This is a genomic window from Micromonospora sp. II (genome assembly GCF_001709195.1).
Taxonomy (GTDB): domain Bacteria; phylum Actinomycetota; class Actinomycetes; order Mycobacteriales; family Micromonosporaceae; genus Micromonospora; species Micromonospora chalcea.
On record NZ_LYXF01000024.1, the window covers coordinates 687,430 to 800,802 of the forward strand.

Annotated in this window: 106 protein-coding genes and 1 riboswitch (2 of these 107 cut by a window edge); of the genes, 60 read left to right on the top strand and 46 right to left on the bottom strand. The window is 74.8% G+C overall.

Annotated elements, in window-relative coordinates; translation table 11 throughout:
* The 17 genes from A8711_RS14800 to A8711_RS14880 form a co-directional block, all read right to left on the bottom strand.
* Positions 1–469: the 5' portion of a hypothetical protein gene (locus tag A8711_RS14800; RefSeq protein WP_069088529.1), read on the bottom strand. The gene continues 8 nt to the left of window position 1, outside the view; the window shows 469 of its 477 coding nt (coding positions 1–469); the start codon lies at positions 467–469; its stop codon lies off the left edge, out of view.
* Positions 466–1,386: a hypothetical protein gene (locus A8711_RS14805; RefSeq protein WP_069088530.1), complete on the bottom strand. Its 921-nt coding sequence runs from the start codon at positions 1,384–1,386 to the stop codon at positions 466–468. The genes A8711_RS14800 and A8711_RS14805 overlap by 4 nt, the downstream gene beginning before the upstream one ends.
* A complete protein-coding gene (locus tag A8711_RS14810; RefSeq protein ID WP_069088531.1) occupies positions 1,383–2,018 on the bottom strand; it encodes a phage tail protein in 636 nt (211 codons plus the stop codon). The genes A8711_RS14805 and A8711_RS14810 overlap by 4 nt, the downstream gene beginning before the upstream one ends.
* Entirely contained in the window at positions 1,999–4,620 is a 2,622-nt protein-coding gene (locus A8711_RS14815) for a putative baseplate assembly protein (protein WP_069088532.1), read from the bottom strand. Before A8711_RS14815 ends, A8711_RS14810 begins: the two co-directional genes overlap by 20 nt.
* A complete protein-coding gene (locus tag A8711_RS14820) occupies positions 4,617–5,057 on the bottom strand; it encodes a GPW/gp25 family protein (protein WP_069088533.1) in 441 nt (146 codons plus the stop codon). Before A8711_RS14820 ends, A8711_RS14815 begins: the two co-directional genes overlap by 4 nt.
* Positions 5,054–5,392, bottom strand: coding sequence for a hypothetical protein (locus A8711_RS14825; RefSeq protein WP_064445743.1), 339 nt, complete (start codon positions 5,390–5,392; stop codon positions 5,054–5,056). Before A8711_RS14825 ends, A8711_RS14820 begins: the two co-directional genes overlap by 4 nt.
* Positions 5,392–6,963, bottom strand: coding sequence for a phage baseplate assembly protein V (locus tag A8711_RS14830; RefSeq protein WP_069088534.1), 1,572 nt, complete (start codon positions 6,961–6,963; stop codon positions 5,392–5,394). The genes A8711_RS14825 and A8711_RS14830 overlap by 1 nt, the downstream gene beginning before the upstream one ends.
* 49 nt (positions 6,964–7,012) lie before the next feature.
* Positions 7,013–7,771, bottom strand: coding sequence for a hypothetical protein (locus A8711_RS14835; protein ID WP_069088535.1), 759 nt, complete (start codon positions 7,769–7,771; stop codon positions 7,013–7,015).
* Positions 7,771–7,911 (bottom strand): hypothetical protein, encoded by a 141-nt coding sequence (locus tag A8711_RS32850; RefSeq protein WP_231915426.1) that lies wholly within the window; start codon positions 7,909–7,911, stop codon positions 7,771–7,773. Before A8711_RS32850 ends, A8711_RS14835 begins: the two co-directional genes overlap by 1 nt.
* A gap of 1,261 nt (positions 7,912–9,172) precedes the next feature.
* Positions 9,173–9,655, bottom strand: coding sequence for a phage tail protein (locus tag A8711_RS14845; RefSeq protein ID WP_043323571.1), 483 nt, complete (start codon positions 9,653–9,655; stop codon positions 9,173–9,175).
* A gap of 1 nt (position 9,656) precedes the next feature.
* The gene (locus tag A8711_RS14850) at positions 9,657–10,913 is read right to left on the bottom strand and encodes a phage tail sheath subtilisin-like domain-containing protein (protein ID WP_069088537.1); all 1,257 of its coding nucleotides are present in this window, start codon (positions 10,911–10,913) and stop codon (positions 9,657–9,659) included.
* 16 nt (positions 10,914–10,929) lie between these two features.
* The gene (locus A8711_RS14855) at positions 10,930–11,610 is read right to left on the bottom strand and encodes a carboxypeptidase-like regulatory domain-containing protein (RefSeq protein WP_069088538.1); all 681 of its coding nucleotides are present in this window, start codon (positions 11,608–11,610) and stop codon (positions 10,930–10,932) included.
* Entirely contained in the window at positions 11,607–12,215 is a 609-nt protein-coding gene (locus A8711_RS14860; RefSeq protein ID WP_069088539.1) for a hypothetical protein, read from the bottom strand. The genes A8711_RS14855 and A8711_RS14860 overlap by 4 nt, the downstream gene beginning before the upstream one ends.
* 13 nt (positions 12,216–12,228) lie before the next feature.
* Positions 12,229–12,573 (bottom strand): hypothetical protein, encoded by a 345-nt coding sequence (locus tag A8711_RS14865; RefSeq protein WP_069088684.1) that lies wholly within the window; start codon positions 12,571–12,573, stop codon positions 12,229–12,231.
* A 138-nt stretch (positions 12,574–12,711) separates the two neighbouring features.
* Positions 12,712–13,548, bottom strand: coding sequence for a DUF3153 domain-containing protein (locus A8711_RS14870; RefSeq protein WP_233607876.1), 837 nt, complete (start codon positions 13,546–13,548; stop codon positions 12,712–12,714).
* A gap of 179 nt (positions 13,549–13,727) precedes the next feature.
* Positions 13,728–13,979 (bottom strand): hypothetical protein, encoded by a 252-nt coding sequence (locus tag A8711_RS14875; RefSeq protein ID WP_233607875.1) that lies wholly within the window; start codon positions 13,977–13,979, stop codon positions 13,728–13,730.
* Between the two features lie 32 nt (positions 13,980–14,011).
* Positions 14,012–15,001 carry a LacI family DNA-binding transcriptional regulator gene (locus A8711_RS14880; RefSeq protein WP_069088541.1) on the bottom strand — a complete coding sequence of 330 codons (990 nt, stop codon included), beginning with the start codon at positions 14,999–15,001 and terminating at the stop codon, positions 14,012–14,014.
* Positions 15,002–15,119: 118 nt separating this feature from the next.
* On the opposite strand from A8711_RS14880, the gene A8711_RS14885 reads away from it, so the two are divergent.
* Positions 15,120–16,379, top strand: a complete 1,260-nt coding sequence (locus tag A8711_RS14885; RefSeq protein WP_069088542.1) for an MFS transporter — start codon at positions 15,120–15,122, stop codon at positions 16,377–16,379.
* An 88-nt stretch (positions 16,380–16,467) separates the two neighbouring features.
* Positions 16,468–16,800 (top strand): hypothetical protein, encoded by a 333-nt coding sequence (locus tag A8711_RS14890; protein WP_030499339.1) that lies wholly within the window; start codon positions 16,468–16,470, stop codon positions 16,798–16,800.
* 9 nt (positions 16,801–16,809) lie between these two features.
* Here A8711_RS14890 and A8711_RS14895 read toward each other — a convergent pair whose 3' ends face one another.
* On the bottom strand, positions 16,810–17,172 hold the full coding sequence (locus tag A8711_RS14895; protein WP_043323585.1) for a CrcB family protein: 363 nt from the start codon (positions 17,170–17,172) through the stop codon (positions 16,810–16,812).
* A 22-nt stretch (positions 17,173–17,194) separates the two neighbouring features.
* Complete coding sequence (locus tag A8711_RS14900; RefSeq protein ID WP_043330057.1) at positions 17,195–17,665, bottom strand: CrcB family protein; 471 nt, start codon at positions 17,663–17,665, stop codon at positions 17,195–17,197.
* Positions 17,666–17,894: 229 nt separating this feature from the next.
* Between A8711_RS14900 and paaK the strand changes: the two genes are divergently transcribed.
* Both paaK and paaI read left to right on the top strand, forming a co-directional pair.
* On the top strand, positions 17,895–19,202 hold the full coding sequence (paaK, locus tag A8711_RS14905; RefSeq protein ID WP_064446473.1) for a phenylacetate--CoA ligase PaaK: 1,308 nt from the start codon (positions 17,895–17,897) through the stop codon (positions 19,200–19,202).
* Position 19,203: 1 nt separating this feature from the next.
* Positions 19,204–19,611, top strand: coding sequence for a hydroxyphenylacetyl-CoA thioesterase PaaI (paaI, locus tag A8711_RS14910; protein WP_043323587.1), 408 nt, complete (start codon positions 19,204–19,206; stop codon positions 19,609–19,611).
* A 76-nt stretch (positions 19,612–19,687) separates the two neighbouring features.
* On the opposite strand, the gene A8711_RS14915 is transcribed toward paaI, so the two are convergent.
* Positions 19,688–21,853, bottom strand: coding sequence for an adenylate/guanylate cyclase domain-containing protein (locus A8711_RS14915; protein WP_069088543.1), 2,166 nt, complete (start codon positions 21,851–21,853; stop codon positions 19,688–19,690).
* A gap of 189 nt (positions 21,854–22,042) precedes the next feature.
* On the opposite strand from A8711_RS14915, the gene A8711_RS14920 reads away from it, so the two are divergent.
* The 4 genes from A8711_RS14920 (at position 22,043) to A8711_RS14935 (ending at position 28,531) form a co-directional block, all read left to right on the top strand.
* Positions 22,043–24,979 carry a LuxR family transcriptional regulator gene (locus A8711_RS14920; RefSeq protein ID WP_064445755.1) on the top strand — a complete coding sequence of 979 codons (2,937 nt, stop codon included), beginning with the start codon at positions 22,043–22,045 and terminating at the stop codon, positions 24,977–24,979.
* A 112-nt stretch (positions 24,980–25,091) separates the two neighbouring features.
* Positions 25,092–25,862, top strand: a complete 771-nt coding sequence (locus tag A8711_RS14925; protein ID WP_043323591.1) for a DUF5995 family protein — start codon at positions 25,092–25,094, stop codon at positions 25,860–25,862.
* A 96-nt stretch (positions 25,863–25,958) separates the two neighbouring features.
* Positions 25,959–26,369, top strand: coding sequence for a hypothetical protein (locus A8711_RS14930; RefSeq protein ID WP_069088544.1), 411 nt, complete (start codon positions 25,959–25,961; stop codon positions 26,367–26,369).
* A 65-nt stretch (positions 26,370–26,434) separates the two neighbouring features.
* Entirely contained in the window at positions 26,435–28,531 is a 2,097-nt protein-coding gene (locus tag A8711_RS14935) for an amino acid transporter (protein WP_043323594.1), read from the top strand.
* A gap of 9 nt (positions 28,532–28,540) precedes the next feature.
* Here the strand turns inward: A8711_RS14935 and A8711_RS14940 are convergent, their stop codons facing one another.
* The 6 genes from A8711_RS14940 to A8711_RS14965 form a co-directional block, all read right to left on the bottom strand.
* Positions 28,541–29,503 carry a TIGR03557 family F420-dependent LLM class oxidoreductase gene (locus tag A8711_RS14940; protein WP_043323596.1) on the bottom strand — a complete coding sequence of 321 codons (963 nt, stop codon included), beginning with the start codon at positions 29,501–29,503 and terminating at the stop codon, positions 28,541–28,543.
* A 168-nt stretch (positions 29,504–29,671) separates the two neighbouring features.
* Positions 29,672–29,878 carry a hypothetical protein gene (locus A8711_RS14945; RefSeq protein ID WP_030504423.1) on the bottom strand — a complete coding sequence of 69 codons (207 nt, stop codon included), beginning with the start codon at positions 29,876–29,878 and terminating at the stop codon, positions 29,672–29,674.
* A gap of 121 nt (positions 29,879–29,999) precedes the next feature.
* Positions 30,000–31,199, bottom strand: coding sequence for a low temperature requirement protein A (locus tag A8711_RS14950; RefSeq protein WP_064445757.1), 1,200 nt, complete (start codon positions 31,197–31,199; stop codon positions 30,000–30,002).
* 220 nt (positions 31,200–31,419) lie between these two features.
* A complete protein-coding gene (locus tag A8711_RS14955; protein WP_069088545.1) occupies positions 31,420–32,526 on the bottom strand; it encodes a helix-hairpin-helix domain-containing protein in 1,107 nt (368 codons plus the stop codon).
* Positions 32,527–32,769: 243 nt separating this feature from the next.
* Positions 32,770–33,117, bottom strand: coding sequence for a TcmI family type II polyketide cyclase (locus tag A8711_RS14960; protein WP_043323603.1), 348 nt, complete (start codon positions 33,115–33,117; stop codon positions 32,770–32,772).
* A 63-nt stretch (positions 33,118–33,180) separates the two neighbouring features.
* Positions 33,181–33,981: a BTAD domain-containing putative transcriptional regulator gene (locus A8711_RS14965; RefSeq protein ID WP_104115211.1), complete on the bottom strand. Its 801-nt coding sequence runs from the start codon at positions 33,979–33,981 to the stop codon at positions 33,181–33,183.
* Positions 33,982–34,410: 429 nt separating this feature from the next.
* On the opposite strand from A8711_RS14965, the gene A8711_RS14970 reads away from it, so the two are divergent.
* The 21 genes from A8711_RS14970 (at position 34,411) to A8711_RS15070 (ending at position 55,254) form a co-directional block, all read left to right on the top strand.
* A complete protein-coding gene (locus tag A8711_RS14970; RefSeq protein ID WP_043323608.1) occupies positions 34,411–34,764 on the top strand; it encodes a TcmI family type II polyketide cyclase in 354 nt (117 codons plus the stop codon).
* Positions 34,761–36,485 carry an acetyl-CoA carboxylase carboxyltransferase subunit alpha gene (locus tag A8711_RS14975; RefSeq protein ID WP_064445759.1) on the top strand — a complete coding sequence of 575 codons (1,725 nt, stop codon included), beginning with the start codon at positions 34,761–34,763 and terminating at the stop codon, positions 36,483–36,485. Before A8711_RS14970 ends, A8711_RS14975 begins: the two co-directional genes overlap by 4 nt.
* Positions 36,485–36,964, top strand: coding sequence for an acetyl-CoA carboxylase biotin carboxyl carrier protein (gene accB / locus A8711_RS14980; RefSeq protein ID WP_069088547.1), 480 nt, complete (start codon positions 36,485–36,487; stop codon positions 36,962–36,964). The genes A8711_RS14975 and accB overlap by 1 nt, the downstream gene beginning before the upstream one ends.
* Positions 36,964–38,529, top strand: a complete 1,566-nt coding sequence (locus tag A8711_RS14985; RefSeq protein ID WP_069088548.1) for an acetyl/propionyl/methylcrotonyl-CoA carboxylase subunit alpha — start codon at positions 36,964–36,966, stop codon at positions 38,527–38,529. Before accB ends, A8711_RS14985 begins: the two co-directional genes overlap by 1 nt.
* Entirely contained in the window at positions 38,526–39,233 is a 708-nt protein-coding gene (locus tag A8711_RS14990) for an SRPBCC family protein (protein WP_069088549.1), read from the top strand. Before A8711_RS14985 ends, A8711_RS14990 begins: the two co-directional genes overlap by 4 nt.
* Complete coding sequence (locus tag A8711_RS14995; RefSeq protein WP_043323615.1) at positions 39,230–39,640, top strand: cupin domain-containing protein; 411 nt, start codon at positions 39,230–39,232, stop codon at positions 39,638–39,640. The genes A8711_RS14990 and A8711_RS14995 overlap by 4 nt, the downstream gene beginning before the upstream one ends.
* Positions 39,637–40,908, top strand: coding sequence for a beta-ketoacyl synthase (locus A8711_RS15000; protein ID WP_069088550.1), 1,272 nt, complete (start codon positions 39,637–39,639; stop codon positions 40,906–40,908). Before A8711_RS14995 ends, A8711_RS15000 begins: the two co-directional genes overlap by 4 nt.
* Complete coding sequence (locus A8711_RS15005) at positions 40,905–42,152, top strand: beta-ketoacyl synthase N-terminal-like domain-containing protein (RefSeq protein WP_069088551.1); 1,248 nt, start codon at positions 40,905–40,907, stop codon at positions 42,150–42,152. The genes A8711_RS15000 and A8711_RS15005 overlap by 4 nt, the downstream gene beginning before the upstream one ends.
* 264 nt (positions 42,153–42,416) lie before the next feature.
* On the top strand, positions 42,417–43,814 hold the full coding sequence (locus A8711_RS15010) for a class I adenylate-forming enzyme family protein (RefSeq protein WP_051611470.1): 1,398 nt from the start codon (positions 42,417–42,419) through the stop codon (positions 43,812–43,814).
* Positions 43,815–43,994: 180 nt separating this feature from the next.
* Positions 43,995–44,258, top strand: coding sequence for an acyl carrier protein (locus tag A8711_RS15015; RefSeq protein ID WP_043323623.1), 264 nt, complete (start codon positions 43,995–43,997; stop codon positions 44,256–44,258).
* The gene (locus A8711_RS15020; RefSeq protein ID WP_043323626.1) at positions 44,258–44,503 is read left to right on the top strand and encodes a hypothetical protein; all 246 of its coding nucleotides are present in this window, start codon (positions 44,258–44,260) and stop codon (positions 44,501–44,503) included. Before A8711_RS15015 ends, A8711_RS15020 begins: the two co-directional genes overlap by 1 nt.
* Complete coding sequence (locus A8711_RS15025; RefSeq protein WP_069088552.1) at positions 44,496–45,626, top strand: beta-ketoacyl synthase; 1,131 nt, start codon at positions 44,496–44,498, stop codon at positions 45,624–45,626. The genes A8711_RS15020 and A8711_RS15025 overlap by 8 nt, the downstream gene beginning before the upstream one ends.
* 146 nt (positions 45,627–45,772) lie before the next feature.
* On the top strand, positions 45,773–46,213 hold the full coding sequence (locus A8711_RS15030; RefSeq protein ID WP_051610923.1) for a beta-ketoacyl synthase chain length factor: 441 nt from the start codon (positions 45,773–45,775) through the stop codon (positions 46,211–46,213).
* Positions 46,210–47,829, top strand: coding sequence for a class I adenylate-forming enzyme family protein (locus A8711_RS15035; RefSeq protein ID WP_069088553.1), 1,620 nt, complete (start codon positions 46,210–46,212; stop codon positions 47,827–47,829). The genes A8711_RS15030 and A8711_RS15035 overlap by 4 nt, the downstream gene beginning before the upstream one ends.
* On the top strand, positions 47,826–49,088 hold the full coding sequence (locus A8711_RS15040; RefSeq protein WP_043323632.1) for a beta-ketoacyl synthase: 1,263 nt from the start codon (positions 47,826–47,828) through the stop codon (positions 49,086–49,088). The genes A8711_RS15035 and A8711_RS15040 overlap by 4 nt, the downstream gene beginning before the upstream one ends.
* Positions 49,089–49,150: 62 nt before the next feature.
* Positions 49,151–50,248 carry a 4-hydroxyphenylpyruvate dioxygenase gene (hppD, locus tag A8711_RS15045; protein WP_069088554.1) on the top strand — a complete coding sequence of 366 codons (1,098 nt, stop codon included), beginning with the start codon at positions 49,151–49,153 and terminating at the stop codon, positions 50,246–50,248.
* The gene (locus tag A8711_RS15050; protein ID WP_043323636.1) at positions 50,245–51,168 is read left to right on the top strand and encodes a phytanoyl-CoA dioxygenase family protein; all 924 of its coding nucleotides are present in this window, start codon (positions 50,245–50,247) and stop codon (positions 51,166–51,168) included. The genes hppD and A8711_RS15050 overlap by 4 nt, the downstream gene beginning before the upstream one ends.
* A gap of 2 nt (positions 51,169–51,170) precedes the next feature.
* Positions 51,171–51,968, top strand: a complete 798-nt coding sequence (locus A8711_RS15055) for a DUF3050 domain-containing protein (RefSeq protein ID WP_043323637.1) — start codon at positions 51,171–51,173, stop codon at positions 51,966–51,968.
* Complete coding sequence (locus A8711_RS15060) at positions 51,965–52,936, top strand: thiamine pyrophosphate-dependent dehydrogenase E1 component subunit alpha (protein WP_069088555.1); 972 nt, start codon at positions 51,965–51,967, stop codon at positions 52,934–52,936. The genes A8711_RS15055 and A8711_RS15060 overlap by 4 nt, the downstream gene beginning before the upstream one ends.
* Positions 52,936–53,901, top strand: coding sequence for an alpha-ketoacid dehydrogenase subunit beta (locus tag A8711_RS15065; RefSeq protein WP_064445768.1), 966 nt, complete (start codon positions 52,936–52,938; stop codon positions 53,899–53,901). Before A8711_RS15060 ends, A8711_RS15065 begins: the two co-directional genes overlap by 1 nt.
* Before the next feature lie 3 nt (positions 53,902–53,904).
* Positions 53,905–55,254, top strand: a complete 1,350-nt coding sequence (locus A8711_RS15070) for a hypothetical protein (protein ID WP_043323644.1) — start codon at positions 53,905–53,907, stop codon at positions 55,252–55,254.
* A 147-nt stretch (positions 55,255–55,401) separates the two neighbouring features.
* On the opposite strand, the gene A8711_RS15075 is transcribed toward A8711_RS15070, so the two are convergent.
* The 5 genes from A8711_RS15075 to A8711_RS15095 are packed head-to-tail and all read right to left on the bottom strand — an operon-like array spanning position 55,402 to position 59,973.
* Complete coding sequence (locus A8711_RS15075; RefSeq protein ID WP_069088556.1) at positions 55,402–56,082, bottom strand: SGNH/GDSL hydrolase family protein; 681 nt, start codon at positions 56,080–56,082, stop codon at positions 55,402–55,404.
* Positions 56,083–56,123: 41 nt separating this feature from the next.
* The gene (locus A8711_RS15080; RefSeq protein WP_069088557.1) at positions 56,124–56,756 is read right to left on the bottom strand and encodes an HAD family hydrolase; all 633 of its coding nucleotides are present in this window, start codon (positions 56,754–56,756) and stop codon (positions 56,124–56,126) included.
* Complete coding sequence (locus A8711_RS15085; protein ID WP_064445772.1) at positions 56,753–57,145, bottom strand: MmcQ/YjbR family DNA-binding protein; 393 nt, start codon at positions 57,143–57,145, stop codon at positions 56,753–56,755. Before A8711_RS15085 ends, A8711_RS15080 begins: the two co-directional genes overlap by 4 nt.
* 36 nt (positions 57,146–57,181) lie before the next feature.
* The gene (locus A8711_RS15090; RefSeq protein ID WP_069088558.1) at positions 57,182–58,402 is read right to left on the bottom strand and encodes an MFS transporter; all 1,221 of its coding nucleotides are present in this window, start codon (positions 58,400–58,402) and stop codon (positions 57,182–57,184) included.
* Positions 58,399–59,973: a class I adenylate-forming enzyme family protein gene (locus tag A8711_RS15095; protein WP_069088559.1), complete on the bottom strand. Its 1,575-nt coding sequence runs from the start codon at positions 59,971–59,973 to the stop codon at positions 58,399–58,401. The genes A8711_RS15090 and A8711_RS15095 overlap by 4 nt, the downstream gene beginning before the upstream one ends.
* A gap of 285 nt (positions 59,974–60,258) precedes the next feature.
* Between A8711_RS15095 and A8711_RS15100 the strand changes: the two genes are divergently transcribed.
* The 6 genes from A8711_RS15100 (at position 60,259) to A8711_RS15125 (ending at position 66,616) form a co-directional block, all read left to right on the top strand.
* Positions 60,259–61,569 carry an SGNH/GDSL hydrolase family protein gene (locus A8711_RS15100; RefSeq protein WP_043323654.1) on the top strand — a complete coding sequence of 437 codons (1,311 nt, stop codon included), beginning with the start codon at positions 60,259–60,261 and terminating at the stop codon, positions 61,567–61,569.
* Between the two features lie 66 nt (positions 61,570–61,635).
* A complete protein-coding gene (locus A8711_RS15105) occupies positions 61,636–62,859 on the top strand; it encodes a cytochrome P450 (RefSeq protein ID WP_064445775.1) in 1,224 nt (407 codons plus the stop codon).
* Positions 62,856–63,866 (top strand): alpha/beta hydrolase, encoded by a 1,011-nt coding sequence (locus A8711_RS15110; RefSeq protein WP_231915428.1) that lies wholly within the window; start codon positions 62,856–62,858, stop codon positions 63,864–63,866. The genes A8711_RS15105 and A8711_RS15110 overlap by 4 nt, the downstream gene beginning before the upstream one ends.
* A complete protein-coding gene (locus A8711_RS15115; protein WP_069088560.1) occupies positions 63,859–64,992 on the top strand; it encodes an alpha-hydroxy acid oxidase in 1,134 nt (377 codons plus the stop codon). The genes A8711_RS15110 and A8711_RS15115 overlap by 8 nt, the downstream gene beginning before the upstream one ends.
* A 1-nt stretch (position 64,993) precedes the next feature.
* Positions 64,994–66,337: a PLP-dependent aminotransferase family protein gene (locus A8711_RS15120; RefSeq protein ID WP_069088561.1), complete on the top strand. Its 1,344-nt coding sequence runs from the start codon at positions 64,994–64,996 to the stop codon at positions 66,335–66,337.
* 27 nt (positions 66,338–66,364) lie between these two features.
* Positions 66,365–66,616 carry a hypothetical protein gene (locus A8711_RS15125; protein WP_013286617.1) on the top strand — a complete coding sequence of 84 codons (252 nt, stop codon included), beginning with the start codon at positions 66,365–66,367 and terminating at the stop codon, positions 66,614–66,616.
* 65 nt (positions 66,617–66,681) lie between these two features.
* On the opposite strand, the gene A8711_RS15130 is transcribed toward A8711_RS15125, so the two are convergent.
* The 5 genes from A8711_RS15130 to A8711_RS15150 form a co-directional block, all read right to left on the bottom strand.
* The gene (locus tag A8711_RS15130; RefSeq protein WP_030499908.1) at positions 66,682–68,118 is read right to left on the bottom strand and encodes a glycine hydroxymethyltransferase; all 1,437 of its coding nucleotides are present in this window, start codon (positions 68,116–68,118) and stop codon (positions 66,682–66,684) included.
* Between the two features lie 18 nt (positions 68,119–68,136).
* Positions 68,137–68,226: riboswitch (ZMP/ZTP riboswitch) on the bottom strand.
* A 123-nt stretch (positions 68,227–68,349) separates the two neighbouring features.
* Complete coding sequence (locus tag A8711_RS15135; protein WP_030499909.1) at positions 68,350–68,850, bottom strand: hemerythrin domain-containing protein; 501 nt, start codon at positions 68,848–68,850, stop codon at positions 68,350–68,352.
* Positions 68,851–68,957: 107 nt separating this feature from the next.
* The gene (locus A8711_RS15140; RefSeq protein WP_069088562.1) at positions 68,958–70,442 is read right to left on the bottom strand and encodes a S8 family serine peptidase; all 1,485 of its coding nucleotides are present in this window, start codon (positions 70,440–70,442) and stop codon (positions 68,958–68,960) included.
* Between the two features lie 145 nt (positions 70,443–70,587).
* Positions 70,588–71,451 (bottom strand): NAD(P)H-hydrate dehydratase, encoded by an 864-nt coding sequence (locus A8711_RS15145; RefSeq protein ID WP_069088563.1) that lies wholly within the window; start codon positions 71,449–71,451, stop codon positions 70,588–70,590.
* On the bottom strand, positions 71,435–72,166 hold the full coding sequence (locus A8711_RS15150; protein ID WP_043323666.1) for a histidine phosphatase family protein: 732 nt from the start codon (positions 72,164–72,166) through the stop codon (positions 71,435–71,437). The genes A8711_RS15145 and A8711_RS15150 overlap by 17 nt, the downstream gene beginning before the upstream one ends.
* Positions 72,167–72,301: 135 nt before the next feature.
* Between A8711_RS15150 and A8711_RS15155 the strand changes: the two genes are divergently transcribed.
* The 7 genes from A8711_RS15155 to A8711_RS15185 all read left to right on the top strand — a co-directional run bounded on the left by A8711_RS15155 (position 72,302) and on the right by A8711_RS15185 (position 83,964).
* The gene (locus A8711_RS15155) at positions 72,302–72,631 is read left to right on the top strand and encodes a hypothetical protein (protein WP_043323668.1); all 330 of its coding nucleotides are present in this window, start codon (positions 72,302–72,304) and stop codon (positions 72,629–72,631) included.
* Between the two features lie 67 nt (positions 72,632–72,698).
* The gene (locus A8711_RS15160) at positions 72,699–76,382 is read left to right on the top strand and encodes a DUF4132 domain-containing protein (RefSeq protein WP_069088564.1); all 3,684 of its coding nucleotides are present in this window, start codon (positions 72,699–72,701) and stop codon (positions 76,380–76,382) included.
* Complete coding sequence (locus tag A8711_RS15165) at positions 76,379–77,482, top strand: AAA family ATPase (protein WP_069088565.1); 1,104 nt, start codon at positions 76,379–76,381, stop codon at positions 77,480–77,482. Before A8711_RS15160 ends, A8711_RS15165 begins: the two co-directional genes overlap by 4 nt.
* On the top strand, positions 77,479–79,788 hold the full coding sequence (locus A8711_RS15170; RefSeq protein WP_069088566.1) for a DUF5682 family protein: 2,310 nt from the start codon (positions 77,479–77,481) through the stop codon (positions 79,786–79,788). The genes A8711_RS15165 and A8711_RS15170 overlap by 4 nt, the downstream gene beginning before the upstream one ends.
* On the top strand, positions 79,785–80,897 hold the full coding sequence (locus A8711_RS15175) for a VWA domain-containing protein (RefSeq protein WP_069088567.1): 1,113 nt from the start codon (positions 79,785–79,787) through the stop codon (positions 80,895–80,897). Before A8711_RS15170 ends, A8711_RS15175 begins: the two co-directional genes overlap by 4 nt.
* A 9-nt stretch (positions 80,898–80,906) precedes the next feature.
* On the top strand, positions 80,907–82,949 hold the full coding sequence (locus tag A8711_RS15180; protein WP_069088568.1) for a hypothetical protein: 2,043 nt from the start codon (positions 80,907–80,909) through the stop codon (positions 82,947–82,949).
* A 34-nt stretch (positions 82,950–82,983) separates the two neighbouring features.
* Positions 82,984–83,964 carry a DNA polymerase domain-containing protein gene (locus tag A8711_RS15185; protein ID WP_069088569.1) on the top strand — a complete coding sequence of 327 codons (981 nt, stop codon included), beginning with the start codon at positions 82,984–82,986 and terminating at the stop codon, positions 83,962–83,964.
* A 5-nt stretch (positions 83,965–83,969) separates the two neighbouring features.
* Here the strand turns inward: A8711_RS15185 and A8711_RS15190 are convergent, their stop codons facing one another.
* Positions 83,970–84,476, bottom strand: a complete 507-nt coding sequence (locus tag A8711_RS15190) for an Lrp/AsnC family transcriptional regulator (RefSeq protein WP_030499924.1) — start codon at positions 84,474–84,476, stop codon at positions 83,970–83,972.
* 72 nt (positions 84,477–84,548) lie between these two features.
* Between A8711_RS15190 and pdhA the strand changes: the two genes are divergently transcribed.
* The 4 genes from pdhA to A8711_RS15210 all read left to right on the top strand — a co-directional run bounded on the left by pdhA (position 84,549) and on the right by A8711_RS15210 (position 90,062).
* Entirely contained in the window at positions 84,549–85,748 is a 1,200-nt protein-coding gene (gene pdhA / locus A8711_RS15195) for a pyruvate dehydrogenase (acetyl-transferring) E1 component subunit alpha (protein WP_043330070.1), read from the top strand.
* On the top strand, positions 85,748–86,752 hold the full coding sequence (locus A8711_RS15200; protein ID WP_069088570.1) for an alpha-ketoacid dehydrogenase subunit beta: 1,005 nt from the start codon (positions 85,748–85,750) through the stop codon (positions 86,750–86,752). The genes pdhA and A8711_RS15200 overlap by 1 nt, the downstream gene beginning before the upstream one ends.
* A 92-nt stretch (positions 86,753–86,844) precedes the next feature.
* On the top strand, positions 86,845–88,197 hold the full coding sequence (locus tag A8711_RS15205) for a dihydrolipoamide acetyltransferase family protein (protein WP_069088685.1): 1,353 nt from the start codon (positions 86,845–86,847) through the stop codon (positions 88,195–88,197).
* A gap of 593 nt (positions 88,198–88,790) precedes the next feature.
* On the top strand, positions 88,791–90,062 hold the full coding sequence (locus A8711_RS15210; RefSeq protein WP_069088571.1) for an Ig-like domain-containing protein: 1,272 nt from the start codon (positions 88,791–88,793) through the stop codon (positions 90,060–90,062).
* A gap of 60 nt (positions 90,063–90,122) precedes the next feature.
* Here A8711_RS15210 and A8711_RS15215 read toward each other — a convergent pair whose 3' ends face one another.
* A complete protein-coding gene (locus A8711_RS15215) occupies positions 90,123–91,142 on the bottom strand; it encodes an SMP-30/gluconolactonase/LRE family protein (RefSeq protein ID WP_069088572.1) in 1,020 nt (339 codons plus the stop codon).
* Positions 91,143–91,316: 174 nt separating this feature from the next.
* Between A8711_RS15215 and A8711_RS15220 the strand changes: the two genes are divergently transcribed.
* Positions 91,317–91,715, top strand: coding sequence for an STAS domain-containing protein (locus tag A8711_RS15220; protein ID WP_083297017.1), 399 nt, complete (start codon positions 91,317–91,319; stop codon positions 91,713–91,715).
* Between the two features lie 74 nt (positions 91,716–91,789).
* On the opposite strand, the gene A8711_RS15225 is transcribed toward A8711_RS15220, so the two are convergent.
* Both A8711_RS15225 and A8711_RS15230 read right to left on the bottom strand, forming a co-directional pair.
* The gene (locus A8711_RS15225) at positions 91,790–92,158 is read right to left on the bottom strand and encodes an FKBP-type peptidyl-prolyl cis-trans isomerase (protein ID WP_030499930.1); all 369 of its coding nucleotides are present in this window, start codon (positions 92,156–92,158) and stop codon (positions 91,790–91,792) included.
* A gap of 154 nt (positions 92,159–92,312) precedes the next feature.
* The gene (locus tag A8711_RS15230) at positions 92,313–92,894 is read right to left on the bottom strand and encodes a hypothetical protein (protein WP_369799256.1); all 582 of its coding nucleotides are present in this window, start codon (positions 92,892–92,894) and stop codon (positions 92,313–92,315) included.
* A gap of 217 nt (positions 92,895–93,111) precedes the next feature.
* Between A8711_RS15230 and A8711_RS15235 the strand changes: the two genes are divergently transcribed.
* A complete protein-coding gene (locus A8711_RS15235) occupies positions 93,112–93,810 on the top strand; it encodes a CBS domain-containing protein (protein WP_030499932.1) in 699 nt (232 codons plus the stop codon).
* A 14-nt stretch (positions 93,811–93,824) separates the two neighbouring features.
* Here the strand turns inward: A8711_RS15235 and A8711_RS15240 are convergent, their stop codons facing one another.
* Positions 93,825–94,544 carry a helical backbone metal receptor gene (locus tag A8711_RS15240; RefSeq protein WP_069088574.1) on the bottom strand — a complete coding sequence of 240 codons (720 nt, stop codon included), beginning with the start codon at positions 94,542–94,544 and terminating at the stop codon, positions 93,825–93,827.
* Positions 94,545–94,570: 26 nt separating this feature from the next.
* Positions 94,571–95,662, bottom strand: a complete 1,092-nt coding sequence (locus tag A8711_RS15245) for a DICT sensory domain-containing protein (RefSeq protein ID WP_069088575.1) — start codon at positions 95,660–95,662, stop codon at positions 94,571–94,573.
* 131 nt (positions 95,663–95,793) lie between these two features.
* On the opposite strand from A8711_RS15245, the gene A8711_RS15250 reads away from it, so the two are divergent.
* Both A8711_RS15250 and A8711_RS15255 read left to right on the top strand, forming a co-directional pair.
* Entirely contained in the window at positions 95,794–96,660 is an 867-nt protein-coding gene (locus A8711_RS15250) for a hypothetical protein (protein ID WP_064445792.1), read from the top strand.
* Positions 96,661–96,930: 270 nt separating this feature from the next.
* Positions 96,931–98,223, top strand: coding sequence for a hypothetical protein (locus A8711_RS15255; protein ID WP_069088576.1), 1,293 nt, complete (start codon positions 96,931–96,933; stop codon positions 98,221–98,223).
* A 234-nt stretch (positions 98,224–98,457) separates the two neighbouring features.
* Here A8711_RS15255 and A8711_RS15260 read toward each other — a convergent pair whose 3' ends face one another.
* On the bottom strand, positions 98,458–98,805 hold the full coding sequence (locus A8711_RS15260) for an Lsr2 family protein (protein ID WP_043330078.1): 348 nt from the start codon (positions 98,803–98,805) through the stop codon (positions 98,458–98,460).
* Positions 98,806–99,049: 244 nt separating this feature from the next.
* Here A8711_RS15260 and lon point away from each other — a divergent pair, with 244 nt between their 5' ends.
* A complete protein-coding gene (lon, locus tag A8711_RS15265) occupies positions 99,050–101,386 on the top strand; it encodes an endopeptidase La (protein WP_069088577.1) in 2,337 nt (778 codons plus the stop codon).
* 60 nt (positions 101,387–101,446) lie between these two features.
* Here the strand turns inward: lon and A8711_RS15270 are convergent, their stop codons facing one another.
* Entirely contained in the window at positions 101,447–103,204 is a 1,758-nt protein-coding gene (locus A8711_RS15270; RefSeq protein WP_043323686.1) for a DEAD/DEAH box helicase, read from the bottom strand.
* Positions 103,205–103,322: 118 nt separating this feature from the next.
* Positions 103,323–104,150, bottom strand: coding sequence for a hypothetical protein (locus A8711_RS15275; protein WP_064445794.1), 828 nt, complete (start codon positions 104,148–104,150; stop codon positions 103,323–103,325).
* A gap of 132 nt (positions 104,151–104,282) precedes the next feature.
* Between A8711_RS15275 and A8711_RS15280 the strand changes: the two genes are divergently transcribed.
* The 9 genes from A8711_RS15280 to A8711_RS15320 all read left to right on the top strand — a co-directional run bounded on the left by A8711_RS15280 (position 104,283) and on the right by A8711_RS15320 (position 113,017).
* Positions 104,283–105,428, top strand: coding sequence for a sensor histidine kinase (locus A8711_RS15280; RefSeq protein WP_069088578.1), 1,146 nt, complete (start codon positions 104,283–104,285; stop codon positions 105,426–105,428).
* Positions 105,425–106,030 carry a response regulator transcription factor gene (locus A8711_RS15285; RefSeq protein ID WP_064445796.1) on the top strand — a complete coding sequence of 202 codons (606 nt, stop codon included), beginning with the start codon at positions 105,425–105,427 and terminating at the stop codon, positions 106,028–106,030. Before A8711_RS15280 ends, A8711_RS15285 begins: the two co-directional genes overlap by 4 nt.
* A gap of 44 nt (positions 106,031–106,074) precedes the next feature.
* The gene (locus A8711_RS15290) at positions 106,075–106,608 is read left to right on the top strand and encodes a 2'-5' RNA ligase family protein (RefSeq protein ID WP_064445797.1); all 534 of its coding nucleotides are present in this window, start codon (positions 106,075–106,077) and stop codon (positions 106,606–106,608) included.
* 85 nt (positions 106,609–106,693) lie between these two features.
* Entirely contained in the window at positions 106,694–107,638 is a 945-nt protein-coding gene (locus tag A8711_RS15295) for an inositol-3-phosphate synthase (RefSeq protein WP_043323695.1), read from the top strand.
* A gap of 57 nt (positions 107,639–107,695) precedes the next feature.
* On the top strand, positions 107,696–108,439 hold the full coding sequence (locus A8711_RS15300; protein ID WP_064445798.1) for a helix-turn-helix transcriptional regulator: 744 nt from the start codon (positions 107,696–107,698) through the stop codon (positions 108,437–108,439).
* A gap of 105 nt (positions 108,440–108,544) precedes the next feature.
* Entirely contained in the window at positions 108,545–109,549 is a 1,005-nt protein-coding gene (locus A8711_RS15305) for a cytochrome P450 (RefSeq protein ID WP_233607778.1), read from the top strand.
* Positions 109,546–110,340 carry an isocitrate lyase/phosphoenolpyruvate mutase family protein gene (locus A8711_RS15310; RefSeq protein WP_069088580.1) on the top strand — a complete coding sequence of 265 codons (795 nt, stop codon included), beginning with the start codon at positions 109,546–109,548 and terminating at the stop codon, positions 110,338–110,340. The genes A8711_RS15305 and A8711_RS15310 overlap by 4 nt, the downstream gene beginning before the upstream one ends.
* A 102-nt stretch (positions 110,341–110,442) precedes the next feature.
* Positions 110,443–111,402 (top strand): hypothetical protein, encoded by a 960-nt coding sequence (locus A8711_RS15315; protein WP_043323699.1) that lies wholly within the window; start codon positions 110,443–110,445, stop codon positions 111,400–111,402.
* A 4-nt stretch (positions 111,403–111,406) separates the two neighbouring features.
* Positions 111,407–113,017, top strand: a complete 1,611-nt coding sequence (locus tag A8711_RS15320) for an asparagine synthetase B (RefSeq protein ID WP_069088581.1) — start codon at positions 111,407–111,409, stop codon at positions 113,015–113,017.
* Between the two features lie 31 nt (positions 113,018–113,048).
* Here A8711_RS15320 and A8711_RS15325 read toward each other — a convergent pair whose 3' ends face one another.
* Positions 113,049–113,373 carry the final stretch of a transglutaminase domain-containing protein gene (locus A8711_RS15325; protein ID WP_069088582.1) on the bottom strand. It continues 551 nt past the right edge of the window, so only the last 325 of its 876 coding nucleotides appear in the window; the start codon falls outside the window, past its right edge; its stop codon occupies positions 113,049–113,051.

Below are 113,373 nucleotides of genomic sequence, written 5' to 3' on the forward strand. Positions count from 1 at the left end.
GGGCCAGCGTGACCGAACATCCACCACCTCCCGGACACCGCAGGAGCACCTCGGTCTCCCGGTCAACAGCCACCTTCGCCACCGCCGGGCCGTCCGCGTCGGGCGCGACCTCGTCGGTGACCGTCACGTCCGCGTCGCCCGGCGCGCGGGCTGTCACCTCGAACGGCGTCGTGCCGCGCAGCACCAGCGTGCGCAGCGCGCCCGGGTCGGCCACCCGCAGCCGGCACACCGTGCCGAAGGTGAGCGTCACCCCGTCGGCGGTGGTGGCCGGTTCCGCGGCCGGCGGCAGGCAGCTCACCGCCACCGTCGCCGGGTCGACCGTCCCGGACCCGCGTCCCAGCCGGGCCAGCGCGCCCGGCCCGGCCGCCGGGTCGCCCCTGTCGTCGCGGCGTCCGGCCACCGCCACCACGTACAGCGCCACCAGCAGCACTGCCACCGCCACCAGCAGCACCTTCTGCCTGGTGGTCATGGCCGGACGACGGGCGTGAAGCGGATCTCGTCCACGCCCGCGAAGTACCTGTCGGTGCCCTGCGTCTTGCTCACCGCCACGAGCGTCAGCTTGTGCGGGCCGCGGGTCAGCTCCAGGGTCCCCACGTCCACCTCGTCGGTGCGGACCACCGTCGGGGTGAACCCGAAGAACGTGTCGCCGACCTGCCGGCCGTCGACCAGCCAGATCGTGTTCGCGTAGTCGAACGACGTGGTCCGCACGGTGGAGAACCGCCAGGTGCCGTCGGACGGCAGGTCCACCTGCACGGTGACCCGGTCGCCGACGCCCCGGCCCAGGAAGAACAGCTGGGCGTCGCCGGACCACACCACGTCGCAGCAGTTCTTTTGCGCCACCACGTCCGCCTTCGCGCCGGTGGTGGACTGCACCGTCGCGCCGGAGACCAGCGTCTCCGCCTCCACGGTCACCGCGTCGGCCTGCGGCGGCGCGGGGGTGTCCGGTCCGCGGGTCACCAGCCAGGCCACCACCCCGGCCACGACCAGCACCAGCGCCGCGGCGGCCGCGATCCACGGCCACGGCGCGCGCTTCGGGGGTACGACGGCCCGCACGTCGTACGTGACCCGGCCGCTGGAGCGGGAACTCTCCTCCGGCGCGGTGTTCGCCGAGTACGCGAACCCGGTCATGTCGTAGCGCCGGGGCGGCGTGCCGGGCGGCACGGCCAGGCGTACCAGGAACGACACCGAGCCCTGCCCGGGCACCACCCGCTGCGGCTCGGCCACGGTGAACCAGGCCCGCTGGCTGCCCTCGCCGGGCGCGACGTCGAAGACGACGGTGTCCGGCGCGGTGCCCGGGTTCGACACGGTGAACGTCAGCTCACCGCTGTTGCGGGCGTCCAGGGTGAACTGTTCGGCGGCGGCGACGACTGTCCATTCGGTGGTCATGACGGCTCCTCGGGCGGATCGTGGGGTGCGGGTACGTGCGCCCGGCCGACCGCGCGCACCGTCGCCACCCCGGCGGCGGGCTCGGCATCGTCCGGCTCGGGCGTGGGCGGCGGGCCCGGGTCGGGCGGGTCCCCGGTGACGACCTCGACGGTGACCGCCGCCGGTTTCTCGGCCTCGACGATGCGGGTGACCAGCGCGAGCCGGTCGGCGGCGGCCGGTGGCACCCGCACCACCAGGTGGAACGGCCGGTCCGGCGGTTCGTCCAGCACGAACCCGGTCACGCCGGTGGCCAGCTCCAGCGCGGTCCGCATGCCGTACGGGGTGCCGCGCCACCGGGCCAGCAGCGCGCCGTGCGCCACCAGGTCCCGCAGCCGGCCCGCCGGCAACGGCAGCGGCGCGTCGGCGCGGGGCGCGGCGACCACGTGGTCCATCGCCACCCAGCGGGTCAGGTACGCCACGAACCCGTCCGGCGTCCGGTACGGCTCGAACAGCGCGTCGACGTCGGCGAGCACCGCCTCGTCCGGGGCGTGCAGCGCCTCCATCACGTCCAGCAGCGCGCCCAGCACGCTGCCCGGGCCGGCGGCCCGCTGGTACGCGGCCGGCAGCAGCCGCTCAATCGCCGCTCGGCGCATCCTGCCGCACCACCTCGATGTCGTGCTCGCCGGAGCAGAGCAGCCAGGTGCCGGGGACGGTGACCACGTCGGCGGTGGCCTGGTTGGCGCTCGCCGTCCAGTTCTCGCCGTCGCCGCTGCGGAACACGCCGCGCTCGCCGCCGGCGAGCACCAGCCGCCCGGCGCCGGAGGTGCCGGTGGGCGCGGTGGCGGCGATGGCGTCGACCGGGACGAACCGGGTGCGGTCCCGCAGCGGCAGGCCGCAGTTGACCATCACGGGCGACCACTGCGGCTGCCCGGCGAGCGTGTCGAGGCGGACCACGCCGCCGCTCTGCGTCGCGGCGAGCGCGAGCGGGCCGCTGAACGCCAGGTCGCGGCAGGTGCCGCCGATCCAGCCGGACGCCATCGACTGCCACTTCACGTCCGACTCGAACAGCCGGGTGCGGTGGCAGCCCTGGCCGGGCTTCTTCGGGTCCGGCTCGCCCGCGCCGCACCACAGCAGCGTGGCCGGGCCGTCGTACTGGACGGCGAGGATCCGGTTGTCGACGTTGGCGAGGCCGACGTGGGCGAACGTGCCGGGCCGCCCGGCCGCGGTGGACAGGTAGACGCCGAATCCGGCCTGCGCGGCGACCGCGACCCCTGGTGCGCCGCGCTCGGAGACGAACGCGCGCACCGCGTAGAAGCCCCGGTCGGCGTCGGCCGGGTCGACCAGGATCTGCAACGGCACCGCGCCGGGTAGCAGCGGCACCTCGTACAGGCCCGCGTCGGTGGCCAGCAGCAGCGCGCCGGTGCCGTCCCGGTCGATCCAGGCCAGATCGCGTACGCCGGAGTCGAGGTCGGTCAGCAGCGTCCACGTCTCGCCCAGGTCGGTGCTCAGCCGGACCCGGGAACCTCCGGCGTCGCGGGTGGTCACCACCGCCACCGAACCGGCCCGGGGGACCACGCCGGGGCGTACCGGGGCGGGCGCGGGCACCACCCGCACCACTGTCTCGTCGTCGAACCGGCCGGCCGGTTCCCAGCCCGCCCCCGCGTTGGTGGAGCGGAACAGCACCGGGCCGCCGCCGGCGTACCAGGTGTCGGCCTGGTACTGGTCCACCGCCACGGTCCGTACCTGCGCGTCCGGCGCCTCGTCGACCACGAACCGCACCGACTCGACGTAGCGCACGCCCGGCTCGGCGTGCTCCAGCATCCGGTACACGTTGGAGGCGCGCAGCGGCTCGCCGAACGCCCAGCCGGCCGGGTTCAGCGGCGTCGGCAGCGGGCTGAGCGTCTGGTGCAGCCGGTCGTGGATGCGGCGGCGCACCGCGTCCACGTCCTCCTCGCGGCGCACCACCACCCGGGCCCTGATGGACACCGCCTTGTAGCGCGCCCAGCCCGCCCGCACCGCCGTACCCAGGGCGCGGCGCCGCTCCAGATCGGCCTCGACCCGGCGGCGGGCCTCCTCCACCTCGTGCTCGCGCAGCACCGCCACCGGCAGCCGGCCGCCGGGGCGGGCCGCCTCCGGCACGTACGGCACCAGCACCACCTCGACCTCGCCGGGCCGGGCGAAGCTGTAGACGGCGGCCCGGGTGAACGCCCGCGCCCGCGCCACCGCCCCGGAGCCGGTGGCCAGGATCTCGAAGTCCCGGGCGGTCACCGCGCGCTGCTGGGCGAAGAACTCGTACGGCCCGCGCGCCAGCACCGACTCCAGCGACTCCAGTTCCCGCCCACCGGTGGCCGGCTCCGGGTTGTCCACCCTCACCCCCGGCAGCGGGTCGCGCAGGCTGGTCAGCACGCCCGCCGCGACGTTCCCGGCCGGTCCGCCGCCGCAGCGGTACCAGAGCCGCACCTGCCGTCCGTCCGGCGGCACCGCCGCCACAGTGGTCGCCCCGGCCGCCCCCTCGACGGCCGGGGCGCCACCGTCCGGGCGCAGGTCCAGCGCCGGGGCGAACGTGACCACCCCGGAGGCCCGGTCCACCAGGTAGACCTTCGCCTGCGGGCCGACACCGGCGAAGCTGTCCACCGGCCGCCAGATCTCGTACGTGCGCCCCTCGTGCTCGCGGGCGGCCGCGCCCAGCTCCACCGAACCGGCCGGCACCTCCACGCCGAGCAGCAGATCAAGCGCCTCGGTGGTACGGGTCAGCGGCGCACGGGCCGCCCGCAACACCTGACCGGGCTGCCCGGTGCCGGTGCCCAGCAGTTCCGCCTCGACCGGCTCGCAGTGGTGCACGCGTACCGTCGTCGTGGTCTCCCCGGCGGGCAGCACCGCCGGTTCGGTGGTCACGAAGACGACCGGCCGGGGGTCCGCGCCGCGGGCCGCGGCGACCCGGGTGCCGGCCGGCACCCGCACCGGGCCGCGGTCCGGGCCGGTACGGGTCAGGCGCACGTCCGCCCAGGCCGCCGCCGGTGGATGCCGGGTGACGCCGAGCAGGTTCAGGAACGCCACGTACGCCTTCTCCGGCAACTGGTTCAGCCGGTAGATCATCACCTCGGTCAGGTACGCGAACGCCTCCACCAGCGCCATGCCCGGGTCGTGCGCGGACAGGTCGGTCCAGTCCGGGCAGGACCGGGCGATGCGTTCCCGCGCCTCGGTGACCAGGTCGAGGAAGGCGCGGTCGTCCAGGTGCGGCACCGGCAGCGTCATGACGTGCCCTCCTCGTCTGCGGTTTCCTCGTCGGCGGGCAGCAGGTCGACGGAGAACACCAGGTGGCCGGGGGAGAGGCTGGCCCGCACCCGGTAGTCCAGCCGGATCACCAGGCGCCACGGGTCGTCCGGGTCGGGGCCGGCGTCCACATCGAGCACCTCGACCCGGGGCTCCCAGCGCCGGATCGCCTGCCGCACGTAGTGGATCGCCAGCCCGGCGGTGGTGTCGTCGTTCGGCGCGAAGACGAGCCGGTGCAGCCGCGACCCGTACCCGGGACGCATCAGCCGCTCCCCGGGCGTGGTGGACAGCAGCAGGTACAGCGCCTGGCGTACCGTCTCGTCGCCGTCGGTCATGGCGAGCGAGCCTGCGGCGGTGAGCGCGAGACCACCGGCGCGGCCGGCGTCGAAGCCGGCGCCGACGAAGCGGAAGGCCCTCATGCGTCCGCCCCCAGGAAGCTCTGCCGCACGTCGCGGACCTGGTGGTGCACGGTGCCCGGCGGGGTGCCGTCGGTCAGACCGTCCAGGTGCGACAGCACCACCGGCTGCCGGTCCACCCGCACCCACGTGCTGTAACCCACTGTCACGGTCAGCGTGTGCAGGCACGGTTTGATCGTCGGGCCGTAGTTGGGGCAGGCGGTGATGTCGCGCCCCTCCGGGTCGGGGCGGATCAGCACCGGCACGGCCTGGACCGTCACCCACTGCTGGGACGGGCGGTTGCTCACCCGCCCGTCGTGTCCGCAGGTGATCAGCGAGTCGCGGTGGATCCAGCGCATCAGCCACCTCCGGCGGAACGGGCGAGCGTACGGGCCTGCGCGGCGGCGGTCTCGGCGTCCTCGGCCGCCGGGGCGTGCAGGAAGTCGACGGTGCGGCCGCGCACCACGACGGCCCGGCCGGGCGCGGAGAGCACCAGGTCACCGGCGGCGTGCACGGTGGTCAGCTCGGGGCGCAGCTCGACGAAGCTGCCCGCGTCGGTGGCCAGCCGCAGCGTCCGCCCGTCGTCGTCGATCACGATGGACTGCCCGGTGCCGGTCCGCATCGACCAGCGGCGCGAGCGGCCGGACACGATCCCGGTGTCGTACGGCTCGACCGCGCCGAACAGCGAACCGAGCACCACGCCCGAGGCCGGTTCGCCGCCGGGCAGCGCCACCAGCACGGTGTCGTCCGGGTCGGGCAGCGCGACGATCCCCTTGCCCCGGCCCGCGCCCGGGCAGAGCACCGCGAGCCAGCCGGCGTCCAGATCGCCGTACGCGGGCAGCGTCACCCGGGCCCGGCCCAGCCCGTCCGGGTCGTCGACGTCGGTGACGGTGCCGAGCGTGACAGTCGCCGCCGGGGGCGCGGCCGACGGCGGCGGGCCGGGCGGCGCCGTGGAGAACCGGGTCAGGTGCCCGTCGGCGTCCACCGTGTGCACCACCTCGGTGAGCACGTACACCCCGGCCAGCGGCTCCGGGACGCCGGCCAGCGCGATCCGCCGGCCCGGCCGCAGCGCCGGGTCGCCCTCCGCGGTGCCCTCGGCGGTGACCAGCGCCGCCACCCGGGCGTCCAGCCCGGCCTGGGCCAGCGCGGCCAGCTCGTCGTCGCTGCGGCCCGGCTGGTCCACAGCGGTACGCACGCCGTCCGCGCCCACGTCGCCCGGGTCGGGGCGCAGCGGGATGCGCCGCCCGCTGCGCGCCTCGTCCGCGCGCTGGCTCAGCGGCTCGGCGCGCTGCGGGTGCCAGCCGAGCACTGCGCACTCCGCGCCCGCCCGGTCCAGGTTCTCGGTGATCCGCAGCGCGTGCACCGTCTCGCCGAGCGTCAACGGCAGCGGCTCTCCGTAGCCGTCCAGCGTGCACAGCCGCAACCGGTCACCGTCCACGCCGAGGTGCAGCCCGGCGCGACCGGCCACCTCGCACAGCAGATCGAGGTCGGTGTGCCGGTGCTGGAGCAGCCGGTCCAGGCGCGGCCCGTCGTCCTCGGCCGCCACGCTCAACCCCAGCCCGGCGCACAGGTCGGCGGCCAGCTCGGCGGCGGTCACCGACTCGAACACGCGCAGCTCCTGCCGCTTGCGCAGCCGGTGCAGCGGGTCGTACGCCCGGATCCGGGCCAGCGCGGCGCCGTCACCGGCGTACTCCCGCTCGACTGCTGTCACCTCGCCGGTGAACAGCGCCTCCGCCTGACCGTCGAGGCGGACGTCGAGGGCGGCGCCGGGGCGTACCGGAGGGTCGAGCGGACCCGCGCCGGGGGCGGCGGCGAGGGTCAGCTCGCACTGTGCCGGGCGGTCGAGGCGGGCGGCGACGCGGATGCCGCGCAGCCGGGCCGGGTCGGCCAGCGGTCGCCCGTCGACTGTGACCAGGGCGGCCCGGCTCACGGCGCACCCCCGGCGGCCGCTCGCCGCGCCGGGCTGGTCGCGTGGCGGGTCACGGGGCGCCTCCCGCGGTGACGGCGTCCGGCGCGACGGTGGCGGCGCCGGCCGGAGGGACGGCGAGCGCGGTGCCGGCGGGCACGGTGAGCGGGTCGGTGATCCGGTTGTGCTCGGCGAGCAGACGCCAGCGCAGCGGCGAGCCCAGCGCGTCGTGGGCGAGCAGGTCGAAGCGCACCCCGGACCAGCCCGGCTCGGCCGCGCCGTCGGCGGCGGCGACCACCGCCGACCCGGGCGCGACAGCGGGTGTGCTCGCCGCGGCCAGTTCCTCCTCGAACCCGGCGCGCGCCGCCTCCGCGCCCTCCGCGACGCGGACCAGCTTCAGCCGCAGCCAGGAGCGCCGGGGCGTACCGGTGAGGGTGAACGCGTCGAAGCGTTCCGCGATCGCGGTGATCACGCCCGGGACGTTCCAGGTCTTGCCCCAGACCAGGCGGACCAGCGGCGGGCGCAGCCAGCCGTGCTCGACCGCCGAGTTCTCCGCCAGCATCCACAACGGCCGGGTCAGCGCGCGGACGTCCTCCGGCCGGGCCGGCGACTCCACGAAGTCGACGTCGAAGAGCAGATCCAGGACCAGTTCGGTACGCCCGCCGCCGGTGAAGACCAGCGGGTCGTCGGCCAGCCCGGCGCCGGTCAGCGGCCCGTCCGGTCCGCCGCGCGGGCGTACCCCGGCCAGCCGGGTCACCTGCACGGTCTCCGGGTTGAGCAGGCAGTCGACCCGGGTGCCGGACTCGTCCACGAGGAAGGCCACGCGCTCCATCAGTCACCCGCCTGTTCCCGGTCCAGCCGGGCCGTGTCGCTCCACCGCGTGGGCTGCGGGGCGGGCCAGGCCGGTTCGGCCGGGAGCGCCGGCCACGGATCCGCGTGCGTCCCGCCGCCCTCGGCCATCCCGGTCGCCACGTGGCCCGTCGTGCGGGTCGGGTCGGAACCGTCCGGCAGGGCCGGCCACGGGTTGCTGTACGTGGGACGCGCGGGCCACCGCCCCTGCCTCTCCCCGGACGCCGGGTCGTGTCCGCCCGGGTACGGCAGGCCGGCGGCGCGCCCCGGGTACTGGGCGACGGATCCGTCCCTTGTCCCGTTGCGACCGTTCGTTGATCCGGTTCGACCGCCCTTGATGCGTGCGGCCGGTCCACGCGGCAACGACGGTGGCGCAGCCGCGAAGGCGAGCGGGGGCATGTCCCCTCGACCGGACGGCACGTCCGCTCCGGCGATGTCGTCCCTGCGCGTCGGCCGGCCCCGGTCGACCTGTGGGAGGTTCCGGAGCGGGTCCACCCGGTCGGGGCCGGGCCTGCGCTCGGACGGTGAGGGCCGGTCCGATTCGCCGGATACCACGGGACCCGGCGACCCGATCGTGTCCCGGCTGCCGGCGGGGTGTACGGGCCCGGCGGGCACGCCCGGATCGGTGGGCCGACCGGTGCCGTCGCTGCTCGCGCCCCTCGTGCCGGTGAGGGCCGGCCTGAGGGCGCGAGTCACCACCGGCCGGCGTGCCGGGGGCGCGCCACCGATGGCTTCCGTGGTGCTTGCGGTACCGGTCGGGCCGACGGCGCCCGGTGATCCGGTCCGGTCCGGCATACGCGCCGCTCTCGTCCTCTCCGGTGCCCCGGCCAAGCCGATCGGCTCCGTCACGAACCGGTTCGCGGGTTCACCCGCAGACGCCCCGTCGTCCCACGACCGCGAGGCCCCGTCCGAGCGGGACCGGGCGCCCGGCGTCGGCGTGGAGGGCGTCGCCCCGCTCACTTCCCACCCGGCACTCGTCGCTCCCGGCGACCGCGCACCGCGCCCCGGCTCCGAGTTCCCGCTTCCCGAGATCCCCGTCCCACTTCCCAGGAGCTCCGGGAGATCTTGGTAGGAAACGGCCCCTATAGGGGCCCTTTCGTACCGAGATCTCGGCGGGCTGTTGCGGAAAGCGGCGAGTCCGTTGATCAAACGTGCCATCCAGCGCCACCGGCCCCTCTGGCGCCGCTCGTCGGAGCGCGGGGGAGGAGCGGAAACCGGCGGAAGGTCGCGCAGCAGGCCGGGGGCGTGCGCCGCCACCAGCCGCCGCCAGTGCTCGGGCGGCTGACCGGGGGCGGGCTGCTGGCCGGGCAAGGACGGCGCGTCCTCGGCCGGGGCCGGACCGGACAGGCGATCCGCGGTGGCCCGCAGCGCGCGGGCCAGCCGGTCACGCGCCCGCCGGGGCGGCGGCACCGCCGGCCTCCAGTTCCAGGCCCTCGTACGCCAGGGTCAGCGCCTCGATGGCGATCTCCTGCGACAGGGTGTTCAGGTGCGCGCCCCGCCACCGGGTCGGCCAGGCGTTGATCATGTTCCAGCGCAGCACCTCGGCGGTGCCGGCCGGGTCGAGCAGCACCACCGACACGTTGCGCCGGTTGACGGTGCCCTTCGCCGCCGCGTTCACCCAGTCCCACAGCTCACGCGAGCTGGTCAGGCCGAAGTGGAGCGTGACCGGGGCGTACTCGACCTGTCCCGGCACGGCCCGGATGCGCTCGTTGCCCGCCTCCCGGTACGACAGCGCGGGAATCGCCACCTCGAAGCCGCTGACCTCGGTGAAGTGCCCGTTGGTGATGCCGTTGATCAGCAGCTTGAAGTGGTAGGCGCGGTACGGGTCGACGGGCGCCCCCGGCTGCGGCGTCGCGGTGGTGGGCATGTCAGCCTCCGATCGTCTCGGTCTCGGTGCCGCCGGCCCACTGGCTCAGCTTGAACACCACGAACTCCGCGGGCTTGACCACCGCGATGCCGATGTGCGCGACCACCATCCCGGCGTCGCGGACGTCGGCCGGGTTGGTCTCCTCGTCGCACTTGACGAAGAACGCCTCCTCGGGCGTACGGCCGAGCAGCGCGCCGTCGCGCCACACCCGGGTGAGGAACGCGCCGATGTCGCGGCGGATCGAGCGCCACAGCGTGAAGTCGTTCGGCTCGAACACCATCCACCGGGTGCCGCCCGCGATGGCCTGCTCGATCGAGATGGACAGCCGCCGCACGTTCAGGTAGCGCCACTCGCTGGCCTCGGCGGCGAGCGTACGGGCGCCCCACAGCCGGATGCCCTCCCCCGCGAAGAAGCGGATCACGTTGACGCCCTTGGGGTTGAGCACGTCGTGCTCCGGCCGGGTCACCCGGTACGCGAGGTCGACGGCGCCGCGTACCGGCTCGTTGGCGGGCGCCTTGTGCACGCCGCGCAGCGCGTCGGTGCGGGCCCAGATGCCGGCGACGTGCCCGCTCGGCGGGGTGAGCACCAGGTCGCCGCTGAGCGGGTCGCGGACCCGGATCCACGGGAAGTAGAAGGTGGCGTAGTCCGACTGCCGGGGCCGGTCACCGCCGGTGCCGGGCGGTTCGTCGTCGGCGTCGCCCGGCGTACCCTCGGCGGGTTTGTCGACCGACGCGGATGAAGCGGCCGACGCGGGCTTGGGCGGCTTGCCCGGCGTGGCGACGCGGGTGAGCCGGGAGACGTCGGTGACCTCCGGCGGCGGGTCGCAGATCGCCACCATGGTGCGCAGCCGCTCGGCCATGCTGATCAGGGCCTCGTGCGAGACCGGGTCGTGGTAGCCGGGCGCGGCCACTATGGAGACCTCGTCGATCGCCTCCAGCAGTTCCAGGCCGCCGCGCCGCCCGCCGGTGCCGGTGAGGCGGCCGCCCTCGCCGACGTTCACCACCCAGCAGCGGGTGCCGCCGTTGTCCAGGAAGCCGAACACGGCGCGGGCCAGCGGGGTGCTCTCCAGGTGCTCGCCGTCGGCGTACAGCCGCAGGAACTCGGTCCAGCTGTTCACCGCCAGCGCCTCGCCGACGTGGGCGCCCCGGTCGGGCGCGACCCCGACGAACGCGGCGGTGCTCATGCCGACCGGTCCGATCGGGCGGGCCCCGCTCGGTACCTCCTCGACGTAGATGCCGGGGGAGAAGTAGGTGGGCATCGGTCCTCCTCGGACGTCAGTCGGGCGCGCGGACGACGATCAGGTGGTCGCCGTCCGGATCGAGTTCGGCGGTGTGGACGCGTCCCGCGCCGACCAGCCGGATCCGCACCGGGGCCTCCGGCGCGTCGGGGTCGTGCGGCACGCCGGTCAGCCGGAACCGGCCAGCGGTGTCGGTCTCGGTGGCCTGGGCGGTGTCCACCAGCTCCACCCGGACGGCGGCGAGCGGCTGGTCCTGCGGGCCGACCACCCGGCCGTCGAGCGTGCGCATGCCGAGCTGCCGCAGTCGCAGCGGGTGCCGCACCGGCGGCGCGACCGGGACCGGCCGGTCGATCCGGGCCGGCACGTCCAGCAGCAGCGCCGGCCGGGGCGCCACGCCGAGCGCCCGCCACAGCGCCGGGTCGCCGGTGGCGAGCACCAGTTCCGGCCGGCCGGACGTGGTGGCGGCGGCGAGCACCCGGTCCAGCGCGGGCAGCGCCGCCGGCCCGCCGCCGGAGACCAGCAGCCGGACCACGAACCGGTACGGCTCGCGCGCCGCGCCGCCGGTGGCGGTCTGCCGGCCCGGCCGCAGCTCCAGCGGCCAGACCGTGAGGCCGCCGCCGGGGTCGTCGCGCGGCGGGCCGACCGGTACGGGCTCACCCGCGGCTCCGGTCAGCCAGCTCGCGACGTCCGCGACGGCCGCCTCGATCGCGCCGGTCATCGCGGTGGCGTCCCCTGGATCCGGTACGCGATGGCCTCGTTCCACACGTGCGGGTAGACGCCGATCTCGAAGTAGCGGGTGAACCGGTTGATCGGCGCGTTGGTGTGGTCGTGCCAGAGCAGCCACACCGGGGCGATGGTGAACAGCACGTAGTTGAGAGCCACGAGCGGCAGGTAGAACGGGCCGAGCAGCCGGGCCTGGAACACGTGCACGTCCTCGTGGCGCTGGATGCCCGGGCTGGAGCCGGCGCACACGGTGCCGATCGTGGTCGCGTACCGGGGTGAGACGCCCTCGATCACGTTGACCCGGCCGCTGCCGGCCGAGACGATCCGGTCGAGCTGGTGGCCGAAGACCAGGTGCAGGGCCAGGAAGAGCGCCCCGGCGAACGTGTTGAGCAGGCTCCAGGTGTGGTCGACCACGAACAGGAAGATCCCCTTCGGGTCGGGGCCGTACGTGCCGGCGGACGCGGACGCCCAGCCGAACGGCGCGCCGACGAGCAGGCCGACGACCGCGCCGGCCAGCAGGCCGACGGTGCCGGCGGCGAGTTGCCCGAGTACGGCGCCGAAGACGACCTGGACGGCCGCGCTGAGGATGCCGAAGATCATGGGGTCACCTCTCTCAGACCCAGGAGCGGACGTAGCGGGGCTCGCGGCCCTGGGCGAGCTGGGTCGGCGACGCCTGCGTCGCCTGCCGGTTACCAGGGGGGAGCTGGTTGACGCCGAGCGCGGCGGAGAAGATCACCAGCCCGTTGAAGAACGCGATGATCCACTTCTCCGGGCCGGCGTCGGCGGCGAACGCGGCGGTCAGGTAGGACAGCAGGAGCGCGAAGCCCAGCGCGATCCACTTGCGCGCCTTGTCGCCGCTCGGGCCGATCAGCCCGCCGATGACGTTCGCGGCGAGCAGGGTGGCGGCGCTGGCGCCGGTGAGGCTGCCCAGGGCGGCCCAGGTGAAGAGATCGTTCACGGCGATCCCCCTCTTTTCGGTGGTGCGGTGGTGCAGGTCGGGGTGGGATGGTGCGGCGGCGTTCCGGGTCACGTGACCCAGCCTCCGCCCGGTGTGCTGGTGGGCCGCCGGCGCGGACGCCGTCGGTGGTCGGTGGGCTCAGGCCGGCGGACCGGCGGGTCGAGTCGGTGCGTCGGGCGCGGCCGGGGCGCCGGTGGAGGCCGGGGCGGGGTCGGCCGGCACGCCCGGGCCGGTGGTCGCCGTCGCGTCCGGGCCGCCGCGGGAGCGCCGCCGCCGCCTCAGCAGCACGAGCACGACGGCGGCGACCAGCAGCAGGACGACAACGGCGGCCACCACCGGCAGCCACGGGAAGGAACCGTCACCGGTCACCACGGCGGCCGGGCTGGTGGCCGGCGGCGGGGGCGCCTGGGCGACGGCGCGCAGCTCGGACGGCTTGGGCTGGTTGGCGACCACCTTCCAGGTGACCGAGCGCCCGGTGACAGTGCCGTTGGTGTCGAGCACCCGGCCGGGGAACGTCACCGAGATCTCGAACGCCATCAGCGTCATGAACGCCTGCTGCTGGCGCGGATCCTGCTGCCCGAACTTGCCGCCGTATTTCTTCGGGTCCAGCGGGAGCGAGAAGCGATACAGATCATCGTCCCGGACAAGATTCACGCTTTCGCTCGTGAATTGTGCCAGCGGTGTTTTCCGGTACGTGATCTGAATGCCGTACGAGGTGGCGTCCTCGTACCGGGTCTCCGCTCCGGGCGGAAGTGAGGGAATGTTCGGCCGCAGTTCCGCGAAGGCCACCGCCGGGTCCGGGTTGCGCTGCTTGAGCACGGACTTCGGCGCGGTGAGCAGGAGCTGACCGGAGACCGTGTCGTCGTCGTTCACGGTCAGCCCGAGGTTGAGCTGCATGCAGCCGCTCAATATCGCCACGAGGGCGAGACACACCGCGAGGCGGAATGCCCGGCTGCGGCGGAGTCTCGTATTCATGCGCTCAGTGTGAGCCGGTGCAGCCCGCCGGGCAGTCCGTGATCGGTCGCCGTTCTGTCGCCGATCTTACCGGCGTCCTCTCCCATTCGGACGACGTCGAAAACGTGAGCGATCGATATTCTGAAGGATTGTCGTGTCGCCGTTCCGCCGGGGTTCCCGGTGACGACCCGGGCGGCGGGTCACCGCGCCGGGGACTCCGCCGCGACGATCCGGAAGACCGGGATGCCGGGGGCGACCCGGGCGAAGTCGGCGAGCGGGGCGTGCCGGTCCACCGGCGCGTGCGGGCGCGCGCCGGGAGCGAGCGCGAGATGCCGGCGCAGGATCGGTGGCCGCTGCGCCACCGGCACCTTGACCAGCCGGACCGGCTCGCGGCGGCGACGGCGCAGCACCACCCGGCCGCCCCGGTACATCCACGTCATGACACCGCCCACCGGAGGCCCTCCTTCGCCGTACCCGTCGACCGTCAGGCGCTCTCGCGGGCCACCAGCGTCGACGGGAACGCGGTGCTCGGGGCGACCGGCGCGCGCGTCAGCACGGCCGTGGCCGCGGCGGCGGCGATCCGGTCCACCGGGTGGGTCGCGGTGGTCAGCGGCGGGCTGCTGATCGCCGCGTACGGCAGGTCGTCGAACCCGGCCACCGCCACGTCGTGCGGCACCCGCACGCCGCGCCCGCGCAGCGCGGCGATCACGCCGAACGCGGTGGCGTCGCTGGCCGCGTAGACCGCGTCGGCGTCCGGCCACCGGCGCAGCGCCTCCAGTGCCGCCCGGCCGCCCCGCGCCGCGGTGAAGTCGCCGGTGACCAGCCGCTCCGGCGACCCGGACTCCCGCATCAGCTCCCGGTACGCGGTCACCGAACGCTCGGCGCAGCTCAACCAGCGCGGCCCGGTGACCATGACGACGCGGCGCCGGCCGGTGGCGTACAGGTGACGCAGCACCTCACCCGCGCCACCGGCGTTGTCGACGTCGAACGACGGCACCGCCGGAGAGCCCTGACCGATCGAGACGACCCGGCCGCGCAGCCTCGGCGGCACCGCGTCCAGCGCGGCCTGGGTCGTGTTGACCAGGATCACCCCGCACACGCCCCGGTCGGCGCCCAGCCGGGTCAGCCCGGACGGGTCGGCCAGCGGCAGCCACTCCAGCGCCACCCCGACTCCGTGCGGCGCGCCCACCCGCGACGCCGCGCCCACCACCCGGTGCACGTACGGGTCGTCCAGCACGGTGTCGTCGCGGCCCACCACGGCCACCACCAGGCGTACGCCCGCTCCGCGCACCAGCGACCGGGCCGCGAGGTCCGGTACGTAGCCGAGGTGCTCGGCGGCGGCGTGCACCCGGGCGCGGGCGTCCGCCGAGGCGAACCCGTAGCCGCCGAGCACCCGGGAGGCGGTGGCCCGGGACACCCCGGCGTCGCGGGCGACGTCGTCGAGCGTGGCGGGACGTGCGGTCGGCGTACCCATGTCCGCATCATGCCTGCTCCGGCGCGGATGGGCGAAGCCATAACGGCGCTTGTGGTGGAAGCGCTCTCAGGTGTGCGATTGTCGTCGGGAACCAGACGGGGGAAGGGACCACCGCACCGTGAGCAGCACCATCGACGCACCGGCCGGGAAGCGGCCACCGGCGCCCCGGGCGGTGCTGACCGCCCGCAACGGCGTCGCCGTCGTCTTCGCCCTCAACGGGCTCGCGGTGGCGAGCTGGTTCTCCCGGGTCCCGGCGGCCCAGGAGGCGCTCGACCTCAACCCGGGGCGGCTCGGCCTGCTGCTGCTCTGCGCGTCGGCGGGTTCGCTGCTGGCCATGCCGACGGCCGGCCTGGTCACCCAGCGGCTCGGGCCCGCGCGCACTGTCGCCGTGTCGGTGGTGCTGGTCTCGCTCGGCCTGACCGTGGCGGGTCTGTCCGCCAGCCTGGTCGGCTCGGTCGTCGGGGTGGGGTTCGGCCTCGCCGCGTTCGGCTTCGGCTCCGGCATGTGCGACGTGGCGATGAACGTCGAGGGCGCGGCCGTGGAGAAGCGCCTCGGCTACACCATCCTGCCCCGGTTCCACGCCGCCTGGAGTCTCGGCTCGGTGGCCGGGGCCGGGCTCGGCGCCGGCGCCGCGCACTTCGGCGTACCCGTGGGCGTGCACCTGCCGGTCCTGTCCGTGCTGATCCTGGCCGGCACGCTGGTCGGCGCCCGGGCATTCCTCGCGGCCACCGCCGAGGCGGCCGGGGCCGGGGAGCCGGCCGCCCGGCGGCAGGCGCTGCTGGCCGCCTGGCGCGAGCCCCGCACCCTGCTGGTCGGCCTGCTCGTGCTGGTCATGGCGTTCACCGAGGGCAGTGCCAACGACTGGCTCGCGGTGGCGTTCGTCGACGGGTACGGGGTCGACGAGGCGGTCGGCGCCGCGGTCTTCGGCGTGTTCGTGGTGGGCATGACGATCGGCCGCACCGTCGGCACCGTCGCCATCGACAGGTGGGGCCGGGTGCCGGTCCTGTTCACCACCATCGCGATGGCGTCCGCCGGCGCGGCGCTCGCCGTACTGGCCGGGAACGGCCCCCTCGCGGTGGTCGGCGTCGCGCTGTGGGGGCTCGGCGCCTCGCTCGGCTTCCCGGTCGGGATGAGCGCCGTCGCCGACGACGAGGACAAGGCCCCGGCCCGGGTGAGCGTGGTCGCGGTGATCGGCTACACCGCCTTCCTGGCCGGGCCGCCGCTGCTCGGCTTCCTCGGCGACCACTTCGGCGTGCTGTCCGCGCTCGGCGTGGTGCCGCTGCTCCTGCTGCCCACGCTCGCGCTGGTGCCGGTGCTGCGGGAGCGCCCCGCCGCGCCGGACACGCAGACCGGCGCACCGGCGGCGAAGGTCGGCTGAGCCGGTCCAGCCGACTCCCACCGCGCTCCCAGCCGCCTGCCAGGCCGGCGTGCTGCACTGGAGCGAACGCCGAGGAGAGGAGGCGGGCATGGGCTGGTTCAGCCGCCGGGCCGCCGACCCGACGACGCCCACGAAGCTCGACCGCGAGGCGACCAAGGAGGACCTGGCGCAGCTGGAGGCATTCGTCACCAGCCGGCGCGGGGTCGAGTTCTACCTGGAACCGGAGACCACCGCCACCGACACCACAGTCGTCGCCATCGCGCACGACGGTGAGTGGATCCGCCGCCGTACCGGCTCGCCCCGCGCCGCCGGCAAGATCGCCCAGAAGCACGCGGTGCCGCTGTACGAGGCGGCCCGCACCGGCTACCCGGAGCGGATGCGGGCGTGGAACCGGGCCCACCCGGAACGCCGGGCCCGCTGACCGGCGCGGTCAGCCGGTCAGCGCGGTGACGAGGGCGTAGCCCAGGAACGCCGCGCCCAGGCCCGCGGCCACGCTGAGCGCCGCATTCGCGTACGCGAGGCGGCGCTTCCCGGTGCGGGCCAGGCGCAGCGTCTCGTAGCTCAGCGTCGACCAGGTGGTCAGCGCGCCGCAGAAACCGGTGCCGACCAGCGCGGTCACCGCCGGGTCGACGGGCGCCGCGAGCAGGCCGCCGAGCAGCAGCGACCCGGCCACGTTCACGGTGAGCGTGCCCCACGGGAACGGTGAGCCGTGCCGGGCCTGCACCGCCCGGTCGGTCAGGTAGCGCAGCGGCGCGCCGAGCGCGGCGCCGAGCGCGATCAGCAGGACGGTCATCGGCCCGCCACCGTCTGGGCGGTCACGGGGCCCGCCCGTGCCGGGCGGCCAGCAGGCGCGCTGTCACCGCGTCCCCGGCCGCGACCGCGGCCAGCGCGCCGAGCACCGTGGCGGCCAGGTAGACGCCCGCCGTCGCCGCCGCGCCGTCGGTCAGCAGCCGCTGCGCGTCGACCGCGTACGCGGAGAACGTGGTGAACCCGCCGAGCACGCCGACGCCGAGGAACGGCCGGGTCAGCGGGTGGGCCGGGCGGGCGGCGAGCATCGCCGTCAGCGCACCGATCAGCAGGCAGCCGGTGACGTTGACGGCGAACGTGGCCCACGGAAACTCGCCGGGCCGGTGCGGCACCGCCGCCTGCGCGCCCGCCCGCGCGAGCGCGCCGAACACGCCACCGGCGGCGATCACGCCGAGCACGGCCGCCGGGTGCGCGGACAGTTCCGACCGGTCCGCCGGTACGCGCAGGTCGACGTCCGGATCAACGCGCGGATCCGACACCACACCTCCCACCGCCCCCGCGAGCATAACCCCGCTCCCGCCGTCCGCCCGCGCCCCCGCTCTCGGTGATCTTGCGGTTCCAGCCCCGGCATTGCGCGTAAAGCGGACACCCGAGGGGCGGCAAGTGCAAGATCACGGGGGAGGGGGGTGGGGGAGGGATGAGGGGCGTACGGTGGGCGGCAGCGCCCGGCGCGGCGGTGCCCGGGGCCCGTCGCGCCAGGAGGAAGCCGTGCAGGACCGCACCCCTCGTCCGGACGAGCTGGATCCCGTCGAGCGGATCGGCGTCGACGAGCTGCGCGCCCTGCAGCTGGACCGGCTGCGCCACTCGCTGCGGCACGCGTACGACAACGTGCCGCACTACCGCCGCGCGTTCGACGACGCCGGCGCGCACCCGGGCGACCTGCGCGAGTTGACCGACCTGGCCCGCTTCCCGTTCACCACGAAGGCGGAGCTGCGGGAGAACTACCCGTTCGGCATGTTCGCGGTGCCCCGCGAGCGGATCGCCCGGCTGCACGCGTCCTCCGGCACCACCGGACGCCCGACTGTGGTCGGCTACACCCGCGCCGACCTGGACACCTGGGCGAAGCTGATGGCCCGCTCGATCCGGGCCGCCGGTGGCCGCCGCGGTGACCGGGTGCACGTCGCGTACGGCTACGGGCTGTTCACCGGCGGCCTCGGCGCGCACTACGGCGCCGAGGAGCTGGGCTGCACCGTCGTCCCGGTCTCCGGTGGCATGACCGAGCGCCAGGTCATGCTGATCCGCGACCTGGAACCGGAGGTCATCATGGTGACCCCGAGCTACATGCTCGCCATCGTGGACGAGATGGAACGCCAGGGCGTCGACCCGCGCGCCACCTCGCTGCGGGTGGGCGTCTTCGGCGCCGAGCCGTGGACCGAGGACATGCGCCGTGAGCTGGAGCAGCGCCTGGACATGCACGCGCTGGACATCTACGGCCTGTCCGAGGTGATGGGCCCGGGGGTGGCGGTCGAGTGCGTGGAGACCAAGGACGGCCTGCACCTGTGGGAGGACCACTTCTACCCGGAGATCATCGACCCGGTGACCGGGGAGGTGCTGCCCGACGGACAGCGGGGCGAGCTGGTGCTGACCTCGCTGACCAAGGAGGCCATGCCGGTGGTCCGCTACCGCACCCGGGACCTGACCCGGCTGCTGCCCGGCACGGCCCGCCCGATGCGGCGGATCGAGAAGATCACCGGACGGACCGACGACATGATGATCGTCCGGGGGGTGAACGTCTTCCCGACGCAGATCGAGGAACTGATCCTGCGTACCCCGGCCCTGTCGCCGCACTTCCAGTGCGTGCTCGACCGGCGGGGGCGGATGGACACGCTCGCCGTCCACGTGGAGCGGCGCGCGGACGCCGCCGCCGACGAGGCCGAACGGGCCGGCGCGGCCCTGGCCGAGCAGGTCAAGAACACCATCGGCGTCTCCGTCGCGGTGCGGGTGATCGAACCGGACGGGGTGGAACGGTCGATGGGCAAGATGCGCCGCATCGTCGACCAGCGGCGGGAGCGCTGACATGGCGGACGACGGCGGCCGCACCGCGGCGCACGATATGTTCGACGCCGACGTGGCGTCCAAGGGGCTCGGCATCGAACTCGTCTCGGCCGGCGACGGCGCGGCCGTGGCGCGGATGCGGGTCACCCCGGCGATGCTCAACGGGCACGCGATCGGGCACGGCGGCTTCGTGTTCCTGCTCGCCGACACCGCGTTCGCGCTGGCCTGCAACAGCCACGGCCCGGCCACCGTCGCGGCCGGCGGCGAGATCAGCTTCCTGCGACCGGTACGCGAGGGCGACGTGCTGGAGGCGTACGCCACCGAGCGGGTCCGGCAGGGCCGCAGCGGCATCTACGACGTCACGGTGCGGCGCGGCGACGAGGTGGTGGCGGAGTTCCGGGGACGCAGCCGCACCATCGCCCGCGGCTGACGGCCACCGCTCGACCCGCCCGACGAGCCGCCCGGGCCGGAGTGGCCCCGTGCCCGCTCCGACCCGGACGTCGCCGTCATGCGGCGAGCCCAGTCGCGTACCCGCCGGGCTCGGCTCTTCGCCGCGCGTGGCCCGCCCTCTCAGGCCGCGCCGCGGCTCCGGGTAACGGGACGGTCCGCCACCCGGGCCACGCTGCGAGATCGCCGGCCGTCGCCGGTCCGGCCCAGGACGGCCCGGGCACCGCCCGGAGCACGCCGCTCCGATCCGGCGGGCCGGGCGCCGGTCGGGCCCCTCCACCCGACCGGCGCGACCGTCCCGCCCCGAGCGGGCAGAGTTCCCGCTCGTCGGGGTCCCGTGCGGGGACACCGGCTCCCGCTCCCGGCGCGAAGCCGGCAGCGGTGTCCTCCGGGACGCGGGCCGGATGCCGACCCGCGCCCACTCCGGCCGTCCGGGCGGCGGCGCGTCCGCCACCGGCCACGCCCGGCGGTACGGCCGCGCCGACGGTCCGGACACCGGCCCGGGCGGCGACGCGCTCGCCGTCCGCCATTGCGCCGATGTCGCCGACTCCGGACGCGGCGCGAAGACGGCGGGCGAAATCCGCTCGCACGGCCCGGGAGAGCCGGTGCGCGGCCACCCGCGCCACCAGCGGCTCGACCGTCCACCCGCCCGGCGCGACGGGCCGCAGCAGTCCGGCCGCGGCCAGGGCGCGCAGCGCCGGCGTGGCCCGGCCGGCGGGCCAGCCGAGCATCGCCTCCACCGTCGCGGCGGCGACCGGGCCGCCGCGGGCGGCGGCGGCCATCAGCACCGCCCGGTGCGTGCCGTCCAGCCGGTCCAGCCGGGCGTCCACCAGCCGCCGCGCGGCCGAGGGCACGCCGGCCGGCTCGTCCGCCGGGTCGGTCAGGGCGTACGCGGTCGCGACGGCCGGGTTGCCGCCGGCCAGGGGGAGCAGCCGCGCGGCGAGCGCGGCCGGCCGGCCGGTGTGGCCGAGCAGGTGCCGCAGCAGCCGTCCGGTCTCCAGCGGGCTCAGCGGGCGCAGCGGGATCCGCCGGGTCCCCGGGGCGGGCAGCGGGTCGGCCGACCCGGAGCCGTACGTGGTGACCACCGCGAGCGGCAGCCCGCGGTCGCTCGCCGCGACGTGGAGCTGGCGCAGGAACCGGCGCAGCGCCGGCGCGGCCCGGTCCAGGTCGTCGACGGCCACCACCACGGGCGCCTCGGCGGCCAGGCCGAGCAGCGCCTCCCGGCAGGCCACCACGGCCCGCGCCGCTGCGGTGTCGTCGTGCGGCGCGGCCAGGAACGCGGCCAGCGCCCCGCCGCCCGGACCGTCGACGGCCACGCCCGGCAGTGGGCGCGGCGCCTCGGCCCGGGTGCGGAGCAGGTCGGCCAGGGGCGCCAGCTCGCCGGCCGGGTACGGCGGGCAGTACGCCACCCGCCGGAGTACCGGGACACCGTCCACCTGGGACACCGCGCGGATCACCTCGTGCAGCAGCCGGCTGCGGCCGCTGCCGGGCGGCCCGACCAGCGAGATCCACCGGGGACGCCGCTGCCGGAGCGCGGCGGTCACCTCCTCGGCCGCGGTGGCCAGCTCACGCCGTCGCCCGACCAGCGGGGCGCGATGGCGCGCCGGCCGGCGCCCGGCGGTCCCGGTCACCCGCCACACGTCCAGCGGCAGTGACTTGCCGGCGAGCGTCATGGTGGCCAGTGGACGCTGCTCGACCAGGCCGGCCACCGCGTCGCGGGTGACCGGGCAGACCACCACGCCACCGGGCGGCGCGTGCTCCTGGAGCCGGGCCGCGGTGGTGATGACCGCGCCGCTCGCCGCGCCGTGGCCGCCGTCGCGGGCGCCGGCCAGGTCGAGCAGCACCTCGCCGGTCGCCACGCCGACCCGCACGCGCAGCCGGACGCCGCCCGGCCGCCGCCGGTCCAGCGCGGCCTGGATGTCCAGCCCGGCCCGCACCGCCCGGTACGCGTCGAAGCCGTCCGAAGCGGACGCGCCGAACAGCGCCATCACCGCGTCGCCGACGTACTTCTCCACCACGCCCCGCCAGCGGCGCAGCACCGACGCGACGGTGCCGAAGTAGGCGCGTTGCAAGGCCCGCAGGTCCTCCGGGTCGAGCCGCTCGACCAGCCGGGTCGAGCCGACGATGTCGACGAAGAGGACGGTCACCGTGCGGCGTTCCTCCGGCACCGGCGGGCAGGCCGCGACGACGGCTTCCCGACTTACCACGGGCGTGGTGATCAACATCGCACCCACCCTTTCCCTGGTCCGGTGCCTGACGACCTCCGAAGACTTTCACCACCGGGTTCTCGGGGGATCGGTAGGACGACGTATGTCGGCCACCCGCAACCATTAGTCGTGTAGTCGACGCGAGGAGTACGAGTCCGACCCCGAGGCCGTAGAACGGTGCGGGGCCCTGTGACTAGGCTGCGTCCCATGGCCAGCGAAGTGGACACCGCACCGCTCGTCGGCCGCACCGGCACCATGGCGACGCTGCGGTCGGCGCTCTACGACGACCTGCGGCCCGGGCAGACCGGGGCGGTGTTCCTCACCGGTGAGAGCGGAGTGGGCAAGACCCGCCTGCTGAGCGAGGTCGGTGACCAGCTGCGGCAGGCCGGGGCCCTGGTGCTGACCGGCGCCTGCCTGGACATCGGCGACGCCTCGCCGCTGCACCCGGTACGCCAGGCGTTGCGCCGGCTCGACGCCGAGCAGGGCGAGGCGCGTACCGCGTCGGCGATCCGCGGGCTGTTGCAGGTCTTCGACGAGGAGACGCCCGGCCCGGACGGCGCCGGGGCGCTGCTGGAGCGCGTCGCCCAGGGCCTGCACCTGGTGGCCGGCGGGCGGCCGCTGGTGCTCGTCCTCGACGATCTGCAGTGGGTCGACCGCAGCACCCGGCAGCTCCTGCTCTACCTGCTCGCCGGTCTGGGCGACCTGCAGCTCTCCGTGCTGGCCGCGATCCGGGCCGAGTCGCTGCGCGGCGCGCACCCGCTGCGCCGGGTCCTCACCGAACTGCGCCGGCTGCGCTCGGTGCAGGTGGTCGATCTGCTGCCTCTGGACCGGGCCGCCACCGACGAGCTGGCCGCCGCCGTGGTCGGGGCGCCGCTGCCGCCGGAGGCCGCCGACCAGCTCTGGCGGCGCAGCGGCGGCAACCCGTTCGTGGCCGAGGAACTGGCCCGCGACCGGCGCGACGGCCGCGACGGCATCTCCGACACCGTGCGCGAGGTGTTCCTGGACCGGGTCGACGCGCTGCCGCAGCCCGCGCACGCCGTGGTGCACGCGGTGGCAGTGGGCGTCGAACCGGTCGAGCACTGGCTGCTGGCCCAGGTGGTCCGGCTGCCCGAGGAGGAGCTGCTCGACGCGGTCCGCGAGGCGGTGGCGCACCGCCTGCTGGTCGGCGCCGACGACGGCTACCGGCTGCGCCACCGGCTGGTCGCCGAGGTGCTGGCGAGCGAGCTGCTGCCGGCCGAGCGGGCCGCGCTGCACCGCCGCTTCGCCGAGGCGCTCACCGCCGCCCCGGGCGAGCTGCACCAGGCGCGGCTGGCCCACCACTGGCGGCACGCCGGTGAGCCGGCCCGGGCGCTGCCCGCCGCGATGGCCGCCGCCCGCGAGGCGGAGCGGCTGCACGGGTACGCCGAGGCGCACCGCCACTGGTCGGCCGCGCTGACGCTCGCCACCGAGCCGCCTGCGGTGCTGCCCGACGGCGGCCGGCCCGAGCCGGTCGAGGTGGACCGGGCCGAGCTGCTCAGCCACGCCGCCGAGGCCGCGCACCACAGCGGGGAACACGCCCGCGCCCTGACCCTGCTGGAGGAGCTGGCCGCCGAGGAGTCCGGGCCGCCGGTCTGCGCGCTGCACATCCGGCGCGCCCGCTACCTGGCCGCGGCGGGCCGGTCCGCGCCGGCCGAGGAGGAGTACCGGCGGGTGCTGGCCTCGCCCGACTGCACGCCGCACGAGCGCTGCACGGCCGCGGCCCGGCTGGCCGAGCTGCTGCTGCACCTGGGCCGCTACGCCGAGGCCGGTGAGCAGGCCCGGGAGGCGCTCGCGCTCGCCGCCGACGTGCCGGGCTCCACCTCCGAGGTGGTGATGGCCAGCGCCGCGCTCGGGTTCAGCGAGGCGTTCCTGGAGGATCCGGCCGCCGGGCTGGCGGTCATGCGCCGCGCTCTGGACACCGCCGAGCGCTCCGGCGGCCCGGAGGACGTGGCGTGCGCGTACCTGCACCTGGCCGACCTGATGACCGGGCCGCTGAACATCCTCGAGGAGGGTGTGGTGGTGGCCCGCCGTGGCGCCGAGCGGGTCGCCGAGCTGGGGCTGGGCCGCACCTGGGAGACCCGGCTGCTGGCGGTGGCGACGAACGGGCTGTTCCGGGTGGGGCAGTGGGCCGAGGCGGAGAAGGTCGTCGCCGCCGCGCTGCGGCACCGCCCCTCCGGCGCCGACGCGGTCGAGCTGCTGCTGGCCCGGTGCCGGCTCTCCGTCGGGTACGGCGACGTCGAGGCGTCCGACCGTGACCTGGAGGCGGTCGCCACCATGCTGGCCGGCGGCGGCGCCCGGCACGTGCTGCCGATGCTCATCCTGCGCGCCGGCCTGTCCATGTGGCAGGGCCGGCACGACCTGGCCCGGCAGGCGGTGCAGCGGGGCCTGACCGAGAGCCGGTCCGACGACGTGATCGTGCTGGCCACGCTGGCCTGGCACGGGCTGCGCGCGGAGGCGGAGGCCGCGGCCGGCCGCACCATCGAGCCGGATCCGAACGCGGTACGCCGGCTGCGCGAGGCGGTCGACCGGGTGACCCGCAAGAGCGCCCGGGCGGGCGCGCCGGTGCGGTACGTCGCCGACGGGTTCCTGGCGCTCTGCGACGCCGAGCTGAGCCGGCTCGACGACGGCCGTGGCGACCCCGCGCTGTGGGAGCGTTCGGCGCTCGAGTGGGACCGGCGCAACCACCCCTATCCGGCGGCGTACTCCCGGTTGCGGCAGGCCGAGGCGCTGCTGGGACGGCGCAGCCGGGTGGCCACCGCGGGCAAGCTGCTGCGCCAGGCGTACGAGATGGCCCAGTCGCTCGGCGCGGTGCCGCTGACCGCGGAGATCCGTACCATCGCCTCGCGGGCCCGGGTGACCGTGGACGCCGCGCCCGGCCCCGCGCCGGTGCCCCGGCCACGGGCGGCGCCGGCCGGGCCCGCGGTGGACGAGCTGGCCACGCTCACCGCGCGGGAGCGGGAGGTGCTCGCGGCGGTCGCCGAGGGGCTGACCAACCGGGAGATCGGCCAGCGGCTGTTCATCAGTGAGCGGACCATCGGCGTCCACGTCTCGCACATCTTCGACAAGCTGCAGGTCCGTACGCGGGTGCAGGCCAGCGCGATCTTCCTGCGCAGCCGTCCGGGATAGACGTACGTCGGTAATACGTCGTTCTACCGATCCGGCGCGCGGGCGCCGGCTGGCACGCTGTGCGCCGGAGCGCCGGTGGCGTCGTGGGGGCGCCGACCATCGTGGAGGAGAAATGACCGAACCGGTCTGGGGTCCTGTGCACCAGGACATCGTCGGGTTGCTCGCCGATCACCCGGCCGACGTGCCGGCGGTCGTGGACCATCTCACCAAGCTGCAGGATCTGCTGGTCCGGCTCCCCCCGCTGGAGGAGAGCTGCCCGCTCGCCGACTTCAACAAGCTCTACCTGGTCATCACCAGCACCGTGCTCGACGGCCTGTACGACGACCGGTTCCGTGACCCGGCGTTCCTGGCCCGCCTGGACGTGGAGTTCGCGGCCCGGTACTTCGACGCGCTGCGGTTCTGGACCGACTCCAGCCCGAGCACGCCGAAGGCGTGGGCGTGCCTGTTCAAGCGGATGCGCGGCCCGGACGCCCGGCCGCTGCCCTCGGCCGCCGCGGGCGTCAACGCGCACATCAACTACGACCTGCCGTTCGCCCTGGTGACGACGTTCGACAGCCTGGACTCCGAGCCGATCGACGGCAGCGACCAGCACCGCGACTACCTGGAGATCAACAACATCTTCGCCGAGCGGATCCCGCAGCTGCGCCGGGGCTACCTGGACAACTGGCAGCTCATGATCGACATGGTGAACGGTGACATCGACGACTGGTACCAGGGCGAACTGGTGGAGTACACCCGGAACGTGGCCTGGCGCAACGCGCAGAAGATCTGGCGCTGCCGCCACGACCCGGAGGCCCGCGAGTGTGAGCGGACGCGGCTGGACGACAACGCCGCGCTGCTCGGCCGGCTGCTGCTGTCGCCCCTCGGGGCGTTCCTGCAGTAGCCGGGACGGGGGGTTCCCGCGTCCCGCCGTCCGGGCGCGGGACGCGGGAACGCCGCCGGCGGGTGTCGGCCCCGCCGGACCGGGTACGTCGCCGCCGTGCCGCGAGACGAACCGACCCGCCGTTTCCCGTTCCGCTTCGACCCGGTCTTCCGGCTGCCCCTGGCGCTGCTCGGGGTACGTCCCGCCACGGCCTGGGTCGACTGGGGCCCGGACGGTCTGCTCGTCCGGTTCGGCCCCTGGCTGCTGCGCACCACCAGGGACAACGTCACCGGCGCCGAGCTGAGCGGGCCGTACCGCTGGTGGCGGGCGATCGGCCCGCACCTGTCGCTGGCCGACGGCGGGGTGACCTTCGGCGCCGGCCTGGCCGCCGGGGTCTGCCTGCGGTTCGCCGAGCCGGTGCCGGCACTGGCGCCCGGTCCGTGGCTGCGGCACCCGGCGGTCACCGTCACCGTGGCCGACCCGGCCGCGCTGCGCGACGCGGTGACCGCCGGCGCAGCGGATCTTTGACCGGTTCGGCCGGGCCGCGACCGGGACAACCCCTACCGTCTTTGCCAGGGGACGAAGGGGAACAGATGGGGCAGGCGGGGGACGCGGAACAGCCCAGGCGTACGCGGGAGCGGCGCCGGGAGGCGCACGCCGCCGCGGCCGCCCGGGCCGGCCGGCACGGCGACCACGCCGAGCGGTCCGGTCGTCCCGTGCCGGAGTTGCCGGAACGGGTGGCCGCCCCGGCCCGGCCGGCCCCACCGCCCGGCCGGCTGCACCGGTGGCTGTTCGCCCACCGCGTCGAACCGGTCGGCCCGGAGGTACGGGAGCACCAGACCCGGTCGCACCCGTGGTGGCAGGTGATGTGCCTGACCGGCGTCGACTACTTCTCCACGCTGTCCTACCTGCCGGGCATCGCGGTCGTGGCAGCCGGCGCGCTCAGTCCGCTGGCCACCCTGCTGATCGTGGCGCTGACCCTGCTCGGGATGCTGCCGATGTACCGCCGCGTGGCCCGGGAGAGCCCGCACGGGCAGGGCTCGGTGGCGATGCTGGAGCGGCTGCTGCCGTTCTGGCGCGGCAAGGTCTTCGTGCTGGTGCTGCTGGGCTTCGTCGCCACCTCGTGGATCATCACGATCACGCTCTCCGCCGCCGACGCCAGCGTGCACCTGCTGGAGAACCCGGCCCTGCCCGCAGCGTTCCCGCACGGCCGGACAGCGGCGGTGCTGGTCACCGTGGCGCTGCTGCTCGTGCTCGGCGGCGTGTTCCTGCTCGGGTTCAGCGAGGCGGTGCAGGTGGCCATCCCGCTGGTGGCGGTGTTCCTGGCGCTGAACGCGGTGGTGGTGGTCGCCGGCGTGGCCGAGCTGGCCGCCGACCCGGCGCCGCTGGCCGACTGGACCGGCCGGCTGGCCGACGCCGGCGGACCCGGGGACGTCCTGGCCACCAGCGCGCTCGCGTTCCCGTTGCTGGTGCTCGGCCTGTCCGGCTTCGAGACCGGGGTGAGCATGATGCCGCTGGTGCGCGGCCGCGGCGCCGATCCGGAGCAGCGGCTGGCCGCCCGCATCCGCAACACCCGCCGGCTGCTCACCGCCGCCGCGCTGATCATGTCGGTCTACCTGATCGCCACCACGTTCGTGACCACCGTGCTGATCCCGCCCGAGGCGTTCGCGCCCGGCGGGCCGGCCAACGGCCGGGCGCTCGCGTTCCTCGCCCACGAGCATCTCGGCCAGGCGTTCGGCACCGTCTACGACATCAGCAGCATCCTCATCCTCTGGTTCGCCGGCGCCTCGGCGATGGCCGGGCTGATCAACATCGTGCCGCGCTACCTGCCGTCGTACGGCATGGCGCCGGAGTGGGGCCGCGCGGTCCGCCCGGTGGTGCTGGTCTACACCGCGATCAGCGTCGCCATCACCATCGCGTTCGCCGCCGACGTCAACGCCCAGGCCGGCGCGTACGCCACCGGCATCCTGGCGATGATGGTCTCCGGCGCGATAGCGGTGACCATCGCGGCGCTGCGGGCCGGCAGCCGCGCGGCCGGCGCCGGGTTCGCGCTGCTCACCGCCGTGCTGCTGTACGCGCTGGCGGAGAACGTGGTGGCCAAGCCGGACGGCATCACCATCTCCGGGTTCTTCATCGCCGGGATCGTCGCGGTGTCGCTGATCTCCCGCGTCACCCGGACCACCGAGTTGCGCGCCGAGCGGATCGAGTTCGACGAGGCGGCCCGCCGGTTCGTCGACGAGTCGGTGGCCCGGGACGGGCGGCTGCACCTGATCGCCAACAAGCGGCAGCGCGGGTCGGTCAAGGAGTACCGGGTCAAGGAGCGGGCGCAACGGTCGATGAACCCGGTGCCCGGCGCCGCCGACGTGCTCTTCCTGGAGATCGACGTGAGCGACCCGTCGCAGTTCAGCCAGGTGCTGCGGGTGCACGGGGTGGAGGCCGGCGGCTACCGGATCCTGCGGGCCAGCAGCCCGGCCGCGCCGAACGCGATAGCCGCGATCCTGCTGGCGCTGCGCGACGCCACCGGGGTACGCCCGCACTGCCACTTCGAGTGGTCGGAGGGGAACCCGATCGCGCACCTGCTGCGCTACCTCATCCTCGGCCGGGGCGACACGCCGCCGGTGGTGCGGGAGATCATCCGCAAGTCCGAGCCGGATCCCACCCGCCGTCCCGGCATCCACGTCGGCGGCTGACCCGCCGGGCTACGACCCGAGGGCCCGTACCCGGGCCAGCAGGTCGCGGGCGCAGAAGTCGAGGAAGCCGTCCGGGTCCGGGCCGGCGTTCTGCAGCACGATGTGGTCGAAGCCGGCCTCGACGTACGCGCGCGCCTTCTCCACGTGCGGCCCGGCGTCCGGGCCGACGGAGAACTGGCTGCGGATGTGGTGGTCCTCGACCCAGGTGGTGGCGGCGTCGAAGTTCACCGGGTTCGGCAGCTCGCTCATCACCTTCCAGCCGGTGACCGCCCAGCGGCTGGTCTCCTTCGCCGCGCGTACCGCCGACTCCTCGTCGGTGGCCCAGGCCATCGGCACCTCGGCGTAGCGGGGGCCCCGGCCGCCGGCGTTGCGGTACTGGTCGACGATGGACGCCTTCGGCTCGGTGGCGAACAGGCCCGTGCCCAGCTCGGCGGCCAGGCCGGCGGACTCGCGGCCGCTGGCCGCCACGGCGATCACCGGTAGATCGTCGGGCAGGTCCCAGATCCGCGCGTCCTCCAGCTTCAGGTGCCGGCCCTCGTAGGACCGGTAGCCGCCCTGCCAGAGCAACCGGATGATCTCCAGCGCCTCGCGCAGCCGCTCGTGCCGCCCCCGTACGCTGGGGAACCCCTGCCCGACGACGTGCTCGTTGAGCCGCTCGCCGGCGCCCACGCCGAGCGTGAACCGCCCGTTGGAGATCAGCGCCATGGTCGCCGCGGCCTGCGCGACGATCGCCGGGTGGTAGCGGACGGTGGGGCAGGTGACGCCGGTGGCCAGGCAGAGCGTGCTGGTACGGGCGGCGATCGCGCCGAGCGCGCTCCACGTGAAGCAGGAATGCCCCTGCGACTCCAGCCAGGGGTGGTAGTGGTCGCTCATCTCGACGAAGTCGAAGCCGACCTCCTCGGCCCGGATCGCCTGCCGGATGAGTTCCCGGGGCCCGAACGCCTCCGAGGCGAGCTTGTAGCCGATCCGCATGCCCGGTTCTCCGTTTCCGTCGTCGGCGAACCGCTGCCGTTCCCGCCCCTCCGCCGGGCAAACCCCGGCCAAACCCAGCCTCCTAGGACGCCTTGGGGGTGGTGGCGTGCCGCGCCCCGGGCACGGAACGGCCCGCGCTCGCCGGGCGGGCGCGGGCCGGGAGGTGATCTACTTCGAGGGCTCGGGCAGCTTGCAGTCCACCTTCGGGTTGGCGCCGATGTAGTTCAGCGGGCCGGCCACGATGGTGACCAGGATCGTGCCCGCCTCCGCGCAGTTCGTCTCGTCGTTGCCGTAGTAGCCGCGCTGACCGGCGGCGATGGCACCGATGATGAGCCAGATGACGACCAGGACGCCGAATATCGAGGTGCCGCGCATCAGTTGCCTCCACTGGGGTTGTGGTGGATTCGAGGTGGAGGCCATGTACCCCGGGCGGGTGATCCGCCAAACGGCGCGCTGGTGCCCGGCGCGGCCGATTCCGATTACCGGCGGCGCCCGCTCAGTGCGGCGGCATCGGCTCCTCCGGCGGGCGGCCCCGGCTGCGGCGGTAGTCGGCGGACGCCACCCCGGCCAGCACCAGCATCGCCCCGGCCGAGGCGTAGACCGGCGCGAGGAACAACCCGGCCGGCGCGATCGTGAGCAGCGCCAGCACCCCGCCCGGCCGGGACGACGACACCCGGCTGAACACCTCGTACTCGAAGGCGGCCCGCCCGGTCAGGAACAGCGCCGGTCCGCCGAGGATCACCGCCAGCCAGGCCGGTGGCGTGTGCCCGGTCGGCTCCAGCAGCACCAGGTCGAAGCCCGCCGCGGTGGTCACCACGCCCGCCACCATCATCAGATGGGTGTACGGCGCGGTGTTGAGGAACCGGCTCGGCTGGGCGGCCCGGGCGATGGCGTGCGGCAGCAGTTCACCGGACTTGTGCACGTAGATGCGCCAGAGCAGCAGCGTGGTGGCGAACGCGACGGTGAAGGCGGCCAGGTTCTCCACCTCGGAGTGGTGCAGGCTGAACACGGTGCCGGCGACCAGCACGGCGTCGCCGAGCGCGATGATGAAGAACTGCTGGTACCGCTCGGACAGGTGCTCGGCGGTCACGTTGCGCTGGGAGTCCGGCACCGCGCCCAGGACCGGCACCGGGTACGCCAGCCGGAATCCGAGGTAGTCGATGGCCAGGGCGCCGAACCAGAGCAAAAGCCGTGCGGTGCCGTGCGCGGCCAGCGCGCCGACCAGCCAGGGCACCGCCGACACGGCGAACCAGACGAAGATGCGCAGGGCCCGCTGGTTGCTCTGCGGGTGCCGCCGTACGGCGGGCATGAGGAACAGGCCGCGTCCGAGATGGATCGCCACGTACGTGCCGGCGAACACCAGCCCTCGGGAGCTGAACGCCTCCGGGATGGCGGTGGTCATCAGCAGCGCGCCGAACATCACCGCCACGATCAACAGCTTGATCTCGGTGCGCTGCGGATCGTAGATGTCGGTGACCAGCGTGGTGATCGCCCAGGTCCACCAGATCGCCATCAGCATGACCAGGGACTCGGCGGCCCGCTCCCAGGTCACCGACCCGACCAGGTGACGTGAGATCAACGCGAGCGCGGCCACGTAGACCAGGTCGAAGAAGAGTTCGAGCAGCGTCACCCGGCGCGGCGCCTCCGGATCGCGGACCGGCGGTCGCCGGCCGGGCTCCGGCGCTGCGGTGGGCACGACATGCTCCTGCGGGTGGCGGTTCGTGCGGCGGGCCGTGAGGGCCCCTCACCGACCGTAGCGATGCCTGTCCGCAAGCGGTCAGTTTTCCGACATACCGGTCCGGGTGGTGGCTGATGGTCGCGCGGTGATGTCACCACTTCGGGGTTCTGGTGGGGCGGGAAACGCGCCGGGCCGGTGGCGACGATCGTCACCACCGGCCCGGAACACGGAGGAGCGTCTACTCGGTACCGGCCGGGAGCACCCGATCGGCCTCAGCGCCGGCACCCGCCAGCACCTTCGCCTGCTGCGGCCAGGTGGCCAGACCCGGCGCGGAGCGCAGGCCGGCGGCCTTCACCGTCTGCCGCAGTGCAGCCTCGTCCAGCTCGGCGAGCTGCCGGTAGGTGCGGATCCCGGCGTCCTGCAGGGCGGCGGCCAGCTTCGGCCCGATGCCCTGGATTCGCCGGAAGTCGTCCGACGCGTCGGTGTCCGCCGCGGCCGGGACATTCTCGACCGAAGTACGCGGCGCGGGCACGGCGACCGGCTCGATGGCCTCGACCGGCGCGGCCTCGGTGGCCGGCGCGTCGACGGCCGTGCCGACCGCGGGCTGCTTCTCCGTGGCGGGCTCGTCCTCGGCGAGGGTTGCCGAAGCCGCCACCGGCTCGGCGTCAACGGTGGCCGGAACCGTCACCGAGTCGGAGTCAACGACGGCCGGAGCCGGCTCGGCGTCGGCCACGGGCGCGGCAACCGGCTCGGCGTCGGCCGAGGGCGACACCGGCTCGGCACCGACGGGCTCGGACTCGACCCGCTCGGAGGCAACGGGCGCGGAAACGACCGGCTCGGAAACGACGGGCTCGGCGCTGACCGGTTCGGACCCGACCGGCTCGGAGGCAGCGGGCTCGGACCCAATGGGCTCGGCGGCGACGGGCTCGGCAGTGACCGACTCAGACACGACGGGCTCGGCGGTGGCCGGCTCAGACACGACGGGCTCGGCGGTGGCCGGCTCAGACCCGACCGGCTCGGCGGTGGCTGGCTCAGACGCGACCGGGTCGGAGGCGGCGGGCGAGGACTCGGCCGGCTCGTCGGCGGTGCGGGCGGCGGTGGCTACGGCCGGTTCGGCGGTCGCGGACTCGGTGGGGGCGGGCTCGGTCACGGTGGCGGTCGCCGGCGGCTCGTCGACCACGGCGACCGGACGCGGCTCGTCGACGGTGGCGGTCACCGCGGGGGCGCCCTCCACCGTGGGCGTCGCCGGGGCGCCGGGTCGGCGGCCGAAGAGCACCCAGCCGGCGACCAGTCCGATGAGCAGGGCCAGGATCACGAACAGCCACTGCCCGAAGCTCGACGGCATGGCCAACCTCCTTTTATGTACGTGCACGACGGTGGCGAAAGACTCGGGGCAGCTTCGCACACGCGCGCCGACGACGACAGGCAGGCTGGTGCCGGGCCGCGACTGCGGGACGGGTGGTGTCCGCCGGTGGCCGGCGAGTGACCGAGCGTGCGTCGGGAATCGAATGGTGCACGGCCGGGAGGCGCCCCGGAACCTGGGTGCCGTGCGTGGTTCCGGGGCGCCCCGTCCGTCGCCCGTGTCCGGTCAGCGGATCCGGTCGGGCGCAGGGGTGCCGGCGGCGGTCCAGCTGTAGAAGCAGCCGGCCACCGCGTCCCGGGGCGAGTCCCAGGTCGGCAGGTACGGCGAGGTGTGCGCGGACAGCCGCTTGTTCACCTGCTCGTAGAGCGGGTGGTCGCGTAGTTCCGCGGTCAGGTCGGGCGCCACGTCGACGGTCTCCATCAGATGGACGCACAGGTCGTGCAGGTAGTACAGGGACCGGTGCCGCACGCCGCTGAGGTGGGGCAGTTCCGTCGCGTCGGACTCGGCGAAGATCTGCGCCACCCGTCCCTGTGCGCCCGGCACGATCCGGCTGACCACCAACAGTCGACTCATCGTGTGACCCCCTCTGCCGCGCGGTGCTGGGCTCACCGTGCCGGTCGCGCTGTCACCTCGCCGTCACCGCGTACCCCGGGGGATTGATGGCGGTGCCGCCTTGGCGGCCCGGTCCGTGCGGCGCGGCGGCGGCGGTTCCGGGCGGCTGGCCCGCCGGATCGGCGCGAGCGTGTCGTCCAGCAGCGCGGTCATGGCCGGGGACGGTTCCAGGCGCAGTTCGCGCAGGAGCAGGTCACGGTAGACGTAGAAGGAGTGGACCGCCTCGAACGCGTTGCCCTCGGCCAGGTGGATGCGGACCACCAGGCGGTGCGGGGTCTCCCGCAGCGGTTCGGCGGCCATCGCCTCCAGCGCGGCCTCGAGCGCCTCGCCGTGCCGGCCGGCGGTGAGGTGGTTGCCGGCGAGTTCCTCCAGCATGTGCAGGCGCAGCTGGCGCAGCCGTTCGCGTTCCAGCAGCACCCAGTCGTCGTACCAGCCGGGGAGCAGGTCGTGGCGTCCGGCGCCGGCGGCGCCGCGGGGGACTGCGCCTTCGCGTACCCGGGTGGCCGTCTCCACCAGGTCGTCCACGTCGAGGCGGACGGTCGGTCCGAGGCGGACGGTGTCGCCGTCGGTGCGCAGCGGGCAGCACGGGTCCTGCCGCAGCCGCCACAGCGCGGTCCGCAGCGACGACAGCGCGCGCTCCTCGGGGGTCTCGGGCCAGAGCAGACCGGCGAGGTGGCTGCGGGTGGCGGCCGGGCGCAGGCCGATCAGGGCGATGACGCGCTGCAGCCCCCGGGGTACGACCACCGGAGTGTCCTCGTGCAGCAACTGGAAACCGCCGAGCAGGTGCAGTGCCACCCGTGGGGCGGGTTCGCCCGCCGTCGGCATCCTCGATCCACCCGACACGGCGCACCCCCCAGCACCGGAACCCTCGTCCCGACCGTCGTCTCCCGGCCCGTCGCCCGCGACGCCGGTGTCGGAACGCCTCCACCACGGTCCGGAACCTCCACCGTGGCCGGGCTGACCGAGACGGAGAATATCAATGCCTGTTACTCTCAGTCAACGGTCGGTCGGCCACCTGACCGTCCGGCGCGGACCTGTAACACGCCTGTGATCTGCGAAAAAGTGTCGCCGCCCGGAATCCGGAAGGTGATCTTTCCATAGCTCACGCACAGCTCCCGTCAACGCAGCGTCACCATGTTTGTGGCGCGATGGGGTGCGGTTGACGCCCGGTAGACGGCCCTGGCGGCACCGTGTGGCAATCCGTGCGGCGCGACCGGTTCGCCGCGCACCGGGACGTACGCAGGGAGGCCGCGAATGGACCGTTCGCTCATCGTCGCCAAGGTGGTGCCCACGGCCGAGGACCGGGTGGCCGAGATCTTCGCCGAGTCCGACGCGACCGAGCTGCCCGGCCTGGTCGGTGTCCGGCACCGCTCGCTGTACCGGCTGCACGATCTCTACGTCCATCTGCTGGAGACGGAGACGCCGGCGCAGGGCGCGGTGGAGGACAACCGCGGGCACCCGGAGTTCATCCGGATCAGCGAGCGGCTGCGGCCGTACATCTCGCCGTACCTGCCGACCTGGCGCTCGCCCCGCGACGCGATGGCGCACTGCTTCTACCGGTACGACGCCCCGGCCCACCTGCACGACGCCGCCGGGCGGCTTCAGTGACCACCACCGCGCCGCGCGACGAGCAGCTGTGGTCCCGGTGCGACGGGTGCGCGTCGCTGCTCTACCGCAAGCGGCTGCGCCGCAACCTGGACGTGTGCCCGGAGTGCGGCTCGCACGCCCGGCTCGACGCGCCGGACCGGGTGGCGCAGCTCGCCGACCCGGACTCGTTCACGCCGCTGCCGGACCGGGCGGTACGCGTCGACCCGATCGAGTTCGTCGACGCGCTGCCGTACCCGCATCGGCTCGGCGCGGCCCGCGCGGCGACCGGCCTGGACGAGGCGGTGCTCTGCGGCACCGCCCGGGTGGGCGGGCACCCGGTGGCGCTGGCGGTGATGGACTTCCGCTTCCTCGGCGGCAGCCTCGGCTGCGCGGTCGGTGAGCTGATCACCCGGACCGCCGAGCGGGCCCTGGCCGACGACGTCCCGCTGGTGCTGGTGACCGCGTCCGGCGGCGCGCGGATGCAGGAGGGCGCGCTGTCGCTGATGCAGATGGCCACCGTCAGCCAGGCCCTCGCGGGGATGCGCGAGGCGGGTCTGCTGACGGTCAGCGTGGTCACCGATCCCACGTACGGCGGGGTGGCCGCCTCCTTCGCCACAAACACCGACCTGGTGCTCGCCGAGAGCGGCGCCCGGCTGGGCTTCGCCGGCCCCCGGGTGATCCGCCAGGTCACCGGCGCCACGCTGCCGGAGGGCTTCCAGACCGCCGAGTACCTGCTGCGCCACGGCCAGGTGGACATGGTGGTGCCCCGGCACGCGCTGCGCGGCCGGCTCGCCGCGTTGCTCGCCGCCGCCCACTCCGGCCGCCGCGCGCCGGCAGGTGCGCCCGCGCCGCGCCCGGCGCCGGCCGTGAGCACCGTGGCCGCCGCGCCGGACCGCGACCCGTGGGAGACGGTACGCACGGCGCGGCACCCGGGCCGCCCGACCACGCTGGACTATCTGGAGACCGCGTTCGACGGGTTCGTGGAGCTGCACGGGGACCGGCTCGGCGCGGACTGCCCGGCCGTCGTCGGCGGCATCGCCCGTCTCGACGGCCGGCCGGTGATGGTGATCGGCCACCAGAAGGGGCACACCACCGCCGAGCTGGTGACCCGCAACTTCGGCATGGCCAGCCCGGCCGGTCACCGCAAGGCGCTGCGGTTGATGCGTCTCGCGGCGCGGCTGCGGCTGCCGGTGGTGACGCTGGTGGACACGCCCGGCGCGGATCCGGGGGTGACCGCCGAGCAGCAGGGCCAGGCGGCGGCGATCGCGGAGAACATCCTCGCGCTCACCGTGCTGCCCACGCCGGTGGTGGCGGTGGTCACCGGCGAGGGCGGCAGCGGCGGCGCGCTCGCGCTCGCGGTCGCCGACCGGGTGCTCATGCTGGAACACGCGGTCTACTCGGTGATCAGCCCCGAGGGCTGCGCCGCGATCCTCTGGCCGGACAGCTCGGCGGCGCCGCAGGCGGCCCGCGCGTTACGGCTCACCGGCGCCGACCTGTGTCGCCTCGGCGTGGTCGACGAGCTGGTGCCGGAGCCGCGGCCGGCCGCGCACGCCGACCCGGCCGGCGCGGCCGAGCTGCTGCGCCGGGCGGTCGCGGCGAACCTCGCCCCGTTGCTCACCGTGCCTCCCGCCACGCTGGTCCGCCGACGGCGTCAGCGGTTCCGCCGCTTCGGGGCGGCCCGCTCGGCCACCGCCGGTCCCGCCGCGACGGCGCGCGCCGCCGAGCGGCCGGAGGTGGCGTGATGGCCGACGTGGAGTCCGAGCAGGTGCTCGACGGGCTGCGCCGGCAGGCCCGCAAGCTCGTCGCGGACCTGGCCGGGCCGGTACGCCGGGTGCGGCTGCGCAGCGGCGAGTCGGTGCTGGAGGTCGAGTGGCACGACCCGGCGGCGCCGGCGCCGCGCGCCGGGACCGAACCGGTGGGCGCGCGCATCGACGAACCCGCCCGGCAGACGGCGCCGCCGGTCGACCGGCCGGCCGTGCGCTCGCCGGTGGTGGGCACGTTCTACCGGGCTCCCGAGCCCGGGGCGATGCCGTTCGTCGCGGTCGGCGACGTGGTCCGGCCGGGCCAGGTGGTCGGCATCGTCGAGGCCATGAAGCTGATGAACGAGGTGACCGCCGGCCAGGCCGGACGGGTGGTCGAGGTGCTTGTCGACGACGGCAAGCCCGTCGAGTACGACCAGCCGCTGATCGCCCTGGAACCGGTCACCGGACAGGACGGCTGATGTTCGACAAGGTGCTGATCGCCAACCGGGGCGAGATCGCGCTGCGGGTGCTGCGCGCCTGCCGGGAGCTGGGTGTGCGTACCGTGGTGGTGCACTCCAGCGCCGACGCCGACTCGCTGCCGGTGCGGCTGGCCGACGAGGCGGTCCGGATCGGCCCGGCGGCCAGCCGGCGCAGCTACCTCAACGCGGCGGCGATCGTGGAGGCGGCCCGGCAGACCGGCGCGCAGGCGGTCCACCCCGGGTACGGCTTCCTGTCCGAGGACGCCGACTTCGCCGAGATCTGCGCGGAGAACGGGTTGGTCTTCGTCGGCCCGCCGCCGCAGGTGATGGCCGCGCTCGCGGACAAGTCGACGGCGCGGGCGCTGATGAGCGCCGCCGGGCTGCCGCTGCCGCCGGGCAGCGTCCGGACGCTGGCGACGGCCGCCGAGGCCCAGGAGGTGGCCGCCGACGTGGGCTACCCGGTGATCGTGAAGGCCGCTGCGGGCGGGGGCGGGCGCGGCATGACTGTGGTGCGCTCGGCCGCGGAGCTGCCCCGCGCGTACGCCCGCACCCGCGCCGCCGCGCAGGTCGCGTTCGGCGACGACCGGGTGTACGTCGAGCGGTACCTCGCCGACGCCCGCCACGTCGAGGTTCAGGTGCTCTGCGACGGCCAGGGCAACGGCGTGCACCTGGGCACCCGGGACTGCTCGGTGCAGCGCCGGCACCAGAAGCTGATCGAGGAGGCGCCCGCGCCCGCGCTGCGGCAGGCCACCCTGGACACCGTCGCCGAGGTGGCGCTGCGCGGCGCGCTGTCGGTCGGCTTCACCGGGGCCGGCACCGTGGAGTTCCTGGTGGACGAGGCGGAACGCTGCCACTTCCTGGAGATCAACTGCCGGATCCAGGTGGAACACCCGGTCACCGAGATGGTCACCGGCGTGGACCTGGTGCAGGAGCAGCTGCACATCGCGTACGGCACCCCGCTGCGCCTGCGTCAGTCCGACGTCCGGCTGACCGGCGTGGCGATCGAGTGCCGGGTCAACGTGGAGGACCCGGACCGCGACTTCGCACCCGCGCCCGGCCGGCTGGACCGGTTCCGGCCGCCCGGCGGCCCGTTCACCCGGGTCGACACCCACGGGCACACCGGCTACCTGGTCAGCCCGCACTACGACTCGCTGCTGGCGAAGGTGGCGGTCTGGGCGCCGGACCGGGACGCCGCGCTGGACCGCCTCGACCGGGCGCTGGCCGAGTTCGACGTGGCCGGTCCGGGTGTGCGTACCACGATTCCGTTCGCCCGGCGGGTGCTGCGCGACCCGGCGTTCCGGGCCGCCCGGCACACCACCGCCCTGGTGGAACGCCTGCTCACCCCGCCCGCCGTGGCCACCGACGGGCCCGTCGGAAGCGCCGCCGACGCCGGGAGCGCCGACAGCGCCCCGGCCGGCGAGCGGGCCGACGGCGCCCACGCCGGCGCCGTCGTACCGCGGCTGCGGTCGGCGGTGCCCGACCCGCGCGCCGAGGCCGACCCGGCCGGCCGTACCCCCGTTCGCGCCGTGCCCGCCGCCGGCCCGACCACCTGGAGGAACCGATGACAGTCGCCCCCGACCGCCCGCTCGCCCGCGAGATCACCGACATCCTGGTCACGCACTGCGGCCTGGACCCGGACGCCGCCGCCAGCACGCCCGCCGCGAGCCTGGAGGAGCTGGGCATGGACTCGCTGGCGCTGCTCGAACTGTCCGCGGTGGTGGCCGACCGGTGGCGGGTGAAGATCCCGGAACAGGCCGGGCAGCTCAGCATCGCCGGCGTCGCCGACCTGGTCGCCCGCAAGGCCGATCCGCCCGGGCACACCGAGAACGCGGTGGAGATCGACGCGCCGCTGCCGCTGGTCTGGGAGATCACCAACGACGTGGCCCGGTGGCCCGAGCTGTTCACCGAGTACGCGGTCGCCGAGATCCTGCACCGTGACGGCGACACGGTCCGCTTCCGGCTCACCATGCACCCCGACGAGAACGGCGTGGCGTGGAGCTGGGTCAGCGAACGTACCGCCGACCCGGCCACCCGCGAGGTGCACGCCCGGCGCGTCGAGACCGGGCCGTTCGAGTACATGCGCATCCACTGGCGGTACGAGGAGATCCCCGGCGGCACCCGGATGACGTGGACGCAGGACTTCGCGATGAAGCCGACCGCGCCGGTCGACAACGCCGGCATGACCGACCGGATCAACACCAACAGCGCGATCCAGCTCGCCGTGATCAAGGAAAAGATCGAGCGGGCGTACGCGGGAGGCACCCGATGACCGACACCACCACCGCCCGGGTCTCCGTCCACGACGTGCCGGCCGACCGCCGTCGCGGCGGGGAGCTGCGGGTCCTGCTCGGCCCGAAGACGGTCGGCAGCACCTCCGGATTCATGGGCGTGGCCACGCTCGCGCCGGGGGAGCGGATCGCCGAGCACTACCACCCGTACAGCGAGGAGTTCCTCTACGTCGCCCGCGGCGCGATCACCGTCGACCTGGACGACACGCCGGTGCCGCTCGCCGCCGGGGAGGCGCTCTACGTGCCGAAGGACGTGCGGCACCGGCTGCGCAACACCGGCGACGAGCCCGCCGAGGTGGTGTTCCACCTCGGACCGCTCGCCCCGCGCCCGGAACTCGGCCACGTCGACACCGAGAGCGCGGCCCCGCCGCCACGGGAGCCGTCGTGACCGGCCGGCGCACCGTGGTCACCGGCGTGGGTGTCGTCGCGCCCGGCGGCGCCACCCGGGACCGGTTCTGGAAGACGATCACCGAGGGCCGCACCGCGACCCGGCGGATCAGCTTCTTCGACCCGTCGCCGTTCCGCTCGCAGATCGCCGCCGAGTGCGACTTCGACCCGGACGCCGCCGGGATCACGCTCGCCGAGCGGCAGCGCGCCGACCGGTACGTGCAGTTCGCGCTCGCCTGCTCCGCCGAGGCGCTCGCGGACAGCGGTCTCGTCCTCACCGACGCGCAGCGCGAACGCGCCGGGGTGGTGCTCGGCACCGCCGTCGGCGGGACCATGGCGCTGGAACAGGAGTACGTGCGGGTCAGCGACTCCGGCCGGCACTGGCTGGTCGACCACGCGCTCGGCGGGCCGTACCTCTACCAGGCGCTGGTGCCCAGCAGCCTGGCCGCCGACGTGGCGTGCCGGCACGGCCTGCACGGCCCCGCGCAGGTCGTCTCCACCGGCTGCACCTCCGGCATCGACGCGATCGGGTACGCCCACCAGCTCGTCGCCGACGGCGAGGCCGACGTGGTGCTGGCCGGGGCGGCCGACTCGCCGATCTCCCCGGTCACCGTCGCCTCGTTCGACGCGATCGGCGCGACCAGCCCGGACAACGACGACCCGGAGCACGCCTCCCGGCCGTTCGACGCCGACCGGCACGGGTTCGTCCTGGCCGAGGGCGCCGCCGTGCTGGTGCTGGAGGAGGCCGAGCACGCCCGCCGCCGGGGCGCGCACGTGTACTGCGAGGTCGCCGGGTACGCCAGCCGCAGCAACGGCTTCCACATGACCGGGCTGCGCCCGGACGGCGCGGAGATGGCGGTGGCGATCAGCGACGCGCTGCGGCAGGCCCGGCTCGCCCCGTCGGCCGTGTCGTACGTCAGCGCGCACGGCTCCGGCACCCGGCAGAACGACAGGCACGAGACGGCCGCGTTCAAGCGGGCGCTGGGGGAGACCGCGTACCGGGTGCCGATCAGCTCGATCAAGTCGATGGTCGGCCACTCGCTCGGCGCGATCGGCTCGATCGAGATGGCCGCCTGCGCGCTGGCCATCGAGTACGGCGTGGTCCCGCCCACGGCGAACTGGACCACCCGCGACCCGGAGTGCGACCTGGACTACGTGCCGAACGAGGCGCGGGAGGTGCCGGTGGACGTGGCGCTGTCGGTGGGCAGCGGGTTCGGCGGCTTCCAGTCCGCGATGGTGTTCCGCCGGCTGGCGGCGGTGCCGACATGACCGCGCGGGCCGTGGTGACGGGCATCGGTGTGGTCGCGCCCAGCGGGATCGGCGCCGAGGCGCACTGGAACACCGTGCTGGCCGGCACCCGGCGCATCGGGCCGATCACGCTGTTCGACCCGGAGCGCTACCCGACCCGGGTGGCCGGGGAGGTGTCCGACTTCGACCCGGCCGGGTTCAGCGACACCCGGCAGCGGGTGCAGACCGACAGGTGGACCCACCTCGGCTTCGCCGCGACCAGGCTGGCGCTGGCCGACGCCGGGCTGCCCGAGGTGTCGCCCGACCCGTACCAGTGGGCGGTCACGCTCGCCAGTTCCTCCGGCGGCAACCTGTTCGGCCAGCGGGAGCTGCAGCGGCTGTGGGGCGGGCCGACCCGCACCGTCGGGGCGTACCAGTCGATCGCCTGGTTCTACGCGGCCAGTGTGGGCCAGCTGTCGATCCGCCACCAGTTCAAGGGGCCGTCCGGGGTGACCGTGTCCGAGTCGGCCGGCGGGCTGGACAGCCTCGCGCACGCGGTGCGCACCGTCCGCCGGGGCACGCCGGTGGTGATCGCCGGGGCCACCGAGTGCCCGCTGAGCCCGTACGCGCTCGCCTGCCAGCTGCGCTCCGGCCTGCTCAGCGACGTGTCCGACCCGCAGGCCGCGTACCGGCCGTTCGACGTCGCGGCCAGCGGCTACGTGCCGGCCGAGGGCGGCGCGGTCTTCGTGGTCGAGGAGCTGGGACACGCGCTGGCCCGGGGCGCCCGCGTCTACGGGGAGATCACCGGCTGGGCCGCCACCCACGACGCCGCGCCCACCGACCCGGCCACCGGCCCCGACCCGGCGCACTACGCCCGGGCGCTGCGGCTGGCGCTGGAACGCGCCGGGGTACGCCCGCACGACGTGGACGTGGTCTGGCCGGACGCGCTCGGGGTGCCCGCGTACGACCGGGCCGAGGCGACCGCGTTGCGTGCCGTCTTCGGCGACCGGACCCCGCCGGTGACCACCCAGAAGCCGCTGACCGGCCGGGCGCACCAGGGTGGGTCCGCGCTGGACGCGGCCACCGCGCTGCTGGCGTTCCGCCGCGGGATGCTGCCCGCCTCGGCCGGCCCGGACGAGCCCGCGCCCGGCTGCGAGCTGACGTTCCTGCGGCAGCCCCGCCCGCCGCGCAGCCGGATCGCGCTGGTCGGCGCGCGCGGCTTCGACGGGTTCAACAGCGCGCTGGTGCTGCGCGGCGCCGCGCCTCCACCGGCGGGCGAGCGCTGAGCGGGGCCACCCGGGAGCGTCGTCGCCCGCCGTCCGCGCGGGAGCCCGCGCGCACAGCATCCGGCGGCCGGCGGACTACCTTGCCGGCGTGGCCCCGATCCTGCCTGTCCGATCGAGCCTGAGCAATCCACCCAGCCGCTGTTTTGGATCTAGCCATTTGCATCTGGCGATGCAGAAGAGGGTCGTCGTAGGGTTCCGCCATACCCCGAACGACGTACCCGCTGGGCGGATCCGCCCAGTTCCTCATTGGAACGGTGGCTGGTCGTGACTGCACATCCCGTGGCGGAAGATCCTGCCTCGACGACGGTGGACTGGGTGGACGACATCCTGTTCACCGGCCGCGACACCGACGTCTGCCTGCGCCTGCCCGAACCGGTGGACAAGGGCACGCTGCGCCGGCTCGTCGGCGAGGCGCAGGACCGGCTCGCCGAGGCCGGGCTGCGCGCCGGAGGCGCCGCCGCGCTGCGTCTGCCGCCCTCGCTGGCGTACGTGGCGCACCTGCTCGCCACCTGGCGTACCGGCGCCCAGGCGGTGCTGCTGGACCACCGGCTCACCGACCACGAGGTCGACCAGGCGCTGCGCCGGCTCAGCCCGCAGGTGGTGGTCGCCCCGGTGCGCTCCGGCGGCGGCGCGCTGCGGATCTTCGTCGACGTCACCGCCGGGGTGAGCGCGTACTCCGACCGCCCGGCGGGCAGCCCGCACGCGGTGATCCAGCTCAGCTCCGGCTCCACCGGGCCGTCCAAGGTGATCGGCCGCACCGCCGCCGACCTGGTCGGCGAGGTGCGCCGCTACACCCGCATCGACGGCGTCGCGCTGCCCGGCGAGCGGATCATCCTGCTGCCCAGCATGGTGCACGTGCTCGGCCTGGTCGGCGGCCTGCTCTACGGGCTGCACGCGGGCGTCGAGCTGTGCCCGCCGGAGCGGCTCAGCGGCGACGCGATCCTCGCCGCCGTGGCCGCCCAGGACACCCCGGCCACTGTGCTCGGCGTGCCGTTCCACATCGGGCTGCTCGCCTCCACCACACCGGCCGGGCCGCTGCCGCAGCTCAAACGCATGACCACCGGCGGTGAGCTGGTGAGCGCCGCCGTGGCCAATGCCTTCACCGACCGCTACGGCGTGCCGCTGGGCAACATGTACGGGATGACCGAGGTCGGCGTCATCGGCACCGACCTGTACGGGCGGCACCGCCCCGCCATCGCGCCCGCCCCCGGCATCGAGGTGCGCGAGCGTGACGGCGAGCTGTGGGTCAGCTGCCCCGCCAACCCGTACGTCGGACTGGCCGACCCGACCCGGTGGGCCGACGGCTGGCTGCACACCCGCGACGCCGGGGTGGTCGACCCGGACACCGGCCTGGTCACCATCAAGGGCCGGCTGGACTCGCAGGTGTCGGTGGGCGGCCTGAAGGTCGACCTGACCGAGGTGGAGGCCACAGTGGCCGGGCTGCCCGGCGTCGTCGCCGCGGTGGTGGTCTGGGACGACGGCATCACCGCGTACGTCCAGGTCGACGGCTCGCTGACCGAGGAGACGCTGGACAAGCTGATCGCCGAGCGGCTGGCCGGCTTCAAGCGTCCCCGCACGCTGCGGCTGCTCGACCAGATGCCCCGCACCACCACCGGAAAGCTGGTCCGGTCGGTCCCGGCGCTGCGGGACGCGGCGTCGTGACCGGACCGCTGTACGAGCCGCGCAATCGCCGGACTTCCGCCGGACGTCCGATCCACCCCGATTCCCGACCCGCCCCGGCCGAGCGGCGCGCCACCCGCGCGTCCGAGCCGGCCGGTCCACACGCACACGGTGTCCCGACCGGGCACCGTCAGCCGGTACACGGAGAAGAGGTCTGAACCCATGCGAGACCAGGTCCGCACTTTCGTCGTCGAACAGCTCGCCGACATGAACTACGACGTGGACGAGCTCGACGACGACACCACGCTCGGCCCTTCCGGCGTCGACCTGGAGTCGCTGGCCCTGGCCGACCTCGCGGTCCGCGTCGAGGACCGGTACGGCGTGAAGTTCGCCGACGACGAGTCGGAGAAGCTGGCGCTGATGACGGTCGGCGAGTTCACCACGATGGTCGCCGACCGGGTGGCCGCGAACAGCGACAAGTCCTGATGTCCGGTCAGCCCGACCTGGGGCGAGCTGACCTGGTGAGCATGCTCGCCGAACTGACCGCGAAACCCGCCGACCAGGTGCCGGACCGGCTCGGCTCGATGGAGCTGGCCTGGCTGGTGCACATGGTCGAGCAGCGCCACGACCGCCGGCTGGACCTGAGCGACGACGAACTCGCCGGCATCCGCACCGTCGACGACGCGCTCGCGGTGTTCCGCGGCGCGCTGACCGCTCCCGCAGATGGCTGAGCGGGAAACCGTACGGATCACCGGCACGTACGCGCTCAGCGCCCTCGGCAGGGGCGCGGACGCGCTGCTGGCCGGGGTGCTCACCGGCGCCCCGGCGTTCGGACCGGTGCGCCGTTTCGACACCACCGGCCGCCGGGTCACGGTGGCGGCCACAGCGCCGGACGTCGGCACGCTCGCCGACGAGCTGGCCGACGCGATCGACGCCGCCGCCGGGGCCGCCGGGCTGGACCGGGCCGGGCGCGCCGGGTCGGCGCTGTTCCTGGCCACCCACGGCGGGCCGCACTCGCTGCCCGTACCGCAGGGGCGGGACGCGCCGACGGTGCCGGCGCTGGCCGGTCACCTGGCCGCGCGGTGCGGACTCGGCGGGCGGACTCGGATCTACACCACGGCCTGCGTGTCGGCGAGCAGCGCGGTCGCCGACGCCGCCGCGCTGATCCGCCGGGGCGACCTGGAGCGGGTCGTGGTCGCGGCCGGTTACCTGGTCGAACCGGACCAGTACGCGCTGTTCGACGCCGGGCGGGCGCTCGCCGCCGACGGCGCGGTACGCCCGTTCAGCGCCGGCCGCAAGGGCCTGCTGCTGGGCGACGGGGTGGCCGCTGTGGTGCTGGAGTCGGCGAGTGCCGCCGCCCGGCGGGGCGCCGAGACGGTGGCGACGGTGGCCGGGTGGGGGCGGGCGGGGGACGCCTACCACGCGTGCCAGCCGCACCCGGAGGGGCTGGGGCTGGCCCGGGCGGTCGAGGCGGCGCTGCGCCGCGGCGGGCTGCCCCCGGACGCGGTCGGTTACGTCAACGCCAACGCCACCGGCACCCCGTTCAGCGACGCCTCCGAGGCGGCGGCGCTGACCCGGGTGTTCGGCGACGGCGCCGGGCGGCTGCCGGTCAGCTCCACCAAGTCGGTGCACGGGCACGCGCTGGAGGCGTCCGGGCTGCTGGAACTGCTGGTCACCGTGCTGGCCCTGCGGCACGGCAAGCTGCCGGTCACCGCCGGCTGGCTCGGCCCGGACCCGCAGTGCCCGCTGGACGTCATCCGCGACGCCCCCCGCCCCGCGCGCACCGGGCACGCCCTGACCCTCAACGCCGCCTTCGGCGGCGCCAACACCGCACTCCTGGTGAGCACCTCATGACCGCCTCCACCCCCAGCCCTCCGCGATCTTGCACTTCCGGCCCCGGCGAAACGGGCACAACGCCCGCCGAGAGGGCGCCAACCGCAAGATCGCGCAACGACGCGGAGGCGCGGTGGCCCGAGGACGGGGATGAGGGGCCGGCGGGGGTGCCGGGGTTTGTGCACTCGGCGTTCGCGCCTCTCGTGGTGGCGGTGGCCGAGCGGTGCCTCGCGCGGCGCTACGGCACCGGGCCGCTGCCGCCGGGCAACGGTACGGCGGTGGTGCTGGTCAGCGCCGGCGGAGACACGGCCAGCGCGGCGCACGTCCGGGCCGCGGTGGACGCCGGTGACCGGATCGGGCCGCTGTTCTTCTTCCAGTCGGTGCCGAACAGCGTGGCCGGGCACGTCGCGGCGCGCTGGGGACTGGACGGGCCGGTGGTGTGCCTGAGCCCGACCGGCGACCCGCGGGCCGAGGGGGAGGCCGAGGCGGACCTGCTGCTGCACGACGGCGACGCCGCACAGGCGTTGCTGATCCTGATCGAACTGGCACCGGACGGTACGCCGGGCGAGGCGACCGCGGTGCTGCTGGGGGAGGGAACACGTCAATGAGGACGAAGGGACTGCGCGGCGCGCTCGCAGCCGACGCGGAACTGGGCGCGGGCAACGTGCTCGCCCGGGTGCTGGCCCACGGCGCCGACCCGGACGGGCCGGGGCTCACATTCGACACCGAGGTCGACGGCCACCCGGCCGAGACCCCGCTGACCCTGGGCCGGCTCGACCGGATGGTCGCCGCCCGGGCGGCCTGGCTGCACGAACGCGGGGTGAAACCCCGCGACCCGGTCGCCGTCTGGGCCGGTACGGCCGCCGACATGGTGCTGTCGTTCCTGGCGCTGACCCGCCTCGGCGCCATCCCGGCGCTGATGAACGGCAGGCTGCGCCCCGAGATCGCCGCCGAGTACATCCGCCGGCTGCGCGCCGCCGGGGTGCTCGCCGACGCCGCGCACGCGCAGGCGCTGGCCGGGCACGACCTGGGCGCGCCGATGCTCGGCGAGCCCGCGCAGGCCGGGACCGGCGACCCGGACGCGGCGCCCGCGCACTACCGGCACCACCCGGACGACCCGATCGTCATCACCCACACCTCCGGCACCACCGGAGTGCCGAAGGCGGTGCTGCACTCGCACGCCAGCCTGTTCGCCGCGACCCGGCACCTGCTGTCCATGCCGCAGGCGCAGGGCACCACGCGCATCCTCAACGCGCTGCCCGCCCCGCACACCGCCACCGTGCTCATGGTCAACCAGGCGCTCGGCAACCGGGCGGAGATGTTCCTGCTCTCCGAGCAGGGCGGCGAGCGGGTGCTCGACGCGATCCAGCGGTGGCGCCCCGACGGCGTGTTCGGCTTCTCCGTCACCTGGGCCGAGCTGGCCCGCTTCGACCTGTCCGGCTACGACCTGGACTCGGTGCGGCTGTGGTTCAACACCGGCGACTGCTCGCACGAGCCGCACGTACGGCGGCTGGTCGCGGTGGGCTCCCGCGACGTGGTGACCCGTCAGGGCGTGACCCGGGTACCCGGGTCGGTGTTCATCGACGGCCTGGGCTCCAGCGAGATGGGCCACTCGATGTTCCACATCACGCACACCTCCGACACCGACAGGTACGGCCGCTGCGTCGGCCGCCCGTACCGGTTCACCAAGGTCGCGGTGCTCGACACCGACGGCAACGAGCTGCCGCCCGGGCAGGTCGGCTGGCTCGGCATCGACTCGCCGTCGCTGTTCCGCGGCTACTGGAACGACTCGGTCACCACGTACCGGTTCCGGCTGCGCGGCTGGTACCTCACCGGCGACCTGGTGTACGCCGACGAGGACGGCCGCTACTACCACCTGGACCGGGCGGTCGACTCGGTCGAGGCGGGCGACGGCAAACGGTTCTTCACCGCGCTGTCCGAGGAGCGCATCCTGGCCGCCAGCCCCGACGTGACCGACTGCACCGTGGTGATCGTCAAGGCGGACGACGGCACGGTCACCACCGACGTGCTGCTGGAACTGGCCGCCGGCGCCGACCCGGACGCGGACCGCACCGAGCGGATCCGTACCGCGCTGGGCCCGGACGTGGGCGCCACGCTGCGCCGGATCGTCCCGGTGCGCGCCGACGACATCCCGGTCACCGTCACCGGCAAGGTACGCAAGGTGGCACTGCGGGAGCGCTATCTGACCGAGGCGCCGTCGTGACCGCCGTCGTCACCGGCATGGGCCTGTTCACCCCGGCGGGGCGCGGCGTGGCGGACACGTTCGACGCGCTGCTCACCGGCCGCTCCGGGCTGCGCCGGCCGCCCGAGGGACACCCGGCGGCGGGCAGCCTGGAGGTGGCCGGCGTGCTGCCGGACATCGACCCGCGCAGCGTCGCCTCCGGCCCGGAGACGAAGGTGCTCGACCGGGTGGTGCTGCTGGCCCTGATCACCGCCGCCGAGGCGCTCGCCGACGCGGGCATCGAGGTGGGCCGCGACGTCGACCCGGAGCGCATCGCGGTGATCGTCGGCGGTGTCGGCGGGATGTCCACGCTGGAGGGGCAGGTGCTGGCGCGGGCCGCCCGGGGCCGGGCGGCGGTCAGCCCGTACCTGCTCACCGGCATCCTGCCGAACATGCCCTCGGCGCGGATCGCCATCGCGCACGGCATCCGCGGCTACAGCTCGTCGGTCGGCACGGCCTGCGCCTCCGGCGCCCAGGCGGTCGCCGACGGGGTACGCCTCATTCGCTCCGGCGAGGCCGACGTGGTGGTGTGCGGGGCGAGCGAGGCGCCGCTGTTTCCCACGTTCGCCGACACGTTCGGCAACGCCCGGGCGCTGGCCCGGGGCTGGGACGAACCCACCGAGGCGAGCCGCCCGTTCGACAAGCGGCGCAACGGGTTCGTGCTGGCCGAGGGCGCGGCGCTGCTGGTGCTGGAGCGCGCCGGGCACGCCGACGGTCGGGGCGTGCGCGGCTACGCCGAGGTCGCCGGTTTCGGGGCGAACACCGACGCGTACCACCCGACCGCGCCGCGCCCGGACGGCGCGGGAGCGGCCGCGTGCATGCGCCGGGCGCTGGCCGCCGGCGGGATCGGGCCGGGCGACGTCGGGTACGTCAACGCGCACGGCACCGGCACCAAGCTCGGTGACGTCGCCGAGACGATCGCCCTGGCCGAGGTGTTCGGCCTCGGCGGCGTCCCGGTCAGCTCCACCAAGGCGCTCACCGGGCACCTGCTCGGCGCATCAGGGGTGCTGGAGGCCGCCGCCACCGCGCTGGCGCTCGACAGTGGCCTGCTGCCGCCCACCTACCACCTGGACGACCCGGACCCGGAGTGCGAGGCGGACCACGTCCGCGCCGTGCCCCGGCCCACCCGGGCCGACCACGCGCTGACGAACTCGTTCGGGTTCGGCGGCCAGAACGTCAGTCTGCTCCTGCGCCGGCTCTCCGGGCCGGCCCGCCGGGCCGCCACCCCGGCCGCCGGCTGACCGGACTCCAGTCCCGGGCGTCCGTCCGGGTCGCGATCACGGGGGGAACAGGGGAAGCCCATATGACCATCAACGGGATAGATCATCTCGAACTGTACGTGGGGGACGCCCGGCAGGCGGCCTTCTACTTCGACAACGCCGTCGGTTTCCGGCTGCGCGGGCAGGGCGGTCCGGAGACCGGGCTGGACGGGCAGCGGTCGCTGCTGCTGGCCCAGGCCGGCATCCGGCTGCTGCTGACCACCGGGCTGTCCGCCGAGCACCCGGCGGCCACGTACGTGCACCGGCACGGCGACGGCATCGCCGTGGTGGCGCTCGCCGTCGACGACGCCGCCGGGGCGTACGCGGAACTGGTGGAACGCGGCGCGAGCGCGGTGAGCCCGCCGCGCACCTTCACCGGCGCGGACGCCGAGGTGGTGGTCGCCGAGGTCGGCGGTTTCGGCGACGTGGTGCACCGCCTGGTCGAGCGGCGCGGCGACCCGGAGGTGTTCCTGCCCGGGGCGATCGAGCCGGTGGCCGCGCCGGACGGCGACTCGCTGCTGGCCGAGGTGGACCACCTGGCCGTCTGCGTACCGCCGGGGCAGCTCGACGAGATCGTCGCGCACTACGAGAAGGTGTTCGGCTTCGCCGACATCTTCACCGAGCACATCGAGGTCGCCGGTCAGGCGATGAACTCCAAGGTGGTGCAGAGCCCGTCGGGGAAGGTCACGCTGGTGCTGCTGGAGCCGGACACGAGCGCCCGGCCCGGCCAGATCGAGGACTTCCTGCGCTGGCACGCCGGCGCCGGAGTGCAGCACCTGGGGCTGCGCACCGACGACATCGTCACCGCCGTCGGCGCGCTCGCCGGGCGCGGGGTGCGGTTCGCCAGCACGCCCGGCGCCTACTACGACGGCCTGGAGCAGCGGGTCGGCCGCCTCGACGCGCCGGTGGACCGGCTGCGCGAGCTGAGCATCCTGGTCGACTCCGACCACGACGGGCAGCTGCTGCAGATCTTCACCGAGTCGATGCACGTGCGCCGCACCCTGTTCCTCGAACTCATCGAGCGGCGCGGGGCGCGCACCTTCGGCAGCGGCAACATCAAGGCGCTCTACGAGGCCAAGGAACGCGAGCTGGCCGCGGCGGGGGCGACCCCTGCTGCCGCGGCCGGAGGGGTAGGGGCATGACCACCATCGATCCCGGGCTGACCGCCGAGGAGGAGGCGCTGCTTCCCTCCGACGAGGACGTCCGGCACTACGCCGAGCACGGCTGGTACCTGTCGAAGAAGCTGCTCACCGACGACGAGGTGGACGAGCTGGTCGCCGCCACCGACAGCTACTACGCCGGGGAACGCGACCGGCGGCTGCCGGTCCGGCCGCCGAAGCTGGCCTACTGGGAGCCGGCCAAGGGCGACGTGCAGCGGCACAACGACTACGTGCACCACGAACACGACGGCATCGCGCGCATTCTGCGCAAACCGCTGATCGGGGCGGTCGCCGCCCGGCTGGCGCAGGCCACCGAGATCCGCATCTTCCAGTCCACGCTGATCTGGAAGCCGCCGATCGCCGGTGAGCCGTCGAACATCGTGCCCTGGCACTTCGACAAGCACTACTGGGCGTCCTCGTCGTCGGAGAACATGCTCACCGCGTTCATCCCGTTCCACGACTGCGGCGAGGAGATGGGCACCATCACCATGGTCGACGGCTCCCACCGCTGGCGGGAGATCGGCGCCGACGACACGGTGGTGCGGCACTTCGCCGACCGGGACCGCGACCAGCTCGAAGTCATGCTCGCCGAGAACGCGGCGTACAACGGGGCGACGATCCGCAAGATCCCCATGGTGATCCCCAAGGGACACATGAGTTTCCACCACTGCCGCACCTACCACGGCAGCGGTGCGAACGTCAGCGGACGGCCCCGCCGGGCCATCTCGCTGCACCTGCAGGACGGCGACAACGCCTGGCGGGAGTATCCGCTCTCCGACGGCACGCTCGCCGCGTACAACCACGACGTGCTGGTCCGCCGCACCCACGAGGGCCGGCCGGACTACGCGGACCCCGATTACTGCCCGGTCATCTGGCGCGACCGCGCCCAGCAGGGAGGCTGACAATGTCACGGTACGACTGGGGTAAGACGCACCCGGGCATCGAGCGACTCGAGCGGGCGGTGACCGAGCGCCGCGACGTGGTGGTCAAGCACCCGCTCTACGCCAACCTCGACACCCACGACGCACTCGTCACGTTCATGGAGCACCACGTCTTCGCGGTCTGGGACTTCATGTCCCTGCTGAAGTCGCTGCAGCGGCAGCTCACCTGCGTCACGGTGCCGTGGATCCCGACCGGCCCGACCGGCAGCCGCCGCCTGATCAACGACATCGTCATGGTCGAGGAGAGCGACGAGCTGGGCGACGGCTACATCAGCCACTTCGAGCTGTACGTGCAGGGCATGACCGAGGCCGGCGCCGACACCACGGCCGTGAACAAGCTCGTCGACCTGCTGCGCGACGGCACGCCGGTCACCGAGGCGCTCGGCGCGGCGGGCGTACCCGCGGCGTCGGCCGCGTTCGCCGGCACCACCTGGCGGATCATCGAGACCACCCCGGTGCACTGCCAGGCCGCGGCGTTCGCGTTCGGCCGCGAGGACCTCATCCCGGAGATGTTCACCCAGGTCGTCGCCGTCAACGAACGCAGCAACCGGCTCAACAAGTTCGTCGACTACCTGGAGCGGCACATCGAGGTCGACGGCGAGCAGCACACCCCGATGGCCATGCAGATGCTGGCCGACCTGTGCGGCGACGACGACACCAAGTGGCAGGAGTGCGCCGACACGGTCAACGCCGCGCTGACCGCCCGCGCCCGACTCTGGGACGACATCCTCGCCGCCGTCAAGGAGGGCCGTCCGGCGTGACCGGCTCCGACCCGCTCCGGCTCTACCGGACGGTCCGGCTGATCCGCCGCTTCGAGGAGCGCGCGATCGAGCTGGTCCGCGCCGGACAGATCGTCGGTGGCATCCACCCGTACCTCGGTCAGGAGGGGATCGCCGCCGGCGTCTGCGCGGCGCTGGACCGCGAGGACCTGGTCACCGGCACCCACCGCGGGCACGGGCACGTGCTCGCCAAGGGCGCCGACCCGGCCCGGATGCTGGCCGAGCTGTGCGGCCGGGTCACCGGGCTCAACCGGGGCCGGGGCGGGTCGATGCACGCCGCCGACTTCGGCGTCGGCGTCCTCGGCGCCAACGCCATCGTCGGAGCCGCCGGCGCGATCCTCACCGGAGCGGTGTGGGAGCGCCGGCGGCGCGGCGCCGACATCGTCGGCGTCACCTTCTTCGGCGACGGCGCGGTCAACGAGGGCATGCTCCTGGAGGCGTTCAACCTGGCCGCGCTCTGGCGGGTGCCGGTGCTGTTCGTCTGCGAGAACAACGGCTACGCCACCACCATGCCGGTCGAGGGCGCGGTCGCCGGCACCATCGCCGGGCGGGCCGCCGCCTTCGGCATGCCGGCGGCCGCCGTCGACGGGCAGGACCCCGAAGCGGTACGCGAGGTCACCGCCGCCGCCGTCGCGCGGATGCGCGCCGGCGGCGGCCCCGAGTTGGTCGAGGCCCGCACCTACCGCTTCGACGCCCACCACACGTTCGAACATCAGGTACGCCTCGACTACCGGCCGCCGGAAGAGGTGGCCGAGGGCCGGTCCCGCGATCCGGTGGACATCGCCGGAGCGCGACTCGACCCGGCGGTACGGGCCGAGGTGGACGCCGCCGTCGAGGCGGAACTGGACGCCGCCGTCGAATACGCGCTCGCCGGTCCGCACCCCGACCCGGCGACCGCCCTGGACCACCTGTACGCCAGCGGGCTCACCGCCCGGACCGGAGGTGGCTGATGCCCCGGCTCTCCTACCGCAGGGCGCTCACCCGGGCGCTCGCCGACGAGATGGCCCGCGACGAGTCGGTCGTGGTGCTCGGCGAGGACATCCGGGTGGCCGCCGCGAACGTCACCACCGGCCTGCTGAAGAAGTTCGGCCCGGAACGGGTACGCGACACCCCGCTGTCCGAGCAGGCGTTCACCAGCTTCGCCACCGGCGCGGCGCTGGCCGGGGCCCGCCCGGTGGTGGAGTTCCAGATCCCGTCGCTGCTGTTCCTGGTCTTCGAGCAGATCGTCAACCACGCGCACAAGTTCCCGCTGATGACCGGCGGCCAGTGCGCGGTGCCGGTCACCTACGTGGTGCCCGGCTCCGGCTCCCGCACCGGCTGGGCCGGGCAGCACTCCGACCACCCGTACGCGTTGTTCGCCCACGTCGGGGTGACCACAGTCGTACCGGCCACCCCGGCCGACGCGTACGGGCTGCTGGTCTCCGCGATCCGCTGCGACGACCCGGTGGTGGTCTTCGCCCCGGCCGGCGCGCTGGACCTGCGCGCCGACGTCACCGACCTGACGCCGGTGCCGCTGGGCCGCGGGATCGTCCGCCGCCCCGGCGCCGACGTGACGGTGGTGGCCGTCGGGCACCTGGTGCACGACGCGCTCGCCGTCGCCGAGGAACTCGCCGGGCAGGCGTCGGTGGAGGTCTTCGACCCCCGCACGCTCTACCCCTTCGACTGGGACGGCCTGGTCGAGTCGGTGAGCCGCACCGGGCGGCTGGTGGTAGTCGACGACGGCAACCGCTCCTGCGGCATCGCCGGGGAGATCATCGCCACCGTGGTCGAGCGGGTCCGGCTGGCCGCGCCACCCCGGCGGGTCACCCGCCCCGACGGTGCCGTGCTGCCCTTCGCCCCGGCCCTGGACCGGGCCGTGCAACCCGGCCGCGACCAGCTCACCGCCGCCATCCAACTGACCCTCAAGGACGGATGAACGATGGACCCGAACTACACGTGGCCGCCACTCGGCCAGGCGTGGACCGACCTGCCCGAGTCCACCCGTACCGCGATGGTGACCACCGGCGCCGCGGCCTGGGAGAAGATCTTCCACGGCCGGGCCACGTACAACAAGCAGTGGCGGCTGGCCCGTCCGCCCGTCTTCACCGCCGACGCGTTCGGCGAGCTGAACGAGGTCTGCGACCGCATCGCCCAGCTCATCCTGGAAGCCTGCCGGCGCCGTGCCCGCACCGCCGGTGAGCTGCAACGGCTCCTCGACGTGCCGGAGGGGGAAACCCGGCTGCTCGACCCGGAGGAGGAACTGCACGAAGGGCTGCTCGCCGCGTACCGGCCGGACGTGCTGTTCTCCGGCGGCGTGCCGTGCATCGTCGAGTACAACATCGACAGCAGCCTCGGCGGCGGCTTCGACGCCGACACCGTCATCCAGCGGTACGCCGAGCTGTACCGTACCCATGACCTGCTCGACGGCGCGCGGCCCGCGCCGTCCCTGCTGGACCAGCGGTTCGCCGCCATCCGGGACACGCTCGGCCTGGCCGACGGCGCGCGGGTGGCGCTGCTGATGGACTTCGACGCCGACTACCCGGGACTGGACGACCCGGAGACGTTCATCCGGATCCTGTCCCCGCTGATCGACCAGGCCCGCCCGTTCGGCATCGACCTGGTCATCGCCCCGGTCGCCACCGCCGGCCTGGACGCGCAGAGCCGCCTGGTCGTCGGCGGCGCCCCGGTGGACGCCCTGTTCCGGCTGTTCGTGCCGAACCGGGTCACCCCCAGCCCCGGCCTGGACGCGGTCGCCGGCGCGCTCGCCGCCGGCACGCTGCCGATGTTCGTCAGCAGCGCCGCCTGGCTGCTCAGCAACAAGCTCAACTACGCCTGGCTCTGGGAGGACCTGGACCTGCTGCCGGAGGACGACCGGACGCTGATCCGCCGGTACGTGCCGCACACCGTCGCGCTCACCGCCGACCAGCTCGACCGGGCGCTGGCCGAACAGGCCGACCTGGTGGCCAAGCCGGCCGGCGGATCGGCCGGGCACGGGGTGCTGATCGGCCGCGAGATGACGGCTGTCGCGTGGGCGGACGGGGTGCGCGCGGCGATCGCCGAGGGCGGCAACATCCTGCAGCGCTACCACGAGGCGGACCGGGTGGCGATGGACTTCGTGCAGATCGAGACCGGTGAGACGGTCACCGCCGATGTCCCGTACAGCCTCGCCCCGTACCTGTTCGGCCGCACCGGTTCCGGCGCGCTGGCCCGGGTCGGCTACCCGGGCTGCGACGAGGTCCTCAACCTGGCCCGAGGCGTCCTCCTGACCGGCATCCTCCTTACCGACTGACCCCCTCCCCGCCTGCCCGCCTCGTTGATCAAGGAGTTCGTGTCCTCATCGGGGCGCGTGACCGACCCAAACTCCTTGGTCAACAACGTGGATCCGGGCCGAGGGCGCCGGGCGCGGGTAAGGGGGAGGGGGAGGGGGAGGGCGCGGTCAGGGGTGGGGGAGGTGGGTGGCCAGGACTTTCAGGGTTTCGGCTGTGGCTATCGCGTCGCTGCGGGCGCTGCCGTGGCGGCCGTCGCTGCTGTACAGCGACGGGTCGGCCACCAGCGGATGGTCGGTCAGGTGCACGTGCAGCGTGCCCAGCCGCTCGGCCACGCCGCGGGTGTGCCGGGACAGCCGGCGCATCCGCTCGCCCAGGCCCGCGCGCAGCGTCTCCGGCACGGCCGGGCTGTGCGAGACGTCGAACATGCCCACCGTGATCACGTCCGCCCCCGCTTCCCGCAGCGCGGTGATCATGGCGGTCAGCTCGGCGTCGACCGCGTCCGGGTCGTAGGCGGACCGGAACGCGTCGTTGCCGCCGCACACCACCAGTGCGAGATCCGGCTCGAAGGCCAGCGCGTCGGCGAGCTGAGTGGCCCGCACCTCGTGCGCGCGCAGTCCGCGCCGCCCCAGGTTCAGGTACGCCAGCTCCGGCCGGACGGCGCGCAGCTCGGCGGCGATCCGGTCGGCCCACTGGAGGTCCGGGTAGCCGTCGACCGGCTCGCACAGTCCTTCCGCGACGCTGTCGCCGAGCACCACGAACCGGCGCCACGGGTGCCCGCGCAGCAGCTCGGTGGCCTCGCCCGGACGCAGGCACCACGGATCAGTCGCCTCGGTCAACGTCGATGCCATGATCGGCAGGCTAGCCGAGCGCCCGGCGCGGGAAAAGGGGCTCAGCTCAGCAGGGTCAGCAGTTCGCCGGGCCGGGACAGGCTGAGGTCGGCGGGCTCGGCCGGATCGTACTGATGGCCCCACGCGGCGGCCACCGCCACCGCGCCGCTGCTGCGGGCGGCCCGCAGGTCCAGCGGCGAGTCGCCCACGTACGCGGCCCGGCCGGCCGGCACGCCGAGCCGCCGGCAGGCCACCTCGACGCCCTCGGGCGCCGGTTTGGGGCGGGTGACCTGGTCGCCGCCGAGCACCACCCGGAAGTGACCGAGCAGGCCGACCCGGTCGAGCATGATCTCCGCCGCCCGGTGGCTCGCGCCGGTGAACACGCCCACCGGCACCCGGGCGGCGAGGTCGGCGAGCATCTCCGCGACTCCGGGGTAGACGCTCACCCGCCCGGCCGTCGCGGCCAGTTCGGTGTGGTAGCGGTCGAGGTCAGCGGCGGTGGCGGGGCGCCGGAGCAGGTGCGTCAGCAGGTCGGACGGTGAGCCGATCGAGTAGCCGGCGATGACCTCGGCGTCGGTGTACGACGGGCCGCCACCGGCCCGCACCGCCGCCCGGTACGCCGCCGGCACCACCTCGTGCGACTCGATGAGCGTGCCGTCCATGTCGAAGACGACGGCGTCCACCGGGCGGCTCACGCGGCCCCGGCCCGGTGCGCGGCGGCGAGGCGCTTCGGCGCGCGGGCGTGCCACGCCTCGGTGATCAGCTCGGTCAGGTCGTCCACGGCGATCCGGTCGAGCCGGACCAGCACGGCCGGGTAGCCGTCGAGGTGCGGCGTGGTGAAGTAGACCGCCGGGTCGTCGGCGAGCAGCGCCTCCTTGGCGCCCAGGTCGGGCACCCGGGCGCCGAGGATCGGGCCGTCCGGCGCGGCGTCGCCGAGCGCTTCGAGGTCGCTGCGGCGCAGCGGCCGGTCCCAGACGAACATCTTGTCGCGCACCCGCCAGGCGGGCAGGTCGTCGTACGAGCCGCGCTCGGTGGTCTCCGGCAGGGCCAGCGCGATGCGCCGCACGTCGTCCCAGGTCGCCATGGCCCCGACCCTACCGCCGCCCACCGACACCCCGGCTCAGACCGGTGTGGGGGTCGCCGGTTCCGGGGCCGGGCGGTGGGACCCGCGGGTCAGCAGCAGCGGTCCCACGGTCAGCACCAGGCAGACCACCGACATCACCAGCAGCGCCGGGGTGAGGTCGAGCAGCGCCACCGACCAGCCGCCGAGCAGCGCGCCGACGGGCAGGCCGAGGAACGCCACCGACCCGGAGATGCCCAGCACCCGGGTCTGCAGCTCGCCCGGCACCCGCTGGTAGAGCGACGCGCCGAGCAGCGGGTTCACCGCCGCGATGCCGATGCCGGACAGGAACGTCACCACCAGCACCACGACCAGGTCGTCGCTGAGCGCCAGCGCGAGCAGCCGGGGCGCGCCGCTGAGCGTCAGCCCCAGCGCGAACGTCGTCCCGGCGGGCAGCCGGGTGCCGAACATCGTGAACAGCACGTTGCCCAGCAGCGCGCCGCCCGAGAACACACCGAGCAGCAGGCCGAAGCCGGCCGGGTCGCCGAGCACCTGGTTGACCCAGAGCGGGATCCAGACCGCGACGCTGGCGTTGGCGAACATGTTCGACACCGACACCACGATCAGCATGATCATCAGCGTCCGGTCGGTGCGCAGGTACGCGAAGCCGCCGCGCAGTGCCCGCAGGTAGGGCTCCCGGGGCGCGGGTTGCGTCGGCGCGGGCGGCCGGACCAGCACGCCGATGAGCAGCGCGCAGACCGCGAACGTGGCCGCGTCGATCCAGATGGCCCGGGTCAGCCCGACCCAGTCGATGAGCAGTCCGCCGAGCACCGCGCCGAACAGCGTCATGCCCCGGGCCAGGCCGTCGTAGGCGCTGGTGAGCCGGATCAGCGGCACCCCGGCCCGCTCGGCGGCCGGTTTGAACAGCACGTGCTTGACCCGGTCGCCGATGCCGCGCAGCCCGCCGGCGACCGCCACCAGGACCAGCAGCGTGCCGAACCCGAGCCAGGGGGCCAGCGCCACCACCGCCATCGCGACAGCGCTCGCCGCGTCCACGAACACGGAGGTACGTCGTACCCCGAAGCGGTCCGCCCACGGCGTGGCCAGCGCGCTGGAGAGCATGTACGGCAGCGTCTCCGCCGCCGCGACGAGTCCCATCTTGGTGGGGCTGCCGGTGGTCTCCAGCACCAGCCAGGGGATGGCCACCACGGAGATCCGGGTGCCGAGGTTGGACAGCAGGTCGGCGCCGACCAGGGTGTACAACTCCCGGCGCGGGTTCATGCCGAGCTGCCGATCACGGTGCCCAGCGAGTCGGCGTCGGCCGGATGCGCGGCGGCGTACCGGGCCCGAAGCGCCCGTTTGTCCACCTTCGCGGACCGGTTCAGCGGCAGCGCGTCCACGAACTCCACGGCGCCGGGCGCCCACGTCTCGCTCAGCTCCCGCACCACCAGCGCGATCAGCTCCTCGCCGGTCACCGACGCGCCGGGCGCCGGCACCACGTACGCGTACGGCAGCTCCCCGGCCACCGGGTCCGGCACGCCGATCACGGCGGCGGCCCGCACCTCGGGATGGCCGGCGAGCACGTCCTCGATCGGGCGGGAGTAGATCGGCCAGCTGCGCGCCCGGGTGAGGATCCGGTCCTGCAACCGGTCGACCAGGTAGAGGTAGCCGTCGGCGTCGAGGTGGCCGATGTCGCGGGTGCGGACCCAGCCGTCGACGAGCGTCTCCGCGGTCAGCTCCGGCCGGCCGTGGTAGCCGGCGAAGCTCAGCTTCGTCCGGACCCACACCTCGCCGTCGTCGCCGGGCGGCAGCACCTTGCCGTCGGCGTCGCGGATCTCCACCGTCACGTCGCCGTACGGGCGGCCGCAGGAGCGCAGACGCTCCGGGTGCTCCGGGTCCTCGGTCAGCCCGGGCAGCGCGCAGATGACCACCGCCTCGCTGAGGCCGTACACGATGCGCAGGCACGGGCCGAAGCGGGCGATGGCCTGGCGCAGCCGGGCGGGCGCGGCGGGCCCGGCGCCCACGTTGAACATGAACATGGCGGAGAAGTCGGCGCCCGGCAGGTCGGGGTGGTCGAGCACCTCGTAGAGCATCGGCGGGGTGACGAACGTGGAGGTGAGCCGCTCGGCGTCCACTGTCGCGATGAACGCGGCCGGGTCCCACTGGTCGCGCAGGAACAGCACGCCGCCGGTGAACAGGTTGAACAGCGTGGTGATCTGGCCACTGGCCAGCCACATCGGTGAGTGCGACAGGTGCCGCAGCAGCGGGAACCCGGCGCCCCGGAAGTCGGCGGCCAGGGCGAGGATCTGCCGGTAGAAGCTCTCCCGGTGGTGCACCAGCTTCGGCGTGCCGGTGGTGCCGCTGGTCTGCAGGAACGACTCCGGCGCGGGCGCGTCGGCGGGCAGCTCCGCGGCCGGCTCGCCGGCCGTCGCGGTCAGGTCCGGTCCGGCGCCGCCGGGGCCGAGGCAGAGCACCGGTACGCCGGACAGCCCGGCCGCGATCTGGACCGCCTGCGGGTCGCGCGGGTCGTACACGAACGCCTCCGGCGCGGACAGCGCGACGAACTCGTCGACCTCCCGCCGCGAGGTCACCGGGGCGACCCACATGCTCCGGCAGCCCAGCAGGTGCAGCGCCAGTTGCAGCAACGGACCCTCGACCGTGTTGCCGAGCATCACCAGCACGGCCGCGCCGGGGCGTACCCCGTGCCGGCGCAGCGCGGCGGCCAGGCCGCGCACCCGCGCGGCGACCTGGGGGTAGGTGAGGCGGCGTCCGCCGCCGACGAGCGCCTCCCGGTCGCCGAAGCCGGCGAAGAGCTCCAGCGCCTCGTGCACATAGTTCGGCCGGTCGGTCATCGGGCAGCCCCCATCATGGTCCGCGAGCGGCGTCCGGCCAGGTCAGGGCCGGGACATGACGGCAGGTGCCAGGTCGGCGACCGCACCGCCGCCAGCTTCCGAGCCTAGGCAGCGGCGGTCCACCGCGGACAGAGCCGATCGTCGCTGCGTCCCGCGACGTGGGCATTTGATCATGTCGATCAGGTTGATTGACGCTCGTCACCGCCGGAAGCTAGTTTCCGGTCCATCGCCCGGGCCGGTGCCGCCGACCGCGTCACGCCCGGGGCTGCCGACCATGGAGGATCGATGCCGACCCCGAAGAGATGGCACGTCATAGCTTCCGCCGTAACGCTGCTGATCGCCGCCACCCCGGCGGTCACCGCGAGCGCCGGCCCGACCGACACCGACCGCGCCGGGCACGGGCGCGCCGAGTGGGCCGGGACCTGGGCCGCGGCGGTGACCCGCGGGAACACCGTGGGCCTGACCGAGACCGGCCTGAACAACCAGAGCATCCGGATGACCGTGCAGACCTCGGTGGGCGGGCCGCGCCTGCGGGTGCGGCTGACCAACCTCTACGGCCAGCAGGCCATCCAGGTCGGCCGCGCCACCATCGCCCGGCCGAACACCGCCACCCCCGACGACCTGTCCGACATCGTCCCGGCCAGCGTCCGCCAGCTGACCTTCTCCGGCGCCGGCTCGGCGACCATCAACAAGGGCGCCGAACTGCTCAGCGACCCGGTGGCCTTCCCGGTGGCCGAGCAGGAGGACCTGGTGGTCACCCTGTACTTCCCGGTGCTCACCGGGCCGGTCACGTTCCACGGCCAGTCCCGGGTCACCAACTTCATCGGCGCCACCGACCTCACCTCGGCGGCCGACGGCGCCGGCTTCACCATCCGGCCCAACTGCTGCTGGATGTTCCTGTCCGGCATCGACGTGGAGCGCAAGGTGACGCCCGGCTCCGTGGTGGTGCTCGGCGACTCCATCAGCGACGGCAACGGCAGCACCGTCAACGCCGACCGCCGCTGGCCGGACCTGCTCGCCAAGCGGCTGATCGACGCCCGCCCGGAGCCGCGTACGCCGGGCGTGCTCAACCTCAGCCTGGCCGGCAACCGGCTCAACCACGAGGGCACCGAGCCCGGCGCGGGCGACTTCCCCGGCTACTACGAGCTGGGCCCGAACGCGCTGGCCCGGCTCAACGAGGACGTGTTCCCGCAGACCGGGGTGCGTACCGTCATCACCCACCTGGGCATCAACGACATCTGGATGAACGGTGACAGCCCGGAGGCGATCATCGCCTCGCTGCGCCAGCTCAACCGGCAGGTCCAGGCGCGCGGCCTGACCAGCATCGCCGGCACGCTCATGCCGTACGAGGGCAACGGCGGGCCGGGCGTGTGGACGCCGGAGAAGGACGCCACCCGGCAGGCCGTCAACACCTGGCTGCGCGGGCCCGGCCGGGCCGAGTTCGACGGCGTCGTCGACTTCGACGCGGTGATGCGCGACCCGGCGCAGCCCAGCCGGCTGCTGCCGGCGTACGACTCGGGTGACCACATCCACCCGAACGACACCGGAGCCGCGGCGATGGCGAACGCGGTGCCGTTGAAGCTGCTCGGACTGTGACACCGGGCGGGGGCGGCGGTCGACACGACGCCGCCCCCGCCGCCGTTTTCCTGGGGAGGAAAGACAGTGGACGTCAGCGAGATCCTGACCGGGCTCTACAGCGAACAGGGCCGGCAGAACCCCTATCCCTTCTACGCGGCCCTGCACGAGCACGGGCCGATAAACGCCGTTCCGGCCCGCGCCGAGCACAGCACCGTCAGCGCGGTGGCCGGCGGGTACGACATGGTGGACCAGATCCTGCGCGATCCCGGCTGGTACAAGGGCTTCCCGCCCGGCTGGGAGGAGCAGGAGATCCTACGGACTTTCCTGACGTCGATGATGTTCGTCAACCCGCCCGACCACACCCGGATGCGCGCGGTGTTCGCGAAGACGTTCACCCCGCGCCGGCTGGTCGCGCTGGAGCCGGTGATCGAGCGGGTCGTCGCCGAACGCCTGGACCACATGGCCGAGGTGGGCGCCGACGGGCACGAGGTGGACTTCGTGGCCGACTTCGCGTACCCGGTCCCGGCGCTGGTGATGGCCGAGTTCATCGGCCTGCCCCCGGCCGACCTGGCCTGGTACCGGCAGCGGGTCGACTGGATCGACGAGTACATGGACGTGTCCGGCAAGACGCCGGAGCGGCTGGCCCGGGCCAACCAGGCCGCCGAGGAGCTGCGCGTCTACTACCGCGACCTGATCGCCCACCGGCGCCGTACGCCCGGCCACGACCTGATCAGCGGGCTGGTCGAGGTGCTCGACGCGGGCGGCGTCGACCTCACCGAGGACGAGTTGATCAGTAACCTGATCGTGCTGTTCAACGCCAGCTTCGTCACCACCGTCTACATGTTCAGCAACGGCCTGCCGCTGCTGCTGGACCACCCGGACGTGACCGCCGCGCTACCCGGTGACGACGCGCTGGCCCGGGGCTGCGTGGAGGAGGTGCTGCGGATGGAGAGCCCGGTGCACTTCCTGGCCCGCTCCGCGCCCGCCGGCGTCGACCTCGGCGGCGTGCCGGTCGACCGGGACGACAACGTGCTGCTGCTGATCGCCGCCGCCAACCGCGACCCGGCCCGCTTCCCCGACCCGGACCGCTTCGACCCGCGCCGTCCCGGCCCGCCGTCCCTGGCCTTCGGCGTCGGGCTGCACTTCTGCCTCGGCTCGGCGGTGTCCCGGCTGGAGGGCCGGCTGGCGCTGCCGCGCCTGTTCGCGCGCTTCCCGCGGCTGGCCGTCACCCAGCCGTACACGTACAGCGGGAGTCTGTTCCTGCGCGGCATCGACAAGCTCTTCGTCACCACAGGGGAGGCCGGATGACACTCGATCCGCAGGTGGTCGCGTGGCGGACCGCGCGGGCCGCCGCCGGGACCGTGCCGCTCTACACCCAGACCCTGGCCGAGGCCCGCGCCGCCGACCTCGCCGCGATCCGTGCCGGCTCCGGCGCGGTCGAGCCGGTCGCCGAGGTACGCGACACGACGGTGCCCGGCCCGGCCGGGCCGCTGCCGGTGCGGATCCACCGGCCGGACGGCGACGGCCCGCTGCCGACGCTCGTCTACTTCTTCGGTGGCGGCTGGACCCTCGGCAGCGTCGACACCGCCGACGGAATCTGCCGGCGGCTGGTCAACCTGACCGGCGCGCAGACCGTGACGGTCGGCTACCGGCTCGCCCCGGAGCACCCGTTCCCGGCGGCGGTGGAGGACTGCCACGCCGCGGTGCGGCACCTCGCCGCGCACGCCGCTGAGTTCCGCGTCGACCCGGACCGGCTGGCGGTCGGCGGGGACAGCGCGGGCGGGAACCTGGCCGCCGCGGTGACGCTGCTGGCCCGCGCCGACGGCGGTCCCCGGCTCGCCGCCCAGCTGCTGGTCTATCCGAACACCGACCAGCGGCCCGGGCACCGCCCCGGCGACGACGAGGACCCGATGCTGTTCAACAGGCACTCGGTGGGCTGGTACCGGAGCCACTACCTGGCCGACCCGGGCGACGCGGCGCACCCGCTGGCGTCTCCGCTGCTCGCCGAGGACCTGGGCGGTCTGCCCCCGGCGCTCGTGATCACCGCCGGGTACGACCCGCTGTGCGCCGAGGGCCGGCGGTACGCCGAGCGGCTGGGCGAGGCCGGCGTGCCCACCGAGACGGCCCACTACCCGGGGATGGTGCACGGGTTCTTCGCCATGCCCGGCGTGTTCGACGCGGGCCGGCAGGCCCAGGAGCGGGCCGCCGCCTTCCTGCGCCGCACGTTCGGGCTCGACCGCACGCCCGGCGCGGGCGAGTCCGCTGCGGGCGTGGACCCGGCCGGGAACACGGTGGGCGCGGGCGGCCATGGCTGACCCGGCACGCGACACGCAGCCGCCCGCCGACGCGGCGGACGGCTTCGTGCCGCCGGTCAGCCTGGCCGACTTCGCCGCGCTGGCCCGGGCGGTGCTGCCGCCCGACGTGTGGGACTTCGTCGACGGCGGCAGCGGCGCCGAGACCGCCCTGGCCGCGAACCGGGCCGCGCTCGATCGGGTGGCGGTGCTGCCCCGGATGCTGGCCGGCGTGGACGACCCGTCCACCGAGGCGGCGCTGCCCGGCGGCCGGGCCGCGTTGCCGGTGGCTGTCGCGCCGATGGCGTACCAGCGGTTGCTGCACCCCGACGGCGAGCCCGCGCTCGCGGCGGCGGCCCGCGCGGCGGGCGTGCCCTACGTGGCCAGCACGCTGGCCAGCACGCCGATCGAGGAGATCGCGGCGACCGGCGCGACGGTGTGGTTCCAGCTGTACTGGCTGCGCGACCGGGCGCTGGTGGCCGACCTGCTCGACCGGGCGTCGGCGGCCGGCTGCGCGGCGGTGATGGTGACTGTGGACGTGCCGGTGCTCGGGCGGCGCCTGCGCGACGCCCGCAACGGGTTCGCGCTGCCGCCGCATGTCACCGCCGCGAACCTGCCCGGCGGCCGGGACGACCTGGCGCACCAGGGCACCCCCGGCGTGTCGGCGGTGGCGGTGCACACCGGCGCGGTCTTCGCCCCGGCGCTGAGCTGGGCGGACCTGGAGTGGTTGCGGGAGCGTACCCGGGTGCCGTTGCTGGTCAAGGGCATCCTGGACGTGCGCGACGCGGTCCGCGCGGCGGACGCCGGCGTGGACGCCGTGGTGGTCTCCAACCACGGCGGACGGCAGCTCGACGCCGCCCCGGCCAGCGCGGCCGTGCTGCCCGAGGTGGTCGAGGCGGTCGACCGGCGGTGCGCGGTGCTGCTGGACAGCGGCGTCCGCGGCGGCGTCGACGTGCTGCGCGCGCTGGCGCTGGGCGCGGACGGCGTGCTGCTGGGCCGGCCGCTGCTCTGGGCCCTGGCCGCCGGTGGCCGGGCCGGCGCCGAGGCGGCGCTCGCGCTGCTCGCGGCGGAACTGCGCGACGCGCTCATCCTCAGCGGCTGCCCGGACCCGGCCTCGGCCCGGCGGCTGCGCACCCGGATCGGAGGCTGACGTGGAACCGGTCGACCTGGCCGTCACGGCGCTGCACGGCAGTGTCGGCGACCCGGCGCTGAACTCGATGAACTTCCTCAACGAGGTGGCGCAGCACTACCCGGACGCGGTGTCGCTGGCGGCCGGGCGGCCGTACGAGGAGTTCTTCGACTCGGCGGTGCTGCACACGTACCTGGACCGCTTCCGCCGCCACCTCGCCGAGGACGTCGGGCTGGACCGGGCCGGCGTGGACCGGACGCTGCTGCAGTACGGCCGGACCAAGGGCGTCGTGCACCACCTGATCGCCCGGCACCTCGCCGTGGACGAGGGGCTCACCGTCGACCCGGAGTCGATAGTGGTGACAGTCGGCTGCCAGGAGGCGATGTTCCTGGTGCTGCGCGCGCTGCGGACCGGCCCGGCGGACGTGCTGTTCGCTGTCGCGCCCACGTACGTCGGGCTCACCGGCGCGGCCCGTCTGGTCGACCTGCCGGTGCGTCCGGTGGCCGGCGGGCCCGACGGCGTCGACCTGGCCGACCTGCGCGTTGGGGTGCGCCGCGCCCGCGCGGAAGGGCTGACGCCCCGGGCCTGCTACGTGATGCCCGACTTCGCCAACCCGTCCGGCGTCAGCATGGGCACCGGGCAGCGGCGACGGCTGCTGGAGCTGGCCGCCGAGGAGGACCTGCTGCTGATCGAGGACAACCCGTACGGCCTGTTCCCGGCCGACGGCACCGCGCGGCGGCCCACGCTCAAGGCGCTGGACACCGCGCGCCGGGTGGTCTACCTCGGCTCGTTCGCCAAGACCGTGCTGCCCGGGGCCCGGGTCGGCTACGTGGTCGCCGACCAGCGGGTGGGGGAGGCCGACGGCACCGTGGTCCCGTTCGCCGACCACCTCGCGAAGATCAAGAGCATGGTCACGGTGAACACATCACCGATCAGCCAGGCGGTGATCGGCGGCGCGCTGCTGGCGCACGACTGCTCGCTGGTGGCCGCGAACGTGCGGGAACGGGCCGCGTACGCCCGCAACCTGCGCCACCTGGTCGACGGCCTGGCCCGGCGCTTCCCGGCCGGCGGTCCGGTCACCTGGACCGTCCCGGCGGGCGGCTTCTTCGTGGTGGTGAGCGTCCCGTTCCCGGTGGACGACGCGCTGCTGCACCGCTCGGCTCGCGAGTACGGCGTGCTCTGGACGCCGATGGCCCACTTCTACGATGCGGGCACGCCGGTGAATGCGTTGCGGCTGTCGGTGAGCGCTGTCACACCGGAGTCGATCGATCTCGGGCTGGACCGGCTCGCCGCGCTGGTCACGGACACCATGGCCGGCAGCGTGACGCCGGAGTGTCAGGGTTCCGGCACACTACGTGTTTCCTGACGCCGTTCGTCTGTTGATAATGGACCAATGGTTGCCTGGGAGTACGCGTTGCTCGTTCGTCGGTATCAGGGTCAGGGACGCAATTTCCACGTCTCGTTCGTGTGGTACGGCCCGGACGGGTCACGCACCGACGTGACCGCGTACGGCGACACCGCCATCGCGCACCTGAACCGGGTCGGCCGGGAGGGCTGGGAACTGGTCTCCGCCGCCGAGGACGTGAACAACGTGCAGGGCAGCACCGAGGTCCACCGCTACCACCTGAAGCGCCCGCTGCGCTGACCCCGTAACCGCCGGCACCCCGGGAAACTCCTTCTCCCGGGGTGCCGCTTCGTGTTGTCGGGCGCTCAGCCCAGGTCGACCGAGGGGTAGAGCGGGAACGGCGTGAGCAGGTCGGCGGCCTGCTTGCCGACGGACTCGGCGACCGCCGGGTCCAGCACGTACTTCGCCTTCGACGGCGCGCCGTCCGGGCCGGTGCCGGGCGTGGTCTGGCTGAGCACGGTGTGGATCAGCTCGGCGGTGGCGTCCATCTCGGCGGCGCCGAGGCCCCGGGTGGTCAGCGCCGGGGTGCCGATGCGGATGCCGGAGGTGTACCAGGCGCCGTTCGGGTCCTGCGGCACCGAGTTGCGGTTGGTCACGATGCCCGAGTCCAGCAGCGCCTGCTCGGCCTGCCGGCCGGTCAGGCCGTACCCGGACACGTCGATGAGCACCAGGTGGTTGTCGGTGCCGCCGGTGACCAGCGTCGCGCCCCGGCGCAGCAGCCCGTCGGCGAGCGCCTGCGCGTTGTCCACGATCCGCTGGGCGTAGTCGGCGAAGTCGGGCCGGCGTGCCTCGGCCAGCGCGACCGCCTTGGCGGCCATCACGTGCGGCAGCGGCCCGCCGAGCACCATCGGGCAGCCCCGGTCGACCTGGTCGGCCAGCTCCGGGCCGCAGAGCACCATGCCGCCGCGCGGGCCGCGCAGCGACTTGTGCGTGGTGGTGGTGACGATGTGCGCGTGCGGCACCGGGTCGAAGTCGCCGGTGAAGACCTTGCCGGCGACCAGCCCGGCGAAGTGGGCCATGTCGACCATGAAGGTGGCGCCGACCGAGTCGGCGATCTCCCGCATGATCCGGAAGTTCACCTTCCGCGGGTACGCGGAGTAGCCGGCGACCAGGATCAGCGGCTTGAACTCGCGGGCCGCCTCGGCCACCCGGTCGTAGTCGATCAGCCCGGTGGCCGGGTCGGTGCCGTAGCTGCGCTGGTCGAACATCTTGCCGGAGATGTTCGGCCGGAAGCCGTGGGTGAGGTGCCCGCCGGCGTCCAGCGACATGCCCAGCATCCGCTGGTTGCCCAGCTCACGGCGCAGCGCGAACCAGTCGGCCTCGGTGAGGTCGTTCACCTGCCGGGCCTGCGCCTTGCGCAGCGCGGGGGACTCGACCCGGTCGGCCAGGATCGCCCAGAACGCGACCAGGTTGGCGTCGATGCCCGAGTGCGGCTGCACGTAGGCGTGCGACGCGCCGAACAGCTCGCGGGCGTGCTCGGCGGCGAGCGCCTCGACCGTGTCGACGTTCTGGCAGCCGGCGTAGAAGCGGCGCCCCACGGTGCCCTCGGCGTACTTGTCGCTGAACCAGTTGCCCATGGCCAGCAGCGTCGCCGGGGAGGCGTAGTTCTCGCTGGCGATGAGCTTGAGCGACTCGCGCTGGTCGGCCAGTTCCGCGGCGATGGCGTCGGCGACGCGCGGCTCGACGCCGCGGACGACCTCCAGCGCACTGCGGAAGGCGGTGGACTCGGCGTTGCGCGACATGCGACCTCCAGGTGACGTGCGGAAGGCCCAGGCGCTCGGCATGCGTCCTCATGACGAGGCCGCTCCCCGATGGTGCTCCATCTCCACGCGCCAGTCACGGCCCGTGCCGATCCTACCGGCCCGGCCCGGACCTGCGGGGTTGGGCCGCCCGTCCCGGCGACTGAACCCCGCGACGCGAGCGGGACCGCCCCTCTGCCTCGGGGCGGTCCCGCTCGCGTCGCGCGGCCGGTGTCAGGCGACCACGGCATCGAGGGACTTCTTCAGCGCCTTCGGGGCGGTCGGCGTCTTCGGCGCCTTCGGGCGCAGGTCGAGCATCCGCTGGCCGATTTCCTGGAGCTGGTTACGGCCGAGCGCCTCCCGGACCTTCGGGAACCACTCCTGCTCCTCCTCCTCGACGTGGTGCAGCACGTTCTCGATCAGCACCGTCGTCTTGGCGTTGAACCGCTCGTCGTCGGCGTCCATGGTGAACAGCTCGAAGCAGAGCACGTCCGCGACGTGGTGCTCCTCGTACGACTCCAGGATGTCGTCCTCGACGTCGGGCACCAGCTTGCGGACCTCCGGGTACATCACCTCGTTCTCCAGGTAGGTGTGCACCGTCAGCGCCTCGAGGATCTGCTCGACGATCTTCCCGCGCTTGCTCGCCGGTCCCTCCTCGGCCTCCTGGAAGGCCTTGAACAGGCGGCGGATCTCCTTGTGGTCCTCCTTGAGCAGGACGATCGCGTCGGTGGACACCGGTTACCTCCTATAGTCGGCTGACGCTGCCCCCCTACCCGGGGCCCGACCAGGACAAACAGACCGGGCCCGGCGCGTTCGCCGGGCCCGGTCCACGCGGGTACGGGTTACTTCACCGCGTTGTACGCGTCCACGACACCGGCGCCGTAGAACCCGTTGCGCTTCCCGCCGGAGCAGGTCGCGTCGTACGCGTTCGGGCCCGCCGGGATCAGCGGCACCGGGTTGTACACGCCCGCCGGGCAGGACTTCGCCACCGCCGTGCGCTCCAGGAACGAGGAGAGCTGGCCCGGCGTCATGCCCGGGTGCGCGGACAGCGCCAGCGCCGCGACGCCCGCGGCGTGCGGGCCGGACATCGAGGTGCCCTGCTTGTAGCCCCACCCGTTGGTACGGGTGGCGGTGTTGAAGGTGGTGGACAGGATGCCGTCGGTGGACGTCGAACGCGCGCCCTGGGTCCGGAACCGGGTGTCGCCACCGGGCGCGGTCACGTCGATCACGCCCTGGCCGTACGAGGAGTAGTAGCTCTTGTCACCGGTCGGGCCGACGGCGGCGACGGTCACCACGCCCGGCGCCTCGGCCGGGAGGACCAGGCAGGCGTTGGTGAGGTTCGCGCGCTCCTCCGGCGTGCCGTTGTTCGGGCTGCCGGTGTCGGTGATCTTGTGGGCCAGGTCGAAGTTCGCGTTGCCGGCCGACGCCACGTGCAGCACGCCCTGCGACTGCGAGTAGCGCAGCGCCCGCTGCACTGCCTGCCACACCGGACGCTGGCGGGCGTCGTTGCGGCAGTTCAGCTGCCACGGGTCGATGTAGTAGCTGTTGTTGGTGAGCTGGAAGCCGTGCTCGGCGGCCCACATGAACCCACAGACTGCGGCCTCCGGGAAGATGTAGCCGTCGTCGTTGACCACCTTCACGGCGGCGACCTTCACACCCGGGGCGACGCCGGTGACGCCGACGCCGTTGACCGCGGCGGCGATGGTGCCCGCCACGTGGGTGCCGTGGTCGCTGGTGGTCGGGTTCCACGCCGGCTCGGCGGTGTCGGTGACGCCGCCGATGCAGGACGTGCTCTTGTCCTTGGCGATCTGGGTCGCCAGGTCCGGGTGGCTGCTGGAGATGCCGCTGTCCAGCACGCCCACCACCACCGACGGGCTGCCGCCGGTCACCGCGTGGGCCTGCGGGACGCGGATCATGTCCATGTCCCACTGCTGGCCGTACAGCGGCTCGGCGGTCGGGTCGCCCGCGGCGCGGACCACGTCGGCGGCCGGGACCTCGACCGTCTCGCCCTCGTCGAGGGCGGTGCCCAGACCGGCGGTGGAGGCGACCGACTCGACGCCGGCGCCGGCCACGCGGGTGGCGAAGTCCGGGGCGGAGGAGCGCGCGACGAGCACGCCGATCTTGTCGTACGCGGCCACGACAGTGCCGTCGGCGGCGGCCACCCGCGCCGCGGCCTTGGCGGTGCCGTTGCCCTGCGGGGCGAGGACGAGGTACGACGTCTCCGGTCCGGCGGCCGCCACCGGCGCCGGGACGCCGATCAGGGCGAGACCGGCGCCGAGCGTCACGGCGGACGCGGCGGCGAGTGTCTTGCGACGGAGATTGTTCACACAGACTCCCAGGGGGTTGGTGCGGCCGGGCCGCTCCCTGGACGGGGGTACGGCCCGGTGGAGACGCGCAGGCTGCACGCCTCGCCGCAACAGCGCCCACCGACGGCGGGGTGTTACACGCCTCACCCCGCCGAGCCGTGGATCGTCAGACCGTGGCGATCGTGTACGGGATCTCGTCGAGCAGTTCCCGGGCGAGGAAGCCGATCCGCCCGTACCGGGGGACCAGCCGCTGCCCGCTCACCGCGTGCGCGAACGCCGCCCAGCAGGCGGCCTGCGCCGGGTCGGCGCCCCGGGAGAGCAGGCCCGCGAGCAGCCCGGCCCGCACGTCGCCGCTGCCCGAGGTGCCCAGCCCGGCGTCACCGCTCTCCTCCCGCCAGGCCCGGCCGTCCGGCGTCGCGATGTGCCCGTAGAGCGAGACGACAGCGTCGTACCGGCCGGCCAGTTCCACCGCCTCGGCGTCCAGGTCGTCGCCCGGATCGCGGCCCAGCAGGTGCTTCGCCTCGGTCAGGTTGGGAGTGAGCACCGCCTTGCGGCCGGACCCGGCCAGCAGCTCCGGCGCGTGGCTGAGCGCGCCCAGCGCGTACGCGTCGAGCACCAGCGCGGTCTCCCGGCCGGCCGCGTCCAGGACCAGGCGCAGCAGCTCCCCGGTGGTCTCGATGTCGGTCAGGCCGGGTCCGACCGCCACCACGTCGGCCTCGGCGACCAGGCCGCGGAGCAGGTCGCCCGGGTCGCCGCGGACCGCGCCGTCACCGGTCTCCGGCAGGCCGACCACGAGCGCCTCCGGCACCTGGATGCTCAGCGACGCCGCCGTCGACTCGGCCGCGGCGAGCTGGAGCACGCCGGCCCCGGCGCGCAGCGCGGCCACCCCGGCGAGCAGCACCGCGCCGGGGGTGAACCGGGAGCCGCCGACCACCAGCACGGTGCCGCGCGCCTCCTTGCCGCCGGTGGGCACCGGCAGCGCCCAGTCCCGCAGCAGCGCGGGGGTGATCACGTCAGACCGGCTCGGCATTGACCTCGTCCTCCCTGGTGGGCGTCGCCCCCTGCCGGTGCAGGTGGGCGACGTCGTTGAACACGTCCGGCACGAGCCGGCCGGTGTCGTCGGCGTGCCAGCCGGTGACCGAGCAGTTGGCGATCACGTGCTCGCGGGTCAGCGCCATCAGCTCCGCCTCGGTGAGCCCCTCCACCAGGTAGCGCAGCAGGAAGACCAGCGCGTCGTGGCCGAACAGCAGTACCCGGCCCCCCTCGTGGTCGCGGCGCAGGTCGCCGAGCAGCGCCCGCAGCCGCAGCGCCACGTCGGTCCAGGACTCGCCGCCGGGCGGGCGGTAGTAGAACTTGCCGAGCCGGGTGCGCCGCCGCGCCTCCTCCGGGTAGCGCCGGTTCACGCCGTGGCCGGTGAGCCCGTCGAGGACGCCCAGCTCCCGGTCGCGCAGCCGCTCGTCGACGCTGGCCGGGATCCCGGTGCCGTGCAGCGCCAGCTCGGCCGTGCGCACCGCCCGCAGGTACGGCGACACCACCGCGACGTCCGGCCGTTGCGAGTCCGGCAGCCCGGCCAGCCACCGGCCGGTCGCCCGCGCCTGCTCCTCGCCGGTGGGCGACAGCGGGACGTCCGCGTCCCGGTGGCTGAGGTCGATCAGCTCGGCGCCGGACGTCTCGGCCGCCGTGGCCGCGACGTTCGCCGTGCTCTCGCCGTGCCGGACGATCCAGAGCGATGCCAACTCCGCCATGCGGCTCCCGGTACCCGGGCTCGACCGGGGATAACCGTGCCGGACCGGCCCGGCGCGGGAGTGCGCGGCCGTGCATCGACCCGGCACAATGTCCCACGACGCGGGACGGACGGCCCGGGTACGAGGGAGGCGCACATGGCGACTGTGGTGCGGGGGCTGCGGGAGGCGCTGGTGCTCTTCCTGATCGCGGTCCTGGTGATCGCGGCGGCGGTCGGCATCTGGGTGGCCGTCGGCGGCGGCGACTTCACGCACCGGCTCGGCGTCGCGTTCATGATCGTCGGCGCCGTGATCGGGATGACCGGTGACCTCACGTTGAGCCGCATCGGCATGCTGCCGGCCCGGTCGGCGTTCGGCCTCGCGCCGGAGCGGGAGGACGGCGGCGGCGGGCGGGTGCTCACCGGCGTCGGCATCTTCCTGTTCGTCTCGGTGCCGCTGATCGTCGTCGGGGCGCTGCTGATCACCTGAGCGGTTCTCACGCTGTCGGTGCCGCCGGTTATGGTCCCCGCACACTGCGGGCGATCAAGGAGACGGTGTGCGCAGATTCGAGTTCGTGGGCGGCGGTTCGGCCAAGTTCTGGGAGGTCGGGCAGCGCGACGCGACGGTGACGGTCCGCTATGGATCCCTCGGCGCGCAGGGCCGCACCCAGGTCAAGGAGCTGGGTTCGCCGGCCGAGGCCGCCGCGCACGCCGACCGGCTGATCGCGGAGAAACTGCGCAAGGGGTACGCCGAGGCGACCGCCGCGCCCTCCGCCGGGCACACCGGCGCGCCGGCCGTCGGGCCGGCCGGGCCGAGCCACGAACCGGAGGCGACCGTCGCCGATCCGGCCGGCGCTGGTTCGGCCGGCAGCGACCAGGCCGGGACGCCGTCGGCCGCGTCGCCCGCCGGCGACCTGCCGGACGAGGACGCGTTCGAGGTCCCGGCCGGCTGGCGACGGATGCTGGCCCCGCGCCGGGGCGGCGCACCGGGCCCGGCCCTGCCCAGCGCCGCGAAGGGGCGGGCCGCCGGGCGGAAGGTGCTGGACTCGGTGGCCGACCAGGTCGCCGCCATCGCCCGGGCCACCACCGACCCGGAGCTGGGTCCGGCGCTGCGCGGCTACCTCGACGGCGAGCCCGGTCCGCTGGGCGGTGCCGCGCTGGTGGCGGCGGTGGCCATGGCGCTCGGCTATCACGGGCGCGACCAGCAAGGGCTGGCCCTCGGCGACCTGCTGGTCGCCGATCTCGGTCCGGCCGGTGCGGCCGTCGCCGCGACCGAGCAGATCACCGTGGCTGCCGCCGGGTCGATGTCCCCGCTGCCGCTGAACCGCATCAGGGCGGAGAAGTCGCAGAACTACGGCCACTGGCGGCTGCGCCAGTCCGTGCTGCGCCGGGTCCGCGCCCATCTCGCGGCGGCCGGCGACGACGACTACGCCGCGGCCCGCGCCGCGCTGGTCCCGTACCGGTCCGGGCCGTTGGCGACGCGGGTGGTCACCTCGTTCCTGCTGCCCACCGAGCGGGAGTGGGTGGCCCGGGACGCCGCCGACGTGGCGCGCGACGGGGGCCCGCTGCTCGCCGAGCTGCTGCTCGGCGCGGTCGACGAGGTGGACGCGATCCACGCCCTCAGCGGGCACCTGGCGGTCTACCGGCTGATGTACGACCAGGCGCCGATCGTCACCGCCACCGCGGCGGTCGGGTCGCCGATCGCGCCGCTGCTGACCGAATGGTTCGACCACGAGCACGCCGGCGCGGACGCGCGGCAGCGGCTGGCGTCGCTGCTGGCGGCCCTGCCCGGCGACGAGCCGATGGCGGCGCTGCTCGACCGGCTGGACCGTAGGTACGTGCCGCCCGCGGTGACGGAGATGCTGCGCCGCTTCCCGGTGCGCGGCGTGCGCCTGCTGTCCGCCGCCGCCGAGGGGCGCAGCCCGGCTGCGCGGGAGGCCGCCACGTTGCTGCGCGCCCACGTGCTGGCCAACCCGGCCGCTGTCGAGGCGGCGCTGCCGACGCTGGCCCCGGCACAGCGGGAGCGGATCGAGCGGATCCACGACGACGCCTCCGCGCTGCCGGCCGCCGGGCCGGACCGGCTGCCGCCGGTGCTGGTGTCCCCGCCCTGGTCGGTCCGCCGCCCACGTTCCGCCCCGCCGGTGGTGGACGGGCTGGCCCGTCCCGCCGGGTCCGCCACGGCCTGGCTGCCGGGCGAGCGGGAGCGGTGGGCCGCGGTGGTGCCCCGCTGGTCCGGCTGGTGGCGGGGTGACGACCTGACCGTGCTGGCCGCCGAGGTCGCCGCGGGGCGAGCCGGATCGTCAGCGGCGATCCACTTCTTCGTCCGGGCCACCGAGGAACTGGCCCGGCCGCTGCTGCCGGCCTGGCGGCCGACCGAGTCCTGGGGCGCCGACGAGTGGATGTCCCGCCTCGCCGGGCGCTACGAGCTGGACGCGCTGCCCACCGCGCTGCACCTGGCCCGTACCGCGCCGAAGAGTGTCGGCGAGGTGCTGCTGCCGTACGCCGACGGTGAGGTCGCCGACCTGATGGCCGACTGGCTCGACCGGCTCAAGACGGCCCGCCCGGTCGCCCGGGCCTGGCTGCGGCGGCACCCGGAGTACGCCGTGCGGGCGCTGCTGCCGGCTGCCCTGGGCGCGCCCGGCCCGCGCCGCCGGGCCGCCGAGCGGGCGCTGCGCCTGGTCGCCGCCGAACACCGCGACACGCTCCTCGGCGTGGCCCGCGAGCACGGCGAGGAGGCGCTCGCCGCCGCCACGGCGATGCTCGACGCGGACCCGCTGGCGCAGCTCCCGGCCCGGATGCCGAGCCTGCCGGCGTGGCTGGACCCGGCGGTGCTGCCGCAGGTGCTGCTGCGGGACCGTTCGGCGGCGCTGCCCGCCGAGGCGGTACGCCACCTCTGCACGATGCTCGCCATCTCCGCGCCCGGCGAGCCGTACCCGGGGGTGGAGATCGTCCGCGCGGCGTGCGACAGCGACTCCCTGGCGGAGTTCGGCTGGGCGCTGTTCGAGAGCTGGCAGGCCGCCGGGGCGCCGTCGAGGGACGGCTGGGCGTTCACCGCGCTGGGTCTGCTCGGCGACGACTCGACCGCGCGGCGGCTCGCGCCGTTGGTCCGGGCCTGGCCGGGTGAGAGCCAGCACGCCCGGGCGGTGACCGGCCTGGAGGTGCTGGCGCAGATCGGCACCGACGTGGCGCTGATGCACCTGTACGGCATCTCGCAGAAGGTGAAGTTCCGCGGCCTGCGGGAGCAGGCGGCCCGCAAGGTCACCGAGGTCGCCGACGGGCTGGGGCTGACGCCCGAGCAGCTCGGCGACCGGCTGGTGCCCGACCTCGGGCTGGACGCCGACGGCAGTCTGGTCCTCGACTACGGGCCGCGCCGGTTCACCGTCGGCTTCGACGAGCAGCTCAAGCCGTACGTGGTGGACGGCGCCGGCGCCCGCCGCAAGGACCTGCCCAAGCCCGGCGCCCGGGACGACGCCACGCTCGCGCCCGCCGCGCACAAGCGTTTCGCCGGCCTGAAGAAGGACGTGCGCACGCTCGCCGCCGATCAGATCCGCCGCTTCGAGACGGCCATGGTGACCGGGCGGCGCTGGCCGGCCACGGACTTCCGCCGCTACTTCCTGTCCCACCCGCTGCTGTGGCACGTCGTGCGCCGGCTGGTCTGGGCCACTGTGGACGACGCCGGTCAGGTGAGCGCCGCGTTCCGGGTCGCCGAGGACCGCACGCTCGCCGACGTCGACGACGAGACGTACGCGCTGCCGGATGACGCCACCGTCACCATCGCGCACCCGCTGCGCCTCGGCACGGCGGTGCCGGCCTGGGCGGAGGTCTTCGCCGACTACGAGATCCTCCAGCCGTTCCCGCAGCTCGGCCGCGACGTGCACCGGCTGGACGAGGCCGAGCGCGCGGAGAAGCTGCTGCGGCGGCACGCGGGCGTCACGGTCCCGGCGGGGCGGCTGCTCAGCCTGGAGCGGCGAGGCTGGCGGCGCGGCGACCCGCAGGACGCCGGCATCCAGAGCTGGCTGGAACGCGAGGTCCCCGGCGGCGGGGCGGTGGTGATCGACCTCGACCCCGGCATCGCGGTCGGGATCGTCGACATGTTCCCCGACCAGAAGATCGAGGCGATCTGGGTCAACGACGTGCCGTACGGCGGCTGGTTCCAGCGCGACGGCAAGGTCCGCCTCGGCGACCTGGACGACGTCACCGTCTCCGAGGTGCTGCGCGACCTGGCGGAGGTGACCCGGTGACCGCGCTCGACCCGACCGCCGAGCGGGCCCAGCGGCCTCCGGCCGAGGTGCGGTACGCCGACGAGCTGACCGCGCTGGCCGCGAACGACAGTGACCCGCGCCCGCCGGGCTGGCGGCTGAGCCTGCGCGCCGCGCGCCGGTTCATCCTCGGTGACCCGGCGGCCGGGATCCGGCGCAAGTTCGTCGGCGACCCGTCGCTGATCGACCGGGCGCTGGTGGCGCTGGCGACCAGCCGCGGGCTGATGCTCGTCGGCGAGCCCGGCACCGCCAAGTCGCTGCTGTCGGAGCTGCTCGCGGCCGCGGTCAGCGGCGACTCCACGCTCACCATCCAGGGCGGCGCGGCCACCACCGAGGACCAGATCCGCTACTCGTGGAACTACGCGCTGCTGGTCGCCGACGGTCCGTCGCCGCGCGCGCTGGTGCCGGCGCCGCTGCTGCGCGGCATGGCCGAGGGGCGGGTGGTCCGCTTCGAGGAGATCACCCGCTGCCCGCTGGAGGTGCAGGACTGCCTGCTCTCCCCGCTGTCGGACCGCGTGCTCGCCATTCCGGAGCTGCCCGGCGCCGACGCCATGGTGTTCGCCCGCGAGGGCTTCAACGTGATCGCCACCGCGAACACCCGGGACCGGGGCGTCAACGAGATGAGCGCCGCGCTCAAGCGGCGGTTCAACTTCGAGACCGTCTTCCCGATCCCCGACCTCGGCACCGAGCTGGAACTGGTGGAGGCCGAGGCGGGCGAGTTGCTGCGCCGCTCCGGCGTGACCGCGCCGCCCCGCCGGGACCTGCTGGAGGTGCTGGTCACCACGTTCCGGGAGCTGCGGACCGGGATCACCGAACGCGGCGACGCGATGGAGCGGCTGTCGGCGGTGATGAGCACCGCCGAGGCGGTGTCGGTGGCGCACGCGGTCGGGCTGCGCGGCTGGTTCCTGCGCGGCGAGCCCGGCGACGCCGCCGACCTGGTCGCCTGCCTGGCCGGCACCGCCGCGAAGGACGACGCGGAGGACCTGGCCCGGCTGCGCCGCTACCTGGAACAGCAGGTGTCCCGCCGCTCCGGCGCGCAGTGGCGGGCGGTGCACGACGCCCGGCACCTGCTGCCCGGGTGAGCGCCGTCGAGGCGCCCGGCGGCGTCACGTTCCTCGGCGTGCGCCACCACAGCCCGGCCTGCGCCCGCCTGGTCGCGGCCACGGTGGCGCGGCTGCGCCCGGCGTACGTGCTGGTGGAGGGGCCGGCGGACCTGAACGGGCGGATGGACGAGTTGCTGGGAGACCACGAGCTGCCGATCGCCGTGTTCACCGCGCACCGCGACGGCAACCGGCGGCACGTCTCCTGGAGCCCGTTCTGCGCGTACTCGCCGGAGTGGGTGGCGCTGACCGCCGGACGTGAGGTGGGCGCGCAGCTGCGCTTCATCGACCTGCCCGCGTGGCATCCCGCGCTGTCCGGCCGCGCCAACCGGTACGCCGACGCCGACCAGCGGTACGCCGAGGCGGTGCGCCGGCTCTGCGCCACCCTCGCCGTGGACAACGTGGACGCGCTCTGGGACCACCTGTTCGAGATCGGCCCGGACGACGGGCTGGCCGAGCGCCTCGACACGTACTTCGACGTGCTGCGCGGCGAGTCGGCGGCCGGGGCGGACGACACGGCCCGGGAGGCGTACATGGCCCGCTGGGTACGCGCCGCCCGCCGCCGGGCCGCCGGCCGCCCGGTGCTGGTGGTGACCGGTGGCTTCCACCGTCCCGCCCTGGTCCGGCTCACCGCCGGGGCGGGGGACGACGGACCGGAGGACGAGGACTGGCCGGAGGTGCCCGCCCCGGCTCCGGACGCGGTGGCGGGCAGCTACCTCGTGCCGTACTCGTTCCGGCGCCTCGACGCGTTCGTCGGCTACCAGTCCGGGATGCCGTCCCCGGCGTACTACCAGCGGGTCTGGGAGGACGGCCCGCGCCGGGCCGCGGAGGCGCTCACCGAGGCGGTGGCGGCCCGGCTGCGTGCCCGGCGGCAGCCCGTCTCCACCGCCGACCTGATCGCCGCCCGGACCATGGCCGGCGGCCTGGCCCGGCTGCGCGGCCACGCCCACCCGGGCCGGGTCGACGTGCTCGACGCTCTGGTGTCCGCGCTGGTCACCGACGCGCTCGACCAGCCGCTGCCGTGGGCGACCCGGGGCACCCTCGCGCCCGGCGCGCACCCGGTGGTGGTGGAGATGGTCGCAGCGCTCAGCGGCGACCAGGTCGGCCGCCTGCACCCGGACACGCCACTTCCGCCGCTCGTGCACGACGTCGACGCCGAGCTGGCACGGCACCGGATCGATCCGCAGGAGACGGTCGAGCTGGACCTGACAGTCTCCGGCGACCTGGCCCGCAGCCGCCTGCTGCACCGGCTGCGGCTGCTCGACGTACCCGGTCACAGCCGCGAGAGCGGCCCCCGGGTGGGCGCGGACGCGCTGCTCACCGAACGCTGGACGCCCGCGCCGTCGGCGGACCGGCTCGCCCGGGTGATCGAGGCCGGTGGGTACGGGCCGACCGTCACCGACGCGGTCACCGCCCGGATCGAGGAGCGGGTGACGCTGCTCGGCGCCGACGTCGACGCGCTCGCCACGACGCTGTTCGACACCGCGCTGGCCGGGCTGCCCGAGCATTCCACCCGCACGCTCACCGCGATCACCCGCGCCGCAGGCGCGGTCACCGACCTGCGGGCGCTGGGCCGGGCGCTCGCCGTCGCGCTGGCGCTGTGGCGGCACGACCGGCTCCTCGGCAGCGCCGGAACCGCACCGCTGGGCGCGCTGATCACCGCCGCCGTACGCCGGGCGCTCTGGCTCGTCGAGGGCGTACGGGCCACGGCCGCGCCGGCCGACCCGGGACGGCTGGCCGCGCTCGTCGCGGTCCGGGACGCGATCCGCCACGCCGGTCCCGCGCTCGGGCTCGACCGCGACGGCGCGCTCGCGGTGGCCGGGCGGGTCGCCGCCGACGCGGCGGCCCCGCCGGACCTGCGCGGCGCGGCGCTGGGCCTGGCCTGGTCGCTGGGCGACGTGCCGGACGCCGCCCGCGCGGTCCGGGCCGTGGCCGCGCCGGACACGCTCGGTGACTGGCTGTCCGGGTTGTTCGCGCTGGCCCGCGAGGAGGTGGTGGCCGGCGACGCCGCGCTGCTCACGGTCGTCGACGAACTGCTGGCCGGGATGGGCGCGCACGACTTCCTGGTGGCGTTGCCCGCGCTGCGGCAGGCGTTCGGCTGGTTCCCGCCCCGGGAGCGGGCGGAGGTGGCCCGGCACGTGCAGGCGCTGCACGGCGGCGACGCGCCGCCCGGTGACCTGCTGCGGCTGGACGCCGACCCGCTGCTGGTGGCCGCCGCCCGCGCGGTGGAGGAGCGGGTCGACGCGGTGCTGGCCCGGGAAGGGCTGTGGGAGGGGGAGCGGGCGTGACGGACCCGATGCGGGAACGCTGGCGGCTGGTGCTCGGCGACGCCGCGCAGGACAGCCTGGGCGGTCTGTCGGCGGAGGCGGCCGGCCGGGACGCGGCGCTGGACTGGCTCTACGGCCGCGACGCCGACCTCGGCCGCCGCGACGTGCGGCGCGGCGGGTCCGGCCCGTCCGTGCTGACCACTGTGGACTGGCTGGACGGGATCACCCGGCTGTTCCCGAAGGAGACGGTGCAGCGGCTGGAACGCGACGCGGTCGAGCGGTACGGCATCCACGAGGTCGTCACCGACCCGGCGGTGCTGGCCCGGGTCGAGCCGAACCCGGCGCTGCTGCGCGCGGTGCTGCGCACCAAGCACCTGATGGACCCGGAGGTGCTGCGCCTGGCCCGCAAGCTGGTCGAGGCGGTGGTGCGGCAACTGGTCGAGCGGCTGGCCGCCGAGGTGCGGCAGTCGTTCTCCGGGCCCCGGGCGCGACGACCCAGCCGGTTCCGGCAGGCCCGCAACTTCGACGTCCGGCGCACCATCCGGGCGAACCTGGCGCACTGGCGGCCGGACGAGCGCCGGCTGCACGTACGGCAGCCGCACTTCTTCTCCCGTACCCGCCGCCACCTGGACCGCTGGCAGGTGATCCTGCTGGTGGACCAGTCCGGTTCGATGCTCGGCTCGGTGATCCACGCCGCGGTGACCGCCGCCTGCCTGTGGGGGCTGCCGGGCGTACGCACCCACCTGGTCGCGTTCGACACCGACGTGGTCGACCTGACCTCCGACGTCGACGACCCGGTCGAGCTGCTGATGAAGGTGCAGCTCGGCGGCGGCACCGACATCGCCCGCGCGGTCGCGTACGGCGCGCAGCTCGTGGAGAACCCGCGCCGGGCCATCGTCGCGCTGGTGTCCGACTTCTACGAGGGCGGGAACGCCGGACGTCTGGTCCGGTCGGTGCAGCAGCTCGTGGAGCAGGGCACGCACGTGCTGGCGCTGGCCGCGCTGGACGAGGAGGCCGACCCGGCGTACGACCGGGCCACCGCGCAGCGGCTGGCCGACGTGGGCGCCGCGGTGGGCGCGATGACGCCGGGCGAGCTGGCCGCGTTCGTGGCCGAGCACGTGGGCCGGTAGGGGGACCGGATGACCCGTGACGACCTGATCGCGCTCACCCCGGACGTGCTGGCCGCGCTGAGCAACAGGGGCCTGGTGAAGCGCGCCACCAGGGAGGTCGACGCCGGTGAGCGGCCGGTGCTCACCGAGGACGCCGACGGCGCGGTGCGCGCCGCGTACCCGGACGGGGTGACGGTGACGCTGCCCGTGGGTGGCGGCCTCGCGGCCGGGATCTGCTCCTGCCCGGCGCCCGGCGTGTGCCGGCACCTGCTCACCGTCGTGCTGACCTACCAGCGCACGCACGCCGACGCCCCGGCCCGCGAGGCCGCGCCGGACGGGGAGGCCGCCTTGGACGGCGAGGCCGCCCCGGACACGGGTGCCGCGCCGGGCCGGGAGGACGCCGGCTCCGGCGGCGAGCCGTGGCGGTGGTCGCCGGGCGACGTCACCGACGAGGAACTGGCCGCCGCGATCGGCGCCCCGGCGCTCGCCGCCGCGAAGCGACGGCTGCGCCGCGGCTACACCGCCGTGGTCCACCGGCCGGACGCCGCCGACCCGGTCCCGCGCGTGGAGCTGCCCACCGGCACGGTCCGGTTCCTCGTGCCCCGCCAGATCGGGTACGCGCGCGGCGACGCCGCCGACGACGGCGGAGAGTCGATCGCGCTCGCCGTGTGGGCGTGCCGGGCGGCCGACCGGGAACACCCGGACCGTCCCGAGGCGCAGGTACGCGTCGGCGGACCGGCCACCGTGACGGATCACCCGGCGCTGGACGCGGCGGTGGCGCTGGCCGCCGACGTGCTGCTGACCGGCGTCGCGCACCTGGGCTCCGGCGTGGACGCCCGGCTCGCGGCGGCCCGGCGTGACCTCGACGCGGCCGGTCTGCGCTGGCCGCTGCTCGCCGTGGAGGACCTGGCCGGGCAACTGGAGGCGTACGCCGCGCGCGGCGCCCGGTACCGGCCGGAGACCCTCGCCGACCTGCTCGCCGAGCTGCCCGCGCGGCGGCGCGCGGTGGTCAACGCCGGGGCCACCCCGCCGGAGCGGGTACTCGGCACCCACGAACCGGCGGAGACGCCGCTGCGGCGGGTACGGCTGACCGGCCTCGGCGCCCGGGTCCGGTCCAGCGGCGGCGAGGTGGGCGTGGACGTGGTGCTCGCCCACCCGGCCGCCGTCTCGGTGCTGGTGCTGCGCCGCGCCTACCCGGTCACCGGCGACGACCCGCCCACCGGGCGCGAGCTGGCCGGGCGGCGGATCACCGGCGCCACGCTCGGCGCGCTCGCCGGCGGCAACGTGGTCTCCGAGTCGGCGGTGCGCAGCGCCGCGCACCAGCTCCGGTTCGCCGCCGGCCGGCTGGCCCGCACCACTGTCACGCCCGGCGCGGGGGACTGGTCCGGTCTGCCGCCGGGCCTGCTCGCCCGCGACCCGGACGCGCTCGCCGCCGAGCTGGCCGGACGGCCACCCCGGCTGCTGCGCCCCCGCACCGCCGCCGAGTCGGTGCGGGTGCTCGCGCTCGGCGAGGTCCGCGCCATCGGGTACGCGGCCGGCGAACAGCGCCTGCACGCCACGGTGACCGGGGCCGACGGCGGCACGGCGACCGTCACCGCCACTCACCACGCCGCGGCCCCGGGTGCACTCGACGCGCTCGCGGCGGCACTGGACGGCACACACGGGCCGCCGCGCTACGTCAGCGGGACAGTCCGCCGGGGCGCCGACGGACTCGTCGTCGAGCCGCTGGCGGTGGTCGCCGACACTGTGGTCGTACCCGATCTGGCGCCTGGAGTGGGTGACGGGCGGCTGGCCGGCGCGGTCGACGCCCGGCCCGACCCGGTCGCCGCGGCGCTGGGTGCGGCGGCGGCGCTGCTCGCGCAGGCCGCGCACACCGGCCTGCGGCACCTGCCGGCCGCCTTCCCGGAGCGGTTGCGCGCGACGGCGGCCGGGCTCGCCGCGGTCGGCCTGGACCGCTGCGGCGCGACAGTGTCCGGCCTGGCCGGCGCGCTCGGCGCCGACCCCGGCGAACCGGCGGTACGGGCCTGGGTGGACGCCTGGATCCGGCTGTCGGTCACCGGGGAGTCCCGGTGAGCCGGTCCCCACGCCCGGCCAGGATCGCTACGGTGTGACGGTGGCGACCACGGCGGCGCAGGAGATCCAGGTGGGGGAGCGGCTGGTCCGCGTCTCCAGCCCCGACAAGCCCTACTTCCCGGAGCGCGGGCTGACCAAGCTGGACGTGGTCAACTACTTCCTGTCCGTCGGCGACGGCATCCTGCGCGCGCTGCGGGACCGGCCGACCATGCTGGAACGCTGGCCGCGCGGCGTGTTCGAGGGCGCCAAGGTGGCCACCCGGCAGACCAACAAGGGCGACGCGTTCTACCAGAAGCGGCTTCCGGCCGGCGCGCCCGACTGGGTGCGCACCGCGCACATCACGTTCCCCAGCGGCCGTACCGCCGACGAGGTGGCCCCGAGCGAGCTGGCCGTGGTGATCTGGGCGGCCAACCTGGGCACGCTGCGGTTCCACCCGTGGCCGGTGTCGAAGGGCGACGTGGAACGCCCCGACCAGCTGCGCATCGACCTCGACCCGATGCCGGGTGTCGACTTCGCGCAGGTGGTGCCGGTGGCGCACGAGGTACGCGCGTTCCTGACGGAGCTGGGCCTGGAGGGCTTCCCGAAGACCACCGGCGGACGCGGCATCCACGTGTACGTCTCGATCGAGCCGCGCTGGAGCTTCGGCGAGTGCCGGCGTGCGGTGCTCGCGCTGGGCCTGGAGATGCAGCGCCGCCTGCCCGACCTGGTCACCACCACCTGGTGGCGCGACCAGCGGGACCGGCCGGTCTTCGTCGACTACAACCAGATGGCCCGCGACCACACCATGACCTCGGCGTACTCGATCCGGCCGACCCCGGCGGCGCTGGTCTCGGCGCCGCTGGAGTGGTCCGAGCTGGACGACGCCCGCCCGGAGGACTTCGACGTGCTCAGCATGCCCGCGCGGTTCGCCGGGCGGGGCGACCCGCACGCCGGGCTGGACAAGCGGCGGTACTCGCTGGAACCCCTGCTGGAGCGGGCCGACGCCGAAGGGCTGGAGTCGCCGCCGGAACGCTGAGGCGGTCAGTCCCAGGGGCTCTGCGTGCCGTCGAACTCCTCGAACACCAGCCAGGTACGTGTGGACAGCACCCCGGCGATGCTCTGCACCCGGTCCAGCACCACGTCCCGCAACGTCGCGTTGTCCGGCGCCCGGACCAGCGCGAGGACGTCGTGCTCGCCACTGAGCAGCGCCGCGTGCTCGATGTAGCGCACCCGGGCCAGCTCGGCGGACACCTCCCGCCAGGTGTTCTGCTCGATGGTCAGCGCGATGTACGCCGACGTGCCCAGCCCGGCCGGCTCCGGCGCGACCCGCGCGGTGAACCCGGTCAACACGCCGTCGCGCAGCAGCCGCTCCACCCGGGCGTACGCGTTGGTACGCGAGACGTGCACCCGTTCGGCCAGCGTACGGATGGACGTGCGGGCGTCACGGACCAGCTCGCGCAGGATCCGCCGATCCACCTCGTCCAACGGCCCGGCCGAACGTCCCGTTCCGCCCGCCGCGCCCGGTGTGGTGCCGGTCTCCTGGCTCACCGCAGCCGCCCTCCCGTGCCATTCGTCCCGCGTTCATCCCGCATGTTGAGTCAATCATCCACGACCGGGAGCATAGGGCCACCACACGTCCAGGAGGTCCCCGCCGTGACGACCACACCCCAGGCGGTCCGCAGGGCATCCCCGCGCACCCGCCGGAAGACCACCCCGGCCGCACCCGACCCGTCGGCCGGCTTCATGCCGCAGCGGGAACCGGTCCGGCTGCTCGAACCCGACGGGACCCCGCTGCCGGCCCGCGACGACTACCCGGAGCCACCGGTCGAGACGCTGCGCGAGATGTACCGGCGGATGGTCGTCGGCCGCCGCTTCGACGTGCAGGCCACGGCGCTCACCAAGCAGGGCCGCCTCGCCGTCTACCCGTCCGCGCGCGGCCAGGAGGCGTGCCAGATCGGCGGCGTGCTCGCGCTGCGCGAGGACGACTGGGTGTTCCCCACGTACCGCGAGTCGATGGCGCTGACCGCCCGCGGGCTCGACCCGGTCGAGGTGCTCACGCTGCTGCGCGGCGACTGGCACTGCGGGTACGACCCGGCCGCCACCCGCACCGCGCCGCAGTGCACCCCGCTCGCCACCCAGTGCGTGCACGCCGCCGGGCTGGCCTACGGCGAGTCGTACCAGGGGCGCGACACCGTGGCGCTGGCGTTCATCGGCGACGGCGCCACCAGCGAGGGCGACTTCCACGAGGGCATCAACTTCGCCGCCGTGTTCAAGGCGCCCGTCGTCTACCTGGTGCAGAACAACAAGTACGCGATCAGCGTGCCGCTGTCCCGGCAGACCGCCGCGCCGAGCCTCGCGTACAAGGGCGTCGGCTACGGCGTACCCAGCGAGCAGGTCGACGGCAACGACCCGGTCGCCGTGCTCGCGGTGCTGGAGCGCGCCGTCGCGCACGCCCGCGCCGGCAAGGGCCCCTACCTGGTCGAGGCGCACACCTACCGGATGGAACCGCACACCAACGCCGACGACCAGACCCGCTACCGCGACGCCGACGAGGTCGAGGCGTGGCGCGACCGCGACCCGATCGCCCGGCTCGAGGCGTACCTGCGGGCCAAGGGCGTCCTCGACGACGCCGCCGTCGCGGCGATCGCCGAGGAGGCCGAGGAGTACGCCGCCGCGCTGCGCCGCCGGATGGACGACCAGCCGACGGTGGACCCGCTGAGCCTGTTCGACCACGTGTACGCCGAACCGACGCCGCAACTGGTCGAGCAGCGCGAGATGGTCCGGGCCGAGCTGGCCGCCGACGCGGAGGGGGACGCCTGATGGCCACCATGACCATGGCGAAGGCGCTCAACGCGGCGCTCGCCGACGCGATGCTCGACGACGAGCGGGTGGTCGTCTTCGGTGAGGACGTCGGCCAGCTCGGCGGCGTCTTCCGGATCACCGACGGGCTGCAGGCCCGGTTCGGCGACAAGCGCTGCTTCGACACCCCGCTCGCCGAGGCCGGCATCGTCGGGTTCGCGGTCGGCCTGGCCATGTCCGGGCTGCGGCCGGTCGTGGAGATGCAGTTCGACGCGTTCGCCTACCCGGCGTTCGAGCAGATCGCCTCGCACGTGGCGAAGCTGCGCAACCGCACCCGCGGCGCGTTGAGCGTGCCGATCGTCATCCGCGTGCCGTACGCCGGTGGCATCGGCGGCGTGGAGCACCACTGCGACTCGTCCGAGGCGTACTACGCGCACACGCCCGGCCTGAAGGTGGTCACGCCCGCGACCGTGGACGACGCGTACTCGCTGCTGCGCGCCGCCATCGACGACCCCGACCCGGTGGTGTTCCTGGAGCCCAAGAAGCTCTACTTCACCAGCGCCGAGGCGGAGCTGCCGGCCCGTACCGCGCCGATCGGCAGCGCCGTGGTGCGCCGCCCCGGCACCGACGCGACGCTTATCGCGTACGGGCCGGCGGTGCCTGTGGCGCTGGCCGCCGCCGAGGCCGCCCGCGAGGAGGGCTGGGACCTGGAGGTGGTCGACGTGCGCAGCATCGTGCCGTTCGACGACGCCACGGTCACCGCCTCGGTACGCCGTACCGGCCGGTGCGTGGTGATCCAGGAGGCGCAGGGCTTCGCCGGTGTCGGCGCGGAGATCGCCGCGCGGGTGCAGGAGCGCTGCTTCCATGCGCTGCACGCGCCGGTGCTGCGGGTGTCCGGGCTGGACATCCCGTACCCGGCGCCGATGCTGGAGCACACCCACCTGCCCTCGGTCGACCGGGTGCTGGACACCGTGGCCCGCCTGCAGTGGGACGACCAGCCCGACACGAGGTGGGTGGCGGCATGACCGAACGCACCGAGCGGAGCGAGGGCCGTGAGGGCATGTCCGGCCGGCACGGCATGACCGAACGCACCGAGCGGAGCGAGGGCCGTGAGGGCATGCCCGGCGGGCACGGCATGAGCACGGCTGTGGGGACCCGCGACTTCCTCCTGCCCGACCTCGGGGAAGGGCTGAGCGAGGCGGAGATCGTCGAGTGGCGGGTGGCCGTGGGCGACGTGGTCACCGTGGACCAGAGCGTGGTCGAGGTGGAGACCGCCAAGGCCGTCGTCGACGTGCCGTGCCCGTACGCCGGACGGGTCGTGGCCCTGCACGGCGCGGCCGGTGAGGTACGCCCGGTCGGTCAGCCGCTGATCACCATCGCCCCGCTCGACGACGCCCCCGACCCGCACGCCACCTACCGCGAGGAGGAGCGGGCCGGGTCCGGAAACGTCCTGATCGGCTACGGCACCGGCCACGGCGGCACGGGCCGGCGGCGGCGTCGGCCGCGTCTGGCGCTCGCTCCCGAGGCCGCGCCGGCGTCGGTCGACCCGGCGCGGACCGGCGGACCGGCGGCGGCGCCGCTTGTCATCTCGCCGATCGTGCGGCGGCTGGCCAAGGAGCACGGCATCGACCTGGCGTCGCTGCGCGGCACCGGGCCGGGCGGCGTGATCCGTCGGGCCGACCTGGACGCCGCCGTGGCCGCTGCTGCTCCGGCGGCCCGGCTGGCCGCGGTGCCGGACGCCCCGGCCGCCCACGTCGGGCTCGCCCCGGCCGGCGACGGTGACACGGTCATCCCGCTCACCGGCATCCGCAAGGTGATCGCCGACAAGCTCTCCCGCAGCCGCCGGGAGATTCCGGAGGTGACCATCTGGGTCGACGTGGACGCCACCGGCCTGCTGGAGACGCGCGCCGCCATCAACGCCGCCACGCCGGAGGCGCCGGTGAGCATCCTGGCCCTGCTGGCCCGGATCTGCCTCAGCGGCCTGCGGAAGTTCCCGCAGCTCAACGCGCACGTCGACACCGAGGGGCAGCGGATCATCCAGTCCGCCGGCGTGCACCTGGGCATCGCCGCGCAGACCGACAGGGGCCTGGTCGTGCCGGTGCTGCGTGACGCGCAGCGGCTGACCACCCGGGAGCTGGCCGCCGCGCTCGCCGAGACCACCGCGGCGGCCCGGGCCGGCACGCTGCCCCCGGCACGGCTGACCGGCGGGACGTTCACGCTCAACAACTACGGCGTGTTCGGCGTCGACGGCTCGACGCCGATCATCAACCACCCGGAGGCGGCGCTGCTGGGCGTCGGCCGGATCGTGGACAAGCCGTGGGTGGTGGACGGGCAGCTCGCCGTCCGCAAGGTGACCCAGATCAGCCTCACCTTCGACCACCGGGTCTGCGACGGCGGGGTGGCGGGCGGCTTCCTGCGCCACGTCGCCGACTGCGTCGAGCAGCCCGCCCTCCTGGTCGCCAACGTCTGACCGGTCAGGCTCCCGGCCCCGGCCCTCCCCACGGAGGTCCGGGGCCGCGCCGCGTCCCCGCCCCCGCTCCCCGCCCCGGGCTCCCCGTCCCCCGCTCGCGATCTTGCACTTGCGGCCCTCGACGTGCCCGATTCGCACCCTTCTCCGGGGCCGCAAGTGCAAGATCGCCGCGGCGGCGCGGGTGACGCGAGCGAGGRAGTCCAGCGCTGGCCGTCTTGCGGGAACCTTGTTCCGGTGGGTGGGATCGGTCGAGATCTTGGTAGCAAAGTGGCCCTGTGGAGGCCGTTTCGTACCAAGATCTCGCCGGGTCGGAACCTCACGGCGCCCTCTCTTCGTCGATCATGAGGTTGACGCGGACAAAAAGGACGCCGCGCGCCGTCAACTTCATGATCGACGGACAAGGGGCGGTCACGAGGTGAGGAGGGCGGTGGTGGGAACCGGGCGGAGGGCGCGTGCGGCGCAAGCGGGGACGGGAATTACCTGTCCGGCACGATTCTCCGCAGCCTTTTCCGAGCAATTCCGCCGAAGGTGCCACGGCGTGATCCCGGGCCTACAGAATGTGGGCGAGAGGGTTCGGAAATGGGGGGCGAAATATGTTTGCGAGGCGCCGACTGACGCTTTTCGCGATGACTGTCGCAGCCGCGCCGCTGGCGGTCGGCGCGTGCACCGCCGGCCCGAAGTCGGTGGCGAAACAGGCCGAGGCGTCGCCGCCGTCGGTCACCGTGACACCCGCCGATCGCACGAAGAACGTGCCGATCAGCGCGGAGGTGGGCACGAAGGTCAGCAACGGCAAGGTGACAGCCGTCAAGCTGACCGACGACAAGGGCAACGCCGTACCGGCCCAGCCGCGCGAGGACGGCTCCGGCTGGGTGCCGGACCGGCCGCTGGCCAATTCCCGGACGTACACCGCGGAGGTGACCGCGACCGGCGATTCCGGCAAGACCGCCACGCAGAAGACGACGTTCACGACGATGGCCAAATCCACCAAACCGGCCGTCACCAGCGAATTGTATTTCCGGCCGAATCAGACGTACGGGACGGCGATGCCGGTGGTGCTCGGATTCGACCCGCCGATTCCGAAGGAGGCCCGCGCGGACGTGCAGCGCCGGCTGTTCGTGAAGACCGACCCGCCGCAGCCCGGCACCTGGTCGTGGGTGGCCGACGGCAAGCAGGCCGAGTACCGGGCGCCGGACCGCTGGAAGCCGGGCACGAAGATCAGCGTGCGCAGCGCGTTGCAGGGGCTGCCCATCGGCAAGGAGGCGATCGGCGACTCCGACCGGGTCGCGACCGCCAAGGTCGGCCGGCAGGTGACGCTCGACATCGACAACGGGACCAAGCAGATGACCGTCTACGAGGACGGCAAGGTGCTCAAGAAGATCCCGGTCAGTCTCGGCAAGGAGAGCACGCCGACGTCCAGCGGCACCATGGTGATCATGGAGAAGCACGAGCACACCACGTTCGACACCCGGGGTGAGCCCAACGGCGGCTACGTGGTCGACGTGGACGACGCCCAGCGGCTGACCTGGGGCGGCGAGTTCATCCACTCCGCGCCGTGGTCGGAGGGGGAGCAGGGCTACACCAACACCTCGCACGGCTGCACGAACGTGTCGGCCACGGCCGCGGACTGGCTCATGGGCGTCACGCAGGTCGGTGACCTGGTGACAGTGCGGGGCACCGAGGTGAAGCTCGACCAGGGCAACGGCTTCACCGCCTGGAACGTCAGCTGGGACGAGTTCGCCAAGGGCAGCGCGCTGCCCGTACCGGCGGGGCTGAAGCCCACGCAGAGCGCCACGCCGCACCCGGGCGCGGTGGCCGGCGGGTCGGCGCCGGCGCCGGCGCCGTCGCGGAGCAACAGCGGCGGCTGAACCTGGGGAGGAACGGCCCCGGGGCCGGCCCGCGTCGCGCGGGCCGGCCCCGTGCCGTGCTCAGTCCAGGTCGACGCGGGCCACCCCGGCCGCGGTCAGGCTGCCCAGCCAGAGCCGGCGGCCGTTCTGCCGCACACCGGTGACCATCGGGTACGCCCCGCTCGGGCCGTGCAGCGTCCGCAGCACCCGCCCCGCGCCGTCGACCAGCGCGACCAGCCCGTAACGGCGCGGCCGGGGCTGCACCGCGCCGGGCAGCAGCGCGACGAGCTGGCGGACGCGCGGATGCGGCAGCAGCCGTTCCATCGCCGCCAGCCGGGGGCTGGGCAACGCGACCCAGTACGTCCCGTCACCCACCGCGGAGATGTTGTCCGGGTACGCCGGCAGGTCGGTCAGCACCGTGGCCCGCCCGCCCGGCAGGTCGATCCGGAGCAGCCGGTGGGTGGCGGTCTCGGCGAGCATCAGCGCCGACTCGTCCGGGGTGAGCGCCAGCCCGTTGGGGAAGTAGAGCCCGTCGGCGACCACGTCGGTGCGCCCGGTGCGCCTGTCGTAGGCCAGCACCCGCCCGTTGGGCCGGTGCTCCAGCAGGTCCCGCTTCCAGTGCGACAGCGGGAAGCGGTCGGAGGAGTCGGTGAAGTAGACGGTGCCGTCGCTCGCGACCGCCGCGTTGTCGGCCAGGTGCACCGGCGGGGCGGTCCCGGTCAGCTCGTGCACCGCGCCGGCGGGGTCGACCCGCAGCAGTCCCCGGTACGCGTCGCAGACGAGCAGCCCGCCGTCGGCCGGGTCCCGTTCGATGCCCAGCGGCCGTCCGCCGGTCTCGGCCAGAAGCGTGGGCCGGGTGCCGGCCGGCGCGTCGGCGGGCCACCACCAGAGCCGGCCGTCCTCGTCGCCGCTGACCACCCGGCCGTCGGCGTCGACCACCACGTCCTCCGGCCCGTGCCCGCCGGCCGGCAACGGCAGCAGGTCGGCCCGGTCGAGCCGGGTGTCGGCGGGCGTCCAGGGCCCGGTCAGCGGCGGCGGCACGGTCGCCGGCTCGCGGACCGGCCGGATCAGCAGGGGCGCACGCGGGCGGGGGACGGCCATCGGCTCATTGTGGCCCGGCGGCGTCGCGAAGGGCAGTGCCCGACGGCGTTTCGCGCCCGTGGCGCGGCGGCTGCGGGATGACCCTGAGACGGCTCGGGGTCGGTTCCCGGACAGTACCCGGAACCCCCGCCGCGAGGCCCGGAAATGTCGGTGGGGCCGGGTAGGTTTGGCCGCATGGTACACAGCGTTGAGCGCTTCCACGTGGCGATGGACGTGCACGATCACGTGGTCGAGCTGCGTCCGGTCGGCGAGATCGACATCGCCACCGTGACGGCGTTCCGGGCCGCGCTCTGGGCCGCGCCGGCGCGGCCGGTGCTGCGGGTCGACCTGTCGGGTGTGCGGCTGCTGTCCGCCGCCGGGGTCCGCGCGCTCGTCGCCACCCACCTGCGGGTCCGGGCCCGCGGTGGCGAGCTGGTGCTCGTCGACCCGGACCCGGTGGTGGCCCGGGTGCTGCGGGTGACCGGCCTGCACCGGGTGCTCCCGGTGCGCTGCTCCGACCGCTCGCAGGACGTGCCGAGTCGTGCCCACGACCGGTCCGGCCGCACCCACGAGATGGTGGCGTGCGCGGCCTGAACGGGAGCGGGCCGCCGGGCACACGTCGGGCCGCCGGCGCGAGTGCCGACGGCCCGACGTGAACGGCGCTGCGCTCAGCGCACGCCGAGCAGGTCCACCACGAAGACGAGCGTCTCGTTCGGCTTGATGACGCCGCCGGCGCCGCGGGCGCCGTAGCCCAGATGCGGCGGGATGGTGAGCTTGCGCCGGCCGCCGACCTTCATGCCGACGACGCCCTGGTCCCAGCCGGCGATGACCTGGCCGCCGCCGAGCGGGAACTCGAACGTCTCACCCCGGTTCCACGAGGCGTCGAACTCGCGGCCGTTCGAGTGGGCCACGCCCACGTAGTGCACGCTCACCAGTTGGCCCGGGCGGGCCTCCGGGCCGTCGCCGACGGTGATGTCCTCGACGACCAGATCCGCGGGCGGCGCGCCCTCGATCGGGCCGACCTGGGGCTTGTCCATGAACGGTCTCCTCGGTGCTGACGGTGTGGTCACCGTCGATCCTGCCGGATCGCGACCGGCCGATACGCGCCGGTCCCCGCACACCGGCGTGGCGGGGACACGAGAAGGGGGCGGGCGCCGCCTGTCGGCGACGCCCGCCCCGCAGCGGGCTGGTTCACTTCAGCCAGGGGAGACGCTGGACCAGGGGGAGCTTCGCCCAGATCCGGCCGAGGCCGAGGGTGTTGCCGGCGCCCACCAGGGCGAGACCGGCCAACAGGCCCGCGTAGATGAGGTGGTCGTCCATGAAGGGGTTGTTCGCCGGGGGCAGCACGGCCGTCCACATCAGGACCAGGAGCAGTCCGCCGGCCACGGCGGCGATCCGGATGCCGATGCCGAGCATCAGCGCGACACCGATGCCGAGCAGGCCGAGCATGAACAGCGTGTCCGCCCAGGCCGCGCCGGCGATGTTCCGGTAGAGGTCCGCGAACGGGCCCTCGACCGCGTTGCCCAGGAAGCCCTTGGTCGGGCTGCCGCCGTTGATCCAGGCGTTCTTCGCCGCGGTCTCGTGGCCGAGGCCGAACATCTTGTCGAGGAAGGCCCAGAGGAAGATCCAGCCCAGCGCGAGCCGCAGGCCGGCCCACACGTACCGGGTGGCCTTCTGCCGGGTGGTCTCGATGTGCGCCGCCGGAGCGGTGGTGGCGGCGGGGGTCCGCTTGACGGCGGGGGTCCGCTCGATTGTCGCGGTCATGGTCTCCACGTCCCTTCCTGTGCCTCGCACCGCGCTTCCCGGTGGCACATTCATTCCACCGCCGAGCCGCCTCCCGGAGCAGGGTCTACCGGTGCCCTGATGACCGGGTCATTGGTCCCGTCCGTACCCGGTCCGGTCGGCCCCTCCCCGCCGGTCCGCCGCCCCTGACCAGGGCGTTTGCGGCGGCCTATCGTCGCAGGTGAAGGCCCGGCACGAGGAGGTCGTGATGAGGACGTGGCAGGTGGCCGACGTGATGACCAGGGACGTCGCGGCGGTGACGGAGCAGACCCCGTACCGCGAGATCGTCGACGTGCTGGTGCGTAAGCGGATCAGCGGCGTGCCGGTGGTCGACTCGTTCCACCGGGTGCTCGGCGTGATCTCCGAGGCGGACCTGCTGCACAAGGTGGAGCGGGCCGGTCACCCGGACGAGCGCCGGGTGTTCGAGGGGCGGCGGCGCCGTACCGCCCGGGAGAAGGCCGACGCGCTGGTGGCCGGGGACCTGATGACCGCACCGGCGGTCACCACCCACGAGCGCGCCTCGCTGGCCGCGACGGCCCGGCTGATGGACCGCGAGGCGGTCAAGCGGGTGCCGGTGCTGGACGACCTGGGCCGGCTGTCCGGCATCGTCACCCGTGGTGACCTGCTCCGGGTGCACCTGCGTACCGACGCGGAGATCCGCGAGGAGGTGGTGCACGAGGTGCTGCGCCGGGTGCTGTCGGTCCGCGACGGCCTGGTCACGGTGCAGGTCCGCGGCGGCGAGGTCACCATGGACGGTCGGCTGGACCGGCGCAGCGCCGTCGAGCTCGCCGGTCGCCTGGCCGGACAGGTCGCGGGCGTGGTCGCCGTGCACAACGCGATCGGGTACGACCTGGACGACACCACGCTGATGGAGCTGGACCCGGTGCACGCCACCCCGGTCGCCTGAGCGTGCCGGCGCGGTCAGGCGGTGGCGCTCGCGAGCTGGGCGGCGAGCAGCGCCGGGGCCTCGGCCAGCGACGGGCCGTACCAGGTGAGGTGCCGGCCGGACACCAGCGTCGCCGGCACCCCCGGGAACGCCTCCGGGCCGTCGTCGGCGGTGAACCGGTACGGCTCGTCGGGCAGCACCACCAGCTCCGGCGACCGGGCGCGCAGCTCGTCGAGAGCGGGCCGGGGATAGCGTTCCGCGTCCCCGGCCCAGCCGTTGAGCACGCCGAGCCGGGCCAGCACGTCCCCGGCGAACGTGTCCCGGCCGAGCACCACCCACGGGCGCCGCCACACCGGCACCACAGCGGTGCGGACGCGCGCCGGCGTGCCCAGGGCCGCCCAGGCGCGACGGGCCGCCGTCAGCCACGGCGGCTCGGCCGGCGCGCCGAGCGCGACCATCAGCTCGCCGAGCTGGTCGAGCGCCTCCGGCACGGTACGCGGGAACGTGACCCGCACCGGCGCCCCGGCCGCGCGCAACGCCTCGGCGTCGGCCAGCCGGTTCTCCTCCTCGTTGAGCAGCACCAGATCCGGTTTGAGCGCGAGCACCCGGTCCAGGTCCGGATACTTCGTCCCGCCGACCCGGGCGACGTCCAGCCCGGCCGGATGGGTGCACCAGTCGGTCGCCCCGACCAGCACCTCCGGGCGGGTGGCCGCCACCGCCTCGGTCAGCGACGGCACCAGCGACACCACCCGCACGGCGTGTTCTCCCCTCGTACTGCGGATCAGCGGGCCGGCGCGGTCGCGGCGTCGGCCGTCTCCGGCGGCAGGCCCGCCACCGGCAGGCCCTTGCGGGCCGCCCAGTCGACGGCGGCGCGTAGGTCCGCGGTGGGCAGCGGCCGCCGGGTGCTCACCCCGACCGCCGCGTGCATCGTGTAAACCAGGAACGGGTACGACTTGGCGAGCGCGGCGATCGCGTCGTGCAGGCGGCGCACCACCTCGAGCGCGGCCGGCTCGTCCAGCCCGGGCAGCAGGAGCTGGTACTCGTTCTCGGCGACCCGCAGCGCGCGGTCGACCGGGCGCAGCGCGCCGGTGACGGCGGCGAGCACGGCATGGCCCTCCCGGGCGCCGTTGCGCCGGCCGAATCGTTCCGGCGAGCCGGACGGCTCGTCCACCCGCAGGCCGACCAGCGCCACCGGCAGCGTGCCCGAGGCGGTCACCCCGTCCATGCCGGCCCACCGGCGCAGGCCCGGCTCGTCGAGGAACGCCTCGGCCGGCTGGACCGGCGGCGTGACCCGGTCGGCGCGGCGGGCCAGCAGCCGCAGCGCCGCCTCGGCGCGCGGCTCGCCCGGTCCGGCCGGGATGTCGCGCACCCGGGCGATCGCCTCGTCCAGCGCCGTGCGCGCCTCGGCGGGCAGCCGCTCGGCGAGTTGTTCGCGCAGCCGGATGGCCTCGTGCAGCGCCTCGTCCCGGCGGAATCCCCAGCGGCCGTCGAAGAGCCGGCCGGCTTCCAGCGTCGGCGCGGGCGTCGCCTCGGCGCGGTCGTGGGCCACGAGGGTGGCGCCGAACCGGGGGCTCAGCACCACCACGCTCCACTCGCGGGCCAGCTCCTCCGCCTCGTCGAGCGTCACGCCGTACGTGCGCTCGGGCAGGTCGGGCGGCGGGCCGCCGACCATCGCCACCACCGTCGCCGCGGCGCGGCCGGCGATGCGCCGGTAGACCTCGCGCTCCCGGTCGAAGTACGGCAGCCGCTGGAACAGGGCGAACACGATCAGCGGGCCGTCCTCGGCCTCGGCGAGCGCGGCCCGCTCGATGGCGTGGGAGAGGGCGACGAGACTGCGTTTGGTGAACTGCTCCGGGGTCCGTCCGCTGTGCACGGGCAGAGCCTAGAGGCACGGACGCGGCTGCGCACCGGTCGGCGGGCCCCGGCGTGCTCCACCGCACCGCCGGGGCGGACGCCCGACGCCCTACACTCGGGCGTCGACCGGACGACGGGGGGCGGGGCGAGATGACGAACACCGGCAGCGTGACCGCCTCCTGGCTGCGGCCGGTCCCGTCCGGCGCGACGCCGTGCCTGACCCGCCACGGGCACGTCGGGTACGCCGGCCGGCGGCTCGGCGAGCTGGTGCAGGGCCGCCCGCCGGGGGTCACCGGCAACCAGTGGAGCACGGCCGGACGGGCGCCGCTGGACCTGGTGGTCGGCGCCGCCGACACCGGCCTGCCGCGCTTCGCGGTGCGGTTCACCGCGCCCGCGTCCGACGGGTCGCCCGCCCGCCGGGAGGAACGGCTGACCGACGCGGTGTCCGCCGCCGTCGGCCTGCCGCTGCTGCGGGTCGAGTCACCGACGCTGCGCGGCGCCGATCACGTCCGCCGCTTCGTCGAGTACGTCCTGGACGCGCGGGCCTACGCCGAGGGCACCGACCCGGACGCCGGGGACGCGGTCGGCTTCCGGGACATCATCGGCCGGCTGCCGGACGGCCGGCGTGGACCGGTGAACGACCTCGGGGCGCTCGCGCGGGTCGAGGCGGTCGAGGCGTACGTGGCCGGCCGGCTCGCCGACCCGATCGTGCGCGGGCTGCACGTGCGCTGGACCGGCGGCCCGGCGGAGGGCTGGTGCTGGGTCGAGGTGCGGCCCGGCGGCTGCCTGCTGGAGCGGGTACGGCTGACGTCGCGGGGATTCTCCTGCGGCGTGGACCCGGGCCGGCTCGCCGAGGACCTGGCCGCGATGGCGCTGGGGGAGCGACTGCGCGATCTCGACGCCGCCGGGGCGTCCCTGGTGGACCGGGAGGAGCTTCGCGGTCGGGTGCGCGCGCTCGCGGCCCGGCGGGACTCCTTCGACGGCGGCTTCGCCTTCGACCACCTCTGCGCGGACTGAATCCTTCCTGGCCGCGGCGCCGAGCCGACCCCGGCCCGGCACGTCCCGATTTTTTTCGATCTCCGGTTGAACCTTCGCCGACGGCGCTCCGTACCTCATCGGGAATGGACGCAGACTTCCCCGCCGCGCCCGGACGGCGCGGAGACGATGCGGAAAGGGCATCGTCGGCCATCGACGCGCGACCCGAGCGTCGCAGTGATCTCACACCCCGAATTCATCGGTCCGCCGGGATCACCAGTCAACTACCGGATCGAGAAGGAGAGCAATTCGATGCGCAGGTCCACACGGGCGCGCCGGTCATCCGGTAACGCGCGGAGCAAGCGGGTGCTGGCAGTGGTCGGCACGCTCGCGGTCTTCGGCGGCATCGTGGCCGTCACCCAGATCTCGTCCGCCCAGGACCGGCGGACGACCACGCGCGCCGCCTCGGCGTCCTGTGTGCCCGCCAGCCCGGGGGCGACCGCCCCGGACGGCCAGGGCAGCAGCACCCGTACCTGGCAGAACGGCCGCTGGGTCCGTAACCACTGGGGCGACGGCCAGATGTCGCCGGCCGAGTGCCAGCAGACGACCGCGGGTGGCGCCGGCGCCGGCACTCCGACCGTGACCTGCCCGGACGTCCGGGGCCGGCTGCCGCAGGTGCCCGGCCGGGCCCGTGCCGAGGTGGATCGCGAGCTGGCGGCGCTGACGTCCCAGATCGCTGAGGCGAACCGGCGGCTCGCGGCGGAGGGCCGCAACGGCGGCGAGTTCATCAACAACGCGATCCTGGGTCCGCTCGCGGACAAGCGGACCGCGGCGCTGAACCGGATCGCCACCGCCATCGGCCGGTTCGGCCAGCGCCCGCAGGGGCTGGACCAGTTCGCCCGGTGCGCGTTGACCGACGTCCCCGGCAACGGTGGGGGTCAGAACGGCGGGGGTCAGAACGGCGGCAACAACAACGGCGGTCAGAACGGGGGCCAGAACGGCGGGAACAACGGCGGCGGGAACAACAACGGCGGCGGCCAGAACAACGGTGGCGGCAACGGGCTGAACGTGCTCGCCAAGGACTGCTCCGGCAGCCAGCTGCAGGGGCACGACGGCTTCCAGAACGGCAACCGGTGCGTCAGCACCGCGTTCGGTGAGGTGGGCGCCGCGGCGAACAACCCGTCGCTGCTGATCACGCAGTTCCCGAACCAGGTGCGGCGCAACCAGCCGTTCACGCTCCGGGTGACCACCAAGAACCTGGTGCGGGACCGCTTCCTCGCGGCCGGGCAGGGCGGCTACTACCTGGAGAGCTCGCTGCTCAACGGTCAGGGCCTGGTGCGCGGCCACTTCCACACCGCCTGCCGGATGCTCGGCAGCACCCGGCAGCCCCCGAACCCGCAGGACGTGCCGGCGTTCTTCGTCGCCACCGAGGACGGCCGCGGCGGCAACCAGCCGGACGACGTGCTGATCCAGATCCCGGGCCTGGCGCAGTCGGGCGTGGCGCAGTGCGCGGTCTGGGCCGGTGACGGCTCGCACCGCATCCCGATGATGGAGCGGGCGAACCAGACTCCCGCCATCGACGTGGTGCGCATCCGGGTCAACTGAGGACACGCGACGGCCGCGGCCGCCCGGGAACCGTCCGGGTGGCCGCGGCCGTGTCGTGTCCGCGTGGTGGGTACGCGAGGCGGGTCCGGCAGGGGAGCGTGGGAATCGTTCCGGGAAGAAGTTTCGTGCCGTCGGACTCCAGCCCGATGAAAGTCACCGACAACACAAAAGGCCGGCCGGGCGCTGCGATTTCTCAGCGTGACCCTGGGATACCCGACGGTGAGTGTTTAGCGCTCAGCGGTTCTTGTACGCCTCGACGACCGACACCGGGATGCGCCCGCGCTCGGAAATCTCGTACCCGTTCTTGGCTGCCCATTCGCGGATGGCGCGGTTCTGCTCGCGGTCCATTCCCGAGGTGCTCGGCCGGCCCGCGCGCCGGGTGGCGCGGGCGACCTCGGTGGCGCCGCGGCCGATCCGCCTGCCAGCGCTGATGTACGGGTCCAGCGCCTTGCGCAGTACGCCCGCGTTCTCGTCGGACACGTCGATCGTGTACGCCACGCCGTCCAGGCTGAACTCGACGGTCCGATCGGCCTTTCCGCCGTCGAGGTCGTCGGTCAGAACGGTGATTACTTTCCTTGCCATCGCCATTACTCCCTGTGTCGGGCGGGGTGTGCTAAGAGTCTGACTTACCTCACGGTAATTTCGCAACAATACCCGCCTCTTTGCATTCGGCGGGTCGTGCCAGGTAAGCGTCGCGGCCAATAGAGGACCGGTGCGCGAACAGGTGTCGGGAAGGCCGGAAGTGGCGTGGGTCACAACCCGGAACAAGGGACACCTTTTGTTACTTGAGCCAGACACGCTCAACCAACGTGATGGCAGGTGTCCGATGGCAACTCTTCCGGTACTTCCCCTGACCGACACCGTCCTGCTGCCCGGGATGGTCATCCCGGTCACCCTCGACCCGACCACCCAGGCCGCCGTCGACGCGGCCCGCGCCACCGGCGACAAGGAACTCCTGGCCGTGCCCCGCCTCGACGGCGAGTACGGCTCCGTCGGCGTGGTCGCCACGATCGAGAAGGTGGGCCGGCTGCCCAGCGGCGAGCCGGCCGCCGTGATCCGCGGTCTCGTCCGGGCCCGTATCGGCTCCGGCGTGCCCGGTCCCGGCGCCGCGCTCTGGGTCGAGGCCGCGACCCTCGACGAGCCCGCCCCGGCGGGCCGCGCCCGGGAACTCGCCCGCGAGTACCGCGCGCTCATGACCTCGGTGCTCCAGCAGCGCGGCGCCTGGCAGGTGATCGACGCGATGGAGCGGATGACGGACCTGTCCGAGCTGGCCGACTCGGCCGGCTACGCGCCCTGGCTCAGCCTGGCGCAGAAGACCGAGCTGCTCGCCGCGCCGGACGTCACCGCCCGGCTGGAGCTGCTGGTCGGCTGGGTGAAGGAGCACCTGGCCGAGCAGGAGGTCACCGAGCAGATCAACAGCGACGTGCGCGAAGGGCTGGAGAAGTCCCAGCGCGAGTTCCTGCTCCGCCAGCAGCTCGCCGCGATCCGCAAGGAACTCGGCGAGGACGAGCCGGACGGCTCCGCCGACTACCGCTCCCGGGTGGAGTCCGCCGACCTGCCGGAGAAGGTACGCGAGGCGGCGCTGCGCGAGGTCGGCAAGCTGGAACGGGCCAGTGACGCCTCACCCGAGGCGGGCTGGATCCGTACCTGGCTGGACACCGTGCTGGAGATGCCGTGGAGCACGCGTACCGCTGACAACACGGACCTGGCCGCGGCGCGGGCCGTGCTCGACGCCGACCACGCCGGCCTGGCCGACGTGAAGGACCGCATCCTGGAGTACCTCGCGGTGCGCGACCGGCGCGCGGAGCGCAACCTCGGCGTGGTCGGCGGACGCGGCTCCGGCGCGGTGCTCGCCCTGGCCGGCCCGCCCGGTGTCGGCAAGACCAGCCTCGGCGAGTCGGTCGCCCGGGCGCTGGGCCGCAACTTCGTCCGCGTCTCCCTCGGCGGCGTCCGGGACGAGGCGGAGATCCGCGGCCACCGGCGCACCTACGTCGGCGCGCTGCCCGGCCGGATCGTGCGGGCGCTGCGCGAGGCCGGCTCGATGAACCCGGTCGTGCTGCTCGACGAGGTCGACAAGCTGGCCGCCGGCTACTCCGGCGACCCGGCGGCGGCTCTGCTGGAGGTGCTCGACCCGGCGCAGAACCACACGTTCCGCGACCACTACCTGGAGGTCGACCTCGACCTGTCCGACGTGCTGTTCCTCGCCACCGCCAACGTGGTGGAGGCGATCCCCGGCCCGCTGCTGGACCGGATGGAGCTGGTCGCGCTGGACGGCTACACCGAGGACGAGAAGGTGGCCATCGCCCGCGACCACCTGCTGCCCCGGCAGCGGGAAAGGGCCGGGCTGACCGGCGAGGAGGTGAGCGTCGCCGACGACGCGCTGGCGCTGATCGCGGGCGAGTACACCCGGGAGGCCGGTGTCCGGCAGCTCGAACGGGCCCTGGCGAAGATCCTGCGCAAGGTGGCCGTCGCGCTCGCCACGGACGCCGCGCCGGTACACGTGGACGCCGGGAACCTGGCCCGCTACCTGGGCCGGCCGAAGTTCACCCCGGAGTCGGCCGAGCGGACCGCCGTGCCCGGCGTGGCGACCGGCCTGGCCGTCACCGGCGCCGGTGGCGACGTGCTGTTCATCGAGGCCACCACCATGGAGGGCGAGCCCGGGCTGACGCTCACCGGGCAGCTCGGCGACGTGATGAAGGAGTCCGCGCACATCGCGTGGTCGTACCTGCGGTCGAACGGGCGGCGCTACGGGCTGGACCCGAACGCGCTGGCCGGGCGGCGGATCCACCTGCACGTCCCGGCGGGCGCGGTACCGAAGGACGGCCCGAGCGCCGGCATCACCATGGTGACCGCGCTGGCCTCACTGGTGACCGGGCGTCCGGTGCGGCCCGAGTTCGGGATGACCGGCGAGGTGACGCTCTCCGGCCGGGTGCTGCCGATCGGCGGGGTGAAGCAGAAGCTGCTCGCCGCGCACCGGGCCGGTCTCACCGAGGTGATCATCCCGAAGCGCAACGAGCCGGACCTGGACGACCTGCCGGCGCAGGTGCGGGAGGCGCTGACCGTGCACACCCTGTCCGACGTGGCGGACGTGCTCGCGCTGGCGCTGCGCCCAGCCGAACTCGACACGCAGGCGCTGGACGGCCCGGCGCTCGCCGCGGCCTGACGGCCGTCGCCCCGGCCACCGTACGCACGGTGGCCGGGGCGACGCCGTGTCCGTCCGCGCTCAGCGCCGGTCGCGCCGCTCGTAACCCCGGTCGCGGCGCTCACCGGAACCGTCGCCGTCCCGGTCCCGGCGTACGGTCGCCTTACGGCCCTTGATCGTGGTGCCCCGCAACCCTGAGATGATCTCGTCGGCCACCGCCTGCGGCACCTCGACCAGCGAGAACCGGTCGGCGATCTCGATCGAGCCGATGTCCCGGCCACTGATCCGGGTCTCCCCGGTGATCGCGCCGACCAGGTCCTGCGGCCGTACCCCGGCACGCCGGCCCAGCCCGATGAAGACCTGGGTGGTCCCCCCGGTACGCGGACGGCCCGGCCCCCGGCGCTCGCCCCGCCCACCGGTCTCCGGGCGGCCCTCGCGCGGGCCCCGGACCGGAACCTGCGGGATCTCCTCCTCGTCGTCCGAGCCGGGCGACGTCGCCTCGTGCGCCAGCTTCACCGCCGCCAGCGCCACCTCGACCAGGTCGAACTCGTCGGTCAGCGACTCGACGATCACCCGGTACGGGTCGAGGTCGTCCTCCAGCAGGCTCTCCCGCAGCGCGCCCTGGGTCAGCTCCAGCCGCCGGGTGCGCATGTCCGCCACCGTGGGGATCTTGTCGATGGTGATCCGCTGGCCGGTGACCCGCTCGATGGTCTTGAGCATCCGGTGCTCGCGCGGCTCGGCGAGCGTGATCGCCACGCCCTCCCGCCCGGCCCGGCCGACCCGCCCGATCCGGTGCACGTACGACTCCGGCGCCGACGGGACGTCGTAGTTGACCACGTGGGTGAGCTGCTCGACGTCCAGCCCCCGGGCGGCCACGTCGGTGGCGACCAGCAGGTCCGCCGTACCGGCGCGCAGCCGGCCCATCACCCGGTCGCGCTGCTCCTGGCTCATCCCGCCGTGCAGCGCCTCGGCCCGGTAGCCCCGGCCGTTCATCGTCTCGGTGAGCCGGTCGACCTCCTCGCGGCTGCGGCAGAACACGATCGCCGCGGTGGGCGACTCCACGTCCAGCACCCGGCCCAGCGCGGCCGGCTTGTGCCCCCGGGCCACGATGTACGCGCTCTGCCGCACCCGGGGCGCCTCCCCGGCGACCGGCCGCTCCCGCTCGATCTGGATCCGGACCGGATCGGTCAGGTGCTGCCGGGCCAGCCCGTCGATGCGGGCCGGCATGGTGGCCGAGAACAGCACCGTCTGCCGGCCGGCCGGCGCGTGCTCCAGGATCGCCTCGATGTCCTCGGCGAAGCCCATGTCGAGCATCTCGTCCGCCTCGTCCAGCACCACCGTGGCCAGCGCGCCCAGCCGCAGCGTGCCCCGGGCGATGTGGTCCAGGGCCCGGCCCGGCGTCGCGACCACCACGTCGACCCCGTGGTCGAGCGCGCGCAGCTGGCGGCCGATCGGCTGCCCGCCGTAGATCGGCAGCACCCGGGCGCCCAGGTCCTTGCCGTAGCGGTGGAACGCCTCGGAGACCTGCACGGCCAGCTCACGGGTGGGCACCAGCACCAGCGACACCGGGTCGCCGTCCGGCCGTCCCACCGGCATCCGCTGCAGCAGCGGCAGCGCGAACGCGGCGGTCTTGCCCGTACCGGTCGCCGCCTGTCCCAGCAGATCCTGCCCGGCCAGCAGCGGGGGGATCGCCTCCCGCTGGATCGGGGTGGGTTCCTCGTAGCCGAGCGCGGCCAGCGCGCCCAGCAACTCGGTGCGCAGCCCGAGATCCGCGAAGGCGGTGGCGTCCTCGGCGTCGGCGGGAATGGCGGGGTCGGTCGGGGTCGGTGCGGCGGTCATGCGACAAGTTTTTCATCACCGCCGCGCGGCGGTCGCGGCGACCGGGCCAAACGTTCGCCGCGCCACCTGCGTGCCGTCCCCTCCGGGTGATCCGGCGTGGCCCCGTGCCCTCGCCGGATCACCGGGACAGGACGGCCAGCAACGTGGTGAAACCGACCGCGACGTCGAACACCGCGCACCACAGCGCGTACCCGCGCGGCACCACCGTTCCGGTGCGGTGGTACCAGGCGTCCCAGGCGGCGTGGACGAGCCAGCCCACCCCGACGAGCACCCCGGCGACGTCGGCGGAGGCGACCGTCGCCACGACCGCCAGGCCGCCCCACCCGGCCGCCCCGGCGAGCTGCGCGGCCAGCGCGCGCCGGTCGCCCCACTGCCGCCGCCAGGTGCCGATCAGCAGGTAGCCGGCCGGCAGGACCAGCAGCGTCCACGGCGCGAAGACGGTCGGCGCGAACCACATGTCCACGGTCATGAGCAGCGCCAGCCCGGCCGGCCACCCGCGCGCCACGGCTGCCGCGACCGGGTGTCGGCGGGGCGGCGCCGCGGACGTGTGCCGGTGCCGCAGCGCCACCAGCAGCATCGCCGGCACCATCAGCAGGTGGCCGCCGAGCAGCAGCGCGTCGTCCCCGGCCCACCCCGCCCACCAGGGCGGGAGCAGCAGCAGGAACGGCACGTACATGGCCGCCGACATCTCCGCGGTGGCGGCCCGCCCGTACCCCCGGTGCCACATCCACGCGGCCATGCCCGCCGCCATGTTCGTCGCCATCACCAGCGCGCCCACGTCCGGCCGCGCCAGCACCGCCGCGCCGCCCAGCACGTCCGCGCCCACCCGCCACAGCGGCCCGAGCAGCACCATCCCGGCCAGCATCGCCACCACCATCGCGGCCAGGTGCCGCGTCCGCGCCCACCCGGCCCACCGCCGGGGTACGACCACAGTCATCTCCGTCATGCCCCGACCCTGCCGCCGCCGGGCGCACCGGAGAAGGCGCGTCAGTCATCGGGAAACCGTGCGGATCGCACGGCCCGGCCGTGACGTTTCTCAGGAGTGGGCGGACCGGTGCACGCCCTAGGATCAGCGGGCATGAGCGTCGATCCGGCGGACCACCGGCTGCGCCGGGCCCGGCGGGTCACGCTGCTGTCGCTGGCCACGAACGTGTGGACGACGGTGCTGCTGCCAGCGGTCGGACTGGCCCGCGAACCCGACCCGGTACGCGTCGCGCTCGGCGCCGCCGGGCTGCTCGTGTTCACCGCCGCCCAGGTCGCGGTGCTGCACGCTGCCGTCACGCCGTGGCTGCCCGTGCCGGCGCGCCGCCGCCGGCACGCCGCGCTGACCGTGGCGGCGCTGCTCAGCCTGCCGCTGCTCGGCCCGGTCGCGGCCGGCTCCTGGCCCACCTGGGCGTGGCTCGGCGCATCACTGGTCGGCATGACGCCGCTGCTGTTCCGGCCCGTCGTGGCGGCGGTGGCGGCGGCCGGCGTCCTCGCGGCGTCCGCGGCCGTCACCTGGTGGACCGATGGCCCGCTGACCACGGCGCTGCTGGTCACCGGCCTGGTGGGGGCCGGGACAGCCGCGCTCACCTGGGTCCAGGTCTGGTTCTGGGACCTGCTGGTCGAGGCCCGGCAGGGGCAGGCCGCCCAGGCCCGGCTGGCCGCCGCCGAGGAACGGCTGCGCTTCGCCCGGGACGTGCACGACCTGCTCGGCCACGACCTGACGGTGATCGCGCTGAAGGCCGAGCTGGCCGAGCGGCTGGCGCCGACCGACCCGGACCGGGCCGCCCGGGAGGCGGCGCAGGCGCGGCGGCTCGCCGCAACGGCGCTGACCCGGGTACGCGCGGCGGTGCACGGCTACCGCGCCGTCGACCTGGCCGAGCAGGCCGCCGCGGTGGGGGAGGTGCTGCGCTCCAGCGGCGTACGCACGACTGTGGTCCCGCCGTCCGGCGACGTGCCCGGGCCGGTCGCCGCCGACCTGGCCGCCGTGCTGCGTGAAGCCGGGACGAACGTGCTGCGGCACAGCCGGGCCGGCTGGTGCCGGATCGAGATCACCCGGGAGGACACGGCGGTGACGCTGACCGTACGCAACGACGGCGTGCGTGACGGCGACGGCCCGGACCGGCTCAGCGGCGGCCTGCGCGGCCTGTCCGACCGGCTCGCCCCGGTCGGCGGCCGGGTCCGGGCGGACGCCGCCGACGGCGTGTTCAGCCTGGTCGCGACCGTGCCGGTGGCGCGATGATCCGGGTGCTGCTGGCCGACGACGAGGAGCTGATCCGGCTCGCCCTCGCCGCGCTGCTCGACCTGGAGCCGGACATCGAGGTGGTGGCGCACGCGGGCGACGGGCGCGCGGCCCTGGACGCGGCGCTTGCCCACCGGCCGGACGTCGCGGTGCTCGACCTGGAGATGCCGGCGCCCGGCGGGGTCGAGGTCGCCGCCGAGCTGACCCGGGCGCTGCCCGGCTGCGCCCCGGTGATCCTCACCGGACACGGCCGCCCCGCCCAGCTCCGGCCGGCGCTGGCCGCCGGAGTGCGCGGCTTCCTCGCCAAGGGCGCTCCCGGCGGCGCGCTGGCCGACGTGATCCGCCGGGTGCACTCCGGCGCCCGGTACGTCGATCCGGCGCTCGCGGCCGACGCGCTCACCCTGCCCGAGTGCCCGTTGACGCCGCGCGAGCTGGAGACGCTGCGCCTGGCTGAGCTGGGCACCCCGGTCGCGGTGATCGCCCGGCGTACCCACCTGGCCGCCGGGACGGTCCGCAACCACCTGAGCGCCTGCGTGCAGAAGCTCGGCGCCGCGAACCGGGCCGAAGCGGTACGGCTCGCCCGCGAGGCCGGCTGGCTCTGAGGTACGGGACGTCGTGGCGCGGCGCCGGCGACTAGCCTGATCACGTGCGGACGGTCGAACTGCTCTGCTCACCCGAACTGGAAGCGGCGGTTCGCGCTGCCTGGGACCGGCTCGCCGCTGCCGGGCTGCCCAGCCTGGCCCGCAACACGCACCCGACGAACCGGCCGCACCTGACGCTCGCCTCCGTCGAGGAGTTCCCGCCCGGCGCCGAGCAGCGACTGGCCGACCTCTGCGACGCGGCGCTGCCGCTGCCGGTGCGGCTGGACCGGGTGGCGGTGCTCGACGGCACCGCGCCGCTGGTGTGGCTGGTCCGCCCGACACCGCAGCTCGTCGCGCTGCACGGCGCGGTCTGGGACGTGCTAGCCGAGGCGTCCGGCGGGCACTCGTGGCACCAGCCCGGCCGGTGGGTGCCGCACCTGAGCCTGGCGCTGCGGTTCGGCGCGGCGGACCGGCGCCGGGCCCGGGCGGTCGCCGGAGCGGGCCGCCCGGCCGGGGCGTTCGTGGCGGCGCGCAGCTACGACGCCGACACCCGTACGGTCAGCGAGCTGACCGCCGCCTGCCCGCGTTCCGGCGGCTGACCGAGAGGTCATACCCGGCGCTGGTGGGCGTCGGTTCCGCTGACCGGGACCCCCGGCGTGGGCAGATCCGGGTACTCTTCGCCCCATGATCGACAGTGTTCGATTGGCGGTCGTCGGTGTGGGCAACAACACGTCGGCGTTGGTGCAGGGCATCGCCTTCTACCGCAACACCGGCAGCCTGGTAGGGCTCCACCGGCCAGAGATCGCGGGACTGGGCGTCAGCGACATCGACGTCGTCGCCGCTTTCGCCATGTCCGACCGAAAGGTGGGCAAGGATCTCCACGAGGCGATATTCATGCCGCCCAACAACTTCCCGCGCCTCGACACCGAACTTCCGCCCGCCGGCGTGACGGTGCGGCGTGGCCTGGTGGACTCGACGGAAGTCGAACGGGTGGCGCACGCGCTGGAAGGGGCGGAGGTGCTGCTCTACTCCGCTCCGAGCGGCCGGCCGGACACGGCTCGGGCTTACGCCGAGGCGGCTCTGACAGCGGGAGTCGCGTTCGTGAACACCACGTCGGATCCGGTGGCCAGGCACGAGTCACTACTGGCACGTTTCGAGGAAGCCCGTGTGCCGTTGCTCGGCGACGACCTGGCCAGCCAGTTCGGCACCTCCGTGCTGCACCACGCACTACTGCGGCTGATCGAGGAGCGCGGCCTCACCCTGGGCAGCTCCTACCAGGTCAATCTGGGCGGGACCGAAGACTTCCGCAACCTGGTCGAGAACCCGAACACCAAGAAGCAGTCCAAGCTGAACGCCCTGGGGTCGTCCGGCAAGGTCCAGATGGCGCCCCTCGCGTACATGCCGCACCTGCGATCCCACAAGATCGCCCACCTCAACATCGAAGCGCAGGGCTGGGCCGAGACGGCGGTGAGTGTGGAGGTGCGCCTGCAGGTGCATGACCCGAGTGGTGCTGCCGGCGTCAACATCGACCTGATTCGTCTGGCGGCCATCGCCCTGCGGTCGGGTCGTGGCGGCTACCCGGCCGAAGCGGCATCCCTCCTGAAGTCCCCACCCGGAACCGCGATCTGACCCCAACCCCCGGACCGTTCGGCGCGGCCCGAACCGTGCCCGTGTCAGCATGGGCCGATGACCACCGGTGCCGACGGACGCGGACTCGCCGGGTTCGCCGCGCTGCTCGCCGACCCCACCCGGGCCGGCTTCTGTCTGGCCCTGCTCGACGGCCGCGCCTGGACCGCCGGGGAGCTGGCCCGCGCCGCCGGGGTGGCCGCGTCCACCGCGAGCGGCCACCTCACCCGGCTGGTGGCGGGCGGTCTGGTGGTCGAGGAGCGGCAGGGCCGCCACCGGTACGTCCGCCTCGCCGACCCGGGCGTCGCCCAGCTCGTCGAGGACCTGGCCGCGCGGGCGCCCGCACCGGCGGCCCCGCCCCGCACGTTGCGCGCCGCGTCGGCCGGTGCCGCCCTGGCGTACGCGCGCACCTGCTACGACCACCTGGCCGGGCGGCTCGGCGTGCTGCTGCACGACGCCCTGCTCGACCGTGGCGTGCTCGACCGCACCGGCGGCCTCGCGCTGACCGAGGCCGGCATGAGCTGGCTGGACCGTCTCGGCGTACCCGTCGAACCACTGCGCGGCACCCGGCGGCCGCTCGTCCGCGACTGCCTGGACTGGACCGAACGGCGCCCGCACCTGGCCGGCGCGGTCGGGGCGGCGCTATGCGGGCGCTTCCTCGACCTCGGCTGGACCGCGCGCGGCAACGGCCGGGCGGTACGGGTCACCCCGGCGGGGCGGGACGCGCTGGCCGAGGCGCTCGGGCTCGACCCGGTGCTGCTGGCCGCGCCCGCCACCCGCGACACCGGCCCGGCGCGCGCCTGACCCGCCCGTGCCCCGCGGCACCGGTCCCGCCCGCGACTGACCGCCGGGTGTGCCCGGCCGGATCGTTCGGTCCGGGCCGAACTGTCGGCGCCCTACGGTCGGGTGATGGATTCACCGACGATCACGGCTGCTCCGGGCACGCCGCCCTGCGGGCCGCCGACCTCGGACGACGGCGGCTGGGTGGTCACCCGGTACGCGGACGTCGTCTCCGTCCTGACCGATCCCCGCTGCGTGGTTCCGCCCGCCGAGGAGGCGCCGGAGGGTGGCCTGGCATGGCTGCGCGCCTCGGTGAGCCGGTTCAGCCCGCCGGACCGGCATGCCGCGCGGCGAGCCGTCGGGGTGGCGGCGCTCGACACGCTCGACCCACGGGAACTGCGCGTGATCGCGGAACGGCTGACCGGGCGGATCCTCGACCGCGCCGCGAGCGCGGACAACGGCGGCGACCGGGTGGACGTGACCGGTGACCTGGCTCGGCGCGTACCCCTTGTGGTGCTGGCGGAGCGGCTCGGGCTGGCCGACCCGGCGGCGGCCGTAGCGGAGGTGACGGCGGTGGCCGCCGCCTACCACCCGGGCGCCGGCCCGGCGGCGGTGCGGCGGGCGGACCGGGCGGTGGCGGCGCTGCTGGCCATGTCGCCGCCCGCTCCGGCCGAGGTGACAGCGAACCGGCTCGGGCTGCTGGTGCAGGCCGCCGACGCCACCGCCGGGCTGATCGTGGCCGCCGTCCGGCACGGGCTCGACGCGCCGGACGGGCTCGAGACCGACGCGCTGCTCGCCGAGGTGCTGCGCCTCGACCCGCCGGTACGGGTCACCCGCCGGGTCGCCGCCGACCCGCTGACCCTGGGCGGCCAGCCGGTGCGCGTGGGGGAGCGGCTGCTGCTGCGGTTCGACGCCGCCAACCGCGACCCGGCGGTCTTTCCGGAGCCGGACCGTTTCCGCGCCGGCCGGGCGAACGCCGCGCTGACGTTCGGCGCCGGACCCCGCGGCTGCCCCGGGCAGCGGCACGCGCTCGCCCTGGCCGCCGGCGTGGTCGGCGTGCTGCGCCGCCGCTGCCGTCCCGCCGGCCCTACCCCTGACGTCCCGCCGACCCCACTCGAGGTGATCCTCCGATGACCGACCGGTACCGCGCATTCCGTGACCTGCACCGGCCCGGCGAACCGCTGCTCCTGCCGAACGCCTGGGACCACGCCTCCGCCGCGGCGCTCGCCGCCAGGGGGCATCAGGCGATCGGCACCACCAGCCTGGGCGTGGCGGCGGCCGCCGGCCGACCGGACGCCGTCAGGGCGACCCGCGCCGAGACGCTGGAGCTGGCGTACCGGCTGCGGGACCTGCCGACGCTGCTCACGGTGGACGTCGAGGACGGCTTCCACGACGACCCGGCGGAGGTCGCCGGGTTCGTGGGCGAGCTGGCCGCGCTCGGGGTGGTCGGCGTGAACCTGGAGGACGGGCGCCCGGACGGGCGACTGGCCCCGGCGGACCACGTCGCCTCCGTGATCGCTGCGGTCCGCGCGGCGGTGCCGCGGATGGTCGTCAACGCCCGCACCGACGCCTGGTGGCTGGGCGTGCCGGCGCCGCTGGACGAGGCACGGCGGCGGGCGGCGGCGTTCCGGGCCGCCGGTGCCGACTGCCTGTTCGTGCCCGGCGCGCCGGACGACCTGGTCGGCCTGCTCGCCGCCGAGGCGGGGTTGCCGCTGAACGTGCTGTACCGGCCGGGCGGCCCGGACCTCGCAGCCCTCGGGCGGCTCGGCGTGGCCCGGGTCAGCACCGGATCGCTGCTGTTCCGGGCCGCGCTCGGTGCCGCGCTGCACCTGACCGACGCGATCGGCGCCGGGCGCGACGCGGGCCTGCCGGCGCCGCCCGGATACGAGGAGGTGCAGGCCCTGGTGTCGCCGTCCGCCACCTGATCGGGCACTTCGGAGGAGATGGGAGGAATCGCGCCTTCTCCGGTCTTTACGGTGTGCGCAGGCCCAATCACGCCGTGTCCCGACCGAGAGGGGACGGAGACCATGCGAGTGCCCAGCCGCAGCCCCGGTCGCCAGCCCGGTCCCGCCGCCGCACCCACCGCTCCCGCCCGCCGGGTGCCCGCAGCCGGCCGGCGCGGCGACGCCGTCCCGGACCTGTCCGCGTACCGGGCGGCGGTGGCGGACCTCCTGGTCGAGGTGGGCGCGCTCGCCGACGCGCCGTCGGCCACCGCCCGCCAGGTGCTGCTCGACCAGCGGCTGCGCGAACCCGCCATCGCCGCCGTCCTCGACGCCACGCCCCAGGGGCTGATCGGGGCCCGGGAGACGCTGCTGCTGGAGATGGCCCGCTACCAGCCAAACGCGCGCAGCTCGGCGCAGGACCTCACCGCGCTGGTGCGGATCTACCTGCTCTCCCGCGTCGACGTGCTCTGGTGGCGGGACGCCCCGACGTTCCTCACCGACGACCAGGTCCGCACCAGCGCCGAACTCGTCGACCTGGAGTGGCTGCGCCGGCGCGGGCTGATCGAGTTCCGCTATCAGGAGCAGCCCGCCACGGTCGTGGGCCGGGGCCTGCGCGCGGCGCGCCGCCGGTTGCTTCCGGCCGCCACCCCGCGTACCGCCGGTCTGCTGTTCCGCCGGGCCCGCCGCGAGATGATCGCGTTCCTCAACGACCTGGCCCGGGAGTTCGCGGCCGTCGCGCCGGACCGCACGCCGCCGCTCTGGGTGACCAGCCTGGCCCGCAGCGCCGAGCACCAGTACCGGCTGCGCCGCCTGGGGTACGCCGCGATGGTGCCCAGCGGACACTGCCTCGGCTGGGCCGCCGATGTCGAGCTGGAATGGTACGAGCGCTTCGGCGCCCGTTCGGCCCTCGCCGGGTTGCTCCTGGCCCGCCAGGACGCCGGCGAGGTGAACGTGGTCGACGAGGGACAGGCCTGGCACGTGTGTCTCGCCCCGGACGCCCGCCGCCGCTACCGGCGGGCGTACGAGGCCGAGATGGGGGTGTGACCCGGTGTGCGGCATCGCGCTGAGCATCGGCCCCGAGGCCGACCCGGCCACGTTCCGCCGGATGCTCACCGCGCTCGCGTCGCGCGGTGAGGTCACCGAGACCCGCCAGGAGAACGGCCTCCTGGCCGGCGTACGGCGGCTGAGGATCGTGGACCGGGAACGGTCCGTCCAGCCGTGGATGTCGCCGGACGAGCGGCACCTGCTCTGCTACAACGGCGAGATCTTCAACCACCACGAGCTGCGCGCCGAGCTGACCCGGCTCGGGCACGAGTTCCGCACCACCGGCGACACCGAGGTCGTGCTGACCGCGTTCCGCCAGTGGGGCGAGAACGCGGTACGCCGGCTGCGCGGGGAGTACGCGTTCGTGATCGTCGAGCGGGACAGCGGGCGGGCGTACCTGGCCCGGGACCCGCTCGGGGTCAAGCCGCTGTACTGGTCCCGCCTGCCCGGCTGCCTGCACCTCGCCTCCGAGGTCAAGGCGCTCGTCGGGCACGGCGCGCCGATCGGCGAGGTGGCGCCCGGGCACCACGGCTGGGTCGAGCCCGGCGAACCGGTCCGGCCGCGCCCGCACGTCGACCTGCTCACCCTCGGCGACGGCCTGCCGGTGATCGACGACCCGGACGAGGCGGCCCTGCTGGTCCGCGTCGCGCTCACCGACGCGATGCGGGCCCGGCTGGACACCGACCTCACCGTCGGCGTGGTGCTCTCCGGCGGCCTGGACAGCTCGCTGGCGCTGCTGCACGCCCGCGAACTGCACCCGGACTGCGTGGCGGTCACCATCGGCGTGCCGGAGAGCCCCGACGTCGCGTACGCCCGGCGGCTCGCCGCCGACCTCGGCGTGCCGCACGAGGTGATCGAGCTGCGCCCCCGCGACATCCGGCTGGCCGACGTACGTGAGGCGATCCGGGTCTCCGAGCTGACCGAGTACGGCGACATCATCAACGCTGTCGTCTCGGTGCCGATCTTCCGGCGGCTGCGCGAGCTGGGCGTACGGGTGGTGCTCACCGGCGACGGCTCCGACGAGCTGTTCGGCGGCTATCCGATGTACCACCAGGTCGGGCCGGAGCGGTCCCGCCGGCTGTTCCTGCACAAGATCCGCAACCTGTGCCGGACCGAGCTGCAACGGGTGGACCGGGCCAGCATGGCGCACGGGGTGGAGGCCCGGGTGCCGTTCCTCGACCTCAGCGTCGTCGAGCTGGCCATGCGACTGCCGCTGGACCTCAAGCTGCGCGACGGGCAGGAGAAGTGGATCGTCCGGCAGGCCTTCGCCGACCTGCTGCCCGGCTACGTCCGGCAGCGGCCGAAGAACCCGATGTCGTACTCGTCGGGACTGCACGAGCGGGCCCGCCTCTACAAGCCGCTGTTCGCCCGGCTGCACCGCTCCTTCGGCTACGACCTGCTGGAACCGGTCCGGCGGGACTTCGACAGCGTGCTCACCCGCTGCGGCAACGACCTCGACCGGGCCATCGCCGAGGGCATGGCCCGGCCCGACTACACCGTGCTGGAACACGCCCGGGACCTGGTCGGCGCGGCCCGGTGGAACGCCGCGCCGATGGTCCGGCGGCTGGTCAACCCGCGCCGCACCCGAGGCGACGAGGCGCCCCTGCCCGGGTGAGCCCGCGTGGCCCCGGTAGGAGGCCGCCGGGTCAGCGCCGCAGGTCCACGTCGGCGGCCACGCCGGAGACCGGGTCCATGCAGTGCACCGTCGGGCCCGGACGCAGCCGGGCGTCCGAGGCGTACCGCCGGGCCAGCTCCCGCCCGGCGGCGGCGTCGCCGCGGTCGGCGGCCACCAGCAGCGCGGCGACCTCGTCGACGAGCGTGAGGTCGGCGCCGGTCAGGTCCTCGGTCATCGCCCCGAAACCGTCCCAGAGCAGCACCTCGTCCTTGTGCCGGTGGGCCAGCTCCAGCAGCACGTAGTCGTGGATGAACCAGTCGCCCCGGATCGGCAGCGACGGGTCTACGCCGTAGGTG

Excerpts from the sequence above, each read along its gene's own strand:
- hppD (WP_069088554.1), top strand. The coding sequence starts at position 49,151 with ATGACCATCAACGGGATAGATCATCTCGAACTGTACGTGGGGGACGCC.
- A8711_RS14915 (WP_069088543.1), bottom strand. The coding sequence starts at position 21,853 with ATGTTGATCACCACGCCCGTGGTAAGTCGGGAAGCCGTCGTCGCGGCC.
- A8711_RS15220 (WP_083297017.1), top strand. The coding sequence starts at position 91,317 with ATGGTACACAGCGTTGAGCGCTTCCACGTGGCGATGGACGTGCACGAT.
- A8711_RS15095 (WP_069088559.1), bottom strand. The coding sequence starts at position 59,973 with ATGACCGACCGGCCGAACTATGTGCACGAGGCGCTGGAGCTCTTCGCC.
- A8711_RS15155 (WP_043323668.1), top strand. The coding sequence starts at position 72,302 with ATGGCGACTGTGGTGCGGGGGCTGCGGGAGGCGCTGGTGCTCTTCCTG.
- A8711_RS14850 (WP_069088537.1), bottom strand. The coding sequence starts at position 10,913 with ATGCCCACCTACTTCTCCCCCGGCATCTACGTCGAGGAGGTACCGAGC.
- A8711_RS15035 (WP_069088553.1), top strand. The coding sequence starts at position 46,210 with ATGAGGACGAAGGGACTGCGCGGCGCGCTCGCAGCCGACGCGGAACTG.
- A8711_RS15235 (WP_030499932.1), top strand. The coding sequence starts at position 93,112 with ATGAGGACGTGGCAGGTGGCCGACGTGATGACCAGGGACGTCGCGGCG.
- A8711_RS15075 (WP_069088556.1), bottom strand. The coding sequence starts at position 56,082 with ATGGCATCGACGTTGACCGAGGCGACTGATCCGTGGTGCCTGCGTCCG.
- A8711_RS15225 (WP_030499930.1), bottom strand. The coding sequence starts at position 92,158 with ATGGACAAGCCCCAGGTCGGCCCGATCGAGGGCGCGCCGCCCGCGGAT.
- A8711_RS15280 (WP_069088578.1), top strand. The coding sequence starts at position 104,283 with ATGAGCGTCGATCCGGCGGACCACCGGCTGCGCCGGGCCCGGCGGGTC.
- A8711_RS15015 (WP_043323623.1), top strand. The coding sequence starts at position 43,995 with ATGCGAGACCAGGTCCGCACTTTCGTCGTCGAACAGCTCGCCGACATG.
- A8711_RS14890 (WP_030499339.1), top strand. The coding sequence starts at position 16,468 with ATGGGCTGGTTCAGCCGCCGGGCCGCCGACCCGACGACGCCCACGAAG.
- A8711_RS14825 (WP_064445743.1), bottom strand. The coding sequence starts at position 5,392 with ATGCGCTGGATCCACCGCGACTCGCTGATCACCTGCGGACACGACGGG.
- A8711_RS15090 (WP_069088558.1), bottom strand. The coding sequence starts at position 58,402 with ATGAACCCGCGCCGGGAGTTGTACACCCTGGTCGGCGCCGACCTGCTG.
- A8711_RS14935 (WP_043323594.1), top strand. The coding sequence starts at position 26,435 with ATGGGGCAGGCGGGGGACGCGGAACAGCCCAGGCGTACGCGGGAGCGG.
- A8711_RS15055 (WP_043323637.1), top strand. The coding sequence starts at position 51,171 with ATGTCACGGTACGACTGGGGTAAGACGCACCCGGGCATCGAGCGACTC.
- A8711_RS14970 (WP_043323608.1), top strand. The coding sequence starts at position 34,411 with ATGGACCGTTCGCTCATCGTCGCCAAGGTGGTGCCCACGGCCGAGGAC.
- A8711_RS14845 (WP_043323571.1), bottom strand. The coding sequence starts at position 9,655 with ATGCCCACCACCGCGACGCCGCAGCCGGGGGCGCCCGTCGACCCGTAC.
- A8711_RS15065 (WP_064445768.1), top strand. The coding sequence starts at position 52,936 with ATGCCCCGGCTCTCCTACCGCAGGGCGCTCACCCGGGCGCTCGCCGAC.
- A8711_RS14855 (WP_069088538.1), bottom strand. The coding sequence starts at position 11,610 with ATGACCGGCGCGATCGAGGCGGCCGTCGCGGACGTCGCGAGCTGGCTG.
- accB (WP_069088547.1), top strand. The coding sequence starts at position 36,485 with ATGGCCGACGTGGAGTCCGAGCAGGTGCTCGACGGGCTGCGCCGGCAG.
- A8711_RS15315 (WP_043323699.1), top strand. The coding sequence starts at position 110,443 with ATGCGAGTGCCCAGCCGCAGCCCCGGTCGCCAGCCCGGTCCCGCCGCC.
- lon (WP_069088577.1), top strand. The coding sequence starts at position 99,050 with ATGGCAACTCTTCCGGTACTTCCCCTGACCGACACCGTCCTGCTGCCC.
- A8711_RS14895 (WP_043323585.1), bottom strand. The coding sequence starts at position 17,172 with ATGACCGTCCTGCTGATCGCGCTCGGCGCCGCGCTCGGCGCGCCGCTG.
- A8711_RS14960 (WP_043323603.1), bottom strand. The coding sequence starts at position 33,117 with ATGAGTCGACTGTTGGTGGTCAGCCGGATCGTGCCGGGCGCACAGGGA.
- A8711_RS14995 (WP_043323615.1), top strand. The coding sequence starts at position 39,230 with ATGACCGACACCACCACCGCCCGGGTCTCCGTCCACGACGTGCCGGCC.
- A8711_RS14920 (WP_064445755.1), top strand. The coding sequence starts at position 22,043 with ATGGCCAGCGAAGTGGACACCGCACCGCTCGTCGGCCGCACCGGCACC.
- A8711_RS14870 (WP_233607876.1), bottom strand. The coding sequence starts at position 13,548 with ATGAATACGAGACTCCGCCGCAGCCGGGCATTCCGCCTCGCGGTGTGT.
- A8711_RS14985 (WP_069088548.1), top strand. The coding sequence starts at position 36,964 with ATGTTCGACAAGGTGCTGATCGCCAACCGGGGCGAGATCGCGCTGCGG.
- A8711_RS15020 (WP_043323626.1), top strand. The coding sequence starts at position 44,258 with ATGTCCGGTCAGCCCGACCTGGGGCGAGCTGACCTGGTGAGCATGCTC.
- A8711_RS15255 (WP_069088576.1), top strand. The coding sequence starts at position 96,931 with ATGCGCAGGTCCACACGGGCGCGCCGGTCATCCGGTAACGCGCGGAGC.
- A8711_RS15100 (WP_043323654.1), top strand. The coding sequence starts at position 60,259 with ATGCCGACCCCGAAGAGATGGCACGTCATAGCTTCCGCCGTAACGCTG.
- A8711_RS15180 (WP_069088568.1), top strand. The coding sequence starts at position 80,907 with ATGACCCGTGACGACCTGATCGCGCTCACCCCGGACGTGCTGGCCGCG.
- A8711_RS14815 (WP_069088532.1), bottom strand. The coding sequence starts at position 4,620 with ATGACGCTGCCGGTGCCGCACCTGGACGACCGCGCCTTCCTCGACCTG.
- A8711_RS15145 (WP_069088563.1), bottom strand. The coding sequence starts at position 71,451 with ATGCCGAGCCGGTCTGACGTGATCACCCCCGCGCTGCTGCGGGACTGG.
- A8711_RS15150 (WP_043323666.1), bottom strand. The coding sequence starts at position 72,166 with ATGGCGGAGTTGGCATCGCTCTGGATCGTCCGGCACGGCGAGAGCACG.
- A8711_RS15200 (WP_069088570.1), top strand. The coding sequence starts at position 85,748 with ATGGCCACCATGACCATGGCGAAGGCGCTCAACGCGGCGCTCGCCGAC.
- A8711_RS15210 (WP_069088571.1), top strand. The coding sequence starts at position 88,791 with ATGTTTGCGAGGCGCCGACTGACGCTTTTCGCGATGACTGTCGCAGCC.
- A8711_RS15050 (WP_043323636.1), top strand. The coding sequence starts at position 50,245 with ATGACCACCATCGATCCCGGGCTGACCGCCGAGGAGGAGGCGCTGCTT.
- A8711_RS14945 (WP_030504423.1), bottom strand. The coding sequence starts at position 29,878 with ATGCGCGGCACCTCGATATTCGGCGTCCTGGTCGTCATCTGGCTCATC.
- A8711_RS15110 (WP_231915428.1), top strand. The coding sequence starts at position 62,856 with ATGACACTCGATCCGCAGGTGGTCGCGTGGCGGACCGCGCGGGCCGCC.
- A8711_RS15295 (WP_043323695.1), top strand. The coding sequence starts at position 106,694 with ATGATCGACAGTGTTCGATTGGCGGTCGTCGGTGTGGGCAACAACACG.
- A8711_RS14810 (WP_069088531.1), bottom strand. The coding sequence starts at position 2,018 with ATGCGCCGAGCGGCGATTGAGCGGCTGCTGCCGGCCGCGTACCAGCGG.
- A8711_RS15005 (WP_069088551.1), top strand. The coding sequence starts at position 40,905 with ATGACCGCGCGGGCCGTGGTGACGGGCATCGGTGTGGTCGCGCCCAGC.
- A8711_RS14805 (WP_069088530.1), bottom strand. The coding sequence starts at position 1,386 with ATGACCACCGAATGGACAGTCGTCGCCGCCGCCGAACAGTTCACCCTG.
- A8711_RS14990 (WP_069088549.1), top strand. The coding sequence starts at position 38,526 with ATGACAGTCGCCCCCGACCGCCCGCTCGCCCGCGAGATCACCGACATC.
- A8711_RS15270 (WP_043323686.1), bottom strand. The coding sequence starts at position 103,204 with ATGACCGCCGCACCGACCCCGACCGACCCCGCCATTCCCGCCGACGCC.
- paaI (WP_043323587.1), top strand. The coding sequence starts at position 19,204 with ATGGCGGACGACGGCGGCCGCACCGCGGCGCACGATATGTTCGACGCC.
- A8711_RS15130 (WP_030499908.1), bottom strand. The coding sequence starts at position 68,118 with ATGTCGCGCAACGCCGAGTCCACCGCCTTCCGCAGTGCGCTGGAGGTC.
- A8711_RS15250 (WP_064445792.1), top strand. The coding sequence starts at position 95,794 with ATGACGAACACCGGCAGCGTGACCGCCTCCTGGCTGCGGCCGGTCCCG.
- A8711_RS15305 (WP_233607778.1), top strand. The coding sequence starts at position 108,545 with ATGGATTCACCGACGATCACGGCTGCTCCGGGCACGCCGCCCTGCGGG.
- A8711_RS15070 (WP_043323644.1), top strand. The coding sequence starts at position 53,905 with ATGGACCCGAACTACACGTGGCCGCCACTCGGCCAGGCGTGGACCGAC.
- A8711_RS14860 (WP_069088539.1), bottom strand. The coding sequence starts at position 12,215 with ATGATCTTCGGCATCCTCAGCGCGGCCGTCCAGGTCGTCTTCGGCGCC.
- A8711_RS15275 (WP_064445794.1), bottom strand. The coding sequence starts at position 104,150 with ATGACGGAGATGACTGTGGTCGTACCCCGGCGGTGGGCCGGGTGGGCG.
- A8711_RS14820 (WP_069088533.1), bottom strand. The coding sequence starts at position 5,057 with ATGAGGGCCTTCCGCTTCGTCGGCGCCGGCTTCGACGCCGGCCGCGCC.
- A8711_RS15085 (WP_064445772.1), bottom strand. The coding sequence starts at position 57,145 with ATGGCGACCTGGGACGACGTGCGGCGCATCGCGCTGGCCCTGCCGGAG.
- A8711_RS15310 (WP_069088580.1), top strand. The coding sequence starts at position 109,546 with ATGACCGACCGGTACCGCGCATTCCGTGACCTGCACCGGCCCGGCGAA.
- A8711_RS14880 (WP_069088541.1), bottom strand. The coding sequence starts at position 15,001 with ATGGGTACGCCGACCGCACGTCCCGCCACGCTCGACGACGTCGCCCGC.
- A8711_RS15125 (WP_013286617.1), top strand. The coding sequence starts at position 66,365 with ATGGTTGCCTGGGAGTACGCGTTGCTCGTTCGTCGGTATCAGGGTCAG.
- A8711_RS15025 (WP_069088552.1), top strand. The coding sequence starts at position 44,496 with ATGGCTGAGCGGGAAACCGTACGGATCACCGGCACGTACGCGCTCAGC.
- A8711_RS14965 (WP_104115211.1), bottom strand. The coding sequence starts at position 33,981 with ATGCCGACGGCGGGCGAACCCGCCCCACGGGTGGCACTGCACCTGCTC.
- A8711_RS15285 (WP_064445796.1), top strand. The coding sequence starts at position 105,425 with ATGATCCGGGTGCTGCTGGCCGACGACGAGGAGCTGATCCGGCTCGCC.
- A8711_RS14925 (WP_043323591.1), top strand. The coding sequence starts at position 25,092 with ATGACCGAACCGGTCTGGGGTCCTGTGCACCAGGACATCGTCGGGTTG.
- A8711_RS14835 (WP_069088535.1), bottom strand. The coding sequence starts at position 7,771 with ATGGAGCGCGTGGCCTTCCTCGTGGACGAGTCCGGCACCCGGGTCGAC.
- A8711_RS15260 (WP_043330078.1), bottom strand. The coding sequence starts at position 98,805 with ATGGCAAGGAAAGTAATCACCGTTCTGACCGACGACCTCGACGGCGGA.
- A8711_RS14955 (WP_069088545.1), bottom strand. The coding sequence starts at position 32,526 with ATGCCGTCGAGCTTCGGGCAGTGGCTGTTCGTGATCCTGGCCCTGCTC.
- A8711_RS15300 (WP_064445798.1), top strand. The coding sequence starts at position 107,696 with ATGACCACCGGTGCCGACGGACGCGGACTCGCCGGGTTCGCCGCGCTG.
- A8711_RS14940 (WP_043323596.1), bottom strand. The coding sequence starts at position 29,503 with ATGCGGATCGGCTACAAGCTCGCCTCGGAGGCGTTCGGGCCCCGGGAA.
- A8711_RS15115 (WP_069088560.1), top strand. The coding sequence starts at position 63,859 with ATGGCTGACCCGGCACGCGACACGCAGCCGCCCGCCGACGCGGCGGAC.
- A8711_RS15205 (WP_069088685.1), top strand. The coding sequence starts at position 86,845 with ATGCCCGGCGGGCACGGCATGAGCACGGCTGTGGGGACCCGCGACTTC.
- A8711_RS15215 (WP_069088572.1), bottom strand. The coding sequence starts at position 91,142 with ATGGCCGTCCCCCGCCCGCGTGCGCCCCTGCTGATCCGGCCGGTCCGC.